An 87,671-nucleotide genomic window follows, 5' to 3' on the forward strand; every position below is an offset into this window, starting at 1 on the left:
CTGTAGGCGGCCCAGTTGCCCGTGAAGAAGGCGGAAAGGCCCGCTCCGAAACCGGGGAACAGCTGAGCGATCAGGTCCTGGTTGAGGAATTCGTGGGGGAGGGGAATGTCCGCCACCGAGGCGATGGTCTTGCCATTGAGCACCAGCGGCTTGCCGGCATCCATGGCATCCATCAGGGCCGTGGTCGGCAGGGACACGTGCAGGAGGTGACCCGTCCAGGACAGGGACCCCAGCCCGAGCAGACCGGCCAGATGGTGGTTGAGCATCGACTCAACGTTCTGGAACCACTCCAGCTTTGGGGCTGCCTTGTGGTAGTGGAAGACACCGGCGTTGAGCATCAGACCGGCCATCACCAAGGCGCCGATTGCCGTGCAGAGCAACTGGAACTCACTGGTGAAACCCCAGGCTCTCCACACGTGGAAAAGACCTGAGGTGATCTGGATGCCGTGGAAGCCGGCGCCCACATCGGCGTTGAGAATTTCCTGGCCGAAAATGGGCCAGACCACCTGAGCACTCGGTTTGACGTGCAGGGGGTCGGCCAGCCAGCCGGTGTAGTTGGAGAAGCGGGCACCGTGATAGAAGGCGCCGCTCAGCCAGATGAAGATGACGGCCAGATGGCCGAAGTGAGCGCTGAAGATCTTCCGGGAGACCTCTTCAAGGTCGCTCGTGTGGCTGTCGAAATCGTGAGCGTTGGCGTGGAGGTTCCAAACCCAGGTGGTGGTTTTGGGACCTTTGGCGAGGGTGCGATCGAAGTGCCCGGGCTTACCGAGAACATCGAAGTCGACGGGAACGGGGTTCCGGTCAACCATGGCCTTCGCCGTTTTCCCACGCTCTGGTGGGCTGATGGTCATCGAGACGTTCCTCGAGGGACGGGGTCGAGGTGGAGGTGGAGGTCCACCGCTCCGGCCGGGTGCAGGCACCTGGCCGGCGGGCCGAACAGCACCGCGGATCGGAATCCGCCATGCCGTTGACTCCAGAGGGCAGGGGCGTGGCGAAAGCCAAAACCCGTTGCCACGACTGGGGCAAGGGCCCCGATGAGGGGACCGCTGGCGAGAGTATAGGGGCGAGCTTCTGGCCGTTTGCCGAGGAAGTAACAAAGGTTCAATCCCCTGGCTCTCCTGTCTGGGACTGGGCTCTCCCGCCCGATTCTTGTCATTGAAATGCCTGGGATAAGCCCCCATTTGTTATCCGGCAATTCCGGATGTTGGAGCGTTGATTCAAGTCCTCAGGGCGGCATCGATTCTGCGCTCACCAATGGGCCAGCAGAATGCCCAGGCCGTCGTCAGGGCAGGAGCAACGAGATGGTCATGGCGAGCCTGCCTGCCCGGAAGCTGCCGCACTTGCGGGGTTCACGCGCCTTGGGGCGGACCATCAGCGCCGGCCTGCTGTGCCTCACCGTGTTGCTCAGCGGAGGCTGGGGCTGGAGAAACGCCGGCTCACCTCCGCCTACCGCTGCACCGGCTCCGCTTGCCAGCGGCACCGTGCGCGAAGTCGCGCCGCCCCGCCCGACTGAGCAACTCAAGGAGGTGCTCAGCGCCCATCGCCCGCAGCTGACGATCGTTGCGCCGGCGCCGGACACCGTTCTTCCCGCCGACCCCTGGACCCTGGAGCTGCGTGTGGCTGACTGGCCGCTGGCGGGGACCAACCCAGACGCTCCCGGCCCCCATCTGGTGGTGCAGCGCGACCAGGAGACACCGATCCGGGTCGGTGCAATGCCTGCCAGCCGCAGCGAGGAGGACTCCGCCGATCCGCGCACAGTGAAGGTGCCGATGGAGCCGCTCACTCCAGGCAGCCATCGGATCAGCGTCTACGCCGCCTACCCCTGGGGTGAAGCGGTGAAAGCGCCCGGCGCCAGCACCCAGATCCGGTTGCACCGCGCCGCCGCCAACCCCCTGGGAGTGCCACAACCCGCCAGCCCCCAGCTGATTCCGGCCATTCCTTTCGACCTGATCCAGGCAGAACCGGTGCTGATCGACTGGCTGCTGTTCGATGCCCCCCTGCAACACCTGCGCGACGGCGACGACAGCTGGAGGTTGCGGATCACCCTCAACGGCGACAGCTTCCTGGTGGACCGTCAGACCCCGATCTGGCTGAAGGGACTGACCAGCGGGGAAAACGCCATCCAGCTGGAACTGCTTGATGGGAGGGGCGACCCGCTCAATGCACCCTTCAACTCCCTGGTGAGGGCGGTGACACTCACGGCTGGGGCTCCATCGCGCTGGCCCTCCACTCCCCTCAATGACGCTGAGCTGAAGCAGGCCCTGCTGGGCGGAGCGGTCGGAACCTCCCCAGCAGAGCCGGCGCCGCCCAATCCGCCGGCGCCACCAGGGAAGCCATTTCCACTGGGGCAGTCATCTGCTTCTGGGCAATCTTCTGCTCCTGGGCCGCAGGATCCGGGCGACAACTCGGGCGCCAGCGCCAGAACTGCGGAGGAGGAAGCAGAAGCGGAGGCGGAGGAGCCGGAACCTGCCACCCTCGCCGCTCCTTCTGACACTGCTGCGCTCTCCGCTGCCGACCTCGCAGACGGGGAGCAGGTGGGGGCAGCATCCATCGCCGAGAAGGACGCCCCCCCACCTGAACCTGAGCTCGAGAGCCAACCTGAACGTCAGGCCAAAGCCGAAATCGAAACTCAGCTCAAAACGGGTAACACACCTGGGCCCGAAATCGAACCAGAACACGAGCCGGAAGACCCGCCAGCTCTTGGCGATGGGATTGTCTCCATCCCTGGTGCACCTCGCGAAAGCGATGCCGACGACGGACCGACAGCCGGCCCCTCCGCCGATGCGGGCGAATCGCCGGCGATCGGGCGTGCCAGGTTCGGCGCATGAACGACCCCACGCCTGACGCCTTGCCCTTGCCCTGCCGGGGACTCAGCCTCAGTCCTGCCGGCCAGCCCCTGCTTCAGCGGCTGCACCAGGCCGGGCTGGTGCAGGACATCGCCAGCCCCGAGGAAGCCGGCGGCACCTATCTGTCGCGGGAGTGGGGCAACAGCCGGTCCTTCGTGGCTGTGGGTGCCTGCGGCGCCATCACCCGGCTGATCGCACCACTGCTGCAGGGCAAAAGCCAGGATCCGGCGGTGGTGGTGGTGGATCCGGCCGGACGCTTCGCCATCCCGCTGCTGGGCGGCCATTGCGCCGGGGCAGAGCGTCTGAGCCAGCAGGTGGCGGCCCTGCTGGGCGGCCAGGCCGTGCTGACAGGCGCCAGCAGCGGCAGCGGCCGCCTTGCCCTCGATGGCTTCGGCACCGCGTGGGGATGGCGGCGCGGCAGCGGCGACTGGAATGGCCTGATGCAGGCAGCGGCCAGGGGGGAGCAGCCATTGGTGCAGCAGACCAGCGGCTCCCCCCTCTGGCGCGAGCTTGAGGCGGCCCGGCAGCTCAGCGACGTGCCCGACCCGGCAGCTCCTGTGCTGGTGATCAGCGATCAACTGGGTATGGGCTGTCGCTGGCACCCTCCCAGCCTCTGGCTGGGGGTGGGCTGCGAGCGCGGCACCAGCTTCACCCTGCTGGAGCGAGCGGTGCTGACGGCGCTGCAGGAGGCTGGGCTGGCACCGGAGGCCGTCGCCGGCCTGTGCAGCGCCGACCGCAAAGGGGATGAGCCGGCACTGCTGGCACTGGCCGCTGAGCGCCAGTGGCCGCTGCGGCTGTTCAGTGCCGCCGAGCTCGCCGTTGTGCCGGTGCCGACCCCTTCGGCGGCCGTGGCGCGGGAGATGGGCACGGCCAGCGTGGCGGAGGCGGCAGCGCTGCTGGCCGCCGGACCCGGGGGCTGCCTGCGCCAGGCCAAACGCATCGAACGCTGCCGCAGCGACGAACGCGGGGCCGCCACGGTGGCGGTCGCGGCCGCCGCCGAGCAGTGGGCGCCGCAACGGGGCCGGCTGCATCTGATCGGCAGCGGGCCTGGCGAGCTGGCCCTGCTCACTCCCGATGCCCGTGCCGCACTGGCGGCGAGCACGGTCTGGGTGGGCTACGGCCTGTACCTCGACCTGCTGGAACCACTGCGTCGGCCTGATCAGCTGCGCTGCGACGGCCAGCTCACCCTGGAGCGGGAACGGTGCCGCCAGGCGCTGGAGCTGGCGATGCAAGGCCTGACGGTGGCACTGGTGTCATCGGGCGACAGTGGCATCTATGGCATGGCCGGGCTGGCGCTGGAGCTCTGGCTGGCCCTGCCGGCCGAGGCCCGCCCCGGCTTCACGGTGCATCCGGGCATTTCCGCGCTGCAGCTGGCGGCCGCCCGCGCCGGAGCCCCCTTGATGCACGATTTCTGCACCATCAGCCTGAGCGATCGGCTCACCCCATGGGAAACGATCGAAACCCGCCTGCGCGGGGCAGCTGCGGGGGATTTCGTGGTGGCCCTCTACAACCCGCGTTCGCGCGGACGCGACTGGCAACTGGCCCGGGCCTGCGCCCTGCTGCTCGAACAGCGGGGCGGCGACACGCCGGTGGCCCTGGCCCGGCAGCTGGGGCGGCAGGACGAGCAGGTGAGCCTGCACCGGCTGGCGGACCTGCCGGTGGCGGAGGTGGACATGCTCACGCTGGTGCTGATTGGCAACAGCACCACACGGATTCAGGACGGCCGCATGGTGACCCCCCGCGGTTACCCCGGGGCTGATCTGGCCTGAGCCACGGTTGATCTTGCCCTTGACCGTGCCAACGCGGCGAAATCCGCGGACGCTGTGAAGTTGAAAGTCGGGATGACAGGATTCGAACCTGCGGCCCCTTCGTCCCGAACGAAGTGCGCTACCAAGCTGCGCTACATCCCGATGGGGAGAGGATAGGCGATCGCCGCTCCGGGGCCCCTAAATTCATGGGCTGTTCAGGCGTGGGTCCGTGTCGCAGCTCAAACCCGACTGGCTGCGCGTCAAAGCCCCGCAACGGGAGCGCATCGGCGCGGTTGCCGACCTGTTGGTCGACCTGAAGCTGAACACGGTCTGCCAGGAAGCCAGTTGCCCCAACATCGGCGAGTGCTTCGCCGGTGGCACGGCCACGTTCCTGATCATGGGGCCGGGCTGCACCCGCGCCTGCCCTTACTGCGACATCGATTTCGACCGAAGCGTGCGGGCGTTGGATCCCACCGAACCGGCACGGCTGGGCGAGGCCGTGGCGCGGCTGGGTCTGCAGCATGTGGTGATCACATCGGTGAACCGCGACGACCTCGACGACGGCGGCGCCAGCCAGTTTGTGGCCTGCATCGCCGCCGTGCGTCAGCGCTCCCCCGGCACCACCATCGAGCTGCTGATCCCCGACCTCTGCGGCAACTGGGAGGCCCTTGCCGCCGTCATGGCAGGTAAGCCTGAGGTGTTGAACCACAACATCGAAACGGTGCCGCGTCTGTACCGGCAGGTGCGTCCTCAGGGGGTGTACAGCCGCTCGCTGGAACTCCTGGCGCGGGTTCACGACCAATGGCCAGCCACGTACACCAAATCGGGCCTGATGGTGGGTCTGGGCGAAACCGACGCCGAAGTGCTCGACGTGCTCGCCGAGCTGCGCCAGCACCACGTCGACATCGTGACGATCGGCCAGTACCTCTCTCCAGGGCCGAAACACCTGGCCGTTCAGCGGTTCGTGGAGCCTGCCACCTTTGCAGCCTTCCGCCAGCAGGGCGAAGGGGAGCTGGGATTCCTGCAGGTGGTGAGCTCACCGCTCACCCGCAGCAGCTACCACGCCGGGGAGGTAAGGCGGCTGATGCGGGAACATCCACGCGGCGACGCCAACCTCGGCAAGGAAACCGGGGCTGGCGGTGCAGCACAGCCCCTGGTGGCAACGCTGAGCTAGTGGGGCCCTAGGCGGGCACCGTGACGCGGCCCTCAGCCAGACCGACGGTGGCCAGCTCACTGGGGGGAACGAGCACCTTGAAGCGGGGACGCCACTGAGGCCAGTTGGCAAGCACCTCGGCGGCCCGGCGGCTGCCGGTGAGCTCGAGGTGGGTCTCCAGCAATGGCTTGAGCAGTTGCTCCTGCTCGGGGGTGTCCAGCGGAACCATCGAAACGATCTCCGGGTTGAGCCGGGCGGCGAGTCCGTCGTGCTCGTCGAGCAGGAAGGCCACACCACCGGTCATCCCGGCGGCCACGTTGCGGCCGGTGCTGCCGAGAATCACCACCACGCCTCCGGTCATGTATTCGCAGGCGTGATCGCCGCTGCCTTCGACCACAGCGACCGCGCCGCTGTTGCGCACGGCGAAGCGCTCGCCCGCGCGGCCCAGCGCAAACAACTCGCCGCCGGTGGCGCCATAGAGGCAGGTGTTGCCCAGGATCACCTGGGCGCCGGGATCGGCCGCACCGGCAGGAGGCACCACCACGAGCCGCCCGCCGTTGATGCCCTTGCCGACGTAATCGTTGGCATCGCCCACCAGGGTGAGCTGCATGCCGCGCAACAGGAAGGCACCAAAGCTTTGGCCGGCCCCACCCTCAAAACGGAGATCGAGCAGGCCGTTGAACCCTTTGTTGCCGTGAAGCGCGGCGATTTCGCCTGCAACCCGCGCTCCCACACTGCGGTCGGTGGTGAGGATCCGCAGCTGGCGCTGGATCTGGCCATGGCCTTCGATCGCCGCCAGCACCTCCGCGTCCTGCAACAGGGTGTCTTCGAGGATGGGGCCATTGCCGTGCGCGATCGCCTCGTGCTGCAGCCAGGAACGGTCGCCGGCGTGGGGAACCGTGTCCAGCAGGCAGGAGAGGTCCACCGAGCTGGTCTTGACCAGCTGCACCGCGCGGCGCTGGAGCAGGTCGTTGCGGCCGATCAGTTCCTCCAGCCGCGCCACGCCCAGCACGCTGAGCAACTGGCGCACTTCCTCGGCCACGTAGGCGAAGAAATTCACCACGTGTTCGGGGATGCCAGTGAAGCGCTTGCGCAGCGCCTCCTTCTGGCTGGCCACACCCACGGGGCAATTGTTGGTGTGGCAGACGCGGGCCATGATGCAGCCCTCGGCAATCATGGCCACCGAGCCGAAGCCGAATTCCTCGGCACCGAGCAGGGCGGCCATCACCACGTCCCAACCGGTCTTGAGGCCGCCGTCGGCACGCAGCAGCACCCGGTCGCGCAACCCGTTGGCCAGCAGGCTGCGGTGCACTTCCGACAGACCCAGCTCCCAGGGGCTGCCGGCGTGCTTGATCGAACTCAGCGGCGAGGCACCCGTGCCTCCGTCGTGGCCGGAGATCTGGATCACATCGGCATTGGCCTTGGCCACACCGGCGGCGATGGTGCCGATGCCGATCTCAGACACGAGCTTCACCGACACTTTCGCGGCCGGATGCACCTGGTGAAGGTCGTGGATCAGCTGGGCCAGATCCTCAATGGAATAGATGTCGTGGTGCGGCGGCGGTGAGATCAGGGCGACGCCGGGTTTGCTGTTGCGCAGCCAGGCGATGTAGGCATCCACCTTGGGGCCGGGCAGCTGGCCGCCCTCGCCGGGCTTGGCGCCCTGGGCCACCTTGATCTCCAGCTGGGTACCGCTGCGCAGATACTCCGGCGTGACACCGAAGCGGCCGGAAGCGATCTGCTTGATGGCGGAGCAGGCTGTGTCGCCGTTGCGCAGGCCACCGATGGTGGGAAGGGTGGGGGAATGGCCGCCGGCGTCGACGTCGTGGAGCGGGTGATAGCGGGCGGGATCCTCGCCCCCTTCGCCACTGTTGCTCTTGCCGCCGATCCGGTTCATCGCCACCGCCAGCACTTCGTGGGCCTCACGCGAGAGGGCCCCGAGGCTCATGCCACCGGTACAGAAACGGGAGCAGATGCTTTCGGCGCTCTCCACCTGATCAAGGGGCAGCGGCTGGAGGGCGGGGGTGAGCTCGAGCAGGTCGCGCAGGGAGGTGACCGGACGGTTCTCCAGCAGGGTGCGGTAGGTGGAGAAGTGGTCGTAGCCGGGGCCCGCCGCCACGGCGGCATGGAGGGCCTTGGCCATCTCCGGGCTGTTGAGATGGAATTCGCCGCCGGTGCGGTATTGAACGAAGCCCATGAACTCCAGCTTGGTGCGATGGAGTTCGGGGAAGGCCTTGGCGTGGAAGGTGAGGGTTTCGCTGGCGAGATCCGCCAGGGTGAGGCCCGCCACCCGGCTGGTGGTGCCACGGAATGCCAGCTCGATCAGGTCGGCGCCGATGCCGATCGCCTCAAAGATCTGAGCCCCGTGATAGCTGGCCAGCATCGAGATGCCGATCTTGGAGAGGATCTTGCGAAGACCGGCCTCCAGCGCCTGGCGCACATTCGCCTGGGCTGCAGCGGCATCGATGGCGGGCAGCCGCCCCCGCTCGATCAGAGAGATGGTCTTGGGCAGCTGCAGCCAGTGGCGCGTGGTTTCCCAGGTGAGCCAGGGGCACACAGCACTGGCACCGAAGCCGATCAGGCAGGCCAGGTGATGGGTGCTCCAGCACTGAGCGGTGTCCACCACCAGGGAGCAATGCAGCCGCAGGCCCAGACCCAGCAGGTGGTGGTGCACCGCACCCACAGCCAGCAATGGCGGGATGTGGGAAGTGGTGGGCGAAATGCCAGCGCCGCAGCGGTCGGAGAGCACCAGGATTTCGGCCTGGTTTCGCACGGCCTGCTCTGCCTCCTGGCAGAGCCTCTGCACCGCATCGCCGAGGCCGGCCGGCCCCGCTTCCACCGGCAACAGGGTGGAGAGGGTGATGGTGGCCAGGCCCTGCTCCGGCAGTGCCTTGAGCTCCGCCTCATTGAGCAGCGGCGACTGCAGATGCAGCACCGAGGCAGAACCGGGCTCGGGCCGCAGCGGTGAGCCCCGGCGGCCGAGGTGCATCTCCAGGCTCATCACCAACTCTTCCCGCAGGGGATCGATCGGCGGGTTGGTGACCTGGGCGAAGCGTTGCTTGAAGTAGTCGTAAAGGAGGTGGGGCTTGGAGGACAGCACCGCCAGGGGGATGTCGTCGCCCATGCAATACGTGGGCTCCTTGCCCTGGCCAGCCATGTCCTCGATCACCAGATCGAAGTCTTCGGCGGTGAAGCCGAAAGCGGTCTGGTGCTGCAGCAGGTCGAGGGCCCCCAGGCTCGTCTCGGTGATCCAGGGCCGGCTGTCGAGCGAGCGGCGGTGCTCCAGCAGCCAGGCGCCGTAGGGATGGCGGGCCGCCACTTCCTCCTTCACCTGCCAGTTGCGCAACAGGCGGCCCTGCTCGAGATCGACGGCGAGCATCTGACCGGGGCCGAGACGGCCCTTTTCGATGATGCGGCTTTCGTCGATCTCCAGGACGCCGGTTTCCGATCCCATCGCCACCAGGCCGTCGCTGGTGATGCAGTAGCGGGCGGGGCGCAGACCGTTGCGATCGAGCGTGGCACCCACGCTGCGGCCATCGCTGAACACCAGCAGGGCCGGGCCATCCCAGGGTTCCTGCACACAGGCGGAATAGTCGTAGAAGGCCTGGATCGCAGGCCGTGATTCCAGCTCCGGTTGCTGCCGGAACGCCTCGGGCACGAGCGTGAGCAGGCTGTCGGTGATCGGCCGACCGCTGCGCACCATGAGCTCGAGCATGGCGTCGAGGTTGGCGGAATCGCTGAAGGCGGCGTTGACCACCGGCTTGAGGTCGTTGGCGGCGTCGCCCCAGATCGCATCGAGGTGCGACTGGGCAGCGTGAGCCCAGTTGATGTTGCCCAGCAGGGTGTTGATCTCACCGTTGTGACCCAGCAGGCGCATTGGCTGCGCCAGGGGCCAGCGCGGCAACGTGTTGGTGCTGAAGCGGCGGTGGTACACGGCGAAGCTCACCGCGAAGCGTGGATCGCGCAGGTCGGCGTAGAACGCCGGCAGCACCTCGGAGCGCACCATGCCCTTGTAGACGACCGTGCGGCTGCTGAAGGAGGCGAAGTAGAGATCGCTGGGGCCGGGGCCCCAGGCTTCCCGCACCAGATCCCCGACGCGGCGGCGGCAACGGAAGAGCAGGGCTTCGAGCGCATCGCCAGCCACCTCGCCTTCCACGAGCCACTGCTCGATCGCGGGGGCGGTCTGGCGGGCCAGTGGGCCGAGCACCTCAGGCGCTACAGGCACCTCACGCCAGCCGATGCTGCGCAGGCCCAGGCCGGCGGCCGCCTGCTCACAGAAGGCGCGTGCCACGGCTCGGCGCTCCGCCTCGGCGGGCAGGAACAGCATCGCCAGACCGCGGGGCCGACCGTGTTCGCTGCGGGCGGCGGGCCAGACCGCTTCCAGGTAGGGCCAGGGGATGCCACAGAGGATGCCGGCGCCGTCCCCGGAATCGCCGTCGCCACCGCAGCCACCGCGGTGCTCCATGCAGTGGAGACCATGCAGGGCCTGGGCGAGCAGAGCATGACTCGCCTCGCCGCTGAGCTGGGCCAGAAAGCCAACGCCGCAGGCATCGCGCTCGCCCGCCACGGCCTCAGGCGCCGGACTGTCGCAATGGGGCCAGACGGGACGGGAGAAGTGAGGCATAACCCAGGAGAGACCTGCGGTGACCGGCGGCAAACCCGAACTGCGGGATTGACCGCTCCTTGAGGAAGGGGAACTCTAGAGACAGGCCCACGGGGTTAGCGTTCACCACCAACGGAAGCTGGCCTGATGCCGAGGCCTTCGCCATTGCCGCTGTTCCGCCGTCGTGCCAGGCGGGAAGCCGTTGCTGGGTCTGGCGCCATCCAGGTGAGCGGCGGCCTGAGGCGTGTGCTGCTGCTGGGCAGCGCGTTCGTCAGCGGCAGCCTTTGCGCCGCACCGCTGCTCATCGCTCCGGGAGCGGGGGCGCAGAACCGGTGGCCGCCGCCCGTTCCGCCGCCCCCGGCCCTCGAACCTCAGCGCCTGCCGCAACGGTTCGGCAAAGGATCCACCGTTGAGACCGGCCAGCGCCTGGAGATCAACGGCCGCCGGCAGACGGCTCGCTGGGAGCAGCGGGGCTCCGCCAGCCGGGGGGATCTGGAGCTGTGGCTGCCCCTGGAAGTGCTGGAGGGCCAGCTGGGCTTCACCAGCCGCTCGTCCACACAGGGAGGCCTGGAACTCGAGTGGTTCGGCCGCACGCTGCTGGTGCCTGCCGGGGCTCAGCGCAGCCTCGACGACGAGGTGGCCGTGGATGTGAGCCGCCTGCTGCTGGATGCCGGCGTGAGCTGGCAGCGGCAGGAGCGAGGCACCCTGCGGCTGGAACTGCCGGCGGCCACGCTGGAGCAGATCCGGGTGTCCTCGCCGGGGGCGATCGCCAGCTCGGGCGTACGGCGTGTGGTGCTCGATCTCAGCGGCCCGGCATTCGTGCGGCGAGAGGCTGGCGAACTGCAGATGGCGCTGCGCAGCACCCCGGCCCAGCTGGCCCAGCTGCAATCCCTCGGCCTGCAGGCGCGCCCCGGCAGCGACGGCCTGACGATCGCCTTGCCGGCCAGCGGACCCGGGGCCGTGCTCACCCTGGGCGGGCCGGCCCGCGTGGTGCTTGATCTGGCCGGTGCTGCGCCGGGTCCGGTGCGCGCCACCGCGCCAAGCACCGCCCAGCTGCAGGCCCTGCTCAACAAGGGCATCACCGTGGAGCGACAGGTGCGCGCCCTCGGCAACCGACGCATGCTGGTGAACAGCGTGCGGCTCGATCCCCGCCGCAGCCCCGTGGAGCTGCGCTTGCTCACCAGCGCCGAGGGGATGGAAGGCCTCACCTCCCTTCCTCAGCTGGCAGGGCAGGAACAGGCCCTGGTGGCCATCAACGGCGGGTTCTTCAACCGGGTGCGGCGTCTGCCCCTGGGAGCCCTCAAAGACGACGGGCGCTGGCTTTCAGGACCGATCCTCAACCGGGGGGCCATGGGCTGGCAGGACGGCGCCGTACCGCAGTTCGGCTGGCTGAGCCTCACGGAATGGGTGAGTGACGGCAGCGGCCAGCGCCTGCCGGTGATGGCCCTCAACAGTGGCTATGTGCAGCGAGGCCTGGCGCGCTACACCGCTGAATGGGGGCGAAGCTATCGGGCGATCAGCGGCGGGGAAACGGCCCTGCTGCTCAACGGCAGCGTGGTGCGGCAGCAGTTCAACAGTGCCCAGCTGGAACAGGGCATCGCTCTTGGCCCCGAGGACGTGCTGCTGGTGGGGCGGGGCGGGGTTGTGCCGCCGTGGGACGTGGGCAGCCGGTTGAGCCTGAGCAGCCAGCCGACCCATCCGCTCGGCCAGAGCCGCTCGGTGCTCGGGGGTGGTCCGCTGCTGCTGCTGAACGGGCGCACCGTGCTCAATGGCAGCGCCGAAGGCTTCAGCGCCGCTTTCCTGCAGCAGGGGGCGCCCCGCACGGTGATCGCCAGCGATGGCTCTCAGATCTGGCTCCTCACCCTCCAGGGGGTCGAGCATGCGGGGCCCACCCTGCGGGAAACGGCCCAGCTCCTGCAGCAGCTGGGCCTGCGCGATGCGCTCAACCTCGATGGCGGCAGCTCCACCGGCCTGATGCTCTCCGGCACCCTGTCGGTGCAGGGCCGAGGGGTGGCCGCCCGCATCCACAACGGCCTGGGTCTGGTGCCTCGTGACCCCTCTCGCGCCGCCGACGCCTCAGAGGGCTCCACAGCCAGCTCCCCCTGAGACCGCTGCCTAACGGCGAGCTGTTGCGTAACGGTGGGCTGCTGCTGAACGCGGGCTTACCGCATACCCGCAGGCTCCGGTCTGGAACCTGCATGCGGCGCGGAAGCCTCCCATGGCCGGACAGCTCGGCAGGGTCGGGGCGCTGCCAGAGTGAAGGCCACCAGGCCATCCTTGCTGAGTTCTCCCAATGCCCCGAGGCCTCACCGTGCAGCTGACGCCGGCAGCCGCCGCCGAACTCGGTCGCCAGGCCGCTGTGGCCGGCACGCCGGGGCTGATGCACCTCGATCTGGTGGAGGGCACCTGCGAGCAGTGGGTGATCCGCCTGCGTCCGGGGCATCTGGCCGGCACCCCTGTGGCCCGTGCCGATGGCCTCACCCTGCATGCACCCGCCGACCAGATCGGCCAGCTGGCCGGCCTGAGCCTTGATTACCGCGGCGATCTCAGCGGTGGCGGGTTTCTGATCCGGCCGGGCGAGGGGGTGGCGTGCTGCCCGTGCGGAGCCGCCTTCAGCCGTCAAGGGCGTCGGGGTGCCACGACAAAGTAAGGTGGCGGATTGTGGAAAACGGTCGGACGTCCGACCCATCTCTCCGGCCCTCAATGCCCACGATCCAGCAGCTGATCCGCTCCGAGCGGCAACGCCTCACCCGCAAGACCAAATCCCCAGCGCTGCGGGCCTGCCCCGAGCGCCGTGGTGTGTGCACCCGCGTGTACACCTCCACGCCGAAGAAGCCCAACTCGGCGCTTCGCAAGGTGGCCCGCGTGCGGCTCACCTCCGGCTTTGAGGTCACCGCCTACATCCCCGGCATCGGCCACAACCTGCAGGAGCACTCCGTCGTGCTGATCCGCGGCGGTCGGGTCAAGGATCTGCCCGGGGTCCGCTACCACATCATCCGCGGCACCCTCGACACCTCCGGTGTGAAGGATCGCCGCCAGAGCCGCTCCAAGTACGGCGCCAAGGCTCCCAAGGCCTGAGTCCTGCCTCTTCGTTTCCCTTTCCCGCTTCCCTCTCCTCAGGTTTATGTCACGCCGCAACGCTGCCGAGAAGCGCCCGGTTCTCCCCGACCCCCAGTTCAACAGCAGGCTGGCAACCATGGTTGTGGCCCGGCTGATGAAGCACGGCAAAAAGTCCACCGCACAGCGGATTCTTTCTGATGCCTTCGGGCTGATCAGCGAGCGCACCGGCGCCGACGCGCTGGAAGTGTTCGAAACCGCCGTGCGCAATGCCACCCCCCTGGTTGAAGTGCGCGCCCGCCGCGTTGGTGGCGCCACCTACCAGGTGCCGATGGAAGTGCGGCAGGAGCGGGGCACCGCCATGGCTCTCCGCTGGCTGGTCAACTTCTCGCGCGCCCGCAACGGCCGCAGCATGGCCCAGAAGCTGGCAGGTGAACTCATGGACGCGGCCAACGAAGCCGGCAGCGCGGTGCGCAAGCGCGAGGAAACCCACAAGATGGCAGAAGCGAACAAAGCCTTCGCCCACTACCGCTACTGAGTTCACCGGCTCTGCCTGGATCGCGGAATCCCGGCACACCAGAGCTAACCCTTACACTTACTCCGCATTTTTGTCGATCACCCTTCGGAGACCTCAGCTCGTGGCCCGCGCCTACCCCCTGGAACGCGTCAGAAATATCGGGATTGCCGCCCACATCGACGCGGGCAAAACCACCACCACCGAGCGGATTCTCTTCTACTCAGGTGTCGTCCACAAGATGGGCGAGGTGCACGATGGCGCCGCCGTCACCGACTGGATGGAGCAGGAGCGGGAGCGCGGCATCACCATCACTGCGGCGGCCATTTCCACCAGCTGGAAGGACAACCGCATCAATATCATCGATACCCCCGGCCACGTCGACTTCACGATTGAAGTGGAGCGGTCGATGCGGGTTCTCGATGGGGTGGTGGCTGTGTTCTGCGCCGTGGGTGGCGTCCAGCCCCAGTCCGAAACCGTGTGGCGGCAGGCCGATCGCTACAACGTGCCCCGCATCGTGTTCGTCAACAAGATGGACCGCACGGGTGCCAACTTCCTGAAGGTCTACGACCAGATCAAGGACCGCCTGAAGGCCAACGCGGCACCGATCCAGCTGCCGATCGGAGCAGAAGGAGAACTCAAGGGCATCATCGACCTGGTGCGCCAGAAGGCGATCATCTACACGAACGATCTCGGCACCGACATCCTCGAGGGAGACATCCCCGACGACATGAAGGAAGAAGCCGCACTCTGGCGCGGCAAGCTCATGGAATCGGTGGCCGAAACCGATGAGGAGCTCCTCGACAGTTACCTTGAAAACGGCGAACTCACCGACGAGCAGCTGGTCAAGGGCATTCGCGTCGGCGTGGTGAAGCACGGCCTGGTGCCGATGCTCTGCGGATCCGCCTTCAAGAACAAAGGGGTGCAACTGGTGCTCGACGCAGTCGTCGACTACCTACCTGCACCGGTGGACGTTCCGCCGATCACCGGCCTGCTGCCCGATGGCACCGAGTCCAACCGTCCCTGCGACGACAATGCTCCCTTCAGCGCACTGGCCTTCAAGGTGATGGCCGACCCCTACGGCAAACTCACCTTCGTGAGGATGTATTCCGGGGTGCTGCAGAAGGGCAGCTATGTGATGAACAGCACCAAAGACAAGAAGGAGCGGATCTCCCGCCTGATCCTGCTCAAAGCAGACGATCGCGAAGAAGTTGACGAACTGCGCGCTGGTGATCTCGGGGCCGTTCTCGGCCTCAAGGACACCACCACCGGCGACACGCTCTGCGTGGAGAGTGCGCCCATCATTCTGGAATCCCTGTTCATCCCAGAACCGGTGATCTCGGTGGCGGTGGAGCCGAAGACCAAGGGCGACATGGAGAAACTCTCCAAAGCACTGCAATCCCTCTCTGAGGAAGATCCCACCTTCCGCGTTTCCACCGACCCCGAAACGGGCCAGACCGTGATCGCCGGCATGGGCGAGCTTCACCTGGAAATCCTGGTGGATCGCATGCTGAGGGAGTTCAAGGTGGAAGCCAACATCGGCGCTCCGCAGGTGTCTTACCGCGAAACGATCCGCGGCAAGGCCAAAGGTGAAGGCAAATTCGCCCGCCAGACCGGCGGTAAAGGCCAGTACGGCCATGTGGTGATCGAAATGGAGCCGGGTGAGCCCGGTTCCGGCTTTGAGTTCGTCAACAAGATCGTCGGCGGCATCGTGCCGAAGGAATACATCGGTCCTGCCGAAAACGGCATGAAGGAAACCTGCCAGTCCGGCGTGATTGCCGGTTTCCCGATGATCGATGTGAAGGTCACCATGGTGGACGGGTCCTACCACGATGTCGACTCTTCGGAGATGGCTTTCAAGATCGCTGGTTCGATGGCCTTCAAGGACGGCGTCAAGAAGTGCAATCCTGTACTCCTTGAGCCGATGATGAAGGTGGAAGTCGAAATCCCCGAGGACTACCTCGGTTCGGTGATCGGCGACCTCTCCTCACGTCGCGGGCAGGTCGAAGGCCAGTCCATCGACAACGGACAATCCAAAGTCCAAACCAAGGTGCCCCTGGCCGAGATGTTCGGCTACGCCACCCAGCTCCGATCCATGACCCAGGGTCGGGGTATTTTCTCGATGGAGTTCAGCCATTACGAGGAAGTTCCTCGCAATGTGGCTGAGGCCATCATCTCCAAGAATCAGGGCAATTCCTGATCTCTCACCCCCAACCAACACCCCCGATTCTTTCCTTCAATGGCTCGCGAGAAGTTTCAGAGGAACAAACCTCACGTCAACATCGGCACCATCGGCCACGTTGACCACGGCAAAACCACCCTCACCGCCGCCATCACCAACGTGCTGGCATCCCTTGGCCAAGCGAAAGCTCAGGCCTATGACGACATCGACGGTGCTCCTGAGGAGAAGGAACGGGGCATCACCATCAATACCGCCCACGTCGAGTACGAGACAGAAGGCCGTCACTACGCCCACGTCGACTGCCCGGGTCACGCGGACTACGTGAAGAACATGATCACGGGTGCCGCCCAGATGGACGGCGCCATCCTGGTGGTGGCCGCCACCGATGGCCCCATGGCCCAGACCAAGGAGCACATCCTGCTGGCCAAGCAGGTGGGCGTGCCCGCCCTGGTGGTGTTCCTGAACAAGAAGGACATGGTCGACGACGAGGAAATCCTCGAGCTCGTCGAACTGGAAATGCGTGAGCTGCTCAGCAGCTACGACTTCCCGGGTGACGACATCCCCATCGTGGCCGGCTCCGCTCTGAAGGCTCTCGAGTTCATCCAAGGGGGCGGCAAAGGCAACCGGGGTGACAACGAATGGGTCGACAAGATCCTTGACCTCATGGACGCGGTGGATGAATCCATCCCCGAACCCGAGCGCGAAATCGACAAGCCCTTCCTGATGGCTGTCGAAGACGTGTTCTCGATCACCGGTCGTGGCACCGTGGCCACTGGCCGGATCGAGCGCGGCAAGGTGAAAGTGGGCGAAACCGTTCAGATCGTCGGCATCAAGGACACCCGCGAAACCACCGTCACCGGGGTCGAGATGTTCCGCAAGCTGCTCGACGAAGGCATGGCGGGCGACAACGTCGGTCTGCTGCTGCGCGGCATTCAGAAGGAAGACATCGAACGCGGGATGGTGCTGGTCAAGCCCAACTCGATCAAGCCCCACACCAAGTTCGAAGGTGAGGTCTACGTCCTGAAGAAGGAAGAAGGCGGCCGTCACACCCCCTTCTTCGCCGGCTATCGCCCGCAGTTCTACATCCGCACCACCGACGTGACCGGCCAGATCACGGCCTTCACCGCCGACGACGGCACCAACGTGGAGATGGTGATGCCCGGTGACCGCATCAAGATGTCCGCCGAGCTGATCTGCCCGGTGGCGATTGAGCAGGGCATGCGCTTCGCCATCCGCGAAGGCGGCCGCACCATTGGTGCGGGCGTGGTGTCCAAGATCGTGGAATGATCCTGATCTAGGGTCTTGGCCTTGGGGGGCGTGCCTGCGCGCAGGCTTCTCCCCCCTCGGCTTGCCCCTTCCGGCTTTCAGGCCACTCGCACCTCGGCAATTCAGGCTTCAAGCCTGATTCATCGTTTTCTGCACCGGCAGCGTTCTTGCTGGCGGATGCCTCACCCGCATTTCCCCATGTCCACCGCCATCGCTCAGCAGAAGATCCGCATCCGTCTCAAGGCGTTCGATCGCCGCATGCTGGATCTTTCCTGCGAAAAAATCATCGAAACCGCCGATCACACCGCCGCCACGGCTATCGGCCCCATCCCCCTGCCCACCAAGCGCAAGATCTACTGCGTGCTGCGCTCACCCCACGTGGACAAAGACTCCCGTGAGCACTTCGAAACCCGCACCCACCGCCGCATCATCGACATCTACAGCCCTTCCTCGAAAACGATCGACGCGTTGATGAAGCTTGATCTCCCGAGTGGCGTCGATATCGAAGTCAAGCTCTGAGCCGCATCGGCCCCGCCCCTGCACACGCTTGGCTGTTCGTGAATGGGGTGGCCCAGGCTGCCCCAGAATTCGCTTCCCCTTGCTGCTGCCTGCGCCCCATTGACGCCCCCGCCCGCTTCCCCGGCGGGCTTTGTTTTTTCTAGAATCGCTCCGTCAGGCTGCCCGGCGCTTCAGGAGCTGCCAGGGCCGGCGCAGCCAGCGCCAGCCCTTGCCGTGTTGTTTTCTTCGAACATCGAGGCAAAACACTCCTCGCTGCTTCTTTCTGGCAAAGCTACCCGGGCACCGGCCCTTTCAGGCCTTCTGCTCCCTTCCATCCGTTTTTCCAGCCCTTTCTCCACCCACCCATCCGTGACTGATCTGGCCGTGAGGGAACTCCCCCTATTCCCCCTGCCGGATGTGGTGCTGTTTCCGCAGGAAGTGCTGCCGCTGCATATCTTCGAGCCTCGCTACCGCATGCTCCTGCAAACGGTCCTGCAGACAGATCGCCGCTTCGGGGTGATCCGCTGGGACCCACAGGAAAAGAAGATGGCTTCTGTGGGCTGCTGCGCGGAAATCCTCCAGTGCCAGACCCAGGAAGACGATCGCAGCAACATCGTGACCATGGGGCAGCAGCGTTTCCGTGTGCTCGAAGTGGTGCGGGAGGCCCCGTTCCGGGTGGGCATGGTGAGCTGGATCGAAGACGAAACCGACGAGAGCCCGGAAACTCTCAACGCCTTGGCCGGCAACGTGACCCAGGCCCTGCGGGATGTGGTCGACCTCACGGGCAAGCTCGTGGGGCGGCCGAGCAGCCTGCCCAACGATCTGCCTGACCTGCCACGGGAGCTCTCGTTCTGGATCGGTTCCCATCTGGGCGGCCCCGTGGCCGATCACCAGCAGAGCCTGCTGGAGCTCACCGACACCGGCGAGCGGCTGCGTCAGGAATTCGCCCTGCTCGACCAGACCCGCCGCCAGCTTGCGGCCCGCACGGTCCTCAAGGACACCTTCAAGGATCTGGGTGAGCCCCCCAGGGATCCCTCCTGATGGCCGGCCTTCCCCTCCCCGCGCTGGCGGCTGTGGCTTCTGTGGCCGTGCTGGCGGGCGCCTTCGTGGTGTGGCAGCGGCGCAACCGCAGCTTCGAGAGCACTGCCACCGTGGCGGAGGCCTACGACCGCTGGACGGAAGACCGGCTGCTGGAGCGGCTGTGGGGCGATCATGTGCACCTCGGTCACTACGGCACCCCACCGCATCGGGCCGACTTCCGTGCCGCCAAGGTGGCCTTCGTGCACGAGTTGGTGCGCTGGAGTGGCCTGGATCAGCTGCCCCCTGGCTCCAGGCTGCTGGATGTGGGCTGCGGCATCGGTGGCAGCGCCAGGATCCTTGCCCGTGACTACGGCTTTGAAGTGCTGGGCATCAGCATCAGCCCGGCGCAGGTGGAGCGGGCCCGTCAGCTCACCCCAGCGGGCCTCAGCTGCCGGTTTGCAGTGATGGATGCCCTTGATCTCGACCTCCCGGATGGGGCCTTTGCTGCGGTGTGGAGTGTGGAGGCAGGGCCGCACATGCCCGACAAGCAGCGCTACGCCGATGAACTGCTGCGCGTGCTGGCTCCCGGTGGGCTGCTGGCGGTGGCCGACTGGAACCGCCGTGATCCCTCCGCCGGAGCGCTCAGCGCAGTGGAGCGCTGGGTGATGCGTCAGCTCCTGGATCAGTGGGCCCACCCGGAATTCGCGAGCATCCCCTCATTTCGCCGCAACCTGGAGCTGAGCGTCCATGCCGGCGGCGCTCACACCGACACCGACGACTGGACCCGCGCCACCCTGCCCTCCTGGATCGATTCGATCCTGGAAGGGGTTCGCCGGCCGGGCGCCGTGCTGGGGCTGGGTCCGGCCGCCGTGCTGCAGGGCATACGCGAAACCCCCACTCTGCTGCTGATGGACTGGGCCTTTCGCCATGGCCTGATGGCGTTCGGTGTCTTCCGCTGCCGCCGCGGGCCGGACACCACGCCCGCGGCGGCAGCCCTGGCTAACCAGCAGGCGAGCGCTCCTCCTCCGCGAGATTCGTGAGCGGATAGGCCCCGAACAGAGCCAGGTGCTGGCACAGCCCCCTGAGCTCTTCGATCGCCTGCTGGAGCGCCTCACCGGCCGCAGGCCGCTCAAGATCCACGAAGAACAGATACTCGCCCATCTCACGTTTGGACGGCCGCGACTCGATTCGGCTCATGTTCAGCTGGCGATGCGCGAAGCAACTGAGCGCCTCCAGCAGCGCACCCGGGCTGTTGGCATGCAGCGAAAACGCCAGGCTGCAATGGGTGCTGCCTTCGGCGGGACCCCCCTCTTTCTGCAACAGCAGGAAGCGGGTGCAGTTGCCAATCACGTCATTGACCGGATAGGCCAGCACCTCGAGCCCGTGCTCCCCTGCCGCCTGACGCGAGGCGATCGCTGCGCGGAAGCGGCTGCCTGCCACCAGCCGGGCGGCTTCGGCGGTGGAGCTGGTGGGCAGCTGCAGGGCATCGGGCAGGTGTTCCGCCAGCCACTGGCTGCACTGGGCCAGGGCCTGGGGATGGGAGAGCACCTCGCTCACCCGGTCGATCGGACCGCTGCCCAGCAGGGCATGGCGGATCGGCAGCACCAACGCCCGGCGGATCTGCAGGTCGGAGTGCTCCCAGAGCACATCAAGGCAGGCGGTGACGCCGCCCTCCACCGAATTCTCCACCGGAACCACGGCAGCACTGCAGCCACCGTCGGCGAGGGCCTTGACCACAGCACGAATGCTGCCCTGCGGGACGAATTCCGGATCCTGGAAGCCTTCCAGGGCAGCGAACTGGCGCGCCGCCTGTTCTCCGTAGGTGCCGGCGGGTCCGAGGAAGGCGAGACGCATGGGGGAAAGGGAGCGCAGACCGGTGGATAGGATCATCCTCCGCCGGCCTCCCCAGGCGATGTCTCTGGCCTTCAGCGCCAGCCAGCAGCTCACCTTGCCGGTTCACGGGCAGGCCGAGCAGCTGGCCGATTACCTCGATGACGAACAGCGGGTGATCCGGGCCTTGCTGGAACCGCGCCAGCTGACGCCGCTCAGTCCTGGCCACTACCAGTACGAAGTGAGCGGATTCAAGGTGTTCCAACTGCAGGTGCAGCCGGTGGTGCAGTTGCAGGCCCAACGGGAGCCGGGGCGGCTGGAGCTGGAAGCCCTCGATTGCCGCCTCGTGGGACTCGAAGCCGTGGACGACTTCGAGTTCACGCTCCAATCCTGGCTGGCGGTGAACGACGGCGGCCTGGAAGGCGAAGCCCTGCTGGGCGTGCGCGTGAGCCGCCCCACCGTGCTGGGGCTGATCCCGCCGCGCGTGCTGGAGGCCACCGGCCGGTCACTGCTCAGCGGCATCCTGCTGGGCATGCGCAAGCGGGTGGGGCAGAACCTGCTGAGTGATTTCAGCCAGTGGTGCGAAACCCGCTGAACCCGCTACCGGCAGCCATGGGCTTCGCAGAGACGGCAGGCAGTACGGCAGGCAGTGGTCAGTGGCCTTTTCCAGAGGCGATAGCGGTCTGCACAGAGGCGGCAGAGAGCTCACAGCTCACAGAAGAGGCCCGGGGCTGATCATTCAACGGAGCGGCGGCCAGTCGGTGCCGGCCAGCACCTTGCCCAGAAAGCAGGCCCGGTGCAGCGGCGTGGGCCCGAGCCTGCGCAGGGCCTGGCGATGCAACGCCGTGCCATAGCCGGCGTGCCGCTCCAGGCCATAGCCAGGGAAGCGGCCGGCCAACCGCTGGATCAGGCCATCGCGGGCCTGCTTGGCCACCACGCTGGCAGCGGCGATCGACAGGCAGTGGCTATCGCCTCGCACCAGGGTGATCTGTGGCCCGCTCCACAGGCGCAGCGGCAGCACCCCATCGACAATCACGAGGCGGGGCGGCGCTGCCAGCCGGTGCAGCGCTCGCAGCATGGCCAGTTCGGTGGCGCAGCGGATGCCGTGACGGTCGATCTCCTCAGCCGAGGCCTGGCCGAGCGCGCACTGCGCCGCCGCCTCCACGATCAAGGGCAGGAGCCGGCGGCGCTGCAACGGCCGCAGGGCCTTGCTGTCGGTGAGTCCGGCGGCTGCCAGAGGCGGCAGCGCGGATGCCGGCAACACCACGGCGGCGGCGAACACGGGCCCGAACAGGCTGCCCCGCCCAACCTCATCGATCCCTGCGCAGACACCGGGATCATGCTGGACATAGGGATCGGCTGGAAGCTGCGGCTCTGCTGCCGCTCCTCTACCAGGGTGGGCGCCCACGGGCCGTGGAGAGCGGGCAGGCGCTGGGCTCAGACCGCCGCCGAAGAACGGCGGCGGCGGCGGCGGGGCTCACCGGCCGGGTCGTCGGCAGGGGTTTCGGGGGCGGGATCTGGCTCGCTCTGAGCGGCCACAGCGGCAGCCGGGTGGTCGGTGATGCTCACGGCGGCGGGCGTGGCACGGCCGACGGTGCGGGTGATCGGCACCTGCAGCACCGTGGTTTCAATCACGGTGGTGTGGACTGCGGGAGAACGGTCGGTGTCGATCGGCAGCGGGGTGATTTCCACCATCACGGCATCACCGGGATCGCGGGTGGAACTCCAACGGTCTGTGCCGGTCTCTGCCGTTGAAACAACGACGGGGGCGGGAGCATCGCTGGGGTAGTCGGCAGCGGTGCGGGGGGCAGCGGCGCCATCGCCACCGCCACGGCCGCCACGGCGACGCCGCCGGGAGCCTGAGCCGGACAGCTGCTGACGAGCGGCGTCGAGCACCGCCTCCTCTGATTCGCCGGGGCGCACGACCCGGACGACCACGTTGTCGCCGGCAGGGGGCGACTCCAGCAGCAGGGCGGGGTTGAGGCCCATCCAGCCGTAGACGAATTCCTGGTCGTCGTCCATGGGGACAGCCACCAGCTCGGGGTCGTGGCGGCGGCTGACGCCTTCAGAAGCACTCAGCGGTGCTTCCACCACCCGGGGAGCGGCCGGCTCGTCGTCGATGGAGACGAGCACGGGGGTGACTTCGATCAGCTCATTGCCGCTGCGGCTACCGCGACCACCGCGTCCACCACGGCGGCGGCCACTGGGCTCGGGCGCGGAGGGGCTGGGCGCCTCGGCGCGGGCGGAGGCAGCGGAGCGCACCAGGCCGGTGACCGTGGCGAGGGGCTGGAGGGTGTCCTTGCCGGGGAGAACGGCCACGTGGCCGAGGCCACCGCAGCTGGGGCAGGCGCGACCGAACAGCTCGTAGATGTTCTGGCCCTGGCGTTTGCGGGTGAGTTCCACCAGACCAAGCTCGGTGAGCTGGGCGATCTGGGGTCGGGCGGCGTCGTCGCGCACGGCCGAAGTGAAATGCTCGAGCAGCATCAGCTGATCGCGGCGCGACTCCATGTCGATGAAGTCGATGATCACCACACCGCCGATGTTGCGCAGCTTCAGCTGACGCGCGATTTCAGCCGCCGCTTCGCAGTTGGTCCAGAGGACGGTTTCCCGTGCATTGGCGGAACGCGTGAAGGAACCGGAGTTCACATCGATGACAGTGAGCGCCTCGGTGGGCTCGATGATCACCGACCCGCCGGAGGGCAGATCGACGCGCGGCTTGAGGGCATCGCGGATTGCGGCGTTGATCTTGTGGTGCTCAAGGATGTCGGTGCTTTCGACATGGTGCTCCACCAGCAGATTGGCCTGATCGGCACCGAGGAAGGCGTTCACGCGGCCGACGGCCGCTTGGGTGTCAACCACCACGCGCTGCACCTCGGGGCTGTAGAGGTCGCGCAGCACCCGATGGACGAAGTCTTCGTCGCGGTTGAGCAGCGCCGGCGGGGTGGCCGTTTCCGCCGCTTCCTGGATGCCCTCCCACTGACGCAGCAAAGCTTCGAGATCATCGATCAGCAGCTCCTCGCTGATGCCTTCAGCTTCGGTGCGCACCAGCAGGCCGGCGCCGGGCGGCTTGATCAGCACACCCAGGGCCCGCAGACGGTTGCGCTCGCTCTCGGCACTGATCCGCCGGGAGATGTTGACCCCCTGGCCATGGGGCTGAAGCACCAGGTAGCGGCCAGGCAGCGTGAGATTGCCCGTGAGACGCGGCCCCTTGGTGCCGGTGGGCTCCTTCATCACCTGAACCAGCACCTTCTGGCGTGGCTCGAGCAGTTCAGTGATGCCGGCAGCACCCTTCCTGAGCCTCAGTGGGCCGAGGTCGGTGACATGAATGAAGCCATTTTTCTCGCTCTCTCCGATGTTGACAAACGCAGCATCAATGCCGGGGAGCACATTCTCGACGCGCCCGACGTAGACGTCGCCGATCTGGTAGCGACCCTGGGCAACGATCAGTTGATCGACGCGTTCGTCGTTGAGCACCGCGGCGATGCGCAGTTGCTCCGCAATGACGATCTGCTGGGGCATGGAGGAAAGAGGGTGGCTCGGAGAAGCCCTGCCATGGGATGGGGATTACCCCCTGAAGCAATGAAGCGATGAGCCGATCGTGCTGAGAAGCCGACCGTCTGCTGCATCAGCAGAATGAGACGGAAGAAAAAGCCTTTGAGGAGCAAGCTCTGGAGGTTCAGCCTCCGTTGACGCCCGAGCTGCCGGAACGGGAACGGACCGGTTGCTGCTGGGTGTGACTACGGCGAACACGCCGCAGGAGCGGGGGCCATAGACGATGCGGCTGTGGATCGAAAGCCACAGACGGATCTGCCGTCTGAGGTGAAATTAGCACGCGCCAACCCCAGGCCCTTCTGCCGCTGGATCTCGGCCCCGAGCCGTTCACCTTGGTTCGCAGGAGTGCATCGCTGCTGTGGCTCGCAGGAGGGGGTAGCCAGCGTGGCTGGCTGCTGTTGAGGGCGACCTGCCGCTGCAGGCCTTGGCCCTCAGGCCGGCGGCGCCAGGATCAGACGTTCACGCAGGCAGGGGCCCAGACGCAGGGGCTGGCCGAGCGCCTCCACCAGCCACTGGCGCACCTGATCGGGGCGGATGCTGCGGCCCTGGGCATCGATGCGGGCCTGCAGGCGGAGTGTCACTGACGCAGGGTCCGTGATGACACGAGAGGTTTTGTCAGCGCCCTGCGGCGCTGGCAGCAGCTCCAGCGTCATAAGGCAGGGGCGGCAGTCCCGCTCGCGGGGGCGGCCCTTCTTGTCGCTGTCCCGCCAGGGGAGGGTGGCGGACTGCAACAGATGCTCGATCGCCCGGTGCCAGTCGTCGGTGGACGGAGCCATCCCGGGCTCTGCGCCGGCGGCGACCTCCGGGAGCAATTGCAGGCTCCAGTGGGCCTCCGCCAGTTGCTGGGAAAGAGCCGGGCCCGCCAGGGGCACCTCCTGCACCGAGTGCAGGGAGAAACCCTGTGGAAGCTGGGCCTGCAGCCGCGCGAGCACCTCCTCCGGTGGACAGACCTGAGCGAACTCCAGATCGAGCCATTCACCTTCCGCCTCCACACCCAGCGGCAGCGCCAGGGCGAACTGCAGCCGGGGCAGGGGATGAAAACCGCCGCTGAAACTCACCGGCAGCTGGCTGCGGCGCAGGGCCCGCTCCAGCACGCGGGCCAGATCGAGATGGCTCAGCAGTGCCAGCGAGCCCCGCTTGCTGAAGCCGAAGCGCAGCCTTTGGATCCGTTCGCTGGCGGGGCTGCGCGGCGGCTGCGCCGCAGGGATCGGTGGAGGCGCCACCACCACGTTGTGGCCGAACTCCGGCCCACAGACGCCGCAACTGCTGCAACCCTCAAAGGAGCAGTCCGGCACCACCACTGCAGCGAGGGCCCGTTGCAGGTCTTCGGCCAGCCAGCGCTTGTCGACACCGGAATCCACGTGATCCCACGGCAGTGGCTGGGCGCAGAAGGCCTCCAGATCAGCGCCGCTCAAGGCACCGGTGGCCGTCCAGTCCCCCAGCTCCAGCGCCCGGTAGCGGCCGCCCAGTCCCTCGGCCTCAATCGCCCCGGTCCAGGCGGCGTGGGTGCGGTCGATCGTTTCGAACCAGGCATCCATGCCGGCTCCGGCCCGCCAGGCCGCCTCCAGCACCGGTGCCAGGCGCCGGTCGCCCCGGCCGATGAAATCCTCCATCGCCGACAGGCGCGAATCGGTGACATTGCACTTGATGCCCTTGAGCGTGCGCAGCTCCCGGCGCAGCAGCTCCTGGCGCCGCCGGAACTCCGCTGTGGACACGCTGTGCCACTGGAAGGGTGTGTGGGGCTTGGGCGTGAAGTTGCTGATCGTGAGATTTAGCTCCAGCCGCCCCAGATCGCGGCACTGCTGCTGCAAAGCGCGGCAGGTGTCGGCGATGCCGATCACATCGGCGTCGGTTTCCCCGGGCAGGCCGATCATGAAATAGAGCTTCACCTTGCGGTAGCCGTTCTCCATGGCGGTGCGGATGCCGCGCAGCAGCTCCGCGTCGGTCAGCCCCTTATTGACGATGTCGCGCAGGCGTTGGGTGCCGGCTTCCGGGGCGAAGGTGAGGCCCGCCTTGCGGGTGCCGCCCAGGATGTGAGCAATGTTCTGGTCGAAGCGGTCCACCCGCTGGCTGGGCAGCGTGAGGCTGACGTTGTGCTCGGAGAGGCGGTTGCGCAGCTCCACGCCCACCGCAGGCAGGGCGAGGTAATCGGAGCAGCTGAGCGACAGCAGGGAGAAATCGCTGTAGCCGGTGCGGGCCATGCCCTCCTCCACCGCTTCAATCACGGCCTCGGGTTCCACATCGCGGGCCGGACGGGTGAGCATGCCGGGCTGACAGAACCGGCAGCCCCGGGTGCAACCGCGGCGGATCTCGATCGTGAGCCGGTCGTGGACGGTTTCGATGTGGGGAACGAGGCCCATGCCGTAGTGGGGCATGGGGGTGGCCACCCGCCGCAACACGCGCGCCGGCAGCTCCGGCCGCAGCGGCTGAAGGGTGACACCATCGGGGCCCGGGGCATAGAGCGCCGGCACGTAGACGCCGGGCACCTGGGCCAGATCAGCCAGCAGCGCTGAGCGGCTCAGCCCGTCGGCCTTGGCCTCGGCCACCACCAGGCCAATCTCTGCCAGCAGTTCCTCGCCGTCGCCGAGGGCGAAGAAATCGAAGAAGGCGGCGAACGGTTCGGGATTGCTGGTGGCGGTGGGGCCGCCGGCGAAGATCAGGGGTGGGGCTGCCGGGTCGTTGAGCGGCAGGTCGCCCCGGTCGGCGGCCCGCAGTGGCAATCCCGCCAGATCCAGCATCTCGAGGATGTTGGTGGCGCCCAGCTCGTAGCTGAGGCTGAAGCCGAGGATGTCGAAGACGGCCAGGGCGCGGCGGCTTTCGACAGCGAACAGGGGTTGGCCCTGCTGGCGCAGGCGCTCGGCCAGGTCGGGCGCCGGCAGGTAGGCGCGATCGCAGAGCTGGCCTGGGATCGCATTGAGAATCGAATAGAGAATGATGTGGCCGAGGTTGCTGGCGCCCACCTCGTAGAGATCGGGATAGGTGAGACACCAGCGGGCACCGGCGCTGTCCCAGTCGCGCGGCAGCACGCCCCGTTCGTTGCCCAGGTAACGGGCGGGGCGGGCGATGGTGCTGTCCACCAGCTGGTCGAAAGCGACGCGCCCGTGAGGCAGCGGAGGGGTCGCGGCGATGGCGGTGGGCGTCGCGGCAGCAGCGGAACCACACGAAGTCGCCATGGTCATGGCTGAACGCTCAGCAGGCCGCAGGCTGATCGTAGGCAGCTGTCAAGGAGCGCCCGCAGCTAGCTGCTGGTGCGTGCGGGGCAGGGCTGGGCAAGCAAACGGGGCAACTGCAGCAGGGGCCTGTCGCAGCGGTGACCTGCGGCGTTGCACTCGTGCTGCTTCCAGCGCGTGCGGCGCCGTAGCAGGATGCCTGCCAGCGACATTGGCGGCGGCAGCAGTGGTTCAGGTCAACGGCAACTACCTCAAACTCAAGGCCGGGTATCTCTTTCCGGAGATTGCCAGGCGCGTGAAGGCCTTCGCAGCGGCCCATCCCGACGCCCCCCTGATCCGGCTCGGCATCGGCGATGTGACCGAACCGTTGCCTGCAGCCTGCCGCGAAGCGATGAAGGCCGCCATCGACGCCATGGGCACGGCGGAAGGCTTCCATGGCTACGGCCCGGAGCAGGGCTACCTGTGGCTGCGCGAAGCGATCGCCCGCCACGATTTCCAGGCCCGCGGCTGCGCGATCGATGCCGAGGAGATCTTTATCTCCGATGGCTCCAAGTGCGACAGCAGCAACATCCTCGACATCCTCGGCCCCGACAACCGCATCGCCGTCACCGACCCCGTCTATCCGGTGTATGTGGACAGCAATGTGATGGCGGGCCGCACCGGTGAGGCTGACGCCAGCGGCCGGTACGGCGGCCTCACCTACCTGCCGATCACGGCCGACAACGGCTTCATCGCCCCGCTGCCCGAGCAGCCGGTGGACCTGATCTACCTCTGCTTCCCCAACAACCCCACCGGCGCTGTGGCCACCAGGGCCCAGCTGCAGCAGTGGGTCGACCATGCCCGCGCCACGGGCGCCCTGATCCTGTTCGATGCTGCCTACGAGGCCTTCATCCAGGACCCCGAGCTGCCCCACTCCATCTATGAGATCGAGGGGGCCCGCGACTGCGCCATCGAGTTCCGCTCCTTCTCCAAGAACGCCGGCTTCACCGGCACGCGCTGCGCGCTCACCGTGGTGCCCCGCGGCTTGATGGGCACCACCGCCGCAGGAGAAGCGGTGGAGCTCTGGGGGCTGTGGAACCGGCGGCAGAGCACCAAGTTCAACGGCGTCAGCTACATCGTGCAGCGGGGCGCCGAAGCGGTGTACTCCGCCGCAGGGCAAGCCGAAGTGAAGGCTCTGGTGGCCTTCTACATGGAGAACGCGGCGATCATCCGCCGCGAGCTCGCGGCGGCCGGTCTGCAGGTGTATGGCGGCGAGCAGGCCCCCTACGTGTGGCTCAAGACCCCCGCCGGCCTCGATTCGTGGGCCTTCTTCGACCGTCTGCTGGAGGAGGCCAACGTGGTGGGCACCCCGGGCAGCGGTTTCGGCGCCGCAGGCGAGGGCTACTTCCGCCTTTCAGCCTTCAACAGCCGCGCCAACGTGGAGGAGGCGATGGCCCGCATCGCTCGCGCCTCCCTGGTGCCTGCTTCCGCCGGAGTTGCCTAAATTCGAACCTCACGTTTCTGGCTGCGCGCCGCTCGTCACCCCGTCCCCTTGCCGTTGTTCCTCCTTTGGCGATGACCCTTCCCCAGGCGGTTGAAACCCCCGGCCGATCACCCGGGGGTGCGGCGGTGATCGACAAGGAGGTGCAGCGGGTGCGCAAGCCCTCGCCGCGCTACCGGGTGCTGCTGCACAACGACCCTGTCAACTCGATGGAGTACGTGGTGTCCACCCTGCGGCAGGTGGTGCCCTCCCTGAGCGAGCAGGACGCCATCGCCGTGATGCTGGAAGCCCACAACACCGGCGTGGGGCTGGTGATCGTCTGCGATCTGGAGCCGGCGGAGTTCTACAGCGAAACCCTCAAGGGCAAGGGTCTCACCAGCACGATCGAACCGGAGGCGTAGTGGAGCCCCTGGCTCCCGCGCCGCTGACCACACCGGAACAGCAGAGCCGCCGGCCCCATGGCCTCGGCACCCTGCTCTACGTTCCTGTGCTCTACGGCGTGGGCTGGCTGACGGCGCGGCCACTGCAATGGCTGGCGCCGGGCCTGCGGCCTGATCAGATCGACCTGGCCGGGCTGGTGGTGGCCCTGCTGCTCCTGCTGTTCAGCCTGCCCTGGCGCCTGCGCCGCAGCTGGGGCGCCACCCATCCCTGGCGGCGGCTCGGGGTGGTGGCGACACCGCTGATGGCGGTGCGGGCGTTCCTGGGCGGACTGGCCAAGGCCGCCCTGCTGCTGGCACTGGTAGCCGCTGTGCTGCTGACCAGCGGACAGGCTGCGTGGCAGCTGGATCTGAAGGCCGGCGAGCTGCTCAACGCCCTGGCCCTGCTGCTGGGGGTGGGCTTCGCCGAGGAATTGCTGTTCCGCGGCTGGCTCTGGGGTGAGCTGTCCCTGCAGCTGAGCCGCCGCCGCGCCCTGCTGCTGCAGGCTGCGCTGTTCGCCCTGGTGCATCCCTGGTACCGGGCCGGCAACCCGGGAGCCATCGGACTGCTGGGCGGGCTGATCCTGCTGGGGCTGGCTCTGGCCCTGCAGCGACGCAGTGACGGGGGCGTGCTGTGGGGAGCGATCGGCCTGCATGGCGGCCTGGTGGGCGGCTGGTTCGTGCTCCAGACCGGGCTGCTGCAACTGGCGCCTGAGGCGCCGGCTTGGCTGGTGGGACCCGGGGGGGAGGTGCCCAATCCAATCGGAGGCCTGATCGGCTGGCTGGGGCTGGGGGCACTGCTGGCCTGGGGCTCCCTTACAGAGAGACGTGAACCGGGTTGATGGCGTGGTGGATACCGTTCCTGGATCACAACCGATCGCTTGTTTCCAGGATGAATCAATACCTCCAACCAAGCGAACCGCAGCGCAAGGATGGTCAGTCATCCAGCAATCATTCGCAAAGACATGTCCTTGAGCGCCCCGGTGAACATTTGAACCATGACTGACGACTGCTGCAGAAATGGAGAATGGTCGTCAGAAAGCTTTGTAGCCTTGATGGCTTTCCAGCAGGACATTGCCACTCCGTTGAAGCAGTCGCCCGATCGATTCATCACGGTTCCGTTCTTTTTTGTCCGGTTGACTCGCACTCCCCACCTCCATCCTCAATGATTTTCACCCTGCTGTCCGATGCACAGAGCGCCGGGGTCTGACAAGGACTCGATGCCGCTTCACTGGCCGACAGGGGGACGGGACTTCGGATAAAGATCCCGCCAAGACCTCCCAAGGGATCGATTATCAGATCCCTCCAAGACATGCCCGAGACCTGTCACCGGGTTGGCGATCAGCCGCCCCGGCGTTGCCGACGTGAGTGCAGAGACCGCCCTTGAGGTATCTGAGACCCCGCCCGGCGGGGTTGATATTTCTGCGGAGTTTCAAGCTCAGCTGAACATCATCTAAGCCTGGAGATTCGGAATTTGTCGCAAGATCGATCGTCAGGTGGGCAGCACGAATCTCCCCTTGCGCAGAACGAAGCGCAGCACCGTTTCCATTCTCGTGGTGATGTCCGCGGTGAAGTTCATTCCCAGACGCACGTCACAGCGTCTTGAGCCGGATCGCATCACCGTGGTGTGCGGCACCACGGTGACTTCGTATCCCGACGAGGTCCCTGCTGCTGATGGCGCTGGGGATTGAGGCGGTGCCTGCGCAGCCGCCGGCCTGATCACGTCTGGAGAAACAGACCGCACCGTTCCCCGCAGGGTGCCGAAATCGGGGAAAGGACAACCAGCAAGGCGAAGGTCCACCCGCTGACCTGGCTTCACGTTGTCGATATCTTCGGAGGCCACGGTCATCTTCGCCACCAGCCCCCTGCCGCTGGGGGCGATGCGAGCCAGCTCTTGGCCCTGCTGGACCACCTGCTGGGGGTTGAACAGCTGCATGGAGAAGAGCACTCCATCCACAGGCGCACGCACCAGGGTGATGCCCAGATCCCGGCTGACCTGGGCGCGTTCCCCGCTGTTGGCGGCGAACTCCTGGGCGAGCCTGGAGAGCTGGGCATTGTCGCGAAAGCGCACCTCCTCGACGGCGCGTCGGGCCTTGGCCAGGTCGGAGCTGGCCACCTCCAGGTTGGCGGCCTTCTCATCGAGCTGGAGCGGTGCGATCGCTCCGCTGTTCCTCAGCAGCTGGAAGCGGTTGAACTCCGCCTGGGCCAGCTGGAGGGCGGCCTGGGCCTTCTCCACCTGCAGCTCAGCACCCTGCACCGCCGCCCTGTTCTGGCTGCGCAGGGCCTCCAGTTCCCGTTCGAGGGCGCTGCGGCTGGAGGCCAGTTGCTCCCGCCTTCCCTCCAGGTCGGCGGGATCCAGCACCGCAATCACCTGGCCCCGACGCACGGTCTGATTGGCCCGGGCGTCGACGCTGCGCACCCGGCCGCTCAAAGGGGCATGGATGACACTGGTTTCTCCAGTGGGGCGAATCTGGCCGCTTCCACGCACCACCACCCGGTAGGGCCAGACCGCCATCAGGCCGACCGCGCTGACGAAGCTTCCCAGCATCACCAGACCGAGAAGCCTCACCCACGGCCGCACTGAAGGTAGAAACTCCTCGCTGGTGCTGGGCCGGAGCACCAGACCGGCATCGACCTGCCGCGCTGCGAGTTTCTCAGGCTTTCGGGCCTCCGCCGACACCGTCAGCATGGACCGAGCCGAGGGCGGATCAACAGGAGATGGATCGCTCATGCGGGCAGGAGATAGGGGGTGAGTGGTTCCACATCGCGCAGGTCCTGGGGCCGTCCCTGAAACTTCACCTTGCCGCGCTCCAGGTACACGATCCAGTCGCAGCGGAGGATCACGCTGGGTCGGTGGCTAACCATCACGGTGGTGAGACCCTGCCGCAGCGGCAGAAGCCGATCCAGCAGACGGCGCTCCAAGCCGGGATCCAGAGCCGCTGTGGATTCATCCAGGATCAGCACCGGCGGCCTGGCCACCAGCGCCCGGGCGATCGCCAGACGCTGCCGCTGGCCGCCGGAGAGGTTGGCACCGAACTCACCCAGCACTGTCTGATAGCCGTCGGGGAGCTCGCGGATGAACTCATCGGCCAGGGCCAGATCACAGGCAGCCACCACCTGATCGAAGCCGGCATCGGGATAGGTGAAGCGAAAGTTCTCCAGGATGGTTCGGTTGAAGAACTGCGGATCCTGTGGGATGAGCGCCACCTGCTGCCGGAGACACTCGAGCGAGATGTCCTTGAGCCCGTAGGGTCCGTAGTGAATCGTGCCGCTCTGGGGCGGATAAAGACCCGCCATCAGCTTCACCAGGGTGCTTTTGCCGCAACCTGACTCGCCGATCAATGCGGTCATGAAGCCGCCCGGGATCGTGATATCGAAATCCTTGAGCAGCTCCATGCGCCCGGCATGGTGAAAGCCGAGATCCTGGCAGCGGATCTCACAACCCAGTGGAAGCGCCACCCAGGGCTTCGTTGCGGCCTTGGGATCCTCCACCGTGCCATTGAGCACCTCCGAGAGGCGATGGAACACCACCTGAGCAGTGATGAAGTCGCCGGCGAAGGCCACCAGCGAATCCAGGAACTCCAGCACGTTGAACCCCATGCCGTTGAAGGCCAGCAGCTGGCCAATGCTCAGCCGGCCGGCGATGACAAAAGTGCTTCCATACCAGAGCAGCGCCAGAGTGGTGACGTTGGAGAGAAGCTCGGTGGTGCTGGAGCCAAACAACTTCAGCTGCAGCGTCTTCCAGCGCAGATGAGACAGGGTTCCGAAATTGCTCTGGTATTCATCCCAGACCTGCGGGGTAGCTTCGGTGGTTTTGAGAACCTGGGCTCCGCGGAAAGCCTCGACCAGGAACCCCTGATTCTCGGCGGACTGCACGATGAGACGGCGGGTCTTCTGCCGCAGCGCAGGCAGGAACAGCAGATTGGCACTCACCACCAGCAGGAATGCGAGCAAGGCAACGACCGTGAGGGCAGGGCTGTAGGCCAACATCACCGCGAGCGACACCAGGGCGACGAAGAGCTGGCTGGGGAGGCCGAGCACCACATCGCCGATCAGACCATTGATGCGGTTGACATCGCTGATTCGGCTTACAACTTCGCCGCTGCGGTGGCTGTCGAAATAGGTCATCGGCAACCTCAGCAGCTGATGGCCGTACTCGAGCAACATCCCGAGTTGCAGGCGCTGGGCGAAATGGCCCACGAGATGGCCCTGCAGCAGGGAGATCAGGTTGCGGAAGACGAACAGCAGTAACATTCCCAGCCCAAGGCTGGTGAGCAACTGGCTGTCCCGCCTCACCAGCACGTCGTCGGTGAGGAACTGCATCAGCAGCGGCATCGCCAGAGCGAGTAGACCGATCACCGCATTAATCGCCAGGGCCTGCACTAGCAGGCCCCGATAGGGCAGCACCAACCTCAGGAACCGCAGGAAGGGGGCCCGTTGAGCCTCCTCCTGTTGGCTCAGACGATGGAGATCGGGCTCGAGCAGCAGCATCACGCCGTTGCTCCAGCCCTCCAGAAACTCCCGCTCGGACAACCAGCGCAGCCCAACAGCCGGATCGGCGATCAGGTAGCTCTGCCTGCGCTTTACATGGAGTACCACCCAGTGATTGCCCTTCCAGTGGCAGATCGCTGGCAGGGGAACGGTGTCGAGATGCCGAAGCAAGTCGGACTCGGCACGCACCGCTCGGGCCTGAAAGCCAATGGCGTCGGCCCCTCGGCGCAGCCCCAACAGAGTGGAACCGAGGGAGCCGGTGCCGACCAGCTCACGCACACGCGCGAGAGAAAGATTCCGGCCGTACTGGCGAGCCACGGTCGCGACACAGGCAGCGCCGCAATCCTCCTCGGAATACTGCTCGACGAAAGCGTAGCGGGGCATTGAATGGAGAACGCATCAGGAAAGTAGGGGACTAGACGTTCAAGTGACACTGAAACTGTGGCGGTTCGCAAACCGAATCAACAGCGCGCCGCGACATAGAGCCTCACACTAAGGAAGATTTTGTAGGCCTTTTCAAGCAGCCGGCTGTCGAAAGGGATGGGGCAGCCAGCTGGATCTTCCTCAACCAGGAAGACCCAGCGAGAGCGAACCCATTCCCCAGCAGATTCAACAAGCCCTTTCGGCGCGCTGACTTAGCACCCCGGTATAAAACCTGCGCCGTAGAATGGGCCGAGGATGCGGAACAAAGTCATGGACGACTTGGAGCCTGGAGACCATGCAGCGAAAGAGAGTCGAGAGTCCGGCCGTCTGCCGCCATCCCACTGAACGCTCCAGAAATCATCACCCGACAGCCGTAGCAAGGGCCCGGCGCCCTTCCACCGGCGCATGCAGCGACTCCTCCAACGGGGCCGTGCCGTAATCGCGCTCGAGCAGATCCATCACGGTGCGACCGAAATCAGCGGGGTTCGTCTCGAAGGCTTCCAGACAGATCCGGCCGAAGGTGCTGCCGAGTGGCTCGGGATTCCAGAGCAGTTTCCTGGCCGTCCAGGGCATCATGCTCATCGGGTTGTAACCGGGCTGCAGGATGTTCTGATCAAAGGCGTACTGCTCCAGGTGCGTGTGGGGCTGCAGGCCGATGAAGAAGATCGCCGGCTCCACCTGCTGCACGCCGAAGATCCGCTCCAGCTCCCGGTGATAGGCCACGGTCTGGCGGATCGTTTCCGGCCGTTCATCAATCACGTTGAAGGAGTAATTAACGGACACCGTTTCGCGGAAGCCGGCGCGCACCAGCAGGCGGCAATTCTCCAGCACGGTGCGAAGGTTGTAGCCCATGCGCATCTTGCGCACCAGCTCCTGGCTGCCGGAGGTAATGCCGATCTCGAAGTAACTCATGCCCGTAGCTACCATCAACTCAGCCAGTTCAGCGTCCAGGTTGTCGGCGCGGATATAGGCCGCCCAGCGGATATCGCTGAGCCCCTCCGCCTGAATCGCCCGCAGCAGCTCCTTGGCATCCTCGATATAACGACGCGCAGGAATGAACTGGGCATCGGTGAACCAGAAGCCGCGCACGCCGCGGTCGTAGAGCTGACGCATCTCCGCCACCACCTCAGCCACCGGGTTCACCCGCACCTGCTTTCCTTCCACCACCGTGTACACGCAGTAGCAGCAGTTATGCGGACAGCCTCGCTTGGTCTGCACGCCCACATAGAAATCACCCGCATCGAGATACCAATCGAGCTGGGGCCAGATTGAAGCGATGTAGTTGTAATCGCAGGCTGTTTTGATCAGACCGGCGGGCTGCTCGTGAATCAGGCCAGGCCGGGGCTCTTCGCCCACCAAAAAACAGCGTTCACCATCCAGTGAGACGCCTTCAATCAGCTTCTCCAGCAGTGGCTCGCCTTCGCCCACCGACACCACCGTGCCCTTGGGCAGGCGACGGCCCAGCTGCTCGTAGAACACGCTCACCGCACCACCGCCGAGCACGACGCGGGCGCTGGAGTGATAGCGACGGGAGCGGGCCAGGCCCTTGCGCACCAGGCGCAGATTGCGCCACAGCTCTCCATAGAACTCCCCCATCAGACGCAGCCCCCCGATGGCACCGCGCAGGCGTTTCAGCGGGTCGCGCGCATAGAACACCTCGAAGGAGTTCTGCAGGGGGTTGCCGCCCCGGCCATCCACCGGCGCATAAATCTGAATGTCGCGCCAGGAGAACACCAGCAGGGTGGGACGGAAGGCGTCGATCGTGGCCAGCAGCACCCGCTCCACATCCAGCACCGGCAGGGCCGCCAGATCAAGCAGGCGCTGGGGCAGCTGCGGGAAGCGTTTGTGCAGATGATCGGCCAGATACACCGGACCGACGGGAAAGATCGGATTGCAGGGCAAGCGGATCAGCAGCACCCGCTCGCCATTGGGGCCTTCGGCGTGATCGGCAGGCCGGCCCGGCGAAGGTTCCGGTGAAGGTTCGATGGTGGTGGCGTGCGGCACGTCCAGCCGGTTCAGGCGAAGTCGGACGCTAACAATCTCACTTCAAGATCAGTGGCCCGGCGGCGCAGGGCAGGCGGCAGCCAGGCGATCCAGGCGGGCTGCACGCACAGCCGCGGGCGCAGCTGCCAGCCGGCAGCCGCCAGCCGGGCATAGAGCTGGGCCGGGCTGGGTTGGGGGTAGGCGGGATTGATCACATCGTGAACATCGATGCCGCCCAGGTCGTTGATGCCGGCAGCGATCGCGTCCGCCAGGCCATCGAGCGGCCACAGGTTGGCGGGCAACTGCAGGTTCACTTCGGGCGGCAGCAGCCGGCGCGCCAGCCGGATCGTGTCGAGCACCGCCGCCTGCTCCGCTGCATCCAGCGGGCGGGCCTGCGCGCCATCGGGGCGCCAGGGCTGAAGAATCACTTCCTGGAGATGGCCCCAGCGGCGCTGCAGCCTCGCCAGCAACTCCAGCGCACGGCGGCGATCCGCCGACGTTTCGCCCACGCCCAGCAGCAGACCGGTGGTGAACGGAATGCCCAGCCGGCCGGCCTGCACGAGCTGGCCGATGCGCCGCTCCAGCCGCTTGCTGGGGGCGGCCCGGTGCAGACGGTCGTAGGCGGGGCCCAGCCCTTCGAGCATCAGCCCGAGCGAGGGGTTCAGCCGCCCCAAGGCCGCCATTTCCCGCAGCGACAGCGGGCCGGCATTGGTGTGAGGCAGGCGCCCCATGGCGAGCGCCTCCCTGCTCAGCGCCAGCAGCCGGGCGAACCAGGCGGCCCGCTGCGGAGAAGCGGGGGCGGTTTCTCCGGAGAGCAGCAGCACTTCGCTGGCCTGAGGCCGTCGGGCGAGCTGCTCGCGGGCTTCAGCTGTGGTGAGCAGTGGCGCAGTGCCGGGGGGGCGGCGAAAGCTGCAGTAGGTGCAGGCGTTGAAGCAGGCGTGGGTGGGCACCAGGGTGACGCTGGGGCTCCAGCGCACGACGGGGTCGCGGCTGCGGCGGATCGCCGCGTGGCTTCGCCTTCTGTTCTGCCGGTGCAGCTGCATGCTCATCTCTGCCGGTGCAGCTGCCTGTTCATCCGCCTGTGTGAACGCTCTTGCGCCGCCACTGCTGAAAACCGAAGCCAAACCTTAAGCGCCCCACACATCCCGCAATGTCCTGTTACATTGCGTCAGGCGAAAGGCTCCGGCCTGCGGAGGGGACGTTCCCCCGACGCTTTCGCCTTACTTAACCGACCCCTTCGGGGGCCACACCCAACGCTCTCATGACCACCACTCTTCAGCAGCGCCAAGGCGCGTCTGCATGGAGCCAGTTCTGCGAGTGGGTCACCTCCACCAACAACCGCCTCTATGTGGGCTGGTTCGGTGTGCTGATGATCCCCACCCTGCTGGCCGCCACGATCTGCTTCATCGTGGCCTTCATCGCTGCCCCCCCTGTCGACATCGACGGCATCCGTGAGCCGGTCGCCGGTTCGCTGATGTACGGCAACAACATCATCTCCGGCGCCGTTGTTCCTTCCAGCAACGCCATCGGCCTGCACTTCTACCCCATCTGGGAAGCCGCCAGCCTCGATGAGTGGCTGTACAACGGCGGTCCTTACCAGCTGGTGGTGTTCCACTTCCTGATCGGCATCTTCTGCTACATGGGCCGCGAGTGGGAACTCTCCTACCGCCTCGGCATGCGCCCCTGGATCTGCGTCGCTTACAGCGCTCCTGTGGCCGCTGCTTCCGCCGTGTTCCTGATCTACCCCTTCGGTCAGGGTTCCTTCTCTGACGGCATGCCCCTCGGCATCTCCGGCACCTTCAACTTCATGCTGGTGTTCCAGGCGGAGCACAACATCCTGATGCACCCCTTCCACATGCTGGGTGTGGCTGGTGTGTTCGGCGGCTCCCTGTTCTCGGCCATGCACGGTTCGCTCGTCACCAGCTCGCTGGTGCGTGAGACGACCGAAAGCGAAAGCCAGAACTACGGCTACAAGTTCGGCCAAGAAGAAGAGACCTACAACATCGTGGCTGCTCACGGCTACTTCGGTCGCCTGATCTTCCAGTACGCCTCCTTCAACAACAGCCGCAGCCTGCACTTCTTCCTGGCCGCCTGGCCGGTGGTGGGCATCTGGTTCACCGCCCTGGGCGTGAGCACGATGGCCTTCAACCTGAACGGTTTCAACTTCAACCAGTCGATCCTCGACGGCCAAGGCCGTGTGGTGAACACCTGGGCGGATGTGCTGAACCGTGCAGGCCTGGGCATGGAAGTGATGCACGAGCGCAATGCGCACAACTTCCCGCTCGACCTGGCGTCTGCCGAAGCCACCCCTGTGGCCCTGACCGCTCCGGCGATCGGCTGATCCCCTACGTTCTTCAACAGGTTTTCATTGAAGACAGGTTGAAGAGCACCGATCGATCAGCAGCCCCCGCAGATTGCGGGGGCTTTTTTTTGGCAGGAAGCAGTCAGAGGTGGATGGGGTTAGGCGCAGGTCTGCGGGGTGGGTATGTGGTTGTGGGCCTGGCTCATCCCCAGATCCGCATCGGCAGGCCGGCACTGTCTCTGACGTCAGCGTCACCAAAGGCCACGGCTGACCCGTCGGCGAGACGGCTGGCGGTGTGCAGAGTGGCTAGGGCATCAAGGATGTCGTCGTCGGCCACCTCCCGCTTCAGAAATCGGCTCCGCACGCGGTTGACGGTGCCAGGGAAGCAACCCTCCACCAGGGCGAGCCGCTCGGCGCGGCCGGCAGCCGTCTTCTTGGCATGGAGCATCGGCGTGTCGCCGTTCCAGCGAGCGAAGCACACCTCAGGGTGCGCCTCCACCGTGGCAGCGGCCAGCTGCGCATTCGCCCGCAACACCCCATCGAGCTCGCGGATCTTCGGCAGCAGGAAAAAGCTCTGCTTGCTGAGCTTGCGCCCCTGCGCGGCCAGCGAGAGTTCACAGGCCTGTACATAGGAGGTGGCCGCGAGCACGGCCCGCACCGGTGCAGGAAACACACTGCTACCCCGCTGGCGCAGGAAGCGCCGTGCCGCCCGGTCGCAGGGACGTGGCCCGTTGTCGCCCAGTCCGATCGGCATATCGATGGCGGTGATGGCTGGTTCAGCCCCCTTGAACAGCTCGACGGCGCTGCGGCAGAGCCGCACCCGCACCAGCCGTTCTTGCTGCCCCAGCTCCACGCACAACCAGCCGGCCCGGCAGCCGTCGACGCCGCGCAGCAGTGTCACCTGGCCTCGAGGACGACCTCTGCATCGCCCTGCGACAGGCGATGCCGGGGGCAGGGCGGCGCCACATTGGCCGTTCCCCTGGCTGTTCCACTGCCTTGATCAAGTCTTGCCCCACGACCTCGCTTCGCCTCGGCCTTGCTTGGGCGTTTCATTGCCGCGGAGCAGGCGGTTGAGGAGCTATTCGCCTGGCACTGAGAACCGCAGTGGTTTCTGAATCTGCGGACGGCGCTCGTTCCGCCCTTGTGGACATCTGCTGATAATGATGTCCTTTGGATCATTGGTTGGTTGAAACTCTGGAAAGCCACTCCGACTGCGAAGCAAGGGTCCTGGGATAGCAGGGATGGATGGGTGGGGCTCATGGGCAACAGTTAGCTCGGGTTTGGTGATTTCGAGCAGACCACATCCCGGTGACTCCATCCCCCAACAGCGTGTTGTTTAGCCGCAGGAATGAACAACCTCGTGAGGGATCACCGCTAGGAAAGCACAAGCAGGCTGCCAACCTTTTCCCCGTTGATGACGTGGTGAATGGGTCGAGTTCTGGCGTGGGGTTGGAAACTGCGTGATGGAGCGAAAAGGCGCTGCTGGGAGCTTGTCAGCGGCGGCTTCGCATGGCCACATGGCGGGCCCCAATTCATTTTGCCAGCCGTTGGCCCTCTGTTGGGAGGGGCGGTGGTATGGGAAAGCTAGTCCCTTGGAGCGGCCTGACAGAGCTGGCCTGGGTCGCTGAGACTGGAGGTGGCAGCCTTGAATCAATCCGGGAATTCACTGCCTTTGGTGGGGATGGCAGCGATTGCCGCAACGGGTGGATGGTTACCAATGCGATGGATAGAGCGCCTTGATTCGGTACAGGCTGTTGTGCAGCCCAGTCTTCAATGTCTTTGATTGCTGCACGACTGTGGGGCGCACGCAGCAAAGTGGCAGTACCGTCGTGGTGGATTACCACAGGCACCTGTTCTATCAGGGTAACTCTGGTTGAGGGAAGATGAACAACTTGTGCAGTGAGTTCGGTGAGTTTCTGTTTGCTGGTAGAAACGAGCTGGTTTACCGCCTGGCGCATGGGAGTGCGCCACTCGGCGGGCAGTGGCGCTAGTGGATCACCGCTGCTTGCCCAGTGTGCACGTTGAGCCCTAGCAAGAACCGGCATCACGACTTCGCGTGAGGAGGCGAGGGTGAGCGGACCGCCCAGCAGATCAGCCTTGCTGAATCCGATCGAAACGCCCGGCCGGGGAACTCCAATCTGTTCACGGAGCCCTTCTTCCCTTGCTCTTGAAGACGCAACCAGGACGTTGTCGCTTCGTTCAGATGGCACGGCCGCTGGGCTTGAGGATGGATTATGTCCAAGGCCTTCTTTCGGGCTTGATGACTGAAGGAAAGGGCCCTCCTTTCGATTCGACGCTGGCTCCTTGGGGAGAGAGGAACTGGACGAATTCAGCAGCAGTGCTGACAGCACCGAATCGTGAATAGCCGCAGCATGATCTGCAACGAGCTTGCGCTTTGCGGGTAATGGCCTAGCGGGAACGTCAACCAATTGGCTCACCCCATGGCGCTCACTGCCATTGATCATGGCCAGGGTGATCCAGACCAACGGGAAGAGCGTAGTGACACAGATGACCCGCAAAGTGGCCATCGCATTGCTTTGCATCATGACCTCTGCATTACAGACAACCCTAGGTAGGAGACGCTAGATGAGCGCTTGTCAGAACCGTGGGTTGATGTTGTCATTAGAAGAATGGATCACCATGAACTGCCCTCTGGGCAGGCTTGCCTAGTTCCGGGTGTCCACCGCGTTGTCTGAGGGGTTTCGATTCTTTACAATGGTGTCACCCTCACGCAAAATTGAGTTGAAGGTAGTGGACACCACACCCATTGGTTGTAGGCGATGGCGGGGGTTTGGCGCTACAGAGTGCTATTGAGGCGGATGAGAATGATCTGAGCGTCGCTCCTCGGTGCACCAGTGCTTAGGCCCCTTTGCGATACGAGTGATGTCCATGAGAGGGTGGTTGCTTCCCCGCAGAGGGACGTACCCCAGAGCTCGGACCGCCAAGCTCACAGTCATGGTGATTGTCTCGGCGAAAGGGTTGCCATCGTCAATCTTCGGCTCATCATCCGCTGATGGCGTGAAGATTCGAGCGGTCAGGAAGGTGTTCCGGTAGAACAGAGATTGTCCTGATACTGACTGTTGATGCGTGGGATTTCAACGAAGTTGAGCTTGATAGGCTTGACCTCTGCGCCTATGCTCGGCGTTCTGAGGCTGAGGTGAAAAGCCACCTGGCGCAGATCCGCGCTTCATGGGGTGATGCTGCCGGGCTTCTCAATCGTTGATATCACGAAGGAAAGGCTCGGTTAGTTCATAGTGAGTCATTGTCTTTCGCACCATCTCCCGCTTGGCGCCAATGACCCTGCTTGGATTCGGAATCTCTCCTAACCCCGACGCAAGCACGGGCTTATCCGAACAATTCGCAGCGTGAGCTCGGGCCGCAATAGCACCTGTTTATAGAGTTGGGTTAACCACCTCTCTGCTTGACTCAGAGTGAGGCCGCTGAGCTTGGCTGAACCAATGAGGGCCAGCGAGGCAGTGCCATCGCTGAGTATTTCCAGGCTGCCACCTAGGGGCTGTGCCGAGGAATGGAGCATTCTCAGTTCCAGTACATCCCCGGGGGCGAGGATGTAGCCTTCCACCTGTATGGGCTCGCCGCAGTGTTGCAGGAGCTCCGTTTGAATCTGCATGGCCTGTGTCGCTGATCCTGCAGGCAAGGATGCTGGAGCCAATAGCACAGAGGCAGCGGCCACCATCAGAAAACGATGTGGCAAGGAACCTGGCTTACTGGAAGGCATGGTGCTGACAAATCGCTGGCCTGAGAATGGTTGCTATTCGGAGGCCGATATGCATGGTTAGCAGATGGCTCACTGTTTGATCCGGGAAGCAACCTACACTGTTCCTCATACCTGAAGGTTGCCACAACATGCGATCAGGGAATCAATGCTGGCAAGGTTACGCTCCAGATGGGCGAGCTGCTGCTTAATCGCCTTTTTCATTCTGCTGATACGAGGGCGCTTCTTCTTGACAACGACAAGACACTTCGGGCTGGCTTTCTGTTGATGTGTGCCTAGCTTCTGGACAAAGGTATCTCTGATTGGCGGATGCATCGCATCAGGTTTCCCCTGCTGAATGACGAGGATCGGATTTCTAGCAGGGTGAGAATTCATCAGATCAGCACACGGTGTGGATTCTGTGCAGCTAGTTCATGGGATCGGAGCTCATGCTATTGGATTCGCTTGATGCAATGCATACTCGTTCTCGCGCAGAAAATTGCACACCTAGAGGAGGTCTTGGCTCGCCTTGTTGGTTCATCCGGAGCAAGTCAGCATGAAAAAGCCAGGGGTAACCCCCTGGCAGATCACAACACTTTGCAGTGTTCAGTCGCGCCGGCCGCCGCCGTTGAGGGCAATGATCAAGCGCAGAATGAAGATGAACAGGTTGATATAGGTGAGGTACATCCCCAGGGCGCCGGCCAGGTACTGGTCGTCGTTGTAGGTGCGGGGCATCGTGTAGAAGTCGAGGAAGGCGGCTCCCACGAACAGCACGGTGCCGAAGCCGGCGATCAGCAGCTCAAAGCCGTTGCCACCGAAGCCCGGAATGAAGATCCCGCCCACGATCTGCACCACCATGGCGATGATCAGGCCGAGGATGCCCAGGCCCACCACACCGCCCAGGGCCTGGCCCAGGTTGTCGCTCATGCGGCGGCCCACCATTGAGGCCACCACGAAGGTGATGCCGGTGGCCAGGGCGGCCGTGCCGATGGCGCCGATCCCGGCGGTGCCGATGGCCATGGCCACGATGCCGCTGAGCGTGAACCCCGTGATCAGGCTGTAGATCGCCAGGATCGGCAGCGCCGTGCTGTTGTTGCCCTTCATCGCCACGTTCTGGGCGACGAAGAACAGGATGAAGTTGCCGATCAGGGCCACCCAGAACAGGGGCATGAACAGCGGGGTGCCGATCATCGACAGGCCACCCACCACACCCCCGGCGGTGAGCACCATGCCGCCGCCCACATAGGGGAGAGCCTTGTTGACCACATTGGGGCCAACCAAGGCGCTCGACTGGGCCTCACGAATGGCTTGCTGAAAATTGCTGCTGGCCGGCATTGCGCTCCAGTGGAACGAAACTCCATCCATCCTGCCAGCGGGTTTCGGTCATTGGGAGCGTCCACGCCTGCTGAGGGGTGCGGATCTCCCCATGCCGTCTGAACGGTTGCTTCAGTCTTTCTCGACGGGACCTGGCCAGAGCCGGACGCCCAGCATCGCCACGCCCGTGCCGATGCAGGATTCAACGAAGCGCAGCAAGGCGTTCAGGCCCGGGCTCAGCTTCGGATCCAGGCTGCCGGTGACCATGACCACGATCACCGTGATCGCAGCCAGGCGGCCGTGGCTGGGAATGTTGACGACGGCGCAGAGCAGAACCGTGGCGAAGATCGCCAGGGCCATGCCGAGCGGGTGAAAGGGCAGCAGCGTCAGGTAGATGGCGCTGGTGATCGCGCCGATTGCCGATCCAAGAATGCGCAGGGAGGCGGAGGAGGTCGTTTCCCTGCGGGTGGACTGGGTGACCACGATCGCCGAGATGGCCGACCAGAGGCCGCCGATCTTGGGCAGATAGCCAGGGAACAGGCTGGTGAACCAGAAGCCGAGCACATAGGCCACAAGGGCCGCCAATGCGATTTCGGCGGGAATGCGGAGCCGTTCTCTGCTGTTCATGGTCCCCGGCGGCGTTGCTGGCCGTCGAATCGCTGTTGCGCTGTGGGTGCCGGCCCGTTGGCATCGCGGTTGGCATAGGCGGTCACCAGCCGCTGCACCAGGGGGTGGCGCACCACATCGGCCGCCGTGAGCTCGCAGATCGCCACGCCTTCGACCCCCTGAAGCACCTGGGCCGCCTCGATCAGGCCGCTGAGCTGGCCCGCCGGCAGATCCATCTGGGTGGGATCACCCGTGACCACCATGCGGGAGTTCTCCCCCAGCCGCGTCAGCACCATGCGCATCTGGGCTGTTGTGGTGTTCTGGGCTTCATCGAGGATCACGAAGGCGTCGGCCAGCGTGCGGCCTCGCATGTAGGCCAGCGGAGCCACCTCGATCACCCCTTTTTCCAGCAGCGCGCTGGTGCGTTCCGCCCCAAGCAGGCTGTGCAGCGCGTCGTAGAGGGGACGGAGGTAGGGGTCCACCTTCTGCTGCAGATCGCCGGGGAGGAAGCCCAGCCGTTCGCCTGCTTCCACGGCAGGCCGGGTGAGGATCAGCCGTTCCACCCGCCGCTCAGTCAGCATCCGCACCGCCTGGACGGTGGCCAGGAACGTTTTGCCGGTGCCCGCTGGACCGAGCGCCAAGGTGAGGTCGTGGCGCTCCATCGCCTCGACATAGCTGCGCTGGCGCAGGGTGCGCGGACGCAGCAGCTTGCCGGCCTGGCTGCGGGCCAGCACCACATTGCCCAGGTCGCGATGTTCGGCGCTGCGGCCGGTGTCGAGCGCCACCAGTGCGGTTTGCACATCCACGGCCCCGACGGCCTGGCCCTCTTGCCAGAGGGGCCGCAGCAAATCAACGAGGGCGGCGGCCCGCTCGCGCTGGCTGCTGCGCCCCTGAATCGACAGATCAAGACCCCGCAGCACCATGGAGACGCCGGTGAGCGCCTCGATGTGGTGCAGGGTGGCTTCTGCTTCGCCAGCCAGAGCAAGGGCTGACGATGGATTCGGCAGCGCGATGAGCGTGCGCGAAGAGGAGGTGTCGGCCCCGGTCATGGGGCGCGCCCTCAAGCGGCCGCAGAAGCAGCAGTGGGTTCAGGTTCGGCGGCGGCGGCAGCAGCGGCTTCAGCAGCCTCTGCCGCTTTGGCAGCAGCTTCAGCGGCTTCCTTGGCGGCAGCTTCTGCAGCGGCGGCCTTGGCTTCTGCCGCTTCCTTCTCAGCCTGCTTGGCTGCAGCTTCGCGGGCAGCGGCCTGGTTGGCCTTGCCGACGGTTTCGCCCGGACGGATCGTTTTCTCGATCAGGCCGCCTTTTTCCAGCAGCGAACGCACCGTGTCGGTGGGTTGGGCGCCCTGGCCCAGACGCACACGGATCGCCTCGGTGTCGAGGCGTGTTTCTTTCGTGCGGGGGTTGTAGAAGCCCAGTTCCTCCAGCGGCCGCCCATCACGACGTGATGTGCTGTTGGTGGCAACCAAGCGGAAGCTCGCTTCCCGCTTCTTGCCGAACCGCTTCAGGCGGAGCTTGATCATCGTGGCGCAGTCGTGAAGATGGCAGTCCATAACGGTACAACAGCCCTCACAGCCCACAGGCGCGGCCGGCTGCTGCTCACAGCTGGCCGAAGCCTTTGCGCTTTTTCGGCGGCCGGTTGGCTTTGCGCGCCCCCCCAGCAGTGCCCCCACCGGCAGCGGCCGGCATCCCTCCGCCCATGCCGGGGAAGCCCCCCATGCCTGGCATGCCGCCCCCCATTCCGGGGAATCCGGGCATGCCGCCGCCCATCCCTGGCATGCCCGGCATGCCTCCGCCGCGGGTCATCTGCTGCATGAAGCCGCGCATCTTCTGGAAATCAGCCAGCACCTTGTCGACATCCGCCGGGGTGTGACCGCTGCCTGCGGCGATGCGCCGCCGCCGTGAGGGTTGGGCCGCCAGCAATTGGGGTTGCTTGCGTTCGTCCTCGGTCATTGAGCCGATCATCGCCTCGATCCGCTTGAGCTGGGCCTCGCCCTGCTTGAGCATGCCGTCGTCGATCTTGTTCATTCCCGGGATCAGCTTCATCAGGCCGCCCAGAGATCCCATGCGCTTGATCATGCGCATCTGCTGAACGAAGTCGCTGAAGTCGAAGGAGGCTTCCTGCAGCTTCTTCTGCATACGCTCCACATCGGCGATCTCCACCTCCTTCTGGGCTTTCTCCACCAGGGTGAGCACATCGCCCATACCGAGGATGCGGCTGGCCATCCGCTCCGGGTGGAACGGCTGCAGGGCTTCCACCTTTTCGCCGGTGCCGATGAACTTGATCGGCGCGCCGCTCACCTTGCGGATCGAGAGCGCCGCACCCCCGCGGGAGTCGCCGTCGAGTTTGGTGAGCACGGCTCCTGTGATGCCCACCTGCTCGTGAAAGGCGCGGGTGAGGTCGGCGGCCTCCTGGCCGATCATCGAATCCACCACGAGCAGCACCTCATCGGGCGCTGCCACGGTGCGGATCCGCACCATCTCCTCCATCATCGCGGTGTCGATCTGCAGGCGGCCGGCGGTGTCCACCAGCACGGTGTCGAAGCCTTCGGCACGCGCCTTGGCCACACCGGCGGCAGCGATGTCCTCCGGCCGGGCATCGGCCCCCAGGCTGAACACCTCCACGCCGATCTGCTTGCCGAGGGTCTGCAGCTGATCGATGGCGGCGGGCCGGTAGACGTCGGCGGCCACCAGCAGCGCGCGCCGGCCCTGTTCCTTGAGGTGGAGGCCCAGCTTGGCGGTGGCGGTGGTCTTGCCCGCCCCCTGCAGACCGGCCATCAGCACCACCGTTGGGGCCTGATCGGCACGGGCCAGCGGTGCGTTCTCCCCGCCCATCACCTCCACCAATGCCTGATGCACCAGCTGGATGAACTGCTGATCGGGGCTCACCCCCCGCACCACCTCGGCGCCGATGGCGCGCTCGCGCACATCGGCGATGAAGCCCTTGACCACATCGAGGCTGACATCGGCCTCCAGCAAGGCCCGGCGCACCTGCTGCAGCGCCCCATCCACGTTGCTCTCGGTGATCTTGTCCTGGCCCCGCAGGCTCTTGACCGCGTCTTCGAAACGCTGGGAAAGTTCGTCGAACATGGGGCGAAGCACCGGCGGATCGTGACCCGATCGTAAAAACATGCCGGCCGGCCTTCCGCCGCTGCATCGGCGGCGCCGCTTGCACGCCCTCAGCCTCAGCTCAGGCTCAAGGGCTCAGCTGCGGCTCAGGAGAGCGGGCGGAAGCCCACCACCTTCCACACCTCGCCGTCGCGGCCGAAGATGTAGAGGTTGCGAAAGTTGGTGGCAGGGGTGCGATCGACCACCTTGCCCTGGGCGTCGAGCGCCGTGTCGCTGTAGCGGATGTCCACGGCGGCGGCGATCCGGCGGGGGGTGCGGGTGTCGATACGGAGGCCCTGGATCTCGGTCGTCACCTGCTCACGGCTCACGCCCCGGGCACGGTTGCGGCGTAGCTCGGCGGCCAGTTCGCGCACCAGCCTTTCCCGGGCCAGGTCTGCGGGCGGGATGGCGGGGGTTCGGCCATCGAGCGCTGCGGCTTTGGTCTGCAGCCAGGCTTCCAGCAGGGCGCGCAGCTGGCTTTCATCCGGCTCGGCGCTGGTGAGCGGCACTGGGCCAGCCGCCCGGGCTGGCTGGGGCTTGGCCGCGGGGGGGCTCTTGGCGGGGGTGTCTGCTGGCGGGGGGGAGGTGCCGGTGGCGCCCACTCCTGGTTTGGACTGCTTGTCGGGGCTGGCGGGCGACAAGGGCCGCAGGGCCATCATTCCTGCCAGGCCAGCGGCGACGAAGGCGCTGACCAGAACGGCGGCCGCGGCCATGCGGCCCCAGCCGGGCAGAGCTTTCCAGCCGGCGGCGCCAAGGGGAGCGCGCCTGGGGCGGGGGGCGGCACTGGACCGCGCCGGGGTGGTTGTCGCTGTGCGGAAGGGGTCTGAGTTCTCGAGCGGCAGGCTGGCCGGGTCAGCGGCGGGCTCCAGTGGATCCGGCCAGCGCATCGGGTCTTCAGAAGAAGCTGCCGTGCCACGGGACGCCAGAGAGTCGAGGACCGGAGCTGTGGTGAGCGGAGCAGCAGACATGGCTTCCGTGCCGGCATGGCTCCGGCCCTGCAGCTCCCGGTTCTGGCGCCGGTCGAGCTGCTCCACATAGGCCTGCACGTCGCGATCGGCGAAGTAAGCCTCCAGATCAGGGTCGATTTCGATGTCGCGGTATCCGGCGAGAACATCGCGCCGCAGCCAGTCGCAGCAGTAGGCGCAGAGCTGAGCCAGCGGTTCGCTCCCATGCTCAGCCGCCCAGGCGCGCAGGGCGGGATCAGCGCCCTGGCTGAAGCAGGCCTCCGCCGTAGCCACCCGCCCCAGCAGCAGATGCTGGCAGGCCAGGAAGGGCTGCAGGCCCGGCTGACCGCTGGCCTCCAGCCGCAGCTGGGCGGCGGCGATGCGTTCTGGCTTGCGCTGGGCGAAGCCGGAGGCGGTGAGCGCCAGGCAGGCCAGGAATTCGGCGGTGGCGGAGCCGGGGGTGGTGGCGTTGCCGCTGGCCCAGCGGCTGAACAGGTCGACCTGCTCCTGGACCGTCAGGTAGTGGCGGATCTGCTTGAAGAAGTCCTGGAAGTCTTTCCTGGGTAGGGCTGGATCTCCGTCACCCTCCAGTCCGCCACGCCGCTCCACCAGCATCTCCAGCAGGTTCAGACCTTCGGCGCGCTCGTCGGTGGCGCTCAGATCACGCCGCAGCAGATCGAGCACCCGAAACGGCAGCAGATCGGCCAGGTCGTGTTCCATCTGCCGTTGCTGCTCCGGTTGGCGGCCCGTGCGTCGCATCAAGGTGATGCCCTCCTGAAGCAGCTGGGCCGCCCGCTCGAACTGACGGCGCCCCTGCAGCTCTCTGGCACCCATGCGGCAGGCTTCCCCCGCCAGCAAGGTGAGATCGGCCTCGCGGTGGCTGCCCAGTGCCGGCGCCTGCGGCGGTTGCAGGCAGCGACGGGCTGCATCGAAAGCATCGATGGCCAGCCCCGCTTCCCAGAGCAGCAGCAAGGCCCCCATCTCGCGGGAAGGCGGCACGTCCAGGCCCGGTGTCAGGGCGCCGTCCTCGGTGTCGAGCGCCATGAGCTCGGCTTCGTAGGCCTGGCGTTGCTCCGGATCGCTGAGCAGATCAGCGCTTTCGCGCAGCAGCACGGCACGGGCCTCCAGGGCTGCGGCGGTGAAACCCTGCTCCGGCGGCCGGTCGAGCCGGTGCTGCAAGGTGTGCAAGACCGTCTGGGCATCAGTGGCCGGTCTCACCCCCAGAAGTTGGAAATGGTCGATCGGCAGTTCCAACCCTGGCGACTCGCAATCCCGCGGCACGGGCTTGGCAGGGAGTGTAGGCAGAGGCAACCAATTTGACTCTGCGGGCGGAACAGACCCCGTACAGTCAGCGGTCAGAAGTTCCGCTGTCCCTGCCATGACCCAGGAGATCGCTGTCCCGGCCCCGCCGGCGGCCGAGCCTGTCAGCAGCCATTCGGAAAGGCTCGCATCCCTTTACACGGCTGGCCCCACATCGGTGAGCCGTGCCGACGGTCTGGTCCTCTACCGGGACATGACCCTGGGTCGACGGTTCGAAGACAAGTGCGCGGAGATGTACTACCGCGGCAAGATGTTCGGCTTCGTGCACCTCTACAACGGCCAGGAGGCCGTGAGCACGGGCGTGATCAAGGCGATGCGTGCCCAGCACGACTGGTTCTGCAGCACCTATCGGGATCACGTTCATGCGCTCAGCTGCGGCGTGCCGGCCCGTGAGGTGATGAGTGAACTGTTCGGCAAGGCCACCGGCTGCAGCAAGGGCCGGGGTGGCTCCATGCACCTGTTCTCCAGGGAGCATCACCTGCTGGGCGGCTATGCCTTCATCGGCGAAGGCATCCCGGTGGCCCTGGGGGCGGCGTTCACCAGCCGCTACAAGCGCGACGCGCTCGGTGATGCCAGCAGCGATGCGGTCACCGCTGCCTTCTTCGGCGATGGCACCTGCAACAACGGCCAGTTCTTCGAGTGCCTGAACATGGCGGCGCTCTGGAAGCTGCCGATCCTGTTCGTGGTGGAGAACAACAAGTGGGCGATCGGCATGGCCCACGACCGTGCCACCAGCGATCCGGAGATCTGGCGCAAAGCCGCCGCCTTCGGCATGGCTGGCGAGGAAGTCGACGGCATGGATGTGCTGGCGGTTCGCGCTGCGGCTCAGCGGGCGGTGGAGCGGGCCAGGGCGGGCGAAGGCCCCACCCTGCTGGAGTGCCTCACCTACCGCTTCCGCGGCCACTCCCTGGCCGACCCCGACGAGCTCCGCAGCGAGGCGGAGAAGGACTTCTGGGCGCAGCGCGATCCGATCAAGGCCCTCGCCGCTCACCTCACGTCCCACGGCCTCGCCAGCGCCGATGAGCTGAAGGAGATCGAGAAGGAGATCGACGCGGAGGTGGCCGATGCGGTCAGCTTCGCCCTCGCGGCGCCCGAGCCCGATCCCGCCGAACTCACCCGCTACATCTGGGCTGAAGACTGAGGCGCTGAGGGCTAGCCAGCCCCAACGCAGAGGTGCATTGGCGGCCTGCTGGGCTCACAGCCCGTGCAGGCGGGCCTGCTCAGCAGCGGCGCGGAACACCAGCCCATGGCGCTCCACCAGCTCCGGCAGGCTGTCGTAGCCGCCGCCGATCACGCTGGCCACGGGGACCCCTCGCCTGAGGCAGGCGTCGAACACCAGGCGGTCGCGCTGCAGCAAGCCCTCGCTGCTGAGACAAAGCCTGCCCAGCCGATCGTCGCGGTGCGGGTCCACACCGGCGTTGTAGAGCACGAGATCCGGCCGGAGCCGCTCGAGCAGGACGGGCAGGTGCTCCCCCACCGTCTCCAGGTAGGCCTGATCCTCGAGGCCGTCAGCGAGTGGCAGATCCAGGTCGCTGGCTTGCTTGTGCAGGGGAAAGTTGCTGGCGCAGTGCACCGAGAAGGTGAACACGCGTGGCTCTTCGGCGAACAGCGCCGCCGTGGCATCGCCCTGATGCACGTCCAGATCCACCACCAGCAGCTGACGCACCGCCCCTTCCGCCAGCAGCACCCGGGCAGCGACGGCGTAGTCGTTGAAGATGCAGAAGCCGCTGCCCTGGGCGGCGAAGGCGTGGTGGGTGCCGCCGGCCAGATGGCAGGCCACGCCATGGCGCAGGGCCAGCCGGGCGGTGAGCACGGTGCCTCCTACCGCCAACCAGGTGCGGCGCACCAGTGGTGCCGTGGCCGGCAGGCCGATGCGCCGCTGCTGGGCCGCACTCAGCTGATTGCGGGCAAACGCCTGGTGATACGTGCGGGGATGCACCTGTTCGATCCAGCGACGCGGCGCTGGCAGCGGCTGGTGCAGCTGGCTGTCCCGGGCCAGATCCCGTGCGCGCAGCAGGTCGTGCAGCAGCCGGAATTTGGCCATCGGAAAACGATGGCTGCTCGGCAGCGGCGCGGAGTAGGCCGGGTGGTAAACGAGGGGAGGCCGCAGGGGCTGGCCCTCAGAGGCGGCTGGGCAGCCGGTGGGTGAGGCTGCGCAGCTTGCGCAGCGCCTTCAGTTCCACCTGCCGCACCCGTTCACGGGAAACGTCGAGCTGACGGCCGATCTCGGCGAGGGTGTGGCGCTCGTCGCCATGCAGTCCGAACCGGAGTTCGAGCACCTGGCGCTCCTGTTCGGAGAGATGGCTGAGCCAGCGGTTGAGCTGTTCGTGGTGCATGCCACGCTCCACCACATCGAGCGGTTGCTCGTTGGCGGGATCGGCGATCAGATCCCCGAGGAAACTGCGGCCCTCTTCGCCGTTCACGGGCGCATCCAGGCTGGAGGTGGTGAGGGCCTGGCCCAGCAGGGCATCAAGCTCTTCGAGCGGCATCGCCATGGCCTCGGCGATTTCGCGGCGGCTGGGCATGGCGCCGAGCTTGTGGGCCAGATCAAGGCTCACGCGGCGGATGGCGGTGAGCCGTTCGCTGAGATGCACTGGCAGGCGGATCGTGCGCGACTGGCAGGCGATCGCGCGGGTCATGCTCTGGCGGATCCACCAGAAGGCATAGGTGGAGAACTTGTAGCCGCGGGTGGGATCGAACTTCTCCACCGCCCGCTCCAGACCGAGCGAGCCTTCCTGGATCAGATCGAGCAGCTCCAGCCCTTTGCCCTGATATTTCTTGGCCACGCTGACCACGAGCCTCAGGTTGGCTTTCATCATCCGCTGCTTGGAGCGGCGACCGATCCGGATCAGCTGACGTTCCTGGTCGGTGGGATGGTCGGGCTCACCGGATTGGGTGAGCTGCATCATCGCCTGCACCTGATTGCCCAGTTCGATCTCTTCGGCAGGGGTGAGCAGAGGTTCTCGGCCAATGGAGGTGAGATACCAGCTGATCGGATCCCCACCGCGGCTCCGACTGCTTTTTTCGCCCTGGAGGCTGGAGGCTGTCATGGAGGAGCCTGTGCCCGCTGATTGGCGTCACTATCCGCTCTGTTTTTTGAAAGGGGCTGTGATTTCAGCAACCTTTCAACTTTCTGCGTGCAAAAGGAAACATTAGGCCGGTTTGATTGATCGATTCGTTCATTTGTCGCCTGATTCAAGCGGCAGATCCCAAGGTGGCGGCCACTTCCTGGGGCGTGGTCTGCCCTGCCCCTCGCTGCCGGGCACAGGTCAGGCCCGCCTCGGCATGCTCCAGCACCGCCGCTGCCAACAGCACCCCGTCCCCGGCGGCGGCGCATGCGCCTCGCCCGGCGGCGTACCCCGCCAGCACATCCCCCAGGCCGGCCCGGGCGGCGGCGGTGGCCGCCTGGAGCACTTGCCAGCACCGCCCATCGGCAGCGGCCACCACGGTGCGGGCCCCCTTGAGGGCCAGGCTCACACCGCACCGCTGTGCGGCGGTGGCGGCGGCCCGCAGCGGCGTTTCACCGGCCAGGTCGGGGAACAGCCGGGCGAACTCGCCCTGGTGGGGCGTGAGCCAGGTGGTTCCGGCCCGGCCCCGCAGCCACTCCTCTGGCGCACCGGCGGCGCCGGCCGCCAGGCGGTTGAGCCCATCGGCGTCAATCACCACCAGGCCGGAAAAGCGGCGCAGCGCCTCCCAGCCCTGCTCCTCGCCGCCCGCCGTGGCAGCAGAGCCGTGTTCCAATCTCTGGTCTGCTTCGCTACCAGCCCCGCTGCCACCGCTGCCGCCGTTGTTGCCCCAGGTGCCGCCATCGCTGTCAGCCCCCCTGTCGCTCTCCCTGTCACCCCCGATGCCGGGCCCCACCAGCACGGCATCCAGCCGCTCCAGCAGCCCGGGATTCGCCAGACCCGCCAATGCCAGCCCGCCGCCGACCCGCTCCTCAAGTGCGGCGCTGATCACGACGTGGGGCTGCACCAGCCAGATCTGCTCCGCCAGGGCGCGGGGCAGGGCTGCCCGCAGGCTGCCGCAGCCGCTGGCACTGGCCCCCAGCAGGCTGAGCTGGCCTGCTCCGGGGTAGGCGGCGCTGCCGCTCACCACCAGCAGGCGCCCTCGGGCGTACTTGCCGGCCGCCTGGGGCCGCTGGGGCCAGGGAGCGGTGGCCCGGTCGCTGCCGAGCAGTGCCAGTGGTTGATCGGCGGGCAGGTCCGCCAGCAGTGCCGCCGGCAGGCCGAGATCGAGGCGCTCCAGCTGGCCCACCCAGGCCAGGGCCGTGTCCTGCACCAGCCCCTGCTTGAGCAAGCCCAGGCAGTACGTGATGGCGGCGCAGGCGGCCACCGGGCCCAGCGGCCGGCCGCTGTCGGCGCAGAGGCCGGTGGGCACATCGATCGCCACCAGCCGACCGCCCATCAGCCGCTGGCGCTGCTCCAGCAGGGTGGCGATGCGGGGCTCCGGCGGCCGGTGCTGGCCGATGCCGAACAGGCCGTCGACCCACAGCTCGGTCGCCGCCGGATCGGGTGGCGCCGCGAGGCGTTCGATGCCCAGCCAGGCCGCATGGCGCAGATGGGCTTCGGTAAGGGGTTTGTGGCGTTCAAACGGGCTCCAGATCCGCACGGCGACACCGGCCAGGTACAGCTCCCGTGCCACCACCAGAGCATCGCCGCCCTTGTGGCCCGGCCCTGCCAGCACGAGCACGCCATCCCGCAGCAGCTCGGGCCGCGCCAGCAGTGCCCGGCTGATCGCCAGGGCGGCTTTCTCCATCAACGCCTCCACCGGCAGCCCGCTGGCGAACAGGCGTTCCTCCAACGCCGCCATCGGCGCGGATTCCACCAGCAGGTGGGCGGCGTCACGGGCGGGCCAACAGCTCATGGCAGCACTCGAAGGGTGGGGCCCAACCGTGCTGGGCGCGTCGCTTCATGATGGAGAGGCCCCGACGCTGCGCACTCGCGACGGCGGCACCGCTCCCCTTGGCCTTTTCTCCCCCCGCCACCTCCGGCGCCCCTGACGGGCCTTCTGCCACCGCAGCCGCTCTTGCTGCCACCCCTGCCGCCCCCGCCGCTGCTGTGATCGGCCGCCTGCGCGGCTGGCCCGGGGAACATCGGGTGGCCGTGGGGCTCTCCGGCGGCGTCGACAGCTCCCTCACCGCGGCGCTGCTTGTGGAGGCCGGCTGGCAGGTGGAGGGGCTCACCCTCTGGTTGATGAGCGGCAAGGGAGCCTGCTGTGCCGAAGGGCTGGTGGACGCGGCCGGGATCTGCGAACAGCTGGCGATTCCGCATCACGTGGTGGATTCGCGCGCCCGCTTTGAGGAGCAGATCGTCGGGTTTCTGGTGGAGGGCTATGCCGCTGGGGTCACGCCCCTGCCCTGCTCCCGCTGCAACCGCGAGGTGAAGTTCTCGCCGATGCTGGAGTGGGCGGAGCGCGAACGCGGCATTGCCCGGATTGCCACCGGCCACTACGCCCGCCTGCGGCACGCTCCCGAACCGAGCGGCCGTACCCAGCTGCTGCGCGGGCTGGATGCGCGCAAGGATCAGAGCTACTTCCTCTACGACCTGCCCCAGCAGGTGCTCAGCCGGCTGGTGTTCCCGCTCGGGGAGCTCACCAAGGCGGACACGCGGCTGGAGGCGGAGCGGTACGGGCTGCGCACGGCCAGGAAGCCTGAATCCCAGGACCTCTGCCTTGCCGATCACCATGGCTCGATGAAGGCGTTTCTGGATGCCTATCTGCCGCCGCGCCAAGGAGAGATTGTGCTGAGCGATGGGCGGGTGCTGGGCCAGCATGAAGGCATCGAGCACTTCACCATCGGCCAGCGCAAAGGACTGGGGGTGGCCTGGAGCGAACCGCTGCACGTGGTGCGCCTTGATGCCGCCATGAACCGGGTGGTGGTGGCGCCGCGGGCTGAGGCCGGCCGGGGTGGCTGTGTGGTCGGGGCGATCAACTGGGTGTCAATCGATCCGCCCCAGGCGCCGCTGGATCTGGAGGTGCAGGTGCGCTATCGCAGTGCTCCGGTGGCGGCCCGGCTCACTCCCCTGGCTGCCACCGCCGCCGACACGGCCGCCGGCCGGCCCAGCCGTGCCCGCCTGGAGTTCGCCGAGGAGCAGTTTTCGATCACCCCCGGACAGGCGGCGGTGTTCTACGCCGGAGAGGTGCTGCTGGGCGGCGGCTTGATTGCCGCAGAAGATCACCAATAGGGATCGACTGCCAGCTCCACCTGCAGGACGCCGCTGCCGCAGGCGTGAACGGTGGCGATGCAGGCCCTCAGCACCTCGCCGTTGACATCGATTTCGCAGGCCCCGCAGCTACCACCCAGACAGCCGGTAGGAATCACCACCCCGGCCGCGGCGGCTGCCTGCAGCCAATCACTGCCCACCGGTGCGCTGGTAGTGCTGCCATCTGGCCACTGAATCGCTACCACGGGCTCTGAATTCGGCGGGGCCTCAGGCATGGCGTGGCGAGGGGGAGGAGGAGCAATCGGGACGTGGATTGCTCCAGAGAGACTCAGGAACATCCGCCCCATTCACAGGAGGATGACCCTGTGATTGCAGGTAAGCACTGGGTTCACGGGCGGCAAGCCGCTTGGATTCGGAGACTACGAGCAGATCACGGCAAAGAAGCGCACCTAAGGCGAGACGTTTCTGGCCGACATGGAGCCGGTCGTTCCCTGGCAGGCGCTGATCCATCTGGTTGAGCCCCGCTACCCCAAGAGCGGCATGAAAGGAGGCCGCCGTTTGGCTTTCAGAAGACCCGGCTGCGGGGAATGACCAAGAACAGCTGCAAGGTGTTCGCTGCTCAGCGATGCTGTTCTTGGCCCATCATCAGTTGTTGGATAGGACATGACCAGCGAAGGGTGTGCTCCTCTGGACGACAATGGAGAATCGAATCAAGCAGGGTAAATGGCTCCAAAGAGCTGGAATTAGGCCGAACCTTGCTGAATCTGAACCGAGAAGGGCAAGCCGAACCTGCTAAGGGCACTTAGGTATCGCTTGCCACTTTTTGACCACAACTTCCCTGATATGGCTCCTTACTTCTTGATACAGGCGAAGGAGCAGTATTTGAGTCAGCGGTGCAATTGTGGCGATTGCTACTTGCGTGAAGAGCTGTATCAACCTGGCTTTCAAGCCCGGAAAGCCCTAAGATTGGGCTTGCATCAAGTTCCATAGTTTACATCCGCAGACCATGACTTCAGGAAAACATGGTTCACATTCAAGCGCATCCTCTCTGCAATTTCCTTCATGCCTTTCACTCGTAGACGGCTTTTTTGCAAACTGCCAGCTCGTGTATCAACACAATCAGGACATTGGCGCCCCTGAAGAGGAGGTGATGGCTGTTCCGAGTGAGCTGTCGGCAGAATTCCAAAAACTATCACCTGCGGTCAGGAACTTAGGCAGGGCATTTGAGCTCGGCCTTTTTCATGACTGATGTCATGGTGGCTTCAGTTGGCTTGTTGGAAGCCTTGGGGCATTTCGATTCTACCTGAATTCCTTTCAAGTGCCTTTATCTCAACTCGGTTGCACTCGAATATGATTCGAATATGATCAGAAAGGCTCTCAATTGCAGTTCTGTCTGACGATCCTAATGCCCAGTGCCAGTGCTGGGCTTTCTCTCACTTCTTCCGTTCATTCGATGCATTTTTAGATGCCATTCGGTTGGCGGTGATCGTTCACGAAGAGCATGGTTTCATTGGGATCGCGAGGCTTGGCTTCGACTCTGGCGCTCCCCAGCACTCGTTGAGTTGGATCGAGAATTCCGAGCAAGTTTCAGCACTGCGGGTCCGACCAGTGCTCTCCCGTAGGCATCATGATCCCGTGGGCACCTTGGGCAAGCGAGGAGAAACCACGTCAGCGGCACGCAAGGGTCAGGCTCTTGATCCCAGCTTTAGGACACAGCAGCGCCCATCCATGGCTTGAGCGACACACCCAGTGTTTGGCAGGGGCACCTGCCGCTCCCTCTCCGCCTGGGCAAAAGGGCAGATGCTGTGGTTGCCCTAGACGAGCGCATCAGCGAGTCATCTCTTTAGGTAGACCAGGACGCCTAACATCGCCCGGCAGTGCTAGGAATCCGTAGACGACGGGCTCATATCCACGCGGCAGCAAATTCCAGCCAGCGTCATACACATGCACCCTGCGGGTGGCCTTGCCATCGGCCTCGAACGGCAGGCCCGCATGGGCCCAGGCCAGCGCACTGCCAGCCAGGTTGCGGGCCTCGAACCCTCGCTCTCTGAGCGTTCTGGTGTAATGGCCGCTGCGCACGCCGATGGTGCAATACGGCACTACAAGCCAGGAACGGTAGCGGGCGCTGTTGCGCTCGAACTCTTCGCTGGTGATCGCCCCCGGCAACATCGACGCGCGCCGTTCGTGCGGTTCGCGCACATCCACCAGCACCGCAGGCCGGTCGTTCGGGCGGGTCACCCATTCGCCCACGGAGATCTCCGGCTGGCCGGGAAACTGCTGCAGCTTCATCTCGTCATAACGGCGCTGCACTTCGGCCGCCAGCTCCTGATCGGCGGAGCTGGAGGTGCCTCTGTCACTGCCTTCATCCGAGCGATGCAGCGACAAGCCCGCCACAGCGGTGACCAGAGCCACAGCCAATGCCGCTCTGGCCCTGGCAGTCTTGGACCACGAAGCACCCACCCAACGCAGCCGCTCAGGGCCAGGTCGCTTCATGGCACCCAGCCCTCCTCCACCAGCTTCTCCACCGCCCGCTGCAGCGAGGGGGCCAGCGGGCGCGTTTCCCTGCGGCGGGGGCTCCAGATCGAACCGGTGCGCAGCTCCTCCAGGGACGCCAGCGTCAGATCCTGTCCCTCACGCAGATCGAGCGTATCCAGGGGCAGCGTGATGGTGGTGCGGAAGAAGTGGGCGTCGCGTTGTGGGTTGCGGTGCAGAAACCAGAAAGCGAGGTCTTGCGCCTCCCAGCGGATCTCCTCGCGCAACTCGCGCCGCAGGGCCTGCTCCGGGGTTTCACCCGGATCCAGGTGGCCGCCGAACAATCCCCAGGTGCCTGGGTACACGATGCCCTCGATGTCGTCGCGCAGCTGCAGCAGCCAGCGGCCCTGCTGCTCCGCCATCGCCAGGGCCACCTCCACGCTCATCGCTATTGCCGGCCGCAGACGGATCCAGCTTGGCGCGGGGGGCGAGGAACCAGCTGGCGACCGACCAGTGCGTGAGCAGGGGAAGAACAGCGCAAGACCAGCGGAAGGACAGCGGATGGACATCGGATGGACAGTGCCCGACCAATTCGTGAGCCATCCGGGGCCAGCCCGGGCCGCCGCGACGATGATGACCCTGCCGGCAGCCATCACAATGAGCCACCCAATCCTGCCGCCGATCGCCGGCTCAGAAGCCGAGATCCTTGCCCTGGTGCAGGATTCCGGCCCGGTGTTCCTGCCACGCAGCAACCTGAGCCTGGCGCAGATCCGCTCAGGCTTCGCCTGCGCCTTGCACATGCACCAACCCACGATTCCAGCGGGTGCCGGTGGTGAGCTGATCTCCCACCTTCAATACATGCTGGAGCATCCGGGCGAAGGCGATAACCACAACGCCGAACCCTTTGCCCAGTGCTATAGGCGTCTGGCAGACATCCTCCCCCAGCTGATTGCAGAGGGCTGCAACCCACGGATCATGTTGGATTATTCCGGCAATCTGCTCTGGGGCCTGGGTCAGATGGGCCGCGTCGATGTGATCGAGGCGCTGCAGAAGCTCGCCTGCGACCCCAGCCTCCAGCCCCATGTGGAGTGGCTCGGCACCTTCTGGAGCCACGCAGTGGCGCCCTCCACCCCGATTCCCGATCTCAGGCTGCAGATCCTCGCCTGGCAGCACCAGTTCAAGGCCCTGTTCGGCCCTGAGGCACTGCAGCGGGTGAAGGGATTCTCCCCACCGGAGATGCACCTGCCCAACCATCCCGACACCCTCTATGAGCTGGTGAAGGCGCTCAAGGAATGCGGCTACCGCTGGCTGCTGGTGCAGGAGCACAGCGTGGAACGGCGTGATGGCAGCGGCCTGAGCCAGGAGCAGAAGGTGCTTCCCAATCTGCTGGTGGCGCGCAACTCCAGCGGGGAGGAACTGTCGATCACGGCATTGATCAAAACCCAGGGCTCCGACACGAAGCTGGTGGGTCAGATGCAGCCCTGCTATGAAGCGATGGGGCTGGGCCGGCAGGTGCTGGGAGGCAGCACGGTGCCGTCGTTGGTGTCACAGATCGCCGATGGCGAGAACGGTGGCGTGATGATGAATGAGTTTCCGCCCGCCTTCCTTCAGGCCCACCGCACCATCAGTGCCAAGGGCAGCGAGGCGGACACGGTGGCCATCAACGGCACGGAATACCTGGAGTTGCTGGAGGCGGCTGGGGTGACCTCCGAGCAGTTCCCCCAGATTCAGGCGGTGCAGCAGCACAAGCTCTGGCAACAGCTGAGCGGCCCGCCCAGCCCTGCTGCCACTGAAGCTGCGATCGCCGAGCTCCAGGCCCGGGATTCCTCCTTTTCGATGGCCGGCGCCTCCTGGACCAACAACCTCAGCTGGGTGGAGGGCTACGCCAATGTGCTCGAACCAATGACCAGCCTGAGCGCTCAGTTCCACCAGCTGTTTGCCCCTGAGCTGGCGAGGGATCCCGGTGTCACCGCCACCGAGCCTTACCAGCAGGCCCTGCTGCACCTGTTGTTGCTGGAAACCAGCTGCTTCCGCTACTGGGGCCAAGGCACCTGGACCGACTACGCCAGCGAGATTCACAGGCGCGGCCTTGCCCAGCTGGAGCTCGCAGCCGCCGGTGCCCTACAGGCTGTCTAGACCGCGCCGCAGGTTCGGCTCACCCACAGTCAGCTTTCCGGTGCATCCCCGGCAGGATCCCCCGGGATGGGCTCCACTTCTGGGAAGAAGCGGGCCATGCAGGCGTTGCAGACACCGTGGGAGAACTCCACGTTGTCGTGGCTCTTGATGAAGGCCTCCACGCTCTGCCAGTAGCCGCTGTCGTTGCGGATGCCCTTGCAGTAGGAGCAGATCGGAATCAGCTCCTCCATCACATTGATGCGCTCGAGGGCAGCCGCAAGCTGATCGGACACCCGCTTGAGCTCCAGCTGCAGCACCACCTGATGGGCCAGCACTTCAAGCGAGTGCACCTGCGCGGCGCTGAGTTCACGGGGTTGGCGGTCGATCACGCAGAGGGTGCCGATCTTGGCGCCTTCCGGTGTGCTCAGCGGTACCCCCATGTAAAACACGATGTTCGGCTCGCTGCACACCAGTGGGTTATCACGGAAGCGCTCATCTTCGCGGGCATCGCGCACTACGAGGGTTTGCTCGCCGAGAATGGCGTGCGCGCAGAACGACACATCACGGCTCGTTTCGCTCACCTCCAGGCCCACCTTGGATTTGAACCACTGGCGTTCCTCATCCACCAGGCTGATCAACGCGATCGGCACGTCGCAAAGCTGGGCGGCGAGGTAGGTGATGGCGTCGTACGACGATTCAGCCTCCGTATCCAGGATGCGGTAGTTCTTCAAGGCCTCCAGGCGGGCTGCTTCGCGGGGAGCCACATTCGCGCGCATGGAAAGCCTGATCACCACTGCAAACGTAGGGAACAGGGATCGTGCGCCCTGGGAGGGTTCACATCTCCTCATGGCGCAACGCCAGGCCCTCGCGCAGGCGCGCCTGAGGGGCCGCCGTTGTAGACCAGAGAGACGACGGGCCGTGAGGGCATCTGGCTGGCTGGATCTCCCGCATGTCCGGTGTTTTCCGGTCGGCTCAACGCCAGCCTGAGCTCGCCACATCCGGTTGGAGCCGCCAACGCATTCGCCGCGAGAGCGTTCTCCTGGCCGCCACGATCTTTGGCGTGGCCGCGGTTGCACTCAGTTTCAACTACTGGAGTGCCACCAGGCTGCTGCGCCAGGAGGTGCGCGAAAGCCTGCGCCATCTGGTGAGCATCGCTGCCAGCGAGATGGATCCAGCCCTGGTGGCTGCGATCACCAGTCCCGAGCAGACGGGCAACGCCGATTACCGCCGCGCCAGTGCTCCGCTGCTGAAGCTGCGCCGGCTGGTGCCCGAGATCTTCTACGCCTATGTGTTGGTCAACTCGCCGGAAGGCCTGCGCTTCACGCTTGACAGCACCTATTACATCAAGAATCCGAGGGACTTCGTCAGCCCTCTCACCGTTGGTGAGCTCTACCTCGACCCCTCGGCGGACGCGCTGCAGGCGGCCCGAACCGGCTTGATCCAGATCAGCGCCAGGCCCTACACGGATCAATTCGGCACCTTCATGAGCGGCTATGCCCCCATTCGCAGGAGCGATGGGGAGCAGGTGGGCCTAGTGGGCATCGATTTCTCGCTGGCGCAACTGCAACGCAAGGAACTTCCGCTGCAGCTCACCTTCGGGCTTGGTCTGCTGGGCAGCGCCGGCTTTGCGCTGCTTGCGGCCGGCTTCCATCGCCGTTCCCTCAAGGCCCGTGCCCGAGCGTTTGAAGCCATGGCTTCCGCCGATCGGGCCAAGAGCACCTTTCTCGCCACCCTCAGCCACGAGATCCGCACCCCACTCAATGGCGTCATCGGGATGACGGGCCTCGTGCTGGACACGGAGTTGTCCGCTCAGCAGCGGGAGTGCCTGGAGATCGTGAACAGCTCGGGCGAATCCCTGCTTGCCCTGCTCAATCAGGCGCTCGACTTCGCCCGGATCGAAGCGGGAGATCTGGTGGTCGAGCTGGCGCCGTGCGCACTGCCTGTGCTGATGGAGGAGGTGATCGCCACCTGTCTGAGCCTGGCCAGAGCCAAGGCGATCGACCTTTCGTTGGTGGTGGGCGCAGAAGTGCCGCCGCTGATCCGCACCGACGGCCAGCGCCTGCGCCAGATCCTGCTCAACCTGATCGGCAATGCGATCAAGTTCACCGACGCCGGCCGTGTGGTGGTCTCCGTTCAGGCGGCTGAGGGCACCACGGAGGGCACTGCGAAGGTCAGGCCGAAGGTCATCACGGAGGGCACCGCGGAGGACAACGTGAAGGGCTCCGCCCCCCAAGGAGAGCAACCGGCAACCGCCTTGAGCTTCTCCGTTGTGGACACCGGGGTCGGCATGGCCGCCGATCAGATCGAGCTCCTGTTCCGGCCGTTTTCCCAGCTCACCAGCTCCACCCACACGCCCCACGCCGGCACCGGTCTGGGCCTGGCCATCAGCAGGCAGCTGGTGGAAGCCCTCGGCGGCACGATCCAGGTGGAGAGCCACCCCGGCCAAGGCACCGCCGTGAGCTTCAGCCTGCCGGTGGAAACGATGGCCTCAACGCCCGCTCCGGAGGCGGACGCCGCTGCGTCTGCGCTGGACCCCCTTGCCACAGGGTCTGCTCTGGAAGCTGCGGCCTCTGCAACTGCCCTGGAACCCCCGGCCGCCACACCTCCGTCAGGCCCCTCACCTTCGCTGCCGGCCCAGCCGGAGGGCAGCAGCTTCGCGGCTTGCCATCCCCTGCGCATCCTGCTGGCCGACGACAGCGCCGTGAACCGGCGGCTCTGTGAGCTGATGCTGCGGCGCCTGGGCTATGAACCCGAGTCCGCCGTCGATGGCCAGGAGGCGCTCGAACGGCAGCGCCAGTTCGACCCGGACCTGATCCTGATGGATGTGCAGATGCCGCGGCTGGATGGCCTGGAGGCCACCCGCCGCATCCGCTCCGCCACCGGTGGCGCGGAGCGGCCCTGGATCGTTGCCGTCACCGCCTTCACCACCGTGGAAGATCGGGCAGCGGCCCTGCAGGCCGGTATGAACGAAGTGCTCGGCAAGCCGCTCAAGAGCGAACCGCTCACGGCCAGCCTGGTGCGCGCCCACGCCCGCTGCCGCGCCCATCCGCCATAGGCGTGCAGCCAGGCCCCGGCCTCAGGGGGTGAGCTCCACGGCCTCTGGGGGAGTGGCCAGCACCAGACGCAGCAGCACCGGTGCCAGGAAGGTGGTGCCCATCACCATCAGCAGGATCGCCGCCTCCAGCGACGGACCCAGCACTCCTGTCTGGGTGCCGAGGCCGAGGAAGATCAGGCCCACTTCGCCGCGCGGCATCATGCCCAGCCCCACCGCCAGCCGGTTGGTGGGCTCCTTGCTGAGGTAGCTCCAGCCCGCCGCCACCTTGCTCACCACCGCCGCCACCAGCAGGAAGCCGGCCATCACCAGCCCCTCATGGTTGGCCGTATCGAAGGGGTTGAGCACGGCCAGATCGAGGCCGCTGCCGATCAGCACGAAGAACACGGTGGCGAACAGCGCCACCAGGGGCTTCACCGCCTCCTCGATCGCATGCCGGTGGCGGGAGGAACTCAGGATCAGCCCGCCGGCGAAGGCGCCGAGAGCGGCCTCCAGCCCGAAGGCCTGGGCTGCGAAACAGGCCAGCGAAAGCACCAGGAAGGCCGCCACCACCACTTCACCCGGGGCGCGCAGGCGGTCGAGCAGCCAGTCGAAGGCGGGCGCGGCGGTGCGGCTCAGCAGCAGGGCCACCGCCACGAACACCGCAGCTGCTGCCACCAGCTTCAGCACCGGCGCCAGGGCGAAGCCTTCGCCGCCGGCCAGCGCCACCACCACCGCCAGGATCACGATGCCGAGGATGTCATCGAGCACAGCCGCGCCGATCACGGTCTGGCCGTCGCGGGTGCGCAGAAACTTGAGCTCGCCCAGCACGCTGGCGGTGATGCCGATGCTGGTGGCGGTCATGGCGGCGCCGGCAAAGATCGCCGGCAGCAGGGGCACCCCGAATAGGGCATGCAGCCCGAAGGTGCCCAGAACAAAAGGCAGCACCACCCCGGTGAGCGCCACGGTGATGGCTTGCACCCCCACGGCCATCAGCTCCTCCAGCTCGCTTTCGAGGCCGGTGAGGAACAGCAGGGCGAACAGGCCGATCTTGCCCACCGACTGCAGGTTGCTGAAGCTGTGGTCGTAGATCTCCTGCACCTGGACCGGCTCCACGTGGGCCAGCGAGGCGATCGCGCCCTGGGCGGTGCCGTTGAGCGCACTGGCCAGCTCCGGCGCCAGGATCAGATGCAACCCCGACACACCGATCAGCACCCCGGCCACCAGCTCACCGAGGATGGCCGGCAGGCCGAACCGCACCATCAGCTCGGCCAGGGCGCGGGCGGCGAAAAGGATCACGATGAAGCGACCCGCCTGGATGAGCGTTTCGGCCGCTTCGATCTGATGCCCCCCGGTGGCGAGCAACAGGGCTGGAAGATCCATGGCAGGCGCTCCGCGGTGTGGCGGGCATCCTTTCATCCCTGCCCGGTGAGCGGGCCCACCATGGGCAGACGGCGATCAGAGGGCCTCAGGGTCGGCCACCTGCTCAGCCAAACGAGGCAGCCCTTGAATCTGGCACCAGCGTCTCGCCGTCCACCGGCGCCTTGCGGCACCCCGTCACACTGAATCCCCAGCAGGCCGGCAGGTTCCAGCGATGGGAAGGTCCACCAGGCCATTGCGGCGGCGGCATCGCCACAGCCCGACCCACTCCAGCGAGGTTCCGCCGGTCCGCGCGTCCACGATCTCCCCGGGGGTGGCGATCGCCATTGCCGTGGTGCTGTTCACCCTGCCGCTGCTGCTCACCAACGTGCAGCAGTCGGGCGACCCGCTCAAGGTGCGGCGAGAGCTGCGCAAGTTCTGAGCGGATCCGCCAGCGCTCGCTCGGGGCAAGTGGTCCCTGCGGCGATCTGGCTCCGCCTCAGGGCAGGGTGAAGCCCGAGGTGTTCAGGTGCTTGAGATCCAGCAGCACCACCGCGAACCACCCCAGCAGGGCCAGGCCACCGATCACCGCGAGCACCACCAGCAGGCTGGCCAGCACCGATTTGGAAGAGCCGCTGTCGTTCGGCACGCGCTGGATCGAAGGGCCCTTCACTGTCCCACAGGCCGGCAGCGCCAGCAGCTCACCCCAAAGCCGCTTACGCCACAGCCGCTCACCAGGGCAGCAGCTCGCCGTTGGCGTGCCAGAAGCTGCCGGAGGTGGCGAGGTTGAGCGCATCGATGCGGGCCAGCAGCCCCTGCACCGACTGCTCGACGCTGATGCCCTGCGCCGTGAAGCCCGTCATGCGCGTGCGCACCAGGCCGGGATGAAGGATGGCCACCGCGATGCCGCGTGGCGCCAGGTCAATCGCCAGCGACTTGCCCGCCATGCAGAGCGCCACCTTCGACATCCGGTAGCCGTAGGAACCGCCGGAGCTGTTGTCGGCGATCGAACCCATGCGGCTGGTCATCAGGATCACCTTGGCGCCGGCGGGCAGCTGGGGCAGCAGGGCGCGGGTGAGACGCAGCGGTGCCACCGCATTCACCTCGAACTGACGGCGCAGGCTGATCGGATCGAGATCCTCCAGGCTCGTGCGCTCCAGGATGCCGGCGTTGTGGATCAGTCCATCGATCGCCAGCCCGTCGAGCCGTTGCAGCAAGCCGGCCACGGCGGCATCGGAGGTGATGTCCACGTCCTGCTCGATCCGCACCCCCAGGGCCGCGAGCTCGGCCGAAGCTGTGCGGCAGGCGGCGATCACCGTGTCACCGCGGGCCTTCAGCTGGCGGCAGTATTCGGTGCCGATGCCGCGGTTGGCACCGGTGACGAGGAAGGTGGCCATGGGCGCGTCGAGCGGCACCGCGGGCTCTGGAGACTATCGGCTACAAGAGCGCTGGTGGTACCCGCCGCACCGGCGTCCCCTGCGCCCCGTTGCGATGTTGAACAGATGAGCCTGAACATGTTCGATCCCGTCGATGTGGTGGTGGTGGGCGGTGGCCTGTCGGGGCGGGTGGCGGCTCGGGAACTGCAGGCGGCCGGCCGCTCCGTTCATCTGATCGAGGCCGCAGTGGAACTGGGTGGCCGCATGACCGGCCAACGGGTGGACCTCTCCGGCCCGGGTTCCGCAGTGGCGGCGCCGGCCTCCAGCCCCTGGGTCGATCTGGGCGGCCAGTGGGTCGGGCCCACCCAGACCCGCTTCCTCGCGCTGCTGGAGCGCCACGGCATCCGCCGCTTCGAGTCCCCCCACGACGGTGAGACGGTGCTGGTGTTCGGCAGCACGCGCTGCACCTTCGCCGGCTTCTTCCAGGGGTTCCCGGAAGGCCAGCCGCCAGCCGTGCCCAGCGCCGACTGGGACGACGCCATGGCGGCACTGGAGCGCTTCCAGGCGCTGGTGGAGGAGCTTCCCGAAGGCCACCCGCACCACCATCCGGCCGCCGCCGAGCTCGATCAGCTCAGCTTCCAGGAGTGGATCGACGCCAATACCCATACCCCCTTCGCCGCCTGGTATTTCGCCTACTTCTGTCGGGCCGTGGGCTTCCTTGGTCCGGCGGAACCGGAGCAGGTGTCGCTGCTGCACGTGCTCTGGGGCCAGCGCACCGCCGCCCAGGGCGAGCACCCGGAGGAAGAGCTGCTGCATGGCGGAGCCGGCCAGCTGCCAGCGCTGCTGGCGGCAGACTTAGGGAAAGGCGTCGTGCGGCTGGGGGAACCGGTGCGGGCCGTGAGCCAGCTGGAGCCAGGCGGCCCTGTTCAGGCGGCGAGCGGAGTCCCGGATCAAGCCGATGCGGCAGGCAGCGGCCCCACGGCCGCCCACCCCGTCGTGGTCCACACCGACAAGGCGGTGTATCCCTGTCGTGCGGCGATCGTGGCGATGCCACCGGCCCAGGCCGCCCAGCTGCGCTTCAGCCCGGAGCTGCCCGCTGATCGGCTGGAGCTGCAGCAGCGCATGGAGATGGGCGCCTGCGCCAAGGTGCTGGTGGTGTACCGCACGCCGTGGTGGCGCCAGCAGGGGCTGTCGGGCATCGCGATCGGTGATCGCCCCTGGGTGGAGCTCTGCGCCGACAGCTCCGACCCCGAAAGCGGCACCGGCGTGCTGGCGGCCTTCGTGGTGGGTCACCGCTATGCGCGCTGGGCACCGCTGGATGCCGAGGCGCGAAGGCAGGCGGTGCTGGGCGATCTGGCCACCTATCTCGGCCCACAGGCGCTCGAACCCGTGGCCTATGTGGAAAAAGACTGGCCTGCCGTGCCCTTTGTGGGCGGTGCCTACGCCGCCTGGATGCCTCCGGGGCTCTGGAGCCGTTGCGGCGATGCCATGCGCCGGCCCCACGGGGCGGTGTACTGGGCCGGCACCGAAGTGGCCGAGCGTTGGCCCGGCTTTTTCGACGGAGCCGTGCGCAGCGGCGAGGAAGCGGCGGCGGCAGTGCTGGCGCAGCTGGGCTGAGCGCGGAGCCGGCTGAGCGGCGGTGCGTGGGGCCGGCTCAATAGAGGTGCGTGGCGGGCCGGCTCAGCCCACACCCATGCTGGTTTCCCCCCATCCGTGTGGGCGGCTTCCGCCTCCTGAGGCAGGGATTGCAGCTCGCATGGGCGGCGGATTCAGCCACCTCCTCACGACTGATCCGTTCTCAAGTGGAGGCGGCCTCAACACCGGCAGCGTTCACGATCTCCAGCACGTCTGCGAGCTCGCTCAGGCTGCTGACAGGCACATCGATCCAGCTCTCGGGGGTCAGGTCGGTGTCAACACCGGGACCGAATTCAAGCGGGCGGGCAATGAAGGCTGTGCGCATGCCGAAGGCACGTGCTGCTTTGAGGTCGTATTTGTGGCAAGCCACCATGAGGATCTGACCGGGCCTGTAGCCGAGAGAATCGACCGCCAGCTGATACACAGCGGCAGCGGGCTTGTAGGCCTGCACCAGTTCGGCTGTCAGCACGGCATCGAAAGGAAGCCCTGCCCGCTTAACGATCGACACCATCGTGGCCATGCCCGCATTCGACAACGTGGAGGTGACGTAGCTCTGACGAAGGCGGCGTAATCCTTCAACCGTGTCCGGCCAGGGTTCCAATCTCGACCAGATCCCATTGAGTTGATCGCGCTCCGTAGTGGAAAAGTGGCTGGCAAGGCCGCGATCCTCCAACAGCACATCGAGTGTTTCGCGGTAGATCTCCACGACCGGAAGCCAGGGCCGATGCCCGCAGATCACGGCATCGAGCACCTCTCGGTAGAGCGCGCGCCATCCCGACGACATCACTGCCCAGTCGATCGAGAGTGACTTCGCCTGGTTGATGCTGTCTCCCAGGCGAAGCAGCGGGCGGTAGAAATCAACGCAGGTGCCCTGCACATCAAAGGTGATCGCCTGGACCGCGCGCAATGCGGTGCAGCATTCATCAGAAAGTGCTGCGGCTATTGCTGAAGCCACCATCCGATCCCTCGTTCCAACCATTGTGGGCCTCACGACATTCCGGTCGGCCGCCGTCTGATCGGCCAGGTGATCGGGCGCGCTGGGAGCGCCAGGGGGCCCGCCACCAATTCCTCCAGCTGCCTGCAGCGGGCTCAGCCCAGCACGGCTGAGCGCCACTGGCCGCCCCTCGCCACTCAGCTGTGTGAGTTCTGGCTCCGACCTGCTGCTGCCACCAGCTCGCGCCGCCGCAACTCCCGCCCAAATGCGCGGCTGAGCGCCTGTGCCCTGTGCCGCTGCCAGCGGCGCGCCATGCCCACAGCCTTGACGGCCAGCATTCCTGCCCAGATCAGGGCGGCAATGGTGTGAGGCGTGGGGTGATGCATCACTCACCACTCTGGAGGCTGCCGGAGCGCAAGGCCGCGCAGCCATCACAAGGTGTTCATGACTTCCACACCTGATGGCCACCTCGCCCCCAGTCGAAACAGTGCGTTCAGGCCCAGCCCAAGCCCCCTCTGCCTGGCCTTACCTTGCAGCGATGGCCAGTTCTGCCTCCCCCATCCCTTACTTCGAGGCCCAGGCGGTGGAGGCCTGGCTTGGTCCGCGCAAGGTGTTCGAGAACCTCAGCGTGCAGTTCCATCGCGGCGAGCATGCCGTGGTGATGGGGCCCAACGGCTCCGGCAAGAGCTCCCTGATCAAGTTGCTCAGCCGTGAGCTCTATCCGGTTGTGAAGCCGGGCTCGCGGCTGCGGCTGTTCGGCAGCGAAACGGTGAACCTGTGGCAGCTGCGTCGTCGCATCGGCCTGGTGTCGCAAGACCTGCAGGCCGGCTACGTGGGCCGGGTGCCTGCCGCTGATGTGGTGCTCTCCGGTTTCTTCGGTTCGGTCGGCATCGGCCGCAGCCAGGTGGCCAACGCCGCCCAGCGCGAGCGCGTGCGCACGCTGATGGAGCAGCTGGGGCTGGCAGATCTGGAGGAGCGTCCCTACGCCCAGCTCTCCGATGGCCAGCGCCGCCGGCTGCTGCTGGCCCGCGCGCTGGTGCATGAACCGGAGGTGCTGGTGCTCGATGAGCCCACCAACGGCCTCGATCTCCAGGCCCGCCACCAGTTGCTGGAGATCCTGCGTGGCCTGGCCCGGGCCGGCACCACCCTGCTGCTCGTCACCCACCACATCGACGCGATCATTCCGGAGATCAGCCGCTGCGTGCTGCTTCGCCAGGGGACGGTGGTGGGCGATGGCCCAGCCGCCACGCTGCTGCAGGATGCTCCGCTCAGCGCCCTGTTCGACACGCCGCTGCGGGTGGTGAGCGCCAACGGCTATCGCCAGGTGCTGCCCGGCAGCTGAGCCGTCGGGCTCACCCGTAACCTGACCCCCTGAGCCGTCGTCTTTGCCCATGCATCCGTTGCCGCTGCACCTCGAACCCGGCAGCGATCTGCGCGCCAGCCTCGAGCAGCTGGCCGTGGAGCAGAACGCCGCCGGCTTCGTGCTGGGGGTGGTGGGCAACCTCTCGCGTGTGGCCTTTCAGTGCCCGGGCCGCTCCCAACCGTCGGTGCTGGAAGGCGATCTGGAGATCATCACCCTGCAGGGCACGCTCTCGCCCCAGGGAGTGCACCTGCACCTGAGCCTGTCCGATTCCGATTGCCAGGTGTGGGGCGGCCACCTGGAGCACGGCACGGTGGTGCTCAAAGGCGCTGATCTGCTGGTGGGCTTCCTGGCCGGCGCGCCGGAGCCGGCGCCGGAGCCAGCCGCCGCCGCCCATGCCGCCGCCATGGCCGAGGCCATGTCGCGAGCGGCCGCCCCGGCGCAAGCGGCCATGGCTGCCCCTGCGCCAGCCCCATACGCAGCGGAGGCGCCCCCAGCCGCCGCGCCCGCCGCGCCGCCTGCATCAGATCCCCACCTACAGGGCGACTCCCGGGTGGAGATCGCCGTTCTGCCCGGCTGCCCCTATTCCGCCCGTGCCCAGCGCATGCTGCGCACGCTCGGCATCGCCCACCGGGTCCACACCGTCACCAGCGACGACCAGCGCCAGGCCCTGCTGGAGCACACCGGCATCAACACCCTGCCGCTCGTGTTCATCGATGGGGCCTGCATCGGCGGCTACGACGCCCTCGCCGACCTGCACCTGCGCGGCGAACTGGACGCCCTGCGCTGATACGTCTCAGATGGCCTGCGCAGTCAACTCGGCCGCCAGCGCCGCGGCCACAGCCGCAATCCGCCTGGCCGGCCTGATCGCAGCTCCCTCAATGCCTGGAGCCGCTGGGCACCACCTGCATGCCGATCGGCGCCAGGGCGATCAGGGCCAGCTTGATGTGCTGGATGCCGAAGGGAATGCCGATGATCGTCACGAAGCAGGCCAGGGCTGAGCTGAGGTGGCCGAGGGCCAGCCACCAGCCCGCCAGCACGAACCACACGATGTTGCCCACCAGGCCCAGCGGGCCGGTGCCGAAATCCGTGCGACCGGTGAGCTCGCGGCGGCTCACGGCCTCCTGGCCGAACGGCCAGAAGGAGAAGTTGCCGATCACGAAGCAGGCGCGCGCCCAGGGCAGCCCCACGATCGTGATCGCCGCCACCAGGCCGGCCAGCCACCAGCCGACCCCCATCAGGAAGCCCCCCAGCACGAACCAGAGGATGTTGAGCAGTGTGCGGATCATGCCTCCACCCTGCCGCAACTTCTCCCCGCTGTCCCGCCGCCGCCACCGGCAGGGGTCCGATGCAGCAACGGGCACAGCCATGGGCCTGCAGCCCCGCTACAAGAAACTTGACATCTCTTCGGAGCGGCCGGATCCATGGCGCCGGAACGCTTCTTCCTCGAACTCGATCCCCCTGCCGCCCGACTCGCAGGGGTCCCCCATGTGGTGGTGGTGGGTGGTGGCTTTGCCGGTCTGAGGGTGTGCCAGGCGCTGGCCAACCGGCCGGTGCGGGTCACCCTGATCGACAAGCGCAATTTCAACCTGTTCCAGCCGCTGCTGTATCAGGTGGCTTCGGGCCTGGTGTCGGCGGCGGATGTGGCGTCACCGCTGCGCCAGATGGTGGGCCAGGCGCCCAACGTGCAGGTGCTGCTCGGGGAGGTCACCGATGTGGACCTCGACGCCCGCACGCTGCTGTTCAACGGACATCACTACGCCTACGACCAGTTGGTGCTGGCCTGCGGCTCAGGTTCCGCCTACTTCGGCCATGAGGAGTGGCGGCCGCTGGCGCCGCCGATGAAGATCCTTGAGCACGCCCAGGAGATCCGCCGGCGCCTGCTGATGGCCCTGGAGGAGGCGGAGCAGACCCCCGATCCCCAGCGCCGCCGCTTCCTGCAGACCGCCGTGGTGGTGGGGGCCGGCCCGGCCGGCTGTGAGCTGGCCGGCTCCTTGATCGAGCTGATGCATTCCGCCATCCGTCGCGATTTCAAGCAGTTGCGACCCGAGGCCTGCCGCGTGCTGCTGGTGGATGCGGTCGACCGGGTGCTGCCGGTGATGCATCCGAGCCTGTCAGCCGCGGCAGCCGGCTATCTGCGCCGCCAGGGCGTGGAGCTGCGGCTGAACACGATGGTGGCGGCGATCGAGCCGGGCAAGGTGCGGCTCAAAGGAGAAGAGGGCAACGAACCGCTGGAGGCGGCCACGATCTGCTGGACCGCTGGTGTACGCGCCTCCCGCCTCGGTGCCCTGCTGGCCGAGAAGAGCGGCTGCAGTGTGGACCGGGGCGGGCGGGTGCAGGTGGAGCCTGATTTCAGTCTGCCCGGCCACCCGGAGGTGCGGGTGATCGGTGATCTCTGCCATTACAGCCACACCAGCGACGGCGCCCCCCTGCCTGGCATGGCCGGTCCGGCGGTGCAGATGGGCGCCTGGGTGGCGAAGGACATCCTCAACCAGCTGGCGGGCCAGGCCAGCGCCCCGTTCCGCTGGATGGATCTGGGCAGCATGGCCGTGATCGGGCCGATGTATGCAGTGGCGGACCTGCGCGGCGTGCGGGTCACGGGCTTTCCAGGCTGGCTGCTGTGGGGGCTGGCCCACCTGGCCTTCATCCCCGATACCGAAAACCGCATCACCCTGCTGAGCCGCTGGCTGTGGCAGATCGCCACCCGCCAGCGGCGCGCGCTGCTGATCACCGGCCGCCCCGATCAGCACATCGGCGTCGATGTGGGGCTGGCCCGCGCCCAGGGCCTGGCACTGGCGAGCGGACCAGCCAGTGCTCCGCTCGCCGGCGGACCGGACGCCGGCCAGGAAGCGGCGGCGGCATGACACCACCAGGGCCATCACAATCGGTGTGATGAGCAGCGCCATCCTCGACGTCGATCTGCTGGCCTTTGAACAGGGCAGCCGTGCCGCCCGAGCCGCGGTGGTGGAGGGAGTGCGGTGCAGCCTGGCCACCGGCTTTGTGTATGCGCGCGCCGATCTCTCCGCCGATCTGCTCGATGCCGCCTACGGCCTGCTGGGCCGCTTCTTCGCGCTCGAGCCGGCGGTCAAGCAACGCTTCGTGGCCAGCGGTTCAAGCGGCCAGACGGGCTACACGGGCCTGCTGGTGGAAACAGCCGCGGGCCACAGCCATGCCGATTGGAAGGAGATGCTCAACTGGGCGGCGCCGCTGCCGCTGGCGCACCCGTTGCGGCGCCGCTTCCCGCTGCATTATCCGGAGCCGTTGCTGCCCGAAGCGGTGGTGCCCGGGCTGAGCGTGGTGCTGCAGGAGTTCCATGCGGCAATCGCCGAGCTGCAACGCCGCTTCCTGCGGGTGATCGCCGTGGGTCTGGGTGCCGCTGAAGGTTTCTTCGATGCTGTGGTCGAAGACGCCCCCACCCTCACCCGCGCCATCCGCTATCCGCCGATGGCCGAAGCGCCTTCAGGCCCCCACCTCTGGGCCGCCCCCCATGCCGACATCAACCTGATCACGGCTCTGCCGCGCGCCACCGCCCCGGGGCTGCAGGTGCTGGTGGAGGGGGAGTGGGTCGAGGCCCTGCCGCCGGATGGCCGCGTGATCATCAACAGCGGCCTGATGCTGGAGCGGCTCAGCAACGGCCACATCCCGGCTGGCTGGCACCGGGTGATCGCCCCCGCCCTGCCGGCCGCTGCCGCCGAAGCCCCAGCAGTGGCTGCCGCAGGCCGCCTGAGCGTGGTGCAGTTCTGCCATGCCCGGCCCAGCACGGTGTTGCAGCCGTTGCCCTGCTGCTGCGGACCCGACACCCCCCAGCGCTACGCCGCGATCAGCGCCGCCGATGCGCTCGAAGACGTGCTCTACCGCATCAACTTGCTCGAGGCAGCACCCGCCCCTGGCGGTCCACCAGCTGACGCGGCAGCGTCTGTAGCGCCACCGTCCGCAGCGTGCGCAGGTTGATCGTGGTGCTCAGCGGCCGGCCGCCGCGGCGCGGCAGATCGAGCACGGTGAGCGTCTGAAAGGGAGCGGCGCTGCTCTGCAGCAGGCGGCGTGGACCGCTGCCCAGCGCCCCCAGGGCGATCACATCCAGCTCCCCCAACCGGCCGGGGAAGAAGGCGTGGTGATGGCCGCTGATGTAGGCCTCCACGTCGTGGCGTTCCATCAGTTGACGCAGGCTGGTGGCATCACGCAGCACGTTGCCGGCGCTGTCGCGCCCCTGGGCCACCGCCTGCAGGGGCAGGTGCCCCACCACCAGCCGCCGCCGCGCCGCACGGGCCGCTGCGGAACCGAGGCTGCGGTCGGCCCAGCGCACCTGTTCCGCCGGCACCACCGCCGACGAGGCGTCCCACACCAGCACGAACAGATCCTGCTGACGGAACGAATAGAAGAACGGAAAGCCGCTGCCGTCCACGAACGTCAGACCGAGCGCCTGTTTCTGACGAGCCCAGAACCGTTCCGCCTCGGCCCGATCGCGGGCAAACAGGTAGCCGGCCCCCTGGCGCAGGCTGGAGGCATCGTGGTTGCCCATCGCCGGCGCAAACGGCAGGCCGGCGCGGCGCAACGGCACCAGCACGGAGCGATCGAACCCGGCCCACATCGCCTGCAGCTGCGCGTTGCTCAAGCTGGCCTTCTGGCCCGCCACCATGTCGCCGGCGCAGAGCACCAGATCGGCCTGCAGCGCCGGGATCAGGGCCACCCCCCGGTGCACCTGCTCGATGTAGGTGGTGGAGCCGTAGCTGGCGTTCAGATCGCCGATCAGCACCACGCGCAGATCACCGCGGGGCGGCAGGCTCAGCCCGGCCGGCAGGCGGCTGGCTGTTTCCGCAGCCACGCCGCGCAGGGCGCCGCAGGCCAGACCAGCCAGCCCCAGGCCGCCCAGGGCCAGGAACTGGCGGCGGTTGAGCGAGGGGGGCATGGGATCAACCGGGAGGCGGTGTCGAAAGCATGGGCGAGGCTGAGCCGATCCGCCAGCTGTGCCTAGGCTCCCAGACGCTTGCGCCCCTGGATGCTGCAGCAATTACGGCGGGATGTGGTGGGGGCGGCGCCGCTGGCGGTGGTGCTGGGCGGCGCCATCGGCACCTTCGTGACGCAGTGGCTGCTGGAGCCGCTGCGCCTCAGCACGCCCTTCGCGCTCGAAACCACCACGCTGGCCAATGTGCAGATCGTGGCGCCGCTGGTGGTCAACCTGATCTGGATCGGGTGCTGCGTGCCGCAGCGGGTGCAGCTCGCCGGCCGGATCCAGCCCTCCGTGGGCCGCCACCTGCTCGGGGCCCGTGTGGCCACGGCGATGCTGGGTTCTCTGCTGCTGCTGCCCTACTTCCTGCTGGCGGTGGTGCTGGCCAGTGTGTTGCTCTCTCCCCGGCCGGATCTGAGCGAACAGTTGCCGCTCTTCCTGGGCACGCTCACGCCGGAGCGACTGGGGTCCGCCATGGTTCGCACGGCCGTGTTCGCGGCCGCTTCCGCCTGCCTGGCCCATGCCATCGGCAAGCAGAGCCGCCGCCATCCGGAGCGCCTGCCCAACCTGATCAGTCTGGCGATCGTGTGCTGCGCGCTCGGCGTGGTGGCGCTGGAAGCCCTCTGGCTGACCGTCCTCCCCCCCGCGGCCCTGGGCTTGCCATGAGTTCATCCACCCCCCAGCCGGCATCACAGGAGCCACCCCAGACCCCATTGCCGCCACAGGTGCCACTGCAGCCACAGGCTCAGCCGCCAGCCGAACCGCCGGCGAGCGATACCGCCCCACCCCGCCGGCGGTTCGATGGACCGCTGGAGGGGCTGGCCACAGCGCTGAGCTGGGCCGTGCCCGTGGGGGCGGTGGTGCTGGGCGTGTGGATGGTGGGAGCCGCCGTCCAGCAGCAGAGCTGGCTCACCAGCAGCTTCGGGGTGCGCTTCCGCACCACCGATGCCAGCGGCATCTGGCCGGGGGTGAATGTCACGGTGGCGGGCTACCGGGTGGGGCGGGTGGAACGGGTCACGCTGGCTGGCGATGGCACGGTGGCCGTCGACCTGCGCATCGCCGACCGCTACCGGCGGTTGATCGGCCCTGGCAGCCACGCCGAGCGTTACCAGGAGGGCTTGATCGGTGCCAGCCAGATCGCCCTCACCCCCGACGTCCTCTCCCCTGGAGAAGAAACGCCGCGGCGCGACCTGCTGATTCCTTTCCGTCCGTCGGCCGATCTGGCCCAGCTGCTGGAGGAGATCGGCACCACCCGGATCAAGCTCAATCGCGCTCTCGAAGGCACGGCGCGGATGGCGGAGCGTGATGTGCCCGGGGCCGTGGGCAGCTTCCGCAGCACGTTGCTCGACCTCCAGCGCCTGAGCCGGCGGCTGGAGCTGGAGACAGGCCGTACCGCTGCCACCACTCGCCAGACCCTGCAGGTGTACGAGAGCACCGCCCGGCGCATTGACACCACTGGCAGCGCGGCCCGCCAGGCCACCGAGGAAGCCCTGGGCTTGATGCGTGAAGCCCACCCACCGCTCGTGGACACGCTTGAGGAAGTGCGTCTGCTGACCCGTCGTATCAACCAGTTGCTGGAATCGCTCGGGGTGGGCAGCCCCCAGCCCCGCCGGCCCGCCGGTGCTTCGAAGGTGTCTCCGGAACCGGCATCACCTGAAGCCCCATCACCGGCAGCCGTGCCAGCTCCAACACCGGCGGCTGCGCCGGCGATGCCTGGCCGGGGTGCCCCATGAGCTGCCGGGAGCGGGCAGGGCCGCAGCCCCACCCGCTCCCGGCAGCGGCCCGGGGCTGGGGCCTCAGCTCACAGTCACATCGGTGACGCGGCCACCGAGGCGCTGCACCCGTCGCAGGGCTTCGTTCATGCGGGAGTAGGGCACCCGCAGCACGTAGGCGCTGGTGCGCACATAACCGTTGTCGGCGATGCCGGTGGCGGAGATGGTCACCACCCGGGCACCGCTGCCGCTGGTGGAGCGGTCCCCGGCTGACACCCGCAGTGCTTCCGCCCGGTGCTCCTGCGACGGTGCCCGGCGCGCGCTGCCCCAGTCGTCGTCGTTGAACAGGTTGGTGGCGGAGCTCACCTGTGCCTTGAAAGGTCCTTCGGTGGACACGATCACCACCCGGCCCATGGAGCCGCGCACCGGCACGGCCCGGTCCTGGTGCAGTGCCTTGCCGAGGCGGAACTGGGTGCCGGAGGGATCGCCCTTCACTGAGGCCGCAGCGCCACGGGCCAGCTGCATCAGCCAGGAGAACTGCCGGCCTTCATGCCCTGCCGAATAATCCCAGCCGTGCAGGTAGGGAACAGTGTCCTGCCCGAAGCGTTGCTGGTATTCATCGCCATCGATGTAGGAGTCGATTTCGGCATCGAAACCCTCCTCCTGCAGGATTGTGAAGTGGTGAAGCATCTCGGCGCGGTTCTGCGGCGCGCGGCCGAGCAGGTGCTTGTGGTTCAGCTCGATGAAGCGGTAGGGGTTGCAGTTCTCGAAGAAGCGCTCGCGGTACAGCCCGCTCTTCGCCACGGTGCGCACCAGCTCGCGAACACTCAGGAAACCATTGCGAAACAGGGATTCGGCCCCGGTGAGCCGCTCATTGGCCATCACATACTGGTGACCAAGCACCTGCTGATACACCGCCCGGATGATCGTGGTGTTGTCGTCGTCGGAGGCCTGTGACCAACTCTGTTTGTTCCTGTCGTTCTCGAACCTCTCGATTCCCAGCGAGGGCGCCTGAAGCAGTGCCATGGTGAAACGGTCAGCGAAGGGAGAAAGCAACAGATCCGAATCCCTGGACCCGACGCCATTGATGAGAATTCTTCAATCAGAACTCCTGGCTCAGACTTCTTCAGGCAGAAGCTCTGAGTCGGAATCTTTGGTGTCAGAATCCCTGAATCAGCACCTGTTGGCTCGCACAACTTTAAGAGCAGAACAAAAAAAGACGGCCAACTTCTGATCCCGTAAACAAACGAAAGATGCCTTCATCTTCAGCCGAGTGCCCCGCTGGCCTCCCGATCCTCTGTCCACCACCTCTTGGTGGCCCTCTCCTGTTGCCGACAGTCCAGCTGCGAGGAAGGATCCTGCCAGTCCGCCAGGCCACACCCCAGCCCCAATCTGCCGCACTCCCCCCTTGGTAGCCCCTCCAGCCCCCTTACGCTGAACAGCCTTCGCCCTCCTGTGGATCCGCCCTTGTCCGCCCGTCTCGCCATCGGTCCTGTCGATGTCGACCCCGTCGTGCGCGAATGGGTGGATGCCGAAACCCTCCAGCGCCTGGTGGCTCGCCACCGCCGCGGTGACTGGGGCGATGTGGACGCCCGCGATGCCCGCGACAACACCCTGGCCGCTTATCGCCAGCAGGGGGGGCTGCGCAGCGTGTTCAACCTCGGCCGTGGGCTGCAGGTGTGGGTGATCACCAGTGATCTGGGCAAGGACAGCCTGCACACCACGGTGCTGCTGCCCGAAGACGCCTGACCCTGCAGTGAAACCTCCGCTGCCGCTCTCACTTCCGTGGCGTCAACGCCTGCCACTCCCACGCTGGCGGCCATCTGTTCTGCAGTGCCGATCCCAGCGGCACGCGGCCCCTCAGCCAGCCGCTGGAGTCGGCCAGTGAACGGAGCCTGCCGGTGATCATCGAGGTCCAGCAGCTCAGCAAGACCTACCGGGTGGCCGACAAGCAACCCGGCATGGCCGGCACCCTGCGCCACTTCGTGCGCCGCCGCCATCGTGATGTGCCCGCCGTGAGCGGGGTGTCGTTCGCGATCGCGCCCGGGGAGATGGTCGGGTTTCTGGGGCCGAACGGCGCCGGCAAGACCACCACCTTGAAGATGCTCACCGGCCTGATCCATCCCACCGCCGGCACGGTGCGGGTGGCGGGGCATGAGCCGAAACGGCGCCAGGCCGCCTTCCTGCACCAGATCACCCTGGTGATGGGCCAGAAGCAGCAGCTGATCTGGGATCTGCCGCCGCTCGATTCGTTTCGGGTCAACGCAGCGGTCTACGGCCTCACCCCGCCCGAAGCGCGCCGCCGCATCGCCGAACTGGCCGACATGCTCGAACTGGGGGAGGAGCTGACCCGCCCGGTGCGCAAGCTGTCACTGGGCCAGCGCATGAAGGCCGAGCTGCTGGCGGCCCTGCTGCACCGTCCCGCCGTGCTGTTCCTCGATGAACCCACGCTCGGGCTCGATGTGAACGCCCAGGCTCGGGTGCGGGATTTCCTCGCCGACTACAACCGGCGCACCGGCGCCACCGTGCTGCTCACCAGCCACTACATGGGCGACATCACCGCCCTGTGCGAGCGGGTGTTGCTGATTCATCAGGGCCGGCTCTTCTATGACGGCCGCCTGGAGGGGTTGAGCGAGCAGCTGGCGCCTTACCGGCTGGTGCGGCTGGAGCTGAATGTGCCCCAGCCCGCCTCCGCCTTCGCCGGCCATGGAACGGTGGAATCCCTGCAGGGGAATCAGGTGTGCCTGCGGGTGCCGTCGGCCCAGCTCACCGGCAGCGTGGCTCAGCTGCTGGAGCGGTTCGCCGTGGTGGATCTGGAAGTGAGCGACCCGCCGATCGAGCAGATCATCGGTGGGCTGTTCGAGCGGGGGACGGTGGATGACAGTGCCGCCTGAACCCCGCGCCAGGCCTGTGCTGCCGCTGGCGCGGGTGCTGCTCAGCACGCAGTACGCCTACATGCTCGAATACCGCGCCGAAATCGCCTTGTGGGCGCTTTCCGGGGTGCTGCCGCTGATCATGCTCGGCGTCTGGAGCGGCTCAGGAGCCGGCGCGGCGGCAGGCTTCACGCCGGCGATGCTCACCCGCTATTTCCTGGCGGCCTTCGTCGTGCGCCAGTTCACGGTGGTGTGGGTGATTCATGTCTTCGAGGAAGACAACCTGCAAGGACGGCTCTCGCCCTACCTGCTCCAACCGCTGCATCCGTTCTGGCGCTACCTGGCCGCCCACGTGGCCGAGCAGGTCACCCGTGTGCCGTTCGTGGCGGCCCTGCTGGCGCTGCTGTTCCTGCTGCAGCCGAGCCTGTTGTGGTGGCCCCATCCCGCTGACGTGTTCTGGGGGGTGCTGGCCACCGTGTCAGCGTTCATCCTGCGCTTTCTGCTGCAGGGGGTGATCGCCATGGCCTGCTTCTGGAGCGAGCGGGCGCTGGCGCTGGAGCGGCTGCTGCTGATTCCCTATCTGTTCCTCTCGGGCCTGGTGGCGCCGCTGGAAACCTTTCCACCGGGCGTGCGCGCCTTCGCGCTGGCCACCCCGTTCCCTTACACGATCGCCTTTCCCGCCCGCGTGCTGATGGGAGCGGAGGTCAACCTGGCGGCGGGCTTCCTGGGCCTGGCGCTCTGGAGCGGCCTGTTCCTGCTGCTGTTTCTACTGCTCTGGCGCGTCGGCATCCGGCGGTATTCGGCCATGGGGGCCTGATGCACCGCTACCTGCGCACCCTGGCCCAGTTCTGGAGCGCCTCGCTGGCGGCGGAAATGGAATACCCCGCCAACTTCGTGTTGGAGCTGCTCGCCGAAGTGGGCAACCTGGCCGGCAGCCTGTTCGTGCTCTCGCTGCTCTACGGGCCAGGCCAGAACCTGGGCGGCTGGAGCTGGAACGCGGCGCTGGTGGTGCTGGGCTTCTACACCCTGCTGGAAGGCCTCACCAGCACCCTGTTCCAGCCCAACCTGTCCACGATCGTCACCCACGTGCAGAACGGCACCCTCGATTTCGTGCTGCTCAAACCCATCGACAGCCAGTTCTGGTTGTCCCTGCGCACCTTCTCCCCCTGGGGGCTGCCGGGCATGGTGATGGGTGCCGGCCTGATCCTGGTGGCCGCCCTGCGCGCCGGTGCGGTGCTGGGGCCGGACACGGTCGCCGCCACTGCAGTGCTGCTGCTGGCCAGCGCCGCCATCCTTTACAGCCTCTGGTTCGTGATCGCCGCCACCAGCATCTGGTTCGTGAAGGTCTGGAACGCCACCGAAGTGCTGCGCAGCACCCTCGTGGCCGGCCGCTATCCGGTGAGCGTGTACCCGGCGGGCCTGAGGGCCTTCTTCACCTTCGTGCTGCCCGTGGCCTTCCTCACCACGGTGCCGGCCGAGGCGGTGCTGGGGCGGGCGTCCGGCAGCTGGATGGTCGCCAGCGTGGCGGTGGCCGCCGCCTGCCTCATGATCAGCCGCGCCATCTGGCGCTATGCCCTGCGCTTCTACACCTCTGCTTCGAGTTGATCCGGCCTCCAGTGGATGCGGCTTGGCAGCAGGATTTCTGTCGGGGTGGTTGACCCATAGCCGTGCTGGCATTCAGCGCTTGCCAGCACGCTCCAGCTCCCGGCGCAGACGTTCCAGTTCCCGTTCGGCGGCGGCAAGTGCTTCGGCGCTGGAGCTGGAATCACCAGAAGCACCGAGCCCATCGGCGTGGGTGCTGCGGCTGCTCCCCTCGCCGGCATAGCTGGAGAGGGAGCGGAACATCAGACCACCGCCGGCGGCGATCATCACCACCATCGTGGCCAGGCTCCAGAGCGTGGTGGGGCGGAAGCTGATGAACAGGCTGTGCAGCACCCCCACCCCCACGGCCGCTGAAGACGCCCAGACCAGAAACCAGCCGGCCCGGCGGTAGGTGCCTGAGAACAGCAGACAGACGCCGATGCCCAGCAGCAACACCAGCAGACCGAAGCCCTCACCCACCCCCTGGGCCACCACCCCACTGAAGCCGCCACCGAATCCCCCGCCGAAGGTGCGACCTCCGAAACCGCTGCCGGAGAACCGCAACGCCGATCCCACCATCACCTGATTGGTGAACAGAAAGATGCCGGCGGCAAAAAAGGCACCGCCAACTAGAAACAGGAAGAAATCCTGCTTGGGTTTGGCTGTCATGTCTGCACTGTGATGAGGCTTTGAATTTAGAGCCAATCGGCATTGATGGCTGTGTAGATCTGCGATCGGCTATGGACAACTGTGTGTTCTATCCAGCGCTCCGCTGCAGATCACCCGATGTCATTCCCGTTCGTCAATGCCGTTGTTTGCTCATCGTTAGCGCAATCCATTGTTGTGCATCAAGGCCTACGCCTAAGGAGACTCGGAAAAGTCCGCCCCATTCACAGGAGGATGACCCTCTGATTGCAGGTAAGGACTGGGTTCACGGGCGGCAAGCCGCTTGGATTCGGAGACTGCGAGCAGATCACGGCAAAGAAGCGCGCCTAACGCGAGAAGTTTCTGGCCGACATGGAGCCCGTCGTGCCCTGGCAGGCGCTGATCCATCTGGTTGAGCCCCGCTACCCCAAGAGCGGCAGGAAAGGAAGCCGCCCGCCGTATCCGCTGGCGACGTGTTGCGGATTCACCTGGTGCAGCCGTTTGGCTTTCAGAAGACCTGGCTGCGGGGAATGACCAAGAACAGCTGCAAGATCAATGTGCTGGCTGCACTGACTAACCCGTTCCTGGCACGGCGCCAGTTGCTCGCGACACCATGAACAAGGGAATTCGGGCGTCAAAAGGAGCCGCTCACAGGGATATCTCCAGACCACCAGAAGGAGACAAGCCGCTTCAACGAGTATCGACCACGCCCTCATCGCAGAGAGGGGCCACTACCGGGGATCTCTGGGCACGGCTGCTCGTCAAATCCCTGTTGGCCAGAGTTTCCCTAGACCAGCAGCGGGGCCAGGTTCACCTCCGCTTCGAAGGCCTCCGCCAGGCGATCGAGCAAGTCTTCGCGCTGCAGGCCGTGGTGCGGCACATCCAGCGGCAGGGCGGAGAAGCCGCGCGCCTCGCGCAGCTGATTGAGCCATTGCCGCCGCCAGCGGCCGTTCTCGAACAGACCGTGCAGGTAGGAGCCGGCGACCCTGCCCGACCACCAGCCCAACCCGGCACCTGATTCACCAGCCGCCAGCGGCTCACAGTTGGCCGGATCGAGGCAGTGGGTACGGCCCTGATGCAGCTCGAAGCCTTCCAGCGGTGTGCCCGCTGCGGGCCAACAGGCGAACTCGCGACGCTGTCGCAGGGTTTTCCCTGCCATGAAGTAGGTGGCCAGCGGCAGCAGCCCCAGCCCCCTGAGCCCATCCTCGCCATCCGCGCTGGCGCTTCCCTCCAGCCTGTGCGGATCCTCCAGTCGTTCTCCCAGCATCTGCAGGCCGCCGCAGAGCCCGAACAGGTGGCCGCCGCCAGCCACGAAGCGCAGCAGCGCGTCGGCCAGTGGGCTCTCCTTGAGCACGGCCAGATCCCGCAGGGTCTGCTTGCTGCCGGGCAGGATCACCGCAGCGGGCTGGCCGAGTGGATCCCCCGGCCGCACCCAGCGCAGGCGCACACTCGGCTCGGACTCCAGTGGATCGAAGTCGGAGAAGTTGCTGATCGACGGCAGCCGCACCACGGCGATCTCCAGCTCCGCCTCGGGTTTGCGGGCCCGCCGTTCCAGCAGATCGAGTGAATCTTCCGGTGGGAAGAGCTCATCGAGCCAGGGCATCACGCCCAGCACCGGAATCCCCGTTTCCTGTTCCAGCCACTGGCGCCCCGCGTCGAACAGCTGCCGCCGCCCGCGGAAGCGATTGATCAGGATCCCCCGGATCAGCGGGCGCTCCACCGGTCTGAGCAGGGCCAGGGTGCCGACGATCTGGGCGAACACACCGCCGCGCTCGATGTCAGCCACCAGCAGGCAGCGGGCGCGCAGGAACTGCGCCAGGCGCAGATTGGTGAGATCCCGCGCCTGCAGGTTCACCTCCACCGGGCTGCCGGCCCCCTCCAGCACCAGCCGCCCGCCGGGATGGCTGAAGCGCAGGTCTTCCAGCCCCTGGCGAATCGCCTGCCAACCGGGGCGGAACCAGTCGCGGTAGTAGTGCTCGGCGCGGGCCGTGCCCACCGCGCGGCCCATGTGGATCACCTCGCTGGTGCTGTCGCCCTGCGGCTTGAGCAGCACCGGATTCATCGCCACCCGCGGCTCCAGGCCCGCGGCCCAGGCCTGCAGCGCCTGGCTGTAGGCCATTTCGCCGCCGTCCTCATCCACCCAGGCGTTGAGACTCATGTTCTGCCCCTTGAAGGGCACCGGTGTTTCGCCGCGACGCCGCAGCACTCGGCAGAGCGCCGCCGTCATGAGGGATTTGCCGGCGCCGCTGCTGGTGCCCAGCACCATCAACGCCGGCGGCACAGGGCCGGAACCCGCAGCCGGTGCTGTCACAGGCGCGGCCGGTAGCGGCTGATCGCATGGCGCAGCTGTTCCTTCCAGCCGGCGCGCGGAATCTCCTGGCTCCAACCCGCCAGCAACTGACGACCCATGGGAGTGAGCCTTACCCGTTCGGTGAGGCCCTGACCATCCACTTCGCGGCGCAGCACGCCGAGCCGGATCAGCCAGATGAACAGGGTTTCAGTGTCGTCGGGTGTCAGCCTGGTGCTGCAGAGCGTTTCCGCGTCGGTGCGGGCCCACAGCGCCACGCTGCTGATCGCCTCCTGCTCCAGCAGGCGGTACAGACCGAGGCGAAATGGCAGGCAGCGCATGGCGCTGGCGGCGCGAGCCAGGGAGCGAGGGTTGTCCAGGATGGGGTCCATGCGTTGATTCTCTCCAATCCCTGCTCCAGCCTGCGGCGGTTCCAGCCGAAGGCCGGCGCCGTACCCCTGGTTCGCCCTCCTGTTGTCCTGCGCTGCCGCCGTGTCCACCGTTCCGTTGGTGCTTGCTTCCGCCTCTCCGGCCCGCCGCCTGCTACTGGATCGGGCCCAGATCCCCCATCGCGTCTTGGCGAGTGGCTTCGATGAAGCCACGATCAAGGCGACGGATCCCTGCGAGCTGGCCGTCTGCCTGGCCAGAGCCAAGGCTGAGGCCGTGGCCACCGTCCTGGCCGACAGCGCCCCGGCCGACCCCTGCCCGGAGCTTGTGCTGGGCTGCGATTCGTTGTTCGTGTTTAAGGGCGAGATCCAGGGCAAACCCAGGGATGCCCTGCAGGCGATCGAGCGCTGGCAGGGCATGTCCGGAGGCTGGGGCGAGCTGCACACGGGCCATTGCCTGCTGGGCAGCGGAGCCCCCCGCCTGGCGGCTGTCACCACCCGCGTGCGCTTTGCTCAGCTTGAGGCCGCTGAGATCGAGGCCTATGTGGCCAGCGGTGAGCCGCTCGGTTGCGCGGGTGGGTTTGCTCTTGAAGGCCGCGGCGGCCTGCTGGTGGAGACGATCGAGGGCTGCGTCAGCAATGTGATCGGCCTCAGCCTGCCGCTATTGCGCCGCTGGTTGAAGGATGAAACAGCCCCGCGGGTCAACGGAACAGATTGTTGAACAGGTTCTGAAGGAATGCCCCTGTGGGGTTGACGTCCTCAAAACCACCTTGCTGCCCCTGGTTGTTCCAACGGCTGTCCTGGGCTTCCAGCCGCAGGTCGGCCCAGCGGAAGCTCACGTTGCCGTTGCGGTTGCTCACCTGCACCGGCCAGACCCCAGTGGCGTCTCGGAGCACCAGGTTGCCCTGCCGGTTGAAGAAGCTGTAGCGGCGCCCATCCCCAAGCTCCACGTTGTAGGCCATGCCGTTCGACGATTCACGCCGATTGAGGACGCAGCTGCCGTTGAAGAGGCGGCGGTTTCCCTGACGCAGCTCGCAGGCGGTGTTGCCCTGGCCTTGCTGCCAGTTGTTGTTGTTCCAGTTATTGCCGTTGTTCCAGCTGCCGTTATTGCCACTGTTGTTGTTCCAGCCGCCGCCACCGCTGTTGTTCCAGCCGCTGTTGTTGTTCCAGTTGTTGCTGGTGTTGCCTGATCCCGGGTTGCGCCAAGCGCCGTTGTTGCCAAACAGCTGCTTGCTCAGGGCCCTGCTGATGTTCTTGCCATCCCAGCCGTCGTCCCAGCAGGTCTGCCGCCGCACATCGCAGACATCGCCGTTGCTCAACTGGAACTGGGTGGGGCGGTTGCTGCCCGACAGCTTGCGAATCAGCTCCCGTTCGGCGCTGCGGCCGAAATACTCCCTGGTGAGGGTCACAGACACCCCGGTGCTGTCGAAGCACATCTTTGTGGCCCGGTCGCAGACCACGCCCTGGCGGGGGTAGTCGATGGAGGCATTCTTGGCGGCTGCAGGCTGAACAGCAACGAACGGCAGAAGCGCAAGGGGAAGGGCTGCTGCGGCAACCATGCGGCCGGCGGCTAGGCGGATGGACAAGGGGAACTCCCGGTGGTCCCCAAAGCTACGAAGAGCTGGATAAGCCGGCATCTCTCGAATGTGTCCGCCTGGCCGGAAAGCATCACCAAGTCTTTCTGGTCAGGCAGCCCATGAAAAAGCCCCCGTGGAAGCCGGGGGCGAAGAGAGCAACCAGTGGTGCTCGGACAAGCCGTGGAGCTCAGTCGAGGTCGGGCATGGCCAGGGTGGGCTCGGCCTTGCGGTCGATGCCTTTCTCGAAGCCAGCCGCCGCGGCGCGGGCTCGGCCTGCATGCCAGAGGTGACCCACCAGGAAGAAGAAGGCGAGCACGAACTGGGTGGCAGACAGCCACTGACGCACGTTCACGAAGTTCACCGAGTTGGGTTCGGTGATGATGCCGCCCACGGAGTTGAGGGACGCATTCGGAGCGTGGGTCATGTATTCAGCGGCCCGGCGCACTTGCCAGGGCTGAATGTCGTTCTGGAGCTTGTCGAGGCTGAGCCCGTTGGGACCACGCAGGGGCTCCAGCCAAGGGCCGCGGAAGTCCCAGAAACGCATGGTTTCTCCACCGAAGATGATCTCGCCGGTTGGGGAGCGCATCAAGTATTTGCCAAGGCCGGTGGGACCCATGGCTGAACCGATGTTGGCACCCAGGCGTTGGTCACGCACCAGGAAGGTGAAGCTCTGGGCCTGCGAGGACTCGGCGTTGGTGGGGCCGTAGAACTCAGAGGGGTAAGCGGTGTTGTTGAACCAGATGAAGGCCGAGGCGATGAAGCTCATGAAGCTCAAGGCGCCAAGGCTGTAGCTCAGGTAGGCCTCACCGTTCCAGATGAAGGCGCGACGCACCCAGCCGAACGGCTTGGTGATGACGTGCCAGATGCCACCGAAGATGCAGATGAGGCCGAGCCAGATGTGGCCGCCGATGATGTCTTCCATCGAGTTCACCCCGATGATCCAACCCTCGCCACCGAAGGGGGCGCGGAACAGATAACCGAAGATCACACCAGGGCTGAGGGTGGGGTTGGTGATGATGCGCACATCGCCGCCGCCGGGGGCCCAGGTGTCATAGACACCGCCGAAGAACATCGCCTTGAACACCAGCAGCAGACATCCCACACCCAACAGGATGAGGTGGTAGCCAATGATGTTGGTCATCTGGTTCTTATCCCGCCAGTCCTGGGAGAAAAACGAGGAGTAGTTCTCCAGGATCTCAGGGCCGCGCAGGGCGTGGTACAGACCGCCCAGGCCGAGAACGGCCGAGCTGATCAGGTGCAGAACACCGACAACGAAGAAGGGGTAGAGGCTGGTGACCTCACCGCCGGGACCGACGCCATAGCCAAGGGTGGCCACGTGCGGGAACAGGATCAGACCCTGTTCGTACATCGGTTTGTCGAAGGTGAAGTGGCTCACCTCAAACAGCATCATGGCGCCGGCCCAGAACACCATCAGGCCAGCGTGGGCCACGTGGGCCCCGAGCAGACGACCGGACAGGTTGATCAGGCGTGCATTGCCGGCCCACCAGGCATAACCGGTGGAGTCCAGGTCTTTGCCGCCGACGGCCGTAAGAGAAGGACTAGAGAGCGTTACCACGGGGCAGAACCTCTTCAGGGAAGACGAAGTTTTCATGCGGCTGGTCAGCCGGTGCCATCCAGGCACGCAGACCTTCATTCAGAAGAATGTTCTTCGTGTAGAAGGTTTCGAA

General features: G+C 66.5%; 71 protein-coding genes, 1 tRNA gene and 2 pseudogenes (1 of these 74 cut by a window edge). 34 read left to right on the forward strand and 40 right to left on the reverse strand.

Going from position 1 to position 87,671, the window contains the following annotated elements:
- Positions 1 to 851: the start of a photosystem I core protein PsaA gene (psaA, locus tag KBY86_RS04560; protein ID WP_094514341.1), read on the reverse strand. 1,453 nt of this gene lie to the left of the window's left edge; only the first 851 of its 2,304 coding nucleotides appear in the window; the start codon lies at positions 849 to 851; the stop codon falls past the left edge of the window.
- A gap of 507 nt (positions 852 to 1,358) precedes the next feature.
- On the opposite strand from psaA, the gene KBY86_RS04565 reads away from it, so the two are divergent.
- Both KBY86_RS04565 and cobJ read left to right on the forward strand, forming a co-directional pair.
- Entirely contained in the window at positions 1,359 to 2,828 is a 1,470-nt protein-coding gene (locus KBY86_RS04565; RefSeq protein WP_255140364.1) for a hypothetical protein, read from the forward strand.
- A complete protein-coding gene (gene cobJ / locus KBY86_RS04570; RefSeq protein WP_255140365.1) occupies positions 2,825 to 4,615 on the forward strand; it encodes a precorrin-3B C(17)-methyltransferase in 1,791 nt (596 codons plus the stop codon). The genes KBY86_RS04565 and cobJ overlap by 4 nt, the downstream gene beginning before the upstream one ends.
- 67 nt (positions 4,616 to 4,682) lie before the next feature.
- Here cobJ and KBY86_RS04575 read toward each other — a convergent pair.
- Positions 4,683 to 4,756: transfer RNA gene (locus KBY86_RS04575), tRNA-Pro, on the reverse strand.
- 67 nt (positions 4,757 to 4,823) lie between these two features.
- On the opposite strand from KBY86_RS04575, the pseudogene lipA reads away from it, so the two are divergent.
- A pseudogene (gene lipA, locus KBY86_RS04580) lies at positions 4,824 to 5,696 on the forward strand (lipoyl synthase); the annotation flags it as partial.
- 79 nt (positions 5,697 to 5,775) lie between these two features.
- Here lipA and gltB read toward each other — a convergent pair.
- Positions 5,776 to 10,371 (reverse strand): glutamate synthase large subunit, encoded by a 4,596-nt coding sequence (gene gltB, locus KBY86_RS04585; RefSeq protein ID WP_255140366.1) that lies wholly within the window; start codon positions 10,369 to 10,371, stop codon positions 5,776 to 5,778.
- A 126-nt stretch (positions 10,372 to 10,497) separates the two neighbouring features.
- Here gltB and KBY86_RS04590 point away from each other — a divergent pair, with 126 nt between their 5' ends.
- The 9 genes from KBY86_RS04590 (at position 10,498) to KBY86_RS04630 (ending at position 19,927) form a co-directional block, all read left to right on the forward strand.
- Entirely contained in the window at positions 10,498 to 12,456 is a 1,959-nt protein-coding gene (locus tag KBY86_RS04590) for a phosphodiester glycosidase family protein (protein WP_255140367.1), read from the forward strand.
- Positions 12,457 to 12,643: 187 nt separating this feature from the next.
- Positions 12,644 to 13,000, forward strand: coding sequence for an AIR synthase (locus KBY86_RS04595; protein ID WP_094514356.1), 357 nt, complete (start codon positions 12,644 to 12,646; stop codon positions 12,998 to 13,000).
- 53 nt (positions 13,001 to 13,053) lie between these two features.
- The gene (rpsL, locus tag KBY86_RS04600) at positions 13,054 to 13,428 is read left to right on the forward strand and encodes a 30S ribosomal protein S12 (RefSeq protein WP_094514358.1); all 375 of its coding nucleotides are present in this window, start codon (positions 13,054 to 13,056) and stop codon (positions 13,426 to 13,428) included.
- A gap of 46 nt (positions 13,429 to 13,474) precedes the next feature.
- Positions 13,475 to 13,945, forward strand: coding sequence for a 30S ribosomal protein S7 (gene rpsG / locus KBY86_RS04605; protein WP_094514363.1), 471 nt, complete (start codon positions 13,475 to 13,477; stop codon positions 13,943 to 13,945).
- A gap of 100 nt (positions 13,946 to 14,045) precedes the next feature.
- Positions 14,046 to 16,121 (forward strand): elongation factor G, encoded by a 2,076-nt coding sequence (gene fusA / locus KBY86_RS04610; RefSeq protein ID WP_094514365.1) that lies wholly within the window; start codon positions 14,046 to 14,048, stop codon positions 16,119 to 16,121.
- Between the two features lie 39 nt (positions 16,122 to 16,160).
- The gene (tuf, locus tag KBY86_RS04615; RefSeq protein ID WP_094514369.1) at positions 16,161 to 17,390 is read left to right on the forward strand and encodes an elongation factor Tu; all 1,230 of its coding nucleotides are present in this window, start codon (positions 16,161 to 16,163) and stop codon (positions 17,388 to 17,390) included.
- 177 nt (positions 17,391 to 17,567) lie between these two features.
- Entirely contained in the window at positions 17,568 to 17,888 is a 321-nt protein-coding gene (gene rpsJ / locus KBY86_RS04620) for a 30S ribosomal protein S10 (protein ID WP_094514372.1), read from the forward strand.
- A 348-nt stretch (positions 17,889 to 18,236) separates the two neighbouring features.
- Complete coding sequence (locus KBY86_RS04625) at positions 18,237 to 18,908, forward strand: LON peptidase substrate-binding domain-containing protein (protein WP_255140368.1); 672 nt, start codon at positions 18,237 to 18,239, stop codon at positions 18,906 to 18,908.
- Positions 18,908 to 19,927: a methyltransferase domain-containing protein gene (locus tag KBY86_RS04630; RefSeq protein ID WP_255140369.1), complete on the forward strand. Its 1,020-nt coding sequence runs from the start codon at positions 18,908 to 18,910 to the stop codon at positions 19,925 to 19,927. Before KBY86_RS04625 ends, KBY86_RS04630 begins: the two co-directional genes overlap by 1 nt.
- On the opposite strand, the gene pheA is transcribed toward KBY86_RS04630, so the two are convergent.
- Positions 19,887 to 20,741, reverse strand: coding sequence for a prephenate dehydratase (gene pheA, locus KBY86_RS04635; RefSeq protein ID WP_255101338.1), 855 nt, complete (start codon positions 20,739 to 20,741; stop codon positions 19,887 to 19,889). The two genes, KBY86_RS04630 and pheA, sit on opposite strands and share 41 nt — an antisense overlap.
- Positions 20,742 to 20,799: 58 nt before the next feature.
- Between pheA and KBY86_RS04640 the strand changes: the two genes are divergently transcribed.
- On the forward strand, positions 20,800 to 21,312 hold the full coding sequence (locus KBY86_RS04640) for a DUF1997 domain-containing protein (RefSeq protein WP_094514383.1): 513 nt from the start codon (positions 20,800 to 20,802) through the stop codon (positions 21,310 to 21,312).
- A 144-nt stretch (positions 21,313 to 21,456) separates the two neighbouring features.
- Here the strand turns inward: KBY86_RS04640 and KBY86_RS04645 are convergent, their stop codons facing one another.
- From KBY86_RS04645 to KBY86_RS04655, 3 genes are all read right to left on the reverse strand, one after another.
- On the reverse strand, positions 21,457 to 22,125 hold the full coding sequence (locus tag KBY86_RS04645; RefSeq protein WP_255140370.1) for a ribonuclease HII: 669 nt from the start codon (positions 22,123 to 22,125) through the stop codon (positions 21,457 to 21,459).
- Between the two features lie 29 nt (positions 22,126 to 22,154).
- Positions 22,155 to 24,236 carry an Rne/Rng family ribonuclease gene (locus KBY86_RS04650; RefSeq protein WP_255101336.1) on the reverse strand — a complete coding sequence of 694 codons (2,082 nt, stop codon included), beginning with the start codon at positions 24,234 to 24,236 and terminating at the stop codon, positions 22,155 to 22,157.
- 464 nt (positions 24,237 to 24,700) lie between these two features.
- Positions 24,701 to 27,448 carry a TIGR03960 family B12-binding radical SAM protein gene (locus tag KBY86_RS04655; RefSeq protein WP_255140371.1) on the reverse strand — a complete coding sequence of 916 codons (2,748 nt, stop codon included), beginning with the start codon at positions 27,446 to 27,448 and terminating at the stop codon, positions 24,701 to 24,703.
- Positions 27,449 to 27,665: 217 nt separating this feature from the next.
- Here KBY86_RS04655 and KBY86_RS04660 point away from each other — a divergent pair, with 217 nt between their 5' ends.
- From KBY86_RS04660 to KBY86_RS04670, 3 genes are all read left to right on the forward strand, one after another.
- The gene (locus KBY86_RS04660; protein ID WP_255101334.1) at positions 27,666 to 28,922 is read left to right on the forward strand and encodes an LL-diaminopimelate aminotransferase; all 1,257 of its coding nucleotides are present in this window, start codon (positions 27,666 to 27,668) and stop codon (positions 28,920 to 28,922) included.
- 71 nt (positions 28,923 to 28,993) lie between these two features.
- Complete coding sequence (gene clpS, locus KBY86_RS04665; RefSeq protein ID WP_255101333.1) at positions 28,994 to 29,320, forward strand: ATP-dependent Clp protease adapter ClpS; 327 nt, start codon at positions 28,994 to 28,996, stop codon at positions 29,318 to 29,320.
- Entirely contained in the window at positions 29,320 to 30,177 is an 858-nt protein-coding gene (locus KBY86_RS04670; RefSeq protein WP_315855834.1) for a type II CAAX prenyl endopeptidase Rce1 family protein, read from the forward strand. Before clpS ends, KBY86_RS04670 begins: the two co-directional genes overlap by 1 nt.
- 650 nt (positions 30,178 to 30,827) lie before the next feature.
- Here KBY86_RS04670 and KBY86_RS04675 read toward each other — a convergent pair.
- The 4 genes from KBY86_RS04675 to cofG form a co-directional block, all read right to left on the reverse strand.
- On the reverse strand, positions 30,828 to 31,904 hold the full coding sequence (locus tag KBY86_RS04675; RefSeq protein ID WP_255101332.1) for an HlyD family efflux transporter periplasmic adaptor subunit: 1,077 nt from the start codon (positions 31,902 to 31,904) through the stop codon (positions 30,828 to 30,830).
- Between the two features lie 158 nt (positions 31,905 to 32,062).
- Positions 32,063 to 34,210: a peptidase domain-containing ABC transporter gene (locus KBY86_RS04680; RefSeq protein WP_255140372.1), complete on the reverse strand. Its 2,148-nt coding sequence runs from the start codon at positions 34,208 to 34,210 to the stop codon at positions 32,063 to 32,065.
- Positions 34,211 to 34,609: 399 nt separating this feature from the next.
- Positions 34,610 to 36,166, reverse strand: coding sequence for a photosystem II high light acclimation radical SAM protein (locus KBY86_RS04685; RefSeq protein WP_255140400.1), 1,557 nt, complete (start codon positions 36,164 to 36,166; stop codon positions 34,610 to 34,612).
- Positions 36,167 to 36,264: 98 nt separating this feature from the next.
- Positions 36,265 to 37,275 carry a 7,8-didemethyl-8-hydroxy-5-deazariboflavin synthase subunit CofG gene (gene cofG, locus KBY86_RS04690; RefSeq protein ID WP_399221124.1) on the reverse strand — a complete coding sequence of 337 codons (1,011 nt, stop codon included), beginning with the start codon at positions 37,273 to 37,275 and terminating at the stop codon, positions 36,265 to 36,267.
- A gap of 218 nt (positions 37,276 to 37,493) precedes the next feature.
- Here cofG and psbA point away from each other — a divergent pair, with 218 nt between their 5' ends.
- Positions 37,494 to 38,573 (forward strand): photosystem II q(b) protein, encoded by a 1,080-nt coding sequence (gene psbA / locus KBY86_RS04695; protein ID WP_255140374.1) that lies wholly within the window; start codon positions 37,494 to 37,496, stop codon positions 38,571 to 38,573.
- 163 nt (positions 38,574 to 38,736) lie between these two features.
- Here the strand turns inward: psbA and KBY86_RS04700 are convergent, their stop codons facing one another.
- The 9 genes from KBY86_RS04700 to KBY86_RS04735 form a co-directional block, all read right to left on the reverse strand.
- The gene (locus KBY86_RS04700) at positions 38,737 to 39,435 is read right to left on the reverse strand and encodes a DUF429 domain-containing protein (RefSeq protein ID WP_255140375.1); all 699 of its coding nucleotides are present in this window, start codon (positions 39,433 to 39,435) and stop codon (positions 38,737 to 38,739) included.
- Between the two features lie 2,421 nt (positions 39,436 to 41,856).
- Positions 41,857 to 42,270, reverse strand: coding sequence for a polysaccharide biosynthesis/export family protein (locus tag KBY86_RS15275; protein ID WP_399220391.1), 414 nt, complete (start codon positions 42,268 to 42,270; stop codon positions 41,857 to 41,859).
- 105 nt (positions 42,271 to 42,375) lie between these two features.
- Entirely contained in the window at positions 42,376 to 42,642 is a 267-nt protein-coding gene (locus KBY86_RS04705) for a hypothetical protein (RefSeq protein WP_255140376.1), read from the reverse strand.
- A gap of 210 nt (positions 42,643 to 42,852) precedes the next feature.
- Positions 42,853 to 43,581, reverse strand: a complete 729-nt coding sequence (locus KBY86_RS04710) for a Bax inhibitor-1 family protein (protein WP_094514645.1) — start codon at positions 43,579 to 43,581, stop codon at positions 42,853 to 42,855.
- Between the two features lie 111 nt (positions 43,582 to 43,692).
- Positions 43,693 to 44,187 carry an aromatic acid exporter family protein gene (locus KBY86_RS04715; RefSeq protein WP_255140377.1) on the reverse strand — a complete coding sequence of 165 codons (495 nt, stop codon included), beginning with the start codon at positions 44,185 to 44,187 and terminating at the stop codon, positions 43,693 to 43,695.
- Positions 44,184 to 45,215 carry a PhoH family protein gene (locus tag KBY86_RS04720; RefSeq protein ID WP_094514650.1) on the reverse strand — a complete coding sequence of 344 codons (1,032 nt, stop codon included), beginning with the start codon at positions 45,213 to 45,215 and terminating at the stop codon, positions 44,184 to 44,186. The genes KBY86_RS04715 and KBY86_RS04720 overlap by 4 nt, the downstream gene beginning before the upstream one ends.
- Positions 45,216 to 45,226: 11 nt before the next feature.
- Positions 45,227 to 45,685 (reverse strand): 30S ribosomal protein S16, encoded by a 459-nt coding sequence (rpsP, locus tag KBY86_RS04725; RefSeq protein ID WP_094514717.1) that lies wholly within the window; start codon positions 45,683 to 45,685, stop codon positions 45,227 to 45,229.
- 76 nt (positions 45,686 to 45,761) lie between these two features.
- Positions 45,762 to 47,252 (reverse strand): signal recognition particle protein, encoded by a 1,491-nt coding sequence (ffh, locus tag KBY86_RS04730; protein WP_094514652.1) that lies wholly within the window; start codon positions 47,250 to 47,252, stop codon positions 45,762 to 45,764.
- 125 nt (positions 47,253 to 47,377) lie between these two features.
- On the reverse strand, positions 47,378 to 49,432 hold the full coding sequence (locus KBY86_RS04735) for an IMS domain-containing protein (protein ID WP_255140378.1): 2,055 nt from the start codon (positions 49,430 to 49,432) through the stop codon (positions 47,378 to 47,380).
- 160 nt (positions 49,433 to 49,592) lie between these two features.
- Between KBY86_RS04735 and pdhA the strand changes: the two genes are divergently transcribed.
- Positions 49,593 to 50,675 carry a pyruvate dehydrogenase (acetyl-transferring) E1 component subunit alpha gene (gene pdhA, locus KBY86_RS04740; RefSeq protein ID WP_094514657.1) on the forward strand — a complete coding sequence of 361 codons (1,083 nt, stop codon included), beginning with the start codon at positions 49,593 to 49,595 and terminating at the stop codon, positions 50,673 to 50,675.
- 54 nt (positions 50,676 to 50,729) lie between these two features.
- Here pdhA and KBY86_RS04745 read toward each other — a convergent pair whose 3' ends face one another.
- From KBY86_RS04745 to KBY86_RS04755, 3 genes are all read right to left on the reverse strand, one after another.
- Positions 50,730 to 51,644 carry a histone deacetylase gene (locus tag KBY86_RS04745; protein ID WP_255140401.1) on the reverse strand — a complete coding sequence of 305 codons (915 nt, stop codon included), beginning with the start codon at positions 51,642 to 51,644 and terminating at the stop codon, positions 50,730 to 50,732.
- A gap of 10 nt (positions 51,645 to 51,654) precedes the next feature.
- Complete coding sequence (locus tag KBY86_RS04750) at positions 51,655 to 52,584, reverse strand: sigma-70 family RNA polymerase sigma factor (RefSeq protein WP_094514664.1); 930 nt, start codon at positions 52,582 to 52,584, stop codon at positions 51,655 to 51,657.
- Positions 52,585 to 52,729: 145 nt separating this feature from the next.
- Positions 52,730 to 54,397 carry an NAD(P)H-hydrate epimerase gene (locus KBY86_RS04755; protein ID WP_255140379.1) on the reverse strand — a complete coding sequence of 556 codons (1,668 nt, stop codon included), beginning with the start codon at positions 54,395 to 54,397 and terminating at the stop codon, positions 52,730 to 52,732.
- A 206-nt stretch (positions 54,398 to 54,603) separates the two neighbouring features.
- Here KBY86_RS04755 and mnmA point away from each other — a divergent pair, with 206 nt between their 5' ends.
- Positions 54,604 to 55,716 (forward strand): tRNA 2-thiouridine(34) synthase MnmA, encoded by a 1,113-nt coding sequence (mnmA, locus tag KBY86_RS04760; protein ID WP_261347434.1) that lies wholly within the window; start codon positions 54,604 to 54,606, stop codon positions 55,714 to 55,716.
- Here the strand turns inward: mnmA and KBY86_RS04765 are convergent.
- From KBY86_RS04765 to KBY86_RS04780, 3 genes are all read right to left on the reverse strand, one after another.
- Positions 55,707 to 55,970: a 2Fe-2S iron-sulfur cluster-binding protein gene (locus KBY86_RS04765; protein ID WP_255101400.1), complete on the reverse strand. Its 264-nt coding sequence runs from the start codon at positions 55,968 to 55,970 to the stop codon at positions 55,707 to 55,709. The genes mnmA and KBY86_RS04765 overlap by 10 nt on opposite strands.
- A 1,552-nt stretch (positions 55,971 to 57,522) precedes the next feature.
- Positions 57,523 to 58,107: a rhodanese-like domain-containing protein gene (locus tag KBY86_RS04775; protein WP_255140403.1), complete on the reverse strand. Its 585-nt coding sequence runs from the start codon at positions 58,105 to 58,107 to the stop codon at positions 57,523 to 57,525.
- Positions 58,108 to 58,184: 77 nt separating this feature from the next.
- Complete coding sequence (locus tag KBY86_RS04780; protein ID WP_255140380.1) at positions 58,185 to 58,613, reverse strand: NUDIX hydrolase; 429 nt, start codon at positions 58,611 to 58,613, stop codon at positions 58,185 to 58,187.
- A gap of 211 nt (positions 58,614 to 58,824) precedes the next feature.
- Here KBY86_RS04780 and KBY86_RS04785 point away from each other — a divergent pair, with 211 nt between their 5' ends.
- Entirely contained in the window at positions 58,825 to 60,303 is a 1,479-nt protein-coding gene (locus KBY86_RS04785; protein WP_399221112.1) for a glycosyl hydrolase family 57, read from the forward strand.
- Between the two features lie 29 nt (positions 60,304 to 60,332).
- Here the strand turns inward: KBY86_RS04785 and KBY86_RS04790 are convergent, their stop codons facing one another.
- Entirely contained in the window at positions 60,333 to 61,058 is a 726-nt protein-coding gene (locus KBY86_RS04790) for a GAF domain-containing protein (protein ID WP_255140405.1), read from the reverse strand.
- Positions 61,059 to 61,231: 173 nt separating this feature from the next.
- Here KBY86_RS04790 and KBY86_RS04795 point away from each other — a divergent pair, with 173 nt between their 5' ends.
- Entirely contained in the window at positions 61,232 to 63,337 is a 2,106-nt protein-coding gene (locus tag KBY86_RS04795) for an ATP-binding protein (protein WP_255140381.1), read from the forward strand.
- A 21-nt stretch (positions 63,338 to 63,358) separates the two neighbouring features.
- On the opposite strand, the gene KBY86_RS04800 is transcribed toward KBY86_RS04795, so the two are convergent.
- Positions 63,359 to 64,696, reverse strand: coding sequence for a cation:proton antiporter (locus tag KBY86_RS04800; protein WP_255140382.1), 1,338 nt, complete (start codon positions 64,694 to 64,696; stop codon positions 63,359 to 63,361).
- A gap of 211 nt (positions 64,697 to 64,907) precedes the next feature.
- Between KBY86_RS04800 and KBY86_RS04805 the strand changes: the two genes are divergently transcribed.
- Positions 64,908 to 65,114: a hypothetical protein gene (locus KBY86_RS04805; RefSeq protein ID WP_255101405.1), complete on the forward strand. Its 207-nt coding sequence runs from the start codon at positions 64,908 to 64,910 to the stop codon at positions 65,112 to 65,114.
- Positions 65,115 to 65,171: 57 nt separating this feature from the next.
- Here KBY86_RS04805 and KBY86_RS04810 read toward each other — a convergent pair whose 3' ends face one another.
- Both KBY86_RS04810 and KBY86_RS04815 read right to left on the reverse strand, forming a co-directional pair.
- Positions 65,172 to 65,321, reverse strand: coding sequence for a hypothetical protein (locus tag KBY86_RS04810; RefSeq protein WP_158217491.1), 150 nt, complete (start codon positions 65,319 to 65,321; stop codon positions 65,172 to 65,174).
- 82 nt (positions 65,322 to 65,403) lie between these two features.
- Complete coding sequence (locus KBY86_RS04815) at positions 65,404 to 66,069, reverse strand: SDR family oxidoreductase (RefSeq protein WP_255140383.1); 666 nt, start codon at positions 66,067 to 66,069, stop codon at positions 65,404 to 65,406.
- Positions 66,070 to 66,174: 105 nt separating this feature from the next.
- Here KBY86_RS04815 and KBY86_RS04820 point away from each other — a divergent pair, with 105 nt between their 5' ends.
- Positions 66,175 to 67,665: an FAD-dependent oxidoreductase gene (locus KBY86_RS04820; protein WP_255140384.1), complete on the forward strand. Its 1,491-nt coding sequence runs from the start codon at positions 66,175 to 66,177 to the stop codon at positions 67,663 to 67,665.
- Positions 67,666 to 67,846: 181 nt separating this feature from the next.
- On the opposite strand, the gene KBY86_RS04825 is transcribed toward KBY86_RS04820, so the two are convergent.
- Positions 67,847 to 68,590, reverse strand: a complete 744-nt coding sequence (locus tag KBY86_RS04825) for a haloacid dehalogenase type II (protein WP_255140385.1) — start codon at positions 68,588 to 68,590, stop codon at positions 67,847 to 67,849.
- 565 nt (positions 68,591 to 69,155) lie between these two features.
- On the opposite strand from KBY86_RS04825, the gene KBY86_RS04830 reads away from it, so the two are divergent.
- A complete protein-coding gene (locus tag KBY86_RS04830; protein WP_255140386.1) occupies positions 69,156 to 69,959 on the forward strand; it encodes an ABC transporter ATP-binding protein in 804 nt (267 codons plus the stop codon).
- Between the two features lie 49 nt (positions 69,960 to 70,008).
- A complete protein-coding gene (locus KBY86_RS04835; RefSeq protein ID WP_094514696.1) occupies positions 70,009 to 70,767 on the forward strand; it encodes a PCC domain-containing protein in 759 nt (252 codons plus the stop codon).
- An 88-nt stretch (positions 70,768 to 70,855) separates the two neighbouring features.
- On the opposite strand, the gene KBY86_RS04840 is transcribed toward KBY86_RS04835, so the two are convergent.
- Positions 70,856 to 71,266 (reverse strand): YccF domain-containing protein, encoded by a 411-nt coding sequence (locus KBY86_RS04840; protein WP_094514698.1) that lies wholly within the window; start codon positions 71,264 to 71,266, stop codon positions 70,856 to 70,858.
- A 135-nt stretch (positions 71,267 to 71,401) separates the two neighbouring features.
- Here KBY86_RS04840 and KBY86_RS04845 point away from each other — a divergent pair, with 135 nt between their 5' ends.
- Together KBY86_RS04845 and KBY86_RS04850 are read left to right on the forward strand one after the other, a co-directional pair.
- Complete coding sequence (locus KBY86_RS04845) at positions 71,402 to 72,841, forward strand: NAD(P)/FAD-dependent oxidoreductase (RefSeq protein ID WP_255140387.1); 1,440 nt, start codon at positions 71,402 to 71,404, stop codon at positions 72,839 to 72,841.
- A gap of 28 nt (positions 72,842 to 72,869) precedes the next feature.
- The gene (locus KBY86_RS04850) at positions 72,870 to 73,928 is read left to right on the forward strand and encodes an isopenicillin N synthase family oxygenase (protein ID WP_255140388.1); all 1,059 of its coding nucleotides are present in this window, start codon (positions 72,870 to 72,872) and stop codon (positions 73,926 to 73,928) included.
- Here KBY86_RS04850 and KBY86_RS04855 read toward each other — a convergent pair.
- Positions 73,837 to 74,883, reverse strand: coding sequence for a metallophosphoesterase (locus tag KBY86_RS04855; protein WP_255140389.1), 1,047 nt, complete (start codon positions 74,881 to 74,883; stop codon positions 73,837 to 73,839). The genes KBY86_RS04850 and KBY86_RS04855 overlap by 92 nt on opposite strands.
- 90 nt (positions 74,884 to 74,973) lie before the next feature.
- Here KBY86_RS04855 and KBY86_RS04860 point away from each other — a divergent pair, with 90 nt between their 5' ends.
- Both KBY86_RS04860 and KBY86_RS15155 read left to right on the forward strand, forming a co-directional pair.
- Positions 74,974 to 75,588, forward strand: coding sequence for a hypothetical protein (locus KBY86_RS04860; RefSeq protein ID WP_255140390.1), 615 nt, complete (start codon positions 74,974 to 74,976; stop codon positions 75,586 to 75,588).
- A 59-nt stretch (positions 75,589 to 75,647) separates the two neighbouring features.
- Entirely contained in the window at positions 75,648 to 76,655 is a 1,008-nt protein-coding gene (locus tag KBY86_RS15155; protein ID WP_315855835.1) for an MlaD family protein, read from the forward strand.
- 63 nt (positions 76,656 to 76,718) lie between these two features.
- On the opposite strand, the gene KBY86_RS04870 is transcribed toward KBY86_RS15155, so the two are convergent.
- Positions 76,719 to 77,660, reverse strand: a complete 942-nt coding sequence (locus KBY86_RS04870) for a phycobilisome rod-core linker polypeptide (RefSeq protein ID WP_094514706.1) — start codon at positions 77,658 to 77,660, stop codon at positions 76,719 to 76,721.
- A gap of 441 nt (positions 77,661 to 78,101) precedes the next feature.
- Between KBY86_RS04870 and KBY86_RS04875 the strand changes: the two genes are divergently transcribed.
- From KBY86_RS04875 to KBY86_RS04890, 4 genes are all read left to right on the forward strand, one after another.
- Positions 78,102 to 78,383, forward strand: coding sequence for a hypothetical protein (locus KBY86_RS04875; protein WP_094514707.1), 282 nt, complete (start codon positions 78,102 to 78,104; stop codon positions 78,381 to 78,383).
- 155 nt (positions 78,384 to 78,538) lie between these two features.
- Entirely contained in the window at positions 78,539 to 79,528 is a 990-nt protein-coding gene (locus tag KBY86_RS04880) for an ATP-binding cassette domain-containing protein (protein WP_255140406.1), read from the forward strand.
- Complete coding sequence (locus tag KBY86_RS04885; protein ID WP_233133136.1) at positions 79,512 to 80,324, forward strand: ABC-2 family transporter protein; 813 nt, start codon at positions 79,512 to 79,514, stop codon at positions 80,322 to 80,324. The genes KBY86_RS04880 and KBY86_RS04885 overlap by 17 nt, the downstream gene beginning before the upstream one ends.
- On the forward strand, positions 80,324 to 81,112 hold the full coding sequence (locus KBY86_RS04890) for an ABC transporter permease (protein ID WP_255140391.1): 789 nt from the start codon (positions 80,324 to 80,326) through the stop codon (positions 81,110 to 81,112). Before KBY86_RS04885 ends, KBY86_RS04890 begins: the two co-directional genes overlap by 1 nt.
- 72 nt (positions 81,113 to 81,184) lie before the next feature.
- Here KBY86_RS04890 and KBY86_RS04895 read toward each other — a convergent pair whose 3' ends face one another.
- The 3 genes from KBY86_RS04895 to KBY86_RS04910 form a co-directional block, all read right to left on the reverse strand.
- On the reverse strand, positions 81,185 to 81,757 hold the full coding sequence (locus KBY86_RS04895) for a hypothetical protein (protein WP_255140392.1): 573 nt from the start codon (positions 81,755 to 81,757) through the stop codon (positions 81,185 to 81,187).
- Between the two features lie 763 nt (positions 81,758 to 82,520).
- Positions 82,521 to 83,999, reverse strand: a complete 1,479-nt coding sequence (locus KBY86_RS04905) for a cobyric acid synthase (RefSeq protein ID WP_255140407.1) — start codon at positions 83,997 to 83,999, stop codon at positions 82,521 to 82,523.
- Positions 84,000 to 84,040: 41 nt separating this feature from the next.
- The gene (locus KBY86_RS04910; protein WP_255101419.1) at positions 84,041 to 84,412 is read right to left on the reverse strand and encodes an Npun_F0494 family protein; all 372 of its coding nucleotides are present in this window, start codon (positions 84,410 to 84,412) and stop codon (positions 84,041 to 84,043) included.
- 100 nt (positions 84,413 to 84,512) lie between these two features.
- Between KBY86_RS04910 and KBY86_RS04915 the strand changes: the two genes are divergently transcribed.
- A complete protein-coding gene (locus KBY86_RS04915; protein ID WP_255140393.1) occupies positions 84,513 to 85,127 on the forward strand; it encodes a nucleoside triphosphate pyrophosphatase in 615 nt (204 codons plus the stop codon).
- On the opposite strand, the gene KBY86_RS04920 is transcribed toward KBY86_RS04915, so the two are convergent.
- The 3 genes and pseudogenes from KBY86_RS04920 to KBY86_RS04930 all read right to left on the reverse strand — a co-directional run.
- Complete coding sequence (locus KBY86_RS04920; RefSeq protein WP_255140394.1) at positions 85,108 to 85,992, reverse strand: YcgJ family protein; 885 nt, start codon at positions 85,990 to 85,992, stop codon at positions 85,108 to 85,110. The genes KBY86_RS04915 and KBY86_RS04920 overlap by 20 nt on opposite strands.
- Before the next feature lie 178 nt (positions 85,993 to 86,170).
- Positions 86,171 to 87,559 carry a photosystem II reaction center protein CP43 gene (psbC, locus tag KBY86_RS04925; protein WP_094514715.1) on the reverse strand — a complete coding sequence of 463 codons (1,389 nt, stop codon included), beginning with the start codon at positions 87,557 to 87,559 and terminating at the stop codon, positions 86,171 to 86,173.
- Positions 87,543 to 87,671, reverse strand: a pseudogene (locus KBY86_RS04930) (photosystem II D2 protein (photosystem q(a) protein)); the annotation flags it as partial. The gene psbC and the pseudogene KBY86_RS04930, both read right to left, overlap by 17 nt.

Origin of the sequence: Synechococcus sp. Lug-A (assembly GCF_024345655.1) — a bacterium.
Classification (GTDB): Bacteria; Cyanobacteriota; Cyanobacteriia; order PCC-6307; family Cyanobiaceae; genus MW101C3.

Coding starts and splice junctions, on each gene's coding strand:
- KBY86_RS04715 (WP_255140377.1), bottom strand. CDS start 44,187: ATGAACAGCAGAGAACGGCTCCGCATTCCCGCCGAAATCGCATTGGCG.
- psbA (WP_255140374.1), top strand. CDS start 37,494: ATGACCACCACTCTTCAGCAGCGCCAAGGCGCGTCTGCATGGAGCCAG.
- KBY86_RS04590 (WP_255140367.1), top strand. CDS start 10,498: ATGCCGAGGCCTTCGCCATTGCCGCTGTTCCGCCGTCGTGCCAGGCGG.
- KBY86_RS04630 (WP_255140369.1), top strand. CDS start 18,908: ATGGCCGGCCTTCCCCTCCCCGCGCTGGCGGCTGTGGCTTCTGTGGCC.
- rpsJ (WP_094514372.1), top strand. CDS start 17,568: ATGTCCACCGCCATCGCTCAGCAGAAGATCCGCATCCGTCTCAAGGCG.
- tuf (WP_094514369.1), top strand. CDS start 16,161: ATGGCTCGCGAGAAGTTTCAGAGGAACAAACCTCACGTCAACATCGGC.
- KBY86_RS04655 (WP_255140371.1), bottom strand. CDS start 27,448: ATGACCATGGCGACTTCGTGTGGTTCCGCTGCTGCCGCGACGCCCACC.
- cobJ (WP_255140365.1), top strand. CDS start 2,825: ATGAACGACCCCACGCCTGACGCCTTGCCCTTGCCCTGCCGGGGACTC.
- pheA (WP_255101338.1), bottom strand. CDS start 20,741: ATGCGTCTCGCCTTCCTCGGACCCGCCGGCACCTACGGAGAACAGGCG.
- KBY86_RS04830 (WP_255140386.1), top strand. CDS start 69,156: ATGGCCAGTTCTGCCTCCCCCATCCCTTACTTCGAGGCCCAGGCGGTG.
- KBY86_RS04905 (WP_255140407.1), bottom strand. CDS start 83,999: ATGGTGCTGGGCACCAGCAGCGGCGCCGGCAAATCCCTCATGACGGCG.
- rpsL (WP_094514358.1), top strand. CDS start 13,054: ATGCCCACGATCCAGCAGCTGATCCGCTCCGAGCGGCAACGCCTCACC.
- KBY86_RS04720 (WP_094514650.1), bottom strand. CDS start 45,215: ATGACCGGGGCCGACACCTCCTCTTCGCGCACGCTCATCGCGCTGCCG.
- gltB (WP_255140366.1), bottom strand. CDS start 10,371: ATGCCTCACTTCTCCCGTCCCGTCTGGCCCCATTGCGACAGTCCGGCG.
- KBY86_RS04755 (WP_255140379.1), bottom strand. CDS start 54,397: ATGAGCTGTTGGCCCGCCCGTGACGCCGCCCACCTGCTGGTGGAATCC.
- KBY86_RS04640 (WP_094514383.1), top strand. CDS start 20,800: ATGTCTCTGGCCTTCAGCGCCAGCCAGCAGCTCACCTTGCCGGTTCAC.
- ffh (WP_094514652.1), bottom strand. CDS start 47,252: ATGTTCGACGAACTTTCCCAGCGTTTCGAAGACGCGGTCAAGAGCCTG.
- KBY86_RS04885 (WP_233133136.1), top strand. CDS start 79,512: ATGACAGTGCCGCCTGAACCCCGCGCCAGGCCTGTGCTGCCGCTGGCG.
- KBY86_RS04680 (WP_255140372.1), bottom strand. CDS start 34,210: ATGCCCCGCTACGCTTTCGTCGAGCAGTATTCCGAGGAGGATTGCGGC.
- KBY86_RS04815 (WP_255140383.1), bottom strand. CDS start 66,069: ATGGCCACCTTCCTCGTCACCGGTGCCAACCGCGGCATCGGCACCGAA.
- KBY86_RS04835 (WP_094514696.1), top strand. CDS start 70,009: ATGCATCCGTTGCCGCTGCACCTCGAACCCGGCAGCGATCTGCGCGCC.
- clpS (WP_255101333.1), top strand. CDS start 28,994: ATGACCCTTCCCCAGGCGGTTGAAACCCCCGGCCGATCACCCGGGGGT.
- KBY86_RS04710 (WP_094514645.1), bottom strand. CDS start 43,581: ATGCCGGCCAGCAGCAATTTTCAGCAAGCCATTCGTGAGGCCCAGTCG.
- KBY86_RS04650 (WP_255101336.1), bottom strand. CDS start 24,236: ATGCCCCAGCAGATCGTCATTGCGGAGCAACTGCGCATCGCCGCGGTG.
- KBY86_RS04795 (WP_255140381.1), top strand. CDS start 61,232: ATGTCCGGTGTTTTCCGGTCGGCTCAACGCCAGCCTGAGCTCGCCACA.
- KBY86_RS04860 (WP_255140390.1), top strand. CDS start 74,974: ATGCTGCAGCAATTACGGCGGGATGTGGTGGGGGCGGCGCCGCTGGCG.
- KBY86_RS04780 (WP_255140380.1), bottom strand. CDS start 58,613: ATGAGCGTGGAGGTGGCCCTGGCGATGGCGGAGCAGCAGGGCCGCTGG.
- rpsG (WP_094514363.1), top strand. CDS start 13,475: ATGTCACGCCGCAACGCTGCCGAGAAGCGCCCGGTTCTCCCCGACCCC.
- KBY86_RS04870 (WP_094514706.1), bottom strand. CDS start 77,660: ATGGCACTGCTTCAGGCGCCCTCGCTGGGAATCGAGAGGTTCGAGAAC.
- KBY86_RS04845 (WP_255140387.1), top strand. CDS start 71,402: ATGGCGCCGGAACGCTTCTTCCTCGAACTCGATCCCCCTGCCGCCCGA.
- KBY86_RS04840 (WP_094514698.1), bottom strand. CDS start 71,266: ATGATCCGCACACTGCTCAACATCCTCTGGTTCGTGCTGGGGGGCTTC.
- KBY86_RS15275 (WP_399220391.1), bottom strand. CDS start 42,270: ATGCCTTCCAGTAAGCCAGGTTCCTTGCCACATCGTTTTCTGATGGTG.
- KBY86_RS04750 (WP_094514664.1), bottom strand. CDS start 52,584: ATGACAGCCTCCAGCCTCCAGGGCGAAAAAAGCAGTCGGAGCCGCGGT.
- KBY86_RS04785 (WP_399221112.1), top strand. CDS start 58,825: ATGAGCCACCCAATCCTGCCGCCGATCGCCGGCTCAGAAGCCGAGATC.
- KBY86_RS04595 (WP_094514356.1), top strand. CDS start 12,644: ATGCCCCGAGGCCTCACCGTGCAGCTGACGCCGGCAGCCGCCGCCGAA.
- KBY86_RS04790 (WP_255140405.1), bottom strand. CDS start 61,058: ATGCGCGCGAATGTGGCTCCCCGCGAAGCAGCCCGCCTGGAGGCCTTG.
- KBY86_RS04800 (WP_255140382.1), bottom strand. CDS start 64,696: ATGGATCTTCCAGCCCTGTTGCTCGCCACCGGGGGGCATCAGATCGAA.
- KBY86_RS04820 (WP_255140384.1), top strand. CDS start 66,175: ATGAGCCTGAACATGTTCGATCCCGTCGATGTGGTGGTGGTGGGCGGT.
- KBY86_RS04910 (WP_255101419.1), bottom strand. CDS start 84,412: ATGGACCCCATCCTGGACAACCCTCGCTCCCTGGCTCGCGCCGCCAGC.
- cofG (WP_399221124.1), bottom strand. CDS start 37,275: ATGCAGCTGCACCGGCAGAACAGAAGGCGAAGCCACGCGGCGATCCGC.
- pdhA (WP_094514657.1), top strand. CDS start 49,593: ATGACCCAGGAGATCGCTGTCCCGGCCCCGCCGGCGGCCGAGCCTGTC.
- KBY86_RS04855 (WP_255140389.1), bottom strand. CDS start 74,883: ATGCCCCCCTCGCTCAACCGCCGCCAGTTCCTGGCCCTGGGCGGCCTG.
- KBY86_RS04850 (WP_255140388.1), top strand. CDS start 72,870: ATGAGCAGCGCCATCCTCGACGTCGATCTGCTGGCCTTTGAACAGGGC.
- KBY86_RS04895 (WP_255140392.1), bottom strand. CDS start 81,757: ATGACAGCCAAACCCAAGCAGGATTTCTTCCTGTTTCTAGTTGGCGGT.
- KBY86_RS04805 (WP_255101405.1), top strand. CDS start 64,908: ATGGGAAGGTCCACCAGGCCATTGCGGCGGCGGCATCGCCACAGCCCG.
- KBY86_RS04705 (WP_255140376.1), bottom strand. CDS start 42,642: ATGAATTCTCACCCTGCTAGAAATCCGATCCTCGTCATTCAGCAGGGG.
- KBY86_RS04890 (WP_255140391.1), top strand. CDS start 80,324: ATGCACCGCTACCTGCGCACCCTGGCCCAGTTCTGGAGCGCCTCGCTG.
- KBY86_RS04765 (WP_255101400.1), bottom strand. CDS start 55,970: ATGCCTGAGGCCCCGCCGAATTCAGAGCCCGTGGTAGCGATTCAGTGG.
- rpsP (WP_094514717.1), bottom strand. CDS start 45,685: ATGATCAAGCTCCGCCTGAAGCGGTTCGGCAAGAAGCGGGAAGCGAGC.